Annotated in this window: 61 protein-coding genes and 3 tRNA genes (1 of these 64 only partly in view); 43 read left to right on the top strand and 21 right to left on the bottom strand. The window is 37.8% G+C overall.

What is annotated here, in order from left to right; all coding sequences use genetic code 11:
• Together BM179_RS22185 and BM179_RS22180 are read right to left on the bottom strand one after the other, a co-directional pair.
• Positions 1 to 244, bottom strand: a 244-nt coding sequence (locus BM179_RS22185; protein WP_143095297.1) for a hypothetical protein, incomplete at its 3' end; no start/stop codon positions are given.
• Between the two features lie 309 nt (positions 245 to 553).
• Positions 554 to 1,267 carry a hypothetical protein gene (locus tag BM179_RS22180; RefSeq protein WP_092019368.1) on the bottom strand — a complete coding sequence of 238 codons (714 nt, stop codon included), beginning with the start codon at positions 1,265 to 1,267 and terminating at the stop codon, positions 554 to 556.
• 418 nt (positions 1,268 to 1,685) lie between these two features.
• Between BM179_RS22180 and BM179_RS22175 the strand changes: the two genes are divergently transcribed.
• The 5 genes from BM179_RS22175 to BM179_RS22155 all read left to right on the top strand — a co-directional run bounded on the left by BM179_RS22175 (position 1,686) and on the right by BM179_RS22155 (position 8,701).
• Positions 1,686 to 1,964 carry a co-chaperone GroES gene (locus BM179_RS22175; RefSeq protein WP_092019367.1) on the top strand — a complete coding sequence of 93 codons (279 nt, stop codon included), beginning with the start codon at positions 1,686 to 1,688 and terminating at the stop codon, positions 1,962 to 1,964.
• Between the two features lie 134 nt (positions 1,965 to 2,098).
• Positions 2,099 to 3,730, top strand: coding sequence for a chaperonin GroEL (gene groL, locus BM179_RS22170; RefSeq protein WP_092019366.1), 1,632 nt, complete (start codon positions 2,099 to 2,101; stop codon positions 3,728 to 3,730).
• Between the two features lie 179 nt (positions 3,731 to 3,909).
• Positions 3,910 to 7,293, top strand: coding sequence for a DEAD/DEAH box helicase (locus BM179_RS22165; protein ID WP_092019365.1), 3,384 nt, complete (start codon positions 3,910 to 3,912; stop codon positions 7,291 to 7,293).
• Positions 7,294 to 7,379: 86 nt separating this feature from the next.
• Positions 7,380 to 8,285, top strand: a complete 906-nt coding sequence (locus tag BM179_RS22160) for an alpha/beta fold hydrolase (RefSeq protein ID WP_092019364.1) — start codon at positions 7,380 to 7,382, stop codon at positions 8,283 to 8,285.
• 77 nt (positions 8,286 to 8,362) lie between these two features.
• Positions 8,363 to 8,701: a YciI family protein gene (locus BM179_RS22155; protein WP_092019363.1), complete on the top strand. Its 339-nt coding sequence runs from the start codon at positions 8,363 to 8,365 to the stop codon at positions 8,699 to 8,701.
• A gap of 49 nt (positions 8,702 to 8,750) precedes the next feature.
• Here BM179_RS22155 and BM179_RS22150 read toward each other — a convergent pair whose 3' ends face one another.
• Positions 8,751 to 10,019 (bottom strand): alkaline phosphatase family protein, encoded by a 1,269-nt coding sequence (locus BM179_RS22150; RefSeq protein WP_092019362.1) that lies wholly within the window; start codon positions 10,017 to 10,019, stop codon positions 8,751 to 8,753.
• Positions 10,020 to 10,240: 221 nt separating this feature from the next.
• On the opposite strand from BM179_RS22150, the gene BM179_RS22145 reads away from it, so the two are divergent.
• The 3 genes from BM179_RS22145 (at position 10,241) to BM179_RS22135 (ending at position 12,792) form a co-directional block, all read left to right on the top strand.
• Positions 10,241 to 11,263: an aldo/keto reductase gene (locus BM179_RS22145; RefSeq protein WP_092019361.1), complete on the top strand. Its 1,023-nt coding sequence runs from the start codon at positions 10,241 to 10,243 to the stop codon at positions 11,261 to 11,263.
• Between the two features lie 106 nt (positions 11,264 to 11,369).
• On the top strand, positions 11,370 to 11,651 hold the full coding sequence (locus BM179_RS22140) for a hypothetical protein (protein WP_092019360.1): 282 nt from the start codon (positions 11,370 to 11,372) through the stop codon (positions 11,649 to 11,651).
• Positions 11,652 to 11,709: 58 nt separating this feature from the next.
• Positions 11,710 to 12,792, top strand: coding sequence for a winged helix DNA-binding domain-containing protein (locus BM179_RS22135; RefSeq protein WP_092019359.1), 1,083 nt, complete (start codon positions 11,710 to 11,712; stop codon positions 12,790 to 12,792).
• 43 nt (positions 12,793 to 12,835) lie between these two features.
• Here BM179_RS22135 and BM179_RS22130 read toward each other — a convergent pair whose 3' ends face one another.
• The 3 genes from BM179_RS22130 to tamL form a co-directional block, all read right to left on the bottom strand.
• On the bottom strand, positions 12,836 to 13,432 hold the full coding sequence (locus BM179_RS22130; protein ID WP_092019358.1) for a short chain dehydrogenase: 597 nt from the start codon (positions 13,430 to 13,432) through the stop codon (positions 12,836 to 12,838).
• Positions 13,433 to 13,638: 206 nt separating this feature from the next.
• A complete protein-coding gene (gene nhaA, locus BM179_RS22125) occupies positions 13,639 to 14,802 on the bottom strand; it encodes a Na+/H+ antiporter NhaA (RefSeq protein WP_092019357.1) in 1,164 nt (387 codons plus the stop codon).
• A gap of 62 nt (positions 14,803 to 14,864) precedes the next feature.
• Positions 14,865 to 17,327, bottom strand: coding sequence for a translocation and assembly module lipoprotein TamL (tamL, locus tag BM179_RS22120; protein ID WP_092019356.1), 2,463 nt, complete (start codon positions 17,325 to 17,327; stop codon positions 14,865 to 14,867).
• Between the two features lie 59 nt (positions 17,328 to 17,386).
• On the opposite strand from tamL, the gene BM179_RS22115 reads away from it, so the two are divergent.
• A complete protein-coding gene (locus BM179_RS22115; protein ID WP_092019355.1) occupies positions 17,387 to 18,139 on the top strand; it encodes a TrmH family RNA methyltransferase in 753 nt (250 codons plus the stop codon).
• Positions 18,140 to 18,210: 71 nt separating this feature from the next.
• Here the strand turns inward: BM179_RS22115 and BM179_RS22110 are convergent, their stop codons facing one another.
• Together BM179_RS22110 and BM179_RS22105 are read right to left on the bottom strand one after the other, a co-directional pair.
• Complete coding sequence (locus BM179_RS22110) at positions 18,211 to 18,984, bottom strand: queuosine precursor transporter (RefSeq protein WP_092019354.1); 774 nt, start codon at positions 18,982 to 18,984, stop codon at positions 18,211 to 18,213.
• Between the two features lie 71 nt (positions 18,985 to 19,055).
• Complete coding sequence (locus BM179_RS22105) at positions 19,056 to 20,282, bottom strand: pyridoxal phosphate-dependent aminotransferase (protein WP_092019353.1); 1,227 nt, start codon at positions 20,280 to 20,282, stop codon at positions 19,056 to 19,058.
• 345 nt (positions 20,283 to 20,627) lie between these two features.
• Between BM179_RS22105 and BM179_RS22100 the strand changes: the two genes are divergently transcribed.
• The 6 genes from BM179_RS22100 (at position 20,628) to BM179_RS22075 (ending at position 26,314) form a co-directional block, all read left to right on the top strand.
• A complete protein-coding gene (locus BM179_RS22100) occupies positions 20,628 to 21,590 on the top strand; it encodes a vWA domain-containing protein (RefSeq protein ID WP_092019352.1) in 963 nt (320 codons plus the stop codon).
• A gap of 60 nt (positions 21,591 to 21,650) precedes the next feature.
• Positions 21,651 to 22,367: a tetratricopeptide repeat protein gene (locus tag BM179_RS22095; RefSeq protein WP_092019351.1), complete on the top strand. Its 717-nt coding sequence runs from the start codon at positions 21,651 to 21,653 to the stop codon at positions 22,365 to 22,367.
• 51 nt (positions 22,368 to 22,418) lie between these two features.
• Positions 22,419 to 23,597, top strand: coding sequence for an acetyl-CoA C-acyltransferase (locus BM179_RS22090; RefSeq protein ID WP_092019350.1), 1,179 nt, complete (start codon positions 22,419 to 22,421; stop codon positions 23,595 to 23,597).
• Positions 23,598 to 23,677: 80 nt separating this feature from the next.
• The gene (locus BM179_RS22085) at positions 23,678 to 24,616 is read left to right on the top strand and encodes a phosphoribosylaminoimidazolesuccinocarboxamide synthase (RefSeq protein WP_092019349.1); all 939 of its coding nucleotides are present in this window, start codon (positions 23,678 to 23,680) and stop codon (positions 24,614 to 24,616) included.
• A 177-nt stretch (positions 24,617 to 24,793) separates the two neighbouring features.
• Positions 24,794 to 25,216 carry an STAS domain-containing protein gene (locus BM179_RS22080; protein ID WP_092019348.1) on the top strand — a complete coding sequence of 141 codons (423 nt, stop codon included), beginning with the start codon at positions 24,794 to 24,796 and terminating at the stop codon, positions 25,214 to 25,216.
• Between the two features lie 159 nt (positions 25,217 to 25,375).
• Complete coding sequence (locus tag BM179_RS22075; RefSeq protein WP_092019347.1) at positions 25,376 to 26,314, top strand: ribonuclease Z; 939 nt, start codon at positions 25,376 to 25,378, stop codon at positions 26,312 to 26,314.
• Positions 26,315 to 26,318: 4 nt separating this feature from the next.
• On the opposite strand, the gene BM179_RS22070 is transcribed toward BM179_RS22075, so the two are convergent.
• Positions 26,319 to 28,544, bottom strand: coding sequence for a T9SS type B sorting domain-containing protein (locus tag BM179_RS22070; protein ID WP_092019346.1), 2,226 nt, complete (start codon positions 28,542 to 28,544; stop codon positions 26,319 to 26,321).
• Between the two features lie 545 nt (positions 28,545 to 29,089).
• Between BM179_RS22070 and gltB the strand changes: the two genes are divergently transcribed.
• The 10 genes from gltB (at position 29,090) to BM179_RS22020 (ending at position 44,925) form a co-directional block, all read left to right on the top strand.
• Entirely contained in the window at positions 29,090 to 33,664 is a 4,575-nt protein-coding gene (gltB, locus tag BM179_RS22065; RefSeq protein WP_092019345.1) for a glutamate synthase large subunit, read from the top strand.
• 100 nt (positions 33,665 to 33,764) lie between these two features.
• Positions 33,765 to 35,255: a glutamate synthase subunit beta gene (locus tag BM179_RS22060; protein ID WP_092019344.1), complete on the top strand. Its 1,491-nt coding sequence runs from the start codon at positions 33,765 to 33,767 to the stop codon at positions 35,253 to 35,255.
• 705 nt (positions 35,256 to 35,960) lie between these two features.
• A tRNA-Ser gene (locus BM179_RS22055) sits at positions 35,961 to 36,048 on the top strand.
• 37 nt (positions 36,049 to 36,085) lie between these two features.
• Positions 36,086 to 36,159 (top strand) — tRNA-Pro (locus tag BM179_RS22050).
• A 78-nt stretch (positions 36,160 to 36,237) separates the two neighbouring features.
• Positions 36,238 to 36,311, top strand: a tRNA-Arg gene (locus tag BM179_RS22045).
• Between the two features lie 187 nt (positions 36,312 to 36,498).
• Complete coding sequence (locus BM179_RS22040) at positions 36,499 to 37,071, top strand: phage integrase SAM-like domain-containing protein (RefSeq protein ID WP_092019343.1); 573 nt, start codon at positions 36,499 to 36,501, stop codon at positions 37,069 to 37,071.
• 432 nt (positions 37,072 to 37,503) lie between these two features.
• A complete protein-coding gene (locus BM179_RS22035; RefSeq protein ID WP_092019342.1) occupies positions 37,504 to 38,133 on the top strand; it encodes an RNA polymerase sigma factor in 630 nt (209 codons plus the stop codon).
• A gap of 191 nt (positions 38,134 to 38,324) precedes the next feature.
• Positions 38,325 to 39,437 carry a FecR family protein gene (locus tag BM179_RS22030; RefSeq protein ID WP_092019341.1) on the top strand — a complete coding sequence of 371 codons (1,113 nt, stop codon included), beginning with the start codon at positions 38,325 to 38,327 and terminating at the stop codon, positions 39,435 to 39,437.
• A gap of 226 nt (positions 39,438 to 39,663) precedes the next feature.
• The gene (locus BM179_RS22025; protein WP_092019340.1) at positions 39,664 to 43,062 is read left to right on the top strand and encodes a TonB-dependent receptor; all 3,399 of its coding nucleotides are present in this window, start codon (positions 39,664 to 39,666) and stop codon (positions 43,060 to 43,062) included.
• Between the two features lie 99 nt (positions 43,063 to 43,161).
• A complete protein-coding gene (locus tag BM179_RS22020) occupies positions 43,162 to 44,925 on the top strand; it encodes a RagB/SusD family nutrient uptake outer membrane protein (protein ID WP_092019339.1) in 1,764 nt (587 codons plus the stop codon).
• A 165-nt stretch (positions 44,926 to 45,090) separates the two neighbouring features.
• On the opposite strand, the gene BM179_RS25120 is transcribed toward BM179_RS22020, so the two are convergent.
• The 11 genes from BM179_RS25120 to BM179_RS25115 all read right to left on the bottom strand — a co-directional run bounded on the left by BM179_RS25120 (position 45,091) and on the right by BM179_RS25115 (position 63,738).
• On the bottom strand, positions 45,091 to 45,411 hold the full coding sequence (locus BM179_RS25120; RefSeq protein WP_262503439.1) for a serine hydrolase family protein: 321 nt from the start codon (positions 45,409 to 45,411) through the stop codon (positions 45,091 to 45,093).
• A 261-nt stretch (positions 45,412 to 45,672) separates the two neighbouring features.
• The gene (locus BM179_RS22005) at positions 45,673 to 47,265 is read right to left on the bottom strand and encodes a hypothetical protein (RefSeq protein WP_092019336.1); all 1,593 of its coding nucleotides are present in this window, start codon (positions 47,263 to 47,265) and stop codon (positions 45,673 to 45,675) included.
• A 56-nt stretch (positions 47,266 to 47,321) separates the two neighbouring features.
• A complete protein-coding gene (locus tag BM179_RS22000; RefSeq protein ID WP_092019335.1) occupies positions 47,322 to 49,250 on the bottom strand; it encodes a glycoside hydrolase family 127 protein in 1,929 nt (642 codons plus the stop codon).
• A gap of 210 nt (positions 49,251 to 49,460) precedes the next feature.
• Positions 49,461 to 53,864 (bottom strand): cellulose binding domain-containing protein, encoded by a 4,404-nt coding sequence (locus BM179_RS21995; RefSeq protein WP_092019334.1) that lies wholly within the window; start codon positions 53,862 to 53,864, stop codon positions 49,461 to 49,463.
• Between the two features lie 971 nt (positions 53,865 to 54,835).
• Complete coding sequence (locus tag BM179_RS21990) at positions 54,836 to 56,179, bottom strand: TolC family protein (protein ID WP_092019333.1); 1,344 nt, start codon at positions 56,177 to 56,179, stop codon at positions 54,836 to 54,838.
• Positions 56,169 to 59,288, bottom strand: a complete 3,120-nt coding sequence (locus BM179_RS21985) for an efflux RND transporter permease subunit (RefSeq protein WP_092019332.1) — start codon at positions 59,286 to 59,288, stop codon at positions 56,169 to 56,171. The genes BM179_RS21990 and BM179_RS21985 overlap by 11 nt, the downstream gene beginning before the upstream one ends.
• Before the next feature lie 8 nt (positions 59,289 to 59,296).
• On the bottom strand, positions 59,297 to 60,316 hold the full coding sequence (locus BM179_RS21980) for an efflux RND transporter periplasmic adaptor subunit (RefSeq protein WP_092019331.1): 1,020 nt from the start codon (positions 60,314 to 60,316) through the stop codon (positions 59,297 to 59,299).
• 60 nt (positions 60,317 to 60,376) lie between these two features.
• Positions 60,377 to 60,757, bottom strand: a complete 381-nt coding sequence (locus BM179_RS21975; RefSeq protein ID WP_092019330.1) for a hypothetical protein — start codon at positions 60,755 to 60,757, stop codon at positions 60,377 to 60,379.
• A gap of 99 nt (positions 60,758 to 60,856) precedes the next feature.
• Complete coding sequence (locus BM179_RS21970) at positions 60,857 to 61,417, bottom strand: Crp/Fnr family transcriptional regulator (RefSeq protein WP_092019329.1); 561 nt, start codon at positions 61,415 to 61,417, stop codon at positions 60,857 to 60,859.
• A 297-nt stretch (positions 61,418 to 61,714) separates the two neighbouring features.
• Complete coding sequence (locus BM179_RS21965) at positions 61,715 to 62,179, bottom strand: hypothetical protein (protein ID WP_092019328.1); 465 nt, start codon at positions 62,177 to 62,179, stop codon at positions 61,715 to 61,717.
• Between the two features lie 80 nt (positions 62,180 to 62,259).
• Complete coding sequence (locus tag BM179_RS25115; protein ID WP_143095295.1) at positions 62,260 to 63,738, bottom strand: tyrosinase family protein; 1,479 nt, start codon at positions 63,736 to 63,738, stop codon at positions 62,260 to 62,262.
• Positions 63,739 to 64,467: 729 nt separating this feature from the next.
• Between BM179_RS25115 and BM179_RS21950 the strand changes: the two genes are divergently transcribed.
• The 18 genes from BM179_RS21950 (at position 64,468) to BM179_RS21865 (ending at position 96,970) form a co-directional block, all read left to right on the top strand.
• Positions 64,468 to 65,127, top strand: coding sequence for a helix-turn-helix transcriptional regulator (locus BM179_RS21950; protein WP_092019327.1), 660 nt, complete (start codon positions 64,468 to 64,470; stop codon positions 65,125 to 65,127).
• A gap of 294 nt (positions 65,128 to 65,421) precedes the next feature.
• Complete coding sequence (locus tag BM179_RS21945) at positions 65,422 to 70,833, top strand: hypothetical protein (protein WP_092019326.1); 5,412 nt, start codon at positions 65,422 to 65,424, stop codon at positions 70,831 to 70,833.
• Between the two features lie 349 nt (positions 70,834 to 71,182).
• Positions 71,183 to 74,122 (top strand): polymorphic toxin-type HINT domain-containing protein, encoded by a 2,940-nt coding sequence (locus BM179_RS21940; RefSeq protein WP_177219486.1) that lies wholly within the window; start codon positions 71,183 to 71,185, stop codon positions 74,120 to 74,122.
• Positions 74,123 to 74,132: 10 nt separating this feature from the next.
• Positions 74,133 to 74,861 (top strand): hypothetical protein, encoded by a 729-nt coding sequence (locus BM179_RS21935; RefSeq protein WP_092019324.1) that lies wholly within the window; start codon positions 74,133 to 74,135, stop codon positions 74,859 to 74,861.
• Positions 74,862 to 74,980: 119 nt separating this feature from the next.
• On the top strand, positions 74,981 to 78,397 hold the full coding sequence (locus BM179_RS21930; RefSeq protein WP_092019323.1) for a hypothetical protein: 3,417 nt from the start codon (positions 74,981 to 74,983) through the stop codon (positions 78,395 to 78,397).
• A gap of 37 nt (positions 78,398 to 78,434) precedes the next feature.
• Complete coding sequence (locus BM179_RS21925; protein WP_092019322.1) at positions 78,435 to 81,143, top strand: fibronectin type III domain-containing protein; 2,709 nt, start codon at positions 78,435 to 78,437, stop codon at positions 81,141 to 81,143.
• A 12-nt stretch (positions 81,144 to 81,155) separates the two neighbouring features.
• Complete coding sequence (locus BM179_RS21920) at positions 81,156 to 83,519, top strand: T9SS type B sorting domain-containing protein (protein WP_092019321.1); 2,364 nt, start codon at positions 81,156 to 81,158, stop codon at positions 83,517 to 83,519.
• 57 nt (positions 83,520 to 83,576) lie between these two features.
• A complete protein-coding gene (locus BM179_RS21915) occupies positions 83,577 to 85,661 on the top strand; it encodes a hypothetical protein (RefSeq protein ID WP_092019320.1) in 2,085 nt (694 codons plus the stop codon).
• The gene (locus BM179_RS25430; RefSeq protein ID WP_177219485.1) at positions 85,658 to 87,151 is read left to right on the top strand and encodes a hypothetical protein; all 1,494 of its coding nucleotides are present in this window, start codon (positions 85,658 to 85,660) and stop codon (positions 87,149 to 87,151) included. Before BM179_RS21915 ends, BM179_RS25430 begins: the two co-directional genes overlap by 4 nt.
• 178 nt (positions 87,152 to 87,329) lie before the next feature.
• Entirely contained in the window at positions 87,330 to 88,439 is a 1,110-nt protein-coding gene (locus BM179_RS21905; RefSeq protein WP_092019319.1) for a glycosyltransferase family 4 protein, read from the top strand.
• Between the two features lie 3 nt (positions 88,440 to 88,442).
• On the top strand, positions 88,443 to 89,333 hold the full coding sequence (locus tag BM179_RS21900) for a glycosyltransferase family 2 protein (RefSeq protein WP_092019318.1): 891 nt from the start codon (positions 88,443 to 88,445) through the stop codon (positions 89,331 to 89,333).
• A gap of 63 nt (positions 89,334 to 89,396) precedes the next feature.
• Complete coding sequence (locus BM179_RS21895; protein WP_092019317.1) at positions 89,397 to 90,716, top strand: O-antigen ligase family protein; 1,320 nt, start codon at positions 89,397 to 89,399, stop codon at positions 90,714 to 90,716.
• A gap of 1 nt (position 90,717) precedes the next feature.
• The gene (locus tag BM179_RS21890) at positions 90,718 to 91,881 is read left to right on the top strand and encodes a glycosyltransferase family 4 protein (RefSeq protein WP_092019316.1); all 1,164 of its coding nucleotides are present in this window, start codon (positions 90,718 to 90,720) and stop codon (positions 91,879 to 91,881) included.
• Positions 91,860 to 92,930, top strand: coding sequence for an acyltransferase family protein (locus BM179_RS21885; protein WP_092019315.1), 1,071 nt, complete (start codon positions 91,860 to 91,862; stop codon positions 92,928 to 92,930). Before BM179_RS21890 ends, BM179_RS21885 begins: the two co-directional genes overlap by 22 nt.
• A 47-nt stretch (positions 92,931 to 92,977) precedes the next feature.
• Entirely contained in the window at positions 92,978 to 94,120 is a 1,143-nt protein-coding gene (locus BM179_RS21880; protein WP_092019314.1) for a glycosyltransferase, read from the top strand.
• 36 nt (positions 94,121 to 94,156) lie between these two features.
• Positions 94,157 to 95,056 (top strand): glycosyltransferase family 2 protein, encoded by a 900-nt coding sequence (locus tag BM179_RS21875; protein ID WP_092019313.1) that lies wholly within the window; start codon positions 94,157 to 94,159, stop codon positions 95,054 to 95,056.
• Positions 95,057 to 95,083: 27 nt separating this feature from the next.
• Positions 95,084 to 95,644 (top strand): WcaF family extracellular polysaccharide biosynthesis acetyltransferase, encoded by a 561-nt coding sequence (locus BM179_RS21870; RefSeq protein ID WP_092019312.1) that lies wholly within the window; start codon positions 95,084 to 95,086, stop codon positions 95,642 to 95,644.
• 135 nt (positions 95,645 to 95,779) lie between these two features.
• Entirely contained in the window at positions 95,780 to 96,970 is a 1,191-nt protein-coding gene (locus tag BM179_RS21865) for a glycosyltransferase family 4 protein (protein WP_092019311.1), read from the top strand.
• Positions 96,971 to 97,039: 69 nt separating this feature from the next.
• Here the strand turns inward: BM179_RS21865 and BM179_RS21860 are convergent, their stop codons facing one another.
• Positions 97,040 to 97,205, bottom strand: partial view of a hypothetical protein gene (locus tag BM179_RS21860; RefSeq protein WP_143095294.1) — the end only. Its footprint extends 968 nt past the window's final position; 166 of the gene's 1,134 nt are visible here — the last part of the coding sequence; its start codon lies off the right edge, out of view — the gene reads right to left on this strand; its stop codon occupies positions 97,040 to 97,042.

Genomic DNA, 97,205 nt, shown 5'->3' with positions numbered 1-97,205 from the left:
AACCAGCCTGTTCAAACCTGAAACGTAAAAACACAGGAACAATCCCACTCTGATATTTTTCATCTTTGAGTACCAGAGTAACTTTCAGGAAATTATTGGAAGAGGTTAAGGCACTCCAGTTGAGGCTATACTGAGGCAACAAATAGGGGCTGCAACTGACAGGGAAATTGCTCTGGGCCAAAAGCACCCTTTCCCCGAAAGGAGAAATAACAAGAAGTAGAATCAAGCTATAAAACTTCAACATTATTAATTAAACTTTTAGTTTTGAATAAGTTTAACTGGTGTGTTGAAGGATAAAGTCAGAATACCAACTTATCAAAAGTGAATTTCTGTTTAAAAATTAAAATACCAAAATTTACAACTCATTTTATTGAGTTTTTCATGATAAAATGAGGAATTTTTTGATGTATGGTAAGAAAACACAGAGATACTGGTAATTGAAGAATAAAAGGGATTACTGCACAATCGTTTGTGCAGTAATCTTAGATGTTATTGGGAAGAATCCTGCCATAAGGCAGCTTCGAAGTGTTAATAGTGTCAGTTTTTTCCTTTATCAGGCAACCAGATATGGCACCACCTTTTTCTTGATAATCGGTAAAAGCGTTTCTTCTAAAGGCAATACATATTTTGACTCTACCACATAAGCAGCCGGATTTGGCAGGTGCTTGTATTTTCTGACAATATCGAGTTTTACGTTTTCTATCGTATTTGAAATACTTCTTCTGACACTTTCGAGGTAATAGGTTTTAACTGCCCGGTGCTTTTCATGATTATTTTCGAAAATAGTCAGGTTATACTGATAAATCTTTATTTCGTTAATACCTGATTCATTGAGGAAAAGATAGCCCTCATTCCGGTAAATAGGCAGAATACCTATCGGCGCAATGGTAATATTGCTTTCTACTTCATCAGAAATTTCTTTGCCTTCTTTCAGAATATATTCAAAACGGGGAAGAGCATATTCTGTAATAGCTTCAATTTCTGACAGATATTCATTATTGGGAAGCTCAGGCATCGAGTATTCTATGCTCATATTGTCAGTATTGAGACCGGAAATCCTTTTAGGGAAATTGGCATACAAAGCATTAATAGAATCCCTGAAAAACCTGGAGTTTTGATAATGTTGGTTGACATCTGATAAGTCAGGGTATAACTTCTTATGATTAAAATTACCTTTGACCCCTTGTAAATAGGCCAGTAAAATATATTTTTTGTATTCAAAGTCAATCATCCCTTGGGTAAGCCAATCTTTTTCGAGCGTTTTCATAGGCGTGATTAGTTATGAGTTAAGAAATATGTAAGTATTCCGGAGTGGTTTAAACGACGTATTTTATCTGTTTTTAACAAAAGGAGAACCACTTTTTTATTTCAGTCCGGCATCTATTCTTAAAGTTAGAATATTTAAGGAATATGCCAAATTTGGAAAAGACAAATTTCAAAACTGACATGTTTATTTATAAACGCTCATGAAATAGTTCAAATTGTCAGAGAAAACTGACAATTTTACCGTTTTTGGAGCGTTGGCACAGAATATGAGGAGTTAGGATTTGTCAATTAACGATGAAGGATTAGCAGAATGTCGTGATTTGAGAATTTCAGACATTCAGGATAGTCGTGTGAAATTGTTGATTGAAAGACTGACCTAAAAATTTAAATAAAAAAATAACAATCATTCACAAAAAATTATGTCAACAGTAAGTATCAAACCGTTGGCTGACAGAGTTCTGGTTGAACCTGCTGCCGCTGAAGAAAAAACCGCATTCGGAATTATCATTCCTGACACCGCAAAAGAAAAGCCACAAAAAGGAACAGTTGTAGCTGTTGGAGCCGGAAAAAAAGATGAGCCGATTACCGTTAAAGTTGGCGATACTGTTTTGTATGGCAAGTACTCAGGTACTGAAATCACGGTTGAGGGAAAAGATTATTTAATTATGCGTGAAAGCGATATTTTCGCGATTGTTTAATTATCCCGCGGTGTCTAACCGTACAATCTCAGAAAAAGATAATTACTGATTAATACAAAACTAAAATGTTCTGTTCGTCAAAGGTTATCATTATCTAAAAATCAAACATTAAATTTCAAAATCATTTATAAAAGATGGCAAAAGAATTGTTTTTTGACTCGGAAGCCCGTGAGAAAATGAAGAAGGGTGTAGATACTTTGGCAAATGCTGTTAAAGTAACTCTAGGTCCAAAAGGTCGTAACGTAATTATCGATAAAAAATTCGGATCACCTTCAATCACTAAAGATGGTGTATCAGTAGCGAAAGAAATTGAATTGGAAGATGCTGTTGAGAACATGGGTGCTCAATTAGTGAAAGAAGTAGCTTCTAAAACGGCTGATCAGGCTGGTGACGGTACTACTACTGCAACTGTTCTGGCTCAGGCTATCTATACAATCGGTTCTAAAAACGTTGCTGCCGGAGCAAATCCAATGGATTTGAAACGTGGTATCGATAAGGCTGTTACTGCTGTTGTTTCTTCATTGAAAACTCAGTCTAAAGCAATCGAAACTTCACAGCAGATTGCTCAGGTTGCTACAATCTCTGCAAACTCTGATTCTACAATCGGTTCTATGATTGCTGATGCAATGGAGAAAGTAGGCCGTGAAGGTGTAATCACTGTTGAAGAAGCACGTGGTACTGAAACAGAAGTGAAAACTGTAGAAGGTATGCAGTTTGACCGTGGTTATTTATCTCCGTATTTCGTAACTAATACTGAGAAAATGGAAGCGGATTTAGATCGTCCGTTCATCCTTATTTCTGAGAAGAAAGTTTCTTCAATGAAAGAATTATTACCGGTATTGGAAGGTGTTGCACAAACTGGCCGTCCTTTGTTGATCATCGCTGAAGATGTTGACGGAGAAGCATTGGCTACTTTGGTTGTAAACAAAATCCGTGGTGCATTGAAAGTTGCTGCTGTAAAAGCTCCTGGCTTCGGTGACCGTCGTAAAGCTATGTTGGAAGACATCGCTATCCTTACCGGAGGTACTGTAATTTCAGAAGAACGCGGATTCAAATTAGAAAACGCTTCTATCGAATATTTAGGACAGGCTGAGAAAATTCTTATCGACAAAGACAATACTACAATTGTAAATGGTGTTGGTTCGAAAGAAGATATCACTGGCCGTGTAAATCAGATCAAAGCACAGATCGAGAATACTACTTCTGATTATGACCGTGAGAAATTGCAGGAACGTTTGGCTAAATTGTCAGGTGGTGTTGCTATTCTTTATATCGGTGCTGCTACTGAAGTAGAAATGAAAGAGAAGAAAGACCGTGTTGATGATGCTCTTCACGCTACACGTGCTGCTGTTGAAGAAGGTATCGTAGCAGGTGGTGGAGTTGCTTTGATCCGTGCAATTGGTGCTTTGGATGGTTTAGTTGGAGACAATGATGATCAGACTACAGGTATCAACATTATCCGTCAGGCTATCGAATCTCCTTTGAGAACAATCGTAGCTAACGCTGGTGGTGAAGGTTCAGTAGTAATCAACGCTGTTAAAGCAGGAGAAGGTGACTTCGGTTACAATGCCCGTGAAGATAAATACGAAAACATGTTAGCTGCGGGTATTATTGACCCTACTAAAGTTACACGTCTGGCTTTGGAAAACGCTGCTTCTATCGCAGGTTTACTATTGACTACTGAATGTGTAATTGCCGACAAACCTGCTGCTGAAGCTCCGGCAATGGGTCATGGACATGGCGGTGGAATGGGCGGAATGATGTAATATCCGGCTATTCAGCTATAAAATTGAAAACTCCCTCAGGACATTCGTCAGGAGGGAGTTTTTATTTTTATACGCTACCACACAAAAGAATTGATAATTCCCTGCGTTACTTTTATTAAATCTGCACATGATTTGAAAATAAAGCAGAAATTTGCAGGAAACATTAAAATGACAAGACCTTGAAGCCGCAAAAACAAACTGACACGGTTAATACCAGCTTATCTCATCCTGCAGATTATGTTTTTGCCAACACGAACATTTCAGCAATTAATAATTTTGTCATTTTTCAACATAGTTCAGAACAGATCTCTACCGATCAAAGAGGTTATTTCGATCTTTTACCACAAGTAATTGACCTTGATTTTGCCATATTTTCAAATCTGTCAGGAATGACTGCGCCTAAGGAGGTAGAGATCAGACAGACTGATGACAAATTGATTCTCACTTGCCCTTGTAAAGCCCTTAAAAATAAACTTTGCGAACACCAGACTCAGGTTTTGTTTAATGTAATCCAGCGAAATGAAATCAGGGTTTTCTTTGATGAGAGGCTGCGGTACGAAAAAATCAGAAAAGCTGCGATTGATTATGGACTGGAAAATGAAAAGAATTTAGACAGTTTCTTTCAACTCGAATATGCCAATAAGTCCGTAGAAATTAAGCCGAGACTTAAAGAGCTTTTACCGGTCAATCCTCAAATGAATAACTACCTGGAAGAAAATCTGCTTCCTCAGTCAGTAACCCGTTTTCCCCGGAAAGAAAATATTAAAACGGTATTAGTCTTTGCAAAGCACAGGTATTACGATCACCTTAACATTGAATTGTACCAGGCACCGGAAACCCGTGATGGTAAATTGAAGAACCCTTTGAAGGAAGTAAGTCCTTTTGATTTTATCTGGAAAACAGACCAAAGTGAAGAAATTAAGTTTTATACATCTGTTTCGAAATTTCAGAACAATTATAATACGGATAAATCGGAATCAGACATTGAGGGATTAAAAGCATTGGTAAGAAACCCACTGGATTTAGATGTTTATTTCCACGATACAAACATTTCGGTAAATATTACTTCCACTTCAATCGTACCGGTTCAGTTAAAATTTCTGCTGATAGATATCCGTCTGCTGGTGAATCTGAAAAATAACTTTTATGAAGTAAGCGGAGAACTGATTGTTAATGATAAATCGTATGAACTGAAACACCTTCAGATCAGGTATCATTATTTTATCTTCATCAACCAGATATTGTACCTGATTGATAATCCTGATGTACTGCGGATCATTGAGTTTTTCAAGAAAAACAATCATAAAATTCTGATTCATGAATCCAGATTTGAAGAATTCAGAGAAACAATCCTTTCAAGGTTAGAAGATAAAATCCGGATTACATATGCATACCTGAAACCTGCCACGCCCGAACAGCTGGAGGAAACAGGTTTTGATAATTCTACCGAAAGAATAATCTATTTGAAGAATCTGGAGCATTATGTTGAGATCACTCCGGTGATGAGATATGGAAATGTGGAGGTTCCTGTTTTTTCTAAAAAACAGATTTATGCAAATGATGCTAATGGCAATGTTTTTACTGTAGAAAGGGATAATGAAGCGGAAGTGAAGTTTACAACCACGTTGATGAGACAGCACCCTGATTTTGCAGAACAGCTTAACAATGACTGCTTTTATCTGCCCAGGGAAAGGTTTCTGGATGAAAACTGGTTTCTTGAAGCTTTTGAAGAATGGCAGAGCCAGGAAATAACCGTTCTTGGATTTAATGAATTGAAAAACAACAGATTCAATCAGAATAAAGCCAGGATCTCAATTGAAGTTACCAGTGGGATCAATTGGTTTGATACAGCGGTGAATGTGAAGTTCGGTCAACAAAATGCTTCTTTGAAACACCTGCATAAATCGATTCGCAACAAGAGTAAATTTGTTCAGCTGGATGATGGAACTTTAGGTATTTTGCCCGAAGAGTGGATAGAAAAATTTGCCCGCTATTTTCAGTCAGGGGAAGTGGTGGAAGAAAAAATCCGAACCCCGAAAATTAACTTTTCATCTATTTCAGAAATGTATGAAGAGGAAGTGCTGGCCACTGAAACCAGGAATGAACTGGCTGTTTTGCAGTCAAAAATTTCAGATTTTTCGGCTATCAGCCATGTTACAGTTCCTGAAGACCTGAAAACGACTTTACGTGAGTACCAGCATCAGGGTTTAAACTGGCTGAATTTTCTGGACAATTTCGAATTCGGGGCCTGTTTAGCTGACGATATGGGTTTGGGTAAAACGGTTCAGATTATAGCTTTTATCCTTTCGCAAAGAGCAAAAGTTGAACGTAATACCAATCTGATAGTTGTACCAACTTCCTTAATTTTCAACTGGCAAGATGAAGTGGCAAAATTTGCCCCATCAATCAGACTACTTACCATATATGGGTCGAACAGGATGAGAAATTGCAAGGATTTTGACGAGTATGAAATTGTTCTTACTTCCTATGGTACTTTACAGTCAGACATTCGTTTCCTGAAAGAATATCAGTTCAATTATGTGATTCTGGATGAATCGCAGGCGATTAAAAACCCTGAATCACAGCGCTATAAGACAGTCAGGTTATTGCAGTCCCGTAATAAAATCGTGATGACGGGCACACCGGTTGAGAATAATACTTTCGATCTCTACGGGCAGCTTTCATTTGCCTGTCCGGGGCTTTTGGGCAGTAAACAATACTTTAAGGATCTTTATTCGATGCCTATTGATAAATTTAAGGATAGCAGAAGAGCGGCAGAATTGCAGAAAAAAGTAAATCCTTTTATTTTAAGAAGGACCAAAGAACAGGTTGCTACGGAGCTTCCCGACAAAACTGAGATGATAATCTATTGTGAGATGGGAGAGAAGCAAAGGAAAATATATGATTCCTATGAAAGAGAGTTCCGGGAATTTATCTCCCTGCAATCGGAAGAGGATGTTTCTAAAAACAGCATGTATGTTTTGCAGGGATTAACAAAACTTAGACAAATCTGTGATTCTCCGGCATTGTTGCAGGAAGGAATACGGTTGAGTGACTCTTCCTCTAAAATTGATACATTGCTGGAAGAGATTGAAAATAAATCGCCTCGTCATAAAATCCTGGTATTCTCTCAGTTTGTGACCATGCTCGATTTGATCAGAGAGAAATTACAGGAAAGAAATATTCCTTTTGAATACCTGACCGGACAAACCAAAGACAGGGCAAAAAAGGTAGATAACTTTCAGACAAAAGATGAAATCAGGGTATTCCTGATTAGTCTGAAAGCAGGAGGGACAGGTCTGAACCTGACGGAAGCTGACTATGTTTACCTGGTTGATCCCTGGTGGAATCCGGCAGTGGAAAATCAGGCAATCGACAGAAGTTACCGGATCGGGCAAAATAAGAAAGTAGTGGCAGTAAGGTTAATTTGCCCGAATACCGTAGAATCCAAAATGATGACTTTGCAGGAATCAAAGAAGGTATTGGCTAATGATTTAATTAAAACAGATACCTCAATTTTCAAATCACTTTCGAAAACGGATTTGATGGGCTTGTTTGGATAATGGCAGACTGCCTGATAATAGTCGGATTTGATAATATTTCCTATAATTTTACCTATTGCAAACAGAAATAAAAGCCCCGTTAAGTTATGAAAAAATTAATGACTGCTGCTTTCCTGCTAATCGTACAGCTATGTGCTTTTGCACAACAGGAAGGATATGTTGACAATGGAGATTTTAAGACATTTTACAGAACATATGGTAAAGGGGATCCTTTACTGATTATCAATGGAGGACCCGGAATGAATAGTGACGGATTTGTAGAAATTGCCAGAAAATTGTCTGCAAACAACCGAACAATTATTTATGACCAAAGAGGTACGGGAAGATCCGTAATGAAGGAGCTAAACAGTTCGAATATGACGGTGGATCTGATGGTTGATGATCTGGAAAGATTAAGGAAATCTCTCAGGATTGATAAATGGACAATCTTAGGCCATTCTTTCGGGGGAATGCTGGCCTCATATTATGCTACAAAATTTCCCGAACATATCAGTGCTCTGATTCTGTCTTCTTCAGGCGGGATTGACCTGGATTTGCTTGCCGGTGGCGGTGGTTTTATTGCGGAAAAACTCAGCAGGCAGGAACAAGATTCTCTGGCATATTGGTCGGCAAAAATTGAGGAAGGAGATACCAGTTATCATGCCAGGCTGAGAAGAGGACTGGCATTGGCCCCTGCCTATGTCTACGATAAAAAGAACATACCGGTTATCGCTGAAAGGCTTACGCAGAGTAATTCACGAATTACGGGACTTGTATGGCAAAATCTGCAAAATATTAAGTTTAATTGCGAAAAAGGATTGCTTTCTTTTAATAAACCTGTCCTGATTATTCAGGGAAAACAAGATATTGTTTCAGAAAAGCTGGCAGAAAAGGCACATAAAGTTCTTAAAAACTCTAAAGTTGTTCTGATGGATAAATGTGTTCATTATGGCTGGCTGGACAATCCTGAGGTGTATTTCTCTTCGGTCAATAAATTTCTAAGCTCCATTTAGTCAGATACTTATCTGCTGATGAAACTAAATAAACCTGCAAATAACTAAATCATTTTGTGCCTGAAACTTCATTGACCATGAAAAACTTTTTAGTAATCTTCCGGGAACCGGATGGAAGAACAATTACACATTCGGAAGAAGAGAATTCAAGGCATCAGCTTAACTGGAAAAATTGGTTTGAAAAGTATGGAAAGGAAGGCAAAATTGCCGGGGGAAGCGGTTTAACATTAAATGGAAAAATTATCAGAGGTGTTCATTCTGAGATAGCAGATGAAATTCATACAGTTGGAACGGAGATTGTCGGAGGTTTTTTGCTGCTGAAAGCGGAAGATTTGGAAGAGGCGGCAGAAATAGCAAAAACCTGTCCGATTTACGAATTTGACGGTTATGCAGAAGTAAGAGAAATGTCAGACTAAAAATGGAGGATAATTGCTTAGCCTCCATTTTTTTAATAAAATCGATAAGTTATTTCAGGATTTCCTGCAAAACTTCCGGTTTCCCATCGATACTGGCCGGGTCATAGCTAAGTCCCAGTATTTTTGCAATCAAGGGATAAACATGAATGTTTTCAAATGTCCCGATCGTATAGTTTTGTTTGAATGCTGGCCCCCAGCTATAAAAAGTAGCGTGCATATCTTTGATTTCAGGATCGAAACCATGTTTTCCGGGCGTAGTTGGTTTTCCGGATAAACTGAATATTCTGGGTAAATGCGGCACCAGAATCATATCACCGATCCTATCGAATTTATCATCTTTTTTGCCATAATGCCAGCGGTCAGGCACTTCAGTACTAAGGTAAACATCAAAATCCTTCGCTTCATTTTTCAGGGCTTTATAAGTAGGAAGGATATCTTCCGGGTTTTTGGCATAAAGATGTAATAAAGCATCTCCTCTCGGAATAATAAATCTGGCTGTGTCAACCGCAGCCGGAAGCCGCATGGTATGTTCGTAATCTACGGCGGTCATCCCATGATCTGCGACAAAAACATAGTTTACCGGAAGATGAAGTTCGTTTAAGGCCGTAACCAGCTTCCCGATACTGTTGTCAACAAATTGTACCGCTTTTGCAGTTTCCTGAGAATCAGGGCCATGCATATGTGCCTCATGGTCTACTTCCGGGAAATAAAAAGTAATAAAATGCGGTCTTTTTTCTTCCGGCAATTGCAACCAGTCTTTTACTGTCTGGATGCGGGTATCAATGTCAATTTTATCATTGTAGTTGTAATAATAGCTCGGATAAGTTCCCTGAATAGCACTTTCAGAAGCAACCCAATAAAAGCTTGCACTCAGCATTTGCTGCTTTTCAGCTAAAACCCATAGAGGAGTCCCGCCATACCATGAGCCGTCAGAGACCGCTTTTTTATTGCTCATTCCGTAGCCTTCCTTTCTGTTTTTATCGTAGAAAGCATTATCAACCAAACCATGATGAGCAGGGGATAAGCCTGTAACCAGGGTATAATGATTGGGAAAAGTAAGTGAAGGAAAGGATGGTTTCATGGAAGACGCCGTTACACCCTGACTTCTCAGCTGGATAAGATTGGCAGCCTGATATTTATCTGCAAAATCATGCCTGAAACCATCAGCCGAGATTAATATAACATAAGGCTTTTGTTGCTGTTCCTTTGAATTTGAGCGGTTTTCAACGATTTTCTGAGAGATATCCTGTGATTTTGCCGGAGGGATAATCAAAATCAGTGTGATAAACAGACAGATGTATTTAAACGGAATTTGCATTGGAATGGACGGTAAATGTTAGTTTTCAGGATAAATTGATGAATAATATTCCGGATAAAATTACAGGAAATAAAAGAAAAGAGAGAATAAGAAAAGCCATTGAATGAATTAATAATCATAAATTAATATTTTGGAGAAACCCTTTTTCATCCTTTGCTTGTTATCCTCAAAGGGGATCTCTCTTCCTGTTATAAATTCTGCTAAACTAAAATATTAAAAACATGAAATACAATCTGCTGGGAAACACCGGAGTACTTGTTTCTGAATTATGTTTCGGAACAATGACTTTTGGTGGTAAAGGTTATTGGAGTAATATCGGCGATCTGGCTCAGGAACACGCCACGGAGTTGATTAAGGTATCTGTTGACAATGGGATCAATTTTATTGACACGGCCAATATTTATTCTTTTGGAGAGTCGGAAACCTTATTGGGAAATGCCATTAAATCTCTGGGATTAAACCGGGATGAATTAATTATCGCTTCCAAAGTTCGGGGAAGGATGGATCCTGAGAGTAAAAATAATGTAGGATTAAGCCGTTTGCACATTCATCGTTCTGTTAATGAGAGTCTGACACGTTTGAATTTGTCGCATCTTGATGTATTGTATATTCATGGTTTTGACCCGCTTACACCTATTGAAGAAACCATGCGCGGATTAAATGAAGTGGTACAGGCCGGGAAAGTCCGTTATTTAGGCGTTTGTAATGTTCCGGCATGGGTTGTGATGAAAGCAAACGGAATTGCAGAAAAGAATGGATGGGTGAAATTTGATGCCATGCAATATTATTATTCAGTAGCAGGGAGAGATGTGGAACGTGAAGTATTGCCTTTTGCTGCCGGAGAAAAATTAGGATTCATGCCCTGGAGTCCGCTGGCTGGCGGTTTCCTGTCGGGTAAATATTCGAGAGATATAGAAAAGGCCGGAAACAGCCGCAGAGATAATTTCGATTTTCCTCCGATCAACAAGGAGAAAGCCTATGACATTATTGATGTTATGCAGGAAATTGCTGCGGCAAATGATGTTTCAGTAGCAAGAATCGCCTTGTCGTGGGTTATTCAGAATCCTTTGGTTACCAGTACCATTATCGGGGCAAAAACGCCGGAACAGTTGCTTGATAATATCGCGGCAACTGAGTTTAAATTATCCGGGGCGGATCTTGCTAAAATAGATGAGGTAAGCGCTTTACCAAGAGAATATCCGGGATGGATGGTTGAACGGCAAAGTGCAGACAGAGCGCTTTAATTTGATTTCGGGATTCAATCGTCGGGAAGTTTTTGTGAAAGAGCAGTATTGAATCCCGTTTTTGAATGTAATTTGCAGCCGTATTTAAAATAATTGTTTTAGTAAAATGAAAGAAGGACCAATAACCGATCAATTCTTCAATACGTTCGGGGTTGCATTTAATGTAGACTTGAAGAAAAATACCTTTGATCTGCATATTTTCCTGAAAGAAGACGGACAGACTTTTCAGTTTTCTACCGATAAAATCTCAAAGTTGAATGAGGGAATTGAGTTATCCGTTCTGGAAGATCTGGGTCTTGAGGAAAAATCCGGAAAACATCAGTACACTATTCAGATAAGAGAATCAAAAGAAAACTTCACAGCACTTTTGCTGGCAATTGAAGAATAATATTTTCCGGAAATTATCTTGGATTTTATTACCCCAGCCTTTCTAAATTCTAAATCTGATGACCTCTTCAGAAATCAGAAACCTGCGATTAATTAATCAGCAAATAATCCGGCATCATTTCAATAATCTTCCTGACCTGGTTGAGTGGATGGGAGCGGTTCAGGCTCAGGATTATGCTGCTTCAAGATGGGCTGTAGGAATGAGGTTGGCCAATACCGATGAGCAGGAGGTAGAAAAGGCTGTAAATCAGCGGAAAATTGTCAGAACCTGGCTCTTACGTGGTACCCTGCATTTAGTTTCAGCTTCTGATGCGGGCTGGATGAACCAGCTTATTGGTCCGAGACTTTTGGCTAAACATCATAATGCTTTTCTTAAATCGGGCTTTTCAGAAGCCGTTTTCCATAAAATCACACAGATATTCATCGAAATTCTCAGTGGAGGAAAACAGCTCAGCAGAAAAGAATTATTTGATGCACTCGAGCATCAGGGAATTTCTGCAAAAGGAGAAAAAGGTTCGGATATATTATATTTTGCCGGATTCAGTGGTTTGCTTTGCATGGGTAATTTCAGCGGAAAGCAAATGACATACGCCCTTCTCGACGAATGGATTTCTGTAAAAACAACAATGACAACCGAGGAGGCTTTGACTGCGCTGGCACTCCGGTATTTTCAGAGTCATGGACCGGCTACTTTGCAGGATTTTGTCTGGTGGTCGGGGCTTTCAGTTACTGAAGCAAAAATTGGTTTGGAAAATGCCGGAAAGTCCCTTCGGTTTGTGAATATTGACGGACAGCGTTATTGGTTTACAGAAAGTGTTTCTTTAGAAAAGATAAAAGACCAGTCTGTTTTCCTGCTTCCACCTTATGACGAATATTTTTTAGGATATAAAGACCGATCAATGATTCTTGATCCGGCTTACCGGAAAGCAGTAGAGCCGGGAAACGGATTTAGCCCGACGTTTATTCTGAATGAGAAAGTGGCTGGAACATGGCGGAGAGAGATAGGGAAAAATAAGGTTAAGATTGAAGTATTTCCGTTTGAAATCCTCGGTAAAAAAGCAGAAAAAGCCCTTGAGAAAGCGGTAGAACAATATGCTTCATTCCTGAAATTACCCTGCGAATTTGAAATTTTCCACAAATAATAAGGTAGTCATTGACTTTAGGACAGTGACTACCTTTATGATTTTAATATACTTTGAAAACCTGTCCGGTCCTTGCACCTAACACGCTTTGCACATAGGCAGCTTTCACACGTTCCATTGAGACCGGAATATAACCCGGAAAAGAGGGGAAATAAGCCGGAGAATCTTCTACTACCGAAGGGCAAACGGCATTAATCCTGACACCGTTATGCAGTTCGATCGCTGCGGCTGCTACGAAGGCGTTAATTCCCGCATTAACAGTGCTTAAATTCAATCCGTTTAAAATGGGTTCATCACAAATAATCCCGGAAGTAAGGGTAAATGAACCACCTTCACTGATATAATGCTGGCCTATAAGTACCAGATTGACTTGTCCTAATAATTTACTGTCGATTCCTACTCTGAAATCTTTGTCGGTCATTTTGGCAATCGGCCCGAAATGACCGTTTCCAGTAGTGCTTATGAGTGCATCAAATGTGCCAATATGCCTGAAAAAATCATGAATAGAATTGGTTGAAGAAATATCAACATGGAAGTCCCCGCTTTTGGAACCCGCTTTGATAACTTCGTGGTCTTTTTCGAAAGCTTCGACAACTTTTTTACCTAATGTGCCCGAAGCACCAATTACAATTATTTTCATGGCTTTGAGATTTAGTTTTTCGTAAAAGTATCTTTAAGTCAGGCATTTGTCAAGAGATTATTGTATAGTCTGTCCGAGAAAATCTTTCTGAACATTGAAGTATTTATGAATTGACAGGAGAAATTCATTGAAAGAATCTTCGTCAGAAGTTATGCTGTGTCTGAAAAAGGTAAAAATCTATAGAAAACCCTCAGAAGGTAAAATTTTCAGTCTTCTATAATTTCTTCCGGTTCAATTACGGGCTTAATCATTTTCAAAATAATAAAACCGATTATTCCTGCCACTAAAGAAGCAAGCAGAATAGCTATTTTTGAGCCTACAATTAATTCTTCTTTTTCCGGAAAAGCTAAAAGGGTAATAAAAATTGACATGGTAAACCCAATTCCTGCCAGAAATCCTGCACCCAGAATGTGAATTCTTTTCGTGTTTTCGGGTAAAGCTGACCAGCCTGCAATAATGGCAATCGAGGTAAAAAGAAAAATTCCGATTGGTTTTCCTAAAACAAGTCCTAAAATAATCCCTAGGCTATTGGTACTGAAAATCTGTTCTGTCCAGCCGCTTGAAAAGATAATTCCGGTATTGGCAAGGGCAAAGACCGGCAGAATTAAAAATGCTACAGGTTTATGCAAAAGATGCTGTAAATGATAAGAAGGAGAGTGTTTATCGCCATTCCCGAAAGGAATAGCAAAGGCCAGTAAAACCCCGGTTATTGTGGCATGGATTCCTGAATGAAGCACGCAATACCACATGATGGCACCAAGAATCAGGTAAATCCGGATTTTATAAACTTTGAGGCGATTCAGCACAATCATAAATCCAAAAATGCCCAAAGCTGCCAGGAAATAATAAAAATCAAATCCTTTTGAGTAGAATAAGGCGATTACGACGATTGCGCCAAGGTCGTCAATGATGGCAAGGGCAGTCAGGAAAATCTTAAGAGAAACCGGAATCCTGTTGCCCAATAAAGACAAAATTCCTAAAGAAAATGCAATATCTGTCGCAGTAGGAATTCCGACACCGGAAGCTGTAGCAGTGCCGTTGTTGAAGAACCAGTGAATAAGAGCCGGAAACATCATCCCACCCAAAGCAGCCAGAACAGGCAAAACAGCATTTTTAGGATTTGATAATTCTCCGATGTAGATTTCTCTTTCAATTTCAAGTCCTACCAATAAGAAGAAAATGGTCATCAGCGCATCATTGATCCAGAACTCCAGTGGTTCGCCGGCAAGTGGCAAATGCCAGAGATGGATATATTTTTCACCCAAAGGGGAGTTGGCTATAACCAGCGAAAAAACAGTGCAGACCATCAGAACTAAACCTGAGGCCTTTTCGCTTTCGAAAAATTCTTTAAAAAGTCTTGAAATTCTCATGTGTAGTTCTGTTGATGATGATTGATGAAATTTGAGAAAACAGCCGGATTTTAGCAGAAAGCCTAGAACGGATAACCAATGGCAATATTCAGTTCTCCTGAATAGGCCGTATTCTTGAAAGCCTTGTCAAGTACATATCGTTGCCCTTCCGGTTGTGAAGGTTCAAGGACCTTAATAGCGGCGTCAAAACGAATGATAAAGAAATTAAAATCATATCTGACCCCAAAACCTGTTCCGACGGCAATTTCTTTATAAAAACGGTTGAAATTGAAATCGCTTCCCTGTCTGTCTGTCGTACTTTGGTTGCTGAATGTCCAGACATTCCCGGCATCTACGAAAAAGGCACCGTTCAGATCTCCGTAAAGTCTCAGTATTTTAAATCTTAACTCGGCACTGGTTTCAAGCAAAATACTTCCAGGTTGCTCAAATTTATAATCGACATTTCCTGCATAAGAACCTGTTCCCAGTCTTCTTGGTTTCCAGGCTCTCACACTGTTCGGACCACCAATAAAGAAGTTCTTTTCATATGGCAGTTCGCGCTCGCCAGCCTGTCCGTAGGCATAAGCCACGCCCGTATTAATGCGATAGGCCAGTACCGCTTTATTAGAAACACCTAATGGAATATATTTCCTGAAATCTGCACTGACTTTGAAAAACTTATAAAACTGAAGCGTATCTGTTCTCAGCAGGGTTTTCAGAAAATGGAAACCATTATTGCCGAAAAGGTTGAGGGTCGTTCCTCCGGATTCTACAAAAATCTTGAAGTATTTGCCTTTCGGAGTTTGTCCGTAAGGATTATCTGTATAAGTATATGATCCACTGATACTTGAAACAAAAGATTGCTGGAAACTTCGGTAAAGGTTATTTCCGATCAGCTTCAATTGTTCAAGATATTGTCTGAAATCTCTTGAAAGCTGATTGTCGGGATAAATGGTATTAATCAGGTTGATATCAAAAACAGAGACCTGAAAGAATTTATTCGGACCAGGCCTCCATGAATAATTGGTATTAATCTTGAAATTCGCCCGGTTATATTCTGGTCTTCCTGTATAGTCAAAACCAATCCCTAACTGCGTTCTCGGGTTAAAATTCTCGAATTGTCTTGCCCATTTCCGGGGAATCAGCATTTCCGGAAAAATCAGAGACATATTGACCCCGGTTTCAAGATTCTGACTAACTCTCTCGGTCTGTAAAAAGCCAGCCTGCGCTTCATAACCAAGTCTGAAGTTTGTTTCAAGAGATTCCAGACCACCCAGAATATTCCTGATTCTCAGGGAAACATTCCCAAATGGCCCCGGTACAAATTTAAAAATACTTCCTCCTGCTTCTGCCGTAAACTGATATTTATCAAGCGGAACGGTGTAAATAGTAGTTCTCAGAGAACCTCTTGTGGTATCAAAGTTGATATTGGCAAATTTAAACTGATCCAGTCCGTACAGCTTCTTTTGGGTATTTACAACATTTTGAAGGCTATATAACTGATCAGGGCGAAGATCAATTCTGTAGTCGAGGCGTTTGGTAGAATAGCGTTTATTGATAAAAAGGTATTCGATATTATTGTATCTGACAGTATCAACCACAGGTGCAGAAATTGTGGGAGAGGTTCCGTCAACAACAAACTGAATCTTACTTAAACTATATTGTTTTTTGTAATTAGGATTGCGGGGAGAACGATCAGGATGAGGGATATAGGTAATTACTCCTAATTTCCCGGTAGTGTCACGTGTATCATCAATTCTCAGACTGATATTATCTTTGGTAAGCTGGTAATAACCGTTGTTTTTCAGCAGAGCTTCGATCCGGTTTTTTTCAGCGTTATAATTTTCAAGGTCAAAACGTTCTCCTTTGGCCAGTTTACTGTCTGAAATATTAGTTTTCAGAAGATTCTTCATGGTACTGTCCTGAACAGAAAGAGAATCATTCTTTTCAATTACCGAAGGACTTCCTTCTGTAATATTATAAGTAACAGAAACACGGTTAAGAAAAACGGTATCGGTTTTGAAAGAAACTTTTGCTTTAAAGAAACCTTTGTTGAACAGATATTTTCTCATTTTTTCGGTGTTATCCTGTGCTTCTTTTTCATTAAAGTAAACAGGTGCTTCACCAAGTGTACGCATCACCCAAGTCCCTTCATTAATGCGTTTGGTAAGTTTCTGGCTCTTTTTTTCCTTCTTTCGTTCAATTTTCTTAAAAACTTCGGAATTATTATCCATTCCCAGAGTCTTTTGGTTGAAATCCTCGTTTAACTTTGCAAGTTGCTGCTGCCAGACAGGTTTCTTTTTCAGATATCTGCCGTAATCAGCCTGATACCAGAAAAGGCTGAAGCTGAGCGGCGTCATGAAAATACGCTTGTTAGGCTTTTGAGGAAGAAGGGCAGCTAATTTTTCACTTTCTATGGTTTTGTTGCCTTTTACAGACTGCGAGTAAAGTAGCGGATCTGTTCGCTTTTTGAGAGAAGAGGGCACACAACCTGAAAGAATGGTGGCAATAATGAAAAAAAGTATGTAATATTTTTTAATTTTCAATGAGATTGAGCAATAGTTATGGATTCCGGAATCCGTTTTTAAAATGATAATTTAAAGCAATGCTGTCCAAAAACCAGATAAAATATATCAATTCCCTGCAATTGAAAAAAACACGTCAGGAAAATCAGGCATTTATCGTAGAAGGTGCAAAAAGTGTGCTCGAACTGTTAAATTCCGATTTTGAAGTTCAAAACCTTTACGTCTCTGAGGACTTTTACAAAGAAAATAATCTATTGTGGGATAAGCAACCCTTTGCCCCAGAAATAGTAAACCAAAATGATTTGGAGAAAGTAGGTTCTTTTAGCTCGAATAATGCCGCAGTCGCTGTGGTGAAAACGAAAGAAAACAGGGAGTTATTGGCGGAGGAGGGAGAATTTGTTCTGATTCTGGATGATATCCGTGATCCCGGAAACCTGGGTACGATCATCAGAATTGCCGATTGGTATGGCATTTCAAAAATCGTTTGTACCAATTCCACGGTTGATATGTATAATCCTAAAGTGATTTCCGCTACAATGGGTTCATTTTCGAGGGTTTCAATGTTCTATACGGATCTGACTGATTTTTTGGGAAAGTTAAAGGATATCAATATTTACGGAGCATTTTTAGGAGGCGAGAATATACACCGGATTAGCTTTCCGGCATCAGGATATATTATCATGGGAAATGAATCCAACGGCATTTCGGAGGAAGTTGGCAGATTTGTAACACATCGCATTACCATTCCTCGTTTCGGTGTAGCAGAATCATTAAATGCAGGCATAGCAACGGCAGTGATTTGTGATAATTTAAGAAGAAACACCGCCAGATAGACCGTTCTGTACTGAAAAGGCTGTAAGACTCAGGGGAAAAACACCCGGTATCTTACAGCCTTTTTTATTTCCTAAATAGCTTCTTCAACCATTTGCCCTGCAAGATCCTCTCCCAGATAGCGGTCGATAACGTAATGCGCCAGATATAAAAGTGGCGTCAGAACAATTGCCACAGTGAATTTATAAATGTAATTGTTCAGCGAAACCGAAAACCATTGTGCTACTGTCCAGTTTCCGAAAACATAAAAGGCAATTCCGATTACCACAAAACTATCAATCAATTGAGAAATAAGCGTTGAACCTGTAGCTCTCAGCCAGATTTTCTTGGCTCCGGTTACTTTTTTAAGGCTATGGAAAATGTAAGTATCAATCAGCTGACTCAAAATAAAAGCAGAAAGTGAACCGGTTATAATTCCTAAACCCTGACGGAATATTTTGGCAAAAGCGATATTGATATTAAAATTGTCGGAACCTTTGTTGATATCCAGCCAGAATTGTGCCGGAGGAAGTGCCGTTGCCAGGTAAATGATAAAGAAGCAATAGGCAATAAATCCTGCGGTAATAAATGAAATTCTTTTCACCCCCTTCTGACCAAAATATTCATTGATAATGTCAGAAGTGATGAATACAAAAGGCCAGTTCAATGCTCCGGCAGTTTGGTTGAAGTCCCAGGTATCACCCCAGAAAGTGGGAATATGAGCCGGAGGAACTCCGATAAGCGCTTCAAGAGAAAAGATTTTTACGCCGATGATCTCAGCAACAATTGCATTTGAAAGGAATATACCAAATAGAATGATAAAAAGACGTTGCTTTTTCGAGTTAAGTGAGAATGCGTCAAAGGTCATTATCAGATGAGTTCAGCTTTTAAAATTCGTAGCACAAGAAAATACTTGTGCTACGAATTTAAACTTTCTGACTAAACTTTTACACGTGTTTTACGAGAATTTTCAAAATGCATTGAAATTTTATCCATAGCCAGATTCAATTGTTCCAGATGAGGCAGAAAAACCACTCTGAAGTGGTCGGGTGACTTATAATTAAAGCCCTGACCAGCTACAACCAGGATTCTTTGATCTTCCAGTAAACTCAAAACAAAATCTCCGTCATTTTTAAAATTGAACTCTTTCAGATCAATTTTCGGAAACAGATACATGGCACCTTTTGGTTTTACGCAACTGACACCCGGAATAGCAACCAGTTTGTCATAAGAAAGCTGCATTTGTTTGTATAAACGGCCGGTCGGCACAACCAGGTCATTGATAGACTGATAGCCTCCCAAAGCAGTCTGGATACCATACTGGGTAATTACGTTCGCACACAAACGCATACTGGCCATAAAACTAAGTCCTTCAATATATGATTTAGCTTTGTGTTTTGCCCCTGTTAAAATCATCCATCCTCCTCTGAAACCAGCTGCACGATAATTTTTAGACATCCCGCCCATGGTAACGATCAGTGTTTCTTCTGACATGCCGGCGGTAGTATGATGAACTGCTCCGTCGAAGAGAATCTTGTCATAGATTTCATCTGCAAAAACAATGAGTTTATATTTCTCAGCCAGGCGGACAATTTTCTCTACAATTTCCTTTTCATAGACCGCTCCGGTCGGATTATTAGGATTGATTAAGACAATTCCACGGGTTTTTTTAGTGATTTTTGCTTCAATATCTTCCAGATCAGGATTCCAGTCTGATGCTTCGTCACAAATATAATGTACAGGTGTTCCTCCTGCCAGACCTACAGAGGTAGTCCAGAGAGGATAATCCGGTGAAGGAATCAGAATTTCATCTCCATTGTTCAGTAACGCAGTCATTGTCAAAGCAATCAATTCAGATACTCCATTTCCGATAAAGACATCTTCAATCTGAGTATTTCTGACTCCACGACTCTGATAATACTGCATAACCGCTTTTCTGGCCGCAAACAATCCTCTTGAGTCAGCATAACCCTGGGCGTTTCTGATATTCATAATAATGTCATGAATAATCTCATCTGGTGTTTCGAAACCAAATGCCGCGGGATTGCCGATATTCAAGGAAGTGATTTTGTAGCCCTGGCTTTGCAGCTGCAAAGCTTTTTCATAAACGGGGCCACGAATGTCGTACCGAAGAGCGTCGAGGCGATTACTTTTTAGAATTTCCATTTATTAAAAAATTTGTCGAGCCGCAAAATTAAGGAATTGATAGGTAAGGATTTAAAATAGTTTTCAAAAACAGCAATTTTCTCTCTGTTATTTCGAATACAGACTTTACGATTTTAGCGAAGAAAACAGGACTGATTTGGTTTTAGCAGGAAAATTATTTAAAATTCAAGGCAAGGAAATTTGATAAGTCTGAAAAAAAATTAACAAATATTAATTGAGAATTTTTGAGAAATCAAGGTAAAAACACATCTTGCAGCTGTAACCGAAAGGCTTTACTGACCATTTATCCTTGAAATTGCTATTTTGAAATTTGGTAATTTTAGCTGAATTAAGCAATTTTAGTTCATGAACTGGAATCAGAATCTTGGGAAAAGCGAATATTGGTTCATTGCTTTGTTCGTTTTATTATATGTTCTTTATTTGGGAAGAGTTTTCTGGATTGCCCGCAGGCTGAAGACTACAGCCCGGTCGAGCATCCTTAAACTGATCCTGAGAGGAATCTATTTTACCTTGTTGATAATGGCTTTACTTGACCCCTCTTTCGGGGATGTAAAAGGTACTATCAAGGCTGAAGGAAAGGATATTTTTCTGCTGGTCGATGTGTCAAGGTCTATGGATGCAACTGATATTCAGCCAAGCAGACTGGAAAAAGCTAAGTTTGAAATAAACAGGCTGATCCAGTATTTTCATGGAGACAGAATCGGTCTGATTGTTTTTTCGGAAGGGGCGTTTATGTTATCACCCCTGACTTTTGATAAAGATGCTATTAATTTGTTCATTCCTCAAATCAACACAAAGATGCTGCCGGAAGGGGGGACTGACTTTACCGCTTCTCTGGAACTTACCCTGGAGAAGATGACAAGGAGACTAAAAGAAGGTAATAAATCCAAAGTACTTGTACTCATCAGTGACGGTGAGAACTTTGGCGGAAACAATAGCCCGGTAATGGCTGAATTCAGAAAGAAAGGAATCAATGTTTTTACCGTAGGTATCGGAACAACGAATGGAAGTGCGATCAGAAACGGGAGTACTTATCTGAAAGATTCTGAGGGAAATACCGTTATTACAAGACTTGAAAGTGAGAGTTTGAAGAAAATTGCCTCTGACGGAAGGGGGGAATATTTTGAAATAAACAGCACCCAGGATAATTTTACGGAGTTAATTGCCAGAATTGAACAGATCTCCAATAACCTTATTGACCAGAAGGAGGTTTTAGTTACTGCAAATAAATACTTCTATTTTCTTATTTTTGCATTATTTTTGATGTGCATTGATGTTTTTTTTGCTGTAAGAACCTTTCAATTATAGTATTTTGCGTTAAAAAGAGATTGGGACAAGCTGAAATTCCGGAAATTATAACAAAACAAGATGAATTTTTTTGTGTTTTATATATTGTTGTGGATTTTAGATAATGCTTCATTTGAAAAGGTTACTGCCAGAAACCAGGCTAAAGTACAGGCCGCAGAAGCTTACAGGAAGCATGAGTATCAATTAGCCTGTAAATATTACAATACAATCTCTCAAAACTCGTTTTTTACCTCACCTGAAGTACTTTTAAATACTGCACATGCCTTATATGAAGCTAAAGATACACTAAACGCTTTTAAAAAATATACGCAATTATCTAACCTCCCCGATACTAAAATTGCCTCAACCACTTTTCTGCAACTTGGAATGATAGCCTGCCAGAAAGGAGATAGTGCCAATGCTTTAGCAATGTTTAAAAAGGCACTTATCGTTAAACCTGAGAATGATTTAGCCAGATTTAATTATGAATTATTAAAAAAGAAATATAATCAGAACGATAACCAGACTAATTCTGCACCAGATAAATCTGAAAATAATAGAGAACAGCATAAAAAGAGTCCGGAAAAGCCTGAGCAGGAACAATCTGAACATAGAAATAAGCAGGAAGTTCTGAAAAATGACGTTCAACGGGATATGCTTAAGACCTTAAAAGACTATAATCTGACACCTGAAAAAGCCAGAATGATTTTGGATGCGATGAAAAACAGTGAAGTACAATACATCCAGCAACGTCAGAAAACAGTAAATAAAGGCACGGATATTAAACAAAAGTGGTAAACTGGAAATTATAATTGCCGAATAAATAAAATTATTGACCAACTTAAAATAATGCAAGAAGTATATGTAGTATCTGCCGTCCGCACGCCCATTGGGAGTTTTGGAGGTGTTTTATCAAGTTTGACTGCTACTCAATTAGGTAGTATTGCGATTCGTGGGGCTGTTGAGAAGGCAGGGATAAACCCATCAGATGTGCAGGAAGTGTTGATGGGAAATGTAGTTTCCGCTAATGTCGGTCAGGCACCAGCCAGACAGGCAGCTTTAGGAGCAGGTTTGGCGGCTGAAGCCCGCTGTACAACCATCAATAAGGTCTGCGCCTCAGGAGCGAAAGCAATCATTTACGCAGCCCAGAGTATCATGTTAGGACTTTCTGATATCGTGGTAGCCGGAGGAATGGAAAGTATGTCAAATGCTCCTTTTTATGTTCCAAATGCACGGTTCGGATATAAATACGGTTCTTCAGCCTTGATAGACGGTTTAGAAAAAGATGGACTTTTAGATGCCTACGATCAGTGTGCCATGGGCTTTTTCTCTGATAATACCGCCCGTAAATTCGGTATCAGCCGCCAGGCGCAGGATGATTTTGCCATTGATTCTTACAAGCGTGCTGCTGCTGCAACGGCAAACGGGCATTTTGCCAAAGAAATTGTACCGGTAGAAGTTAAGAATAAAAAGGGTGAGGTTACGGTAATTTCGGAGGACGAGGAGTACAAAAACGTTAAATTTGAAAAAATACCCTTGCTGAAAGCTGCTTTCGATAAAAAAGGAACAGCAACTGCTGCCAATTCTTCAACAATTAATGACGGAGCATCAGCCCTGGTATTAATGTCTAAAAGAAAAGCAGATAAGCTGGGAATCAGACCAATCGCTAAAATTGTTGGTTTTGCTGATGCTGAGCAGGAACCTGCCTGGTTTACCACAGCCCCAACCATTGCTGTACCAAAAGCTCTTCAGATGGCTGGACTCTCAAAATTTCAGATTGATGCTTTTGAGATCAATGAAGCTTTTGCTGTTGTGCCATTGGTTTTTGAAAAAACATTGGAAATTTCACACGCAAAGATGAATATTTTCGGAGGAGCCGTATCTTTGGGGCATCCTTTGGGAGCTTCCGGTGCGAGAATCGTAACTACCCTGATTAATGTCCTGGATCATAAGGACGGAAAATATGGTGTAGCCGGGGTTTGTAACGGAGGAGGAGGCGCTTCCGCCATCGTAATTGAAAAAATGTAAACTTAGTTATACAGATAATGGATATTCGGGATGAAACTATTTGTTTTTCATCCTGAATATCCATTATTTTCAACACAAAAATGAACGCTTTAAAAGAAACCAATTTTAGCTTTCCTGACCAGGTCGGATTTTATAAAGGAAAAGTGCGTGATGTATATTCTTTTGAGAATCTGCTGGTTATGGTTGCCTCTGACCGAATTTCAGCATTTGACGTAGTTTTACCAAGAGCGATTCCTTATAAAGGGCAAGTACTTAATCAGATTGCAGAGCATTTTCTGAAAGCCACGAAAGACATTGTACCGAACTGGTTGGTAGCAACACCCGATCCCAATGTAAGTGTAGGGTTAAAGTGTGAAACTTATCCGGTAGAAATGGTGGTAAGAGGTTACCTCGCAGGCCACGCCGCAAGAACTTATAAGTCAGGACTTCGCACGTTGTGTGGTGTAACCTTGCCTGAGGGCCTGAAAGAAAATGATAAACTTCCGCAGCCGATTATCACACCAACTACCAAAGCGCATGAAGGGCATGATGAGGATATTTCAAGAGAGGAAATTTTAGCAAAAGGTCTGGTTTCTGAAGAAGAGTACATTCAGTTGGAAAAATACACCCTGGCACTTTTCGAAAGAGGTACTCAAATGGCTGCTGAACAAGGACTTATTCTGGTAGACACCAAATATGAGTTCGGCAAAATTGATGGGAAAATTTATCTTATCGATGAAATCCACACACCTGATTCTTCAAGATATTTTTATGCAGAGGGTTATGCAGACCGCCAGGCTGCCAACGAAACACAAAAGCAGCTTTCCAAGGAATTTGTGAGAGAATGGCTAATTGCCAATAACTTTCAGGGAAAAGAAGGCCAGACAGTTCCGGTGATGAGTGATGAGTGGGTAAGCCAGATTTCTGAGCGGTATATAGAACTTTTTGAAAAAGTTACCGGGAAAAAATTCGGAAAAAATTCGGCTGAAAATATTCTTGAAAGAGTAGAAAAGAATGTTTTATCTTTTTTGCAAAAATAGACTATTGGATTTTTGACCTAATATTTATTAATTTGAAATCCGGATAACTACACCGTTAATTTTGAATTTCAGGATTTAAGAAAAATCATCGGTTCCTGATGAAAACTCTTAATGATTAAACCAGATAATTGAACCCTAAAGATTTAGCGCATTTTTAGAAGTGCCAGAATTAACACAATGAATTTTAAGTTAGAACAGAACGAGCAATATGCTGTCATTGAACTGAATGAATCAGCTCTTACCGTAGATAATGCCGGTGAATTTGAGGATGTGGTGAGAGGTTTGTTTAGAAAAGGTTACGGAAACATGATTGTTGAGTTTAATGCAATAGAGGAGCTGGATGGCCATGGGGTGGCTGCAATCAGAAAAGCCAATAAAATATGTCTTAATGAAGTAGGGCTATTTGTGGTAGTGACTAAAAACGAAGAAATAATTGATCGCCTCGACAATGCAAAAATTGAAGACCTGACTATTATGCCAACGGTTCAGGAAGCAATTGATGCTATTTTCCTCAATGAACTTGAAAATGATTTTCAGGAAGAAGAAGATGAGTTTGGCTTCGGCGGAGAAGGAGAAGGTGCCAGCGAGGACGATTATTAAAAAATACCAGCTCTTATTAATAAAATGGTCAGCCTAACCGCTGACTATTTTTGTGAAATAAGATGAACAAAACTACTTTTGCCAAACTAAAAGTATTAATTGATAGTTTTATTCATGTACTTTCGTGAATAGATTTTCAGAAACAAAACCCTTATACAATTGAGTTTTCAGCTTACGATACTTGGTACAGGTTCTGCTACACCTGTTTTAAATCGCCACCCGACTTCCCATCATTTAATAATTGACCAGGAGGGGTATCTTATTGACTGCGGAGAAGGAACTCAATTGCAGCTTCTGGCTTATAAATTAAGGCCCTCAAAAATCAAATACATTTTTATTACGCACCTTCACGGAGATCATTACTTCGGACTGATTGGCCTGCTTTCTACATTTAACCTTCACAGGCGAACAGATGATTTATGGATTTTCGGTCCGGAAGGCCTGGCTGAGATTATTACTATTCAGCTAAAATATTCTGATTCCAGATTGATGTTTAAGATACATTTTACGGAAACAGATACAGAAAAATCTTATCAGTTATTTGAAAATGAACATGTAACCATTCACACCATTCCGCTTATTCACCGGGTTCCCTGCTGTGGTTTTCTCATTCGTGAAAAAGAAAGAAAACGTAATCTTATCAAGGAAATTATCCCTGCCGGGCTTTCTTATGAAGACCTGAAGAGATTGAAAGACGGTTATGATATTCTGGATGAAAACGGACAGATTTTGTACAAAAACCAGGATTATACTACTGAATCTTCCAATAAGCCTCGCAGCTATGCTTTTTGTTCGGATACGCTATATCACAGACCGATTATCGATCAGGTAAAAGGCGTGGATTTGCTTTATTATGAAGCAACCTTTCTGGATGAATTAAGTCAGCGGGCATTCGATACCAATCATTCAACGGCACTTCAGGCCGGAATGGTGGCTCGTGATGCCAAAGTGGGGAAATTGATTATCGGCCATTTTTCTTCACGTTACAAAGTGCTTGATGACCATTTAACAGAAGCGAGATCCGTATTCCCGAATACAGACCTGGCCGTTGAAGGAGAAAGTCTCCTGATCGGGAATTCCGGCGTCAATCATGTCTGAAATGCTACCTTAACAATTCAACCCAGCCTTTGAACTCTCTTTTGGTGAATTTCAGTGCATAATAATACGTGCCGACTGCTAAACCTTCAGCTTCCCATTTAAAATTCCGGTCGATTGACCGATATACTTCCTGCCCCCAGCGATTAAAGAAGACAATACTTTCGAATTTTTCAAAACAATTATCCTCGGGAATCTCAGCGATAGTAAAATTGTCATTTTTCCCGTCTCCGTTCGGCGTGATAATGTTGGCAGGTTTAAAATCGAAATTAGAAAGCTTGTTTTTCAAGGTGATATTTACTGCAACAGTATCGAATCTGTTTGGCTGACAGGAATTGTCTTCCGTAATAAAATTGATTTTCAGTGTTTGTATCTCTTTATTTAACAGTGCCTTACAATCAATTTTCCAGGCAAAAGGAGAATTTATCCTGCCAACACCATCTTTGGCAGACCAGGTAATGCCCAAACTTTTAAAATCCGGACCAACGGTTTGTGCATAGAGTTTAATAGGATCATTATCACTATCATTTGCAATTACGTCAAAATTAAGCTGTTGCTCTTCTGTGCCGTTCAGTACAATTTCTATGGTGGAATTGAGAAGAGTAGTGACTACCGTCGGAGGTGTACTGGTTCTTGGCAAAGCTTTTAAAGTTACAGTTACACTGTCCTTCTGTATACGTCCACATCTTTTGTCAGTAATGAAAAAATCAACGATATAATCATCCTTTCTGATCTGGTTGCAATCCGGAGTCCAGGTAAAAGGAGAATTAAAGAGGCCTGTAGCTGTTCCGCCACTAAAATTCATACCATATGCGGCTAAAGAAAATCCCCGGCCTCTTGCCTCAACCGTTATTTCATCATTATCCAGGTCTTTTCCCAGTACATTAAATCTGATCTGTTTACCAGCTTGCACTTCTGCAAAGTTTTTCAGTAAATCGGTAAGAATACTTGGCTTATTATTCGAAAGAGGTTCCACATAAACCTGAACCCTTAATGTGTCATATTGTGGCTGAGGACAGCCATTGTCAGAAGCAATGAGATCAAAAATGAGCGGTTTCCCATCAAAACTTTCCAGACATTCTCCCAAACATAACTGAGCCCTCAGTGAATCTCCTCTGGAATTAATTCTGGTTTCTCCCGGAGTAATGGTATAATTGTTTCCGCTAAAATTCACAGGTTGGAGAACCACATTGACTGATTGTCCCAAATTGATATCCGTTGCCAGAATATTCAGGCATTTTTTATCAGCTTTCTTAATTGTAATAACATCAGTACTTCTGTAAAAATTATTTTTGCCCTGCTCTTTTAGTCCGATCATAGGTTTGGCATTGGCAATACAATCAATTACTTTTAACTGAAAATCCCGTCGGACTTCTCCGATTTTCTTTCCGTTTCTGAATTCTTCGGTAAGAACGCAAAAAACATAAAGTCCTAATTCACTTGCTGTTACGCTGAGTCTTCCGGTTCTGGGATTGACTGAGAGAGGTTTGGGGCCGGGAATAATATTTTGCAGACTGTAACCAGCACCCCAGCGGACTTCAGGATAGGAGCTGCTGCCTGTCGGAATATCCGGATTAGGTAATTGGGGAGAAGTAAAGCCATTATAGGGCGTCACGAGTTTATAGGTCAGACTATCTCCGTCAGGATCGGTAGCGCCAAATTCAAAGGTAAATGGTGTACCCCGGCAAATATAGTCGCCGGTCAGGTTAACAAATTTTGGAGAAGCGTTTTTGAAAGTTGTACCGTTTTGTCTTAAAGCCGGGAAAGCGAGGTAAAATACAGAGCCTGATGAATTGGGAGAAACAATGTTAGTAATAATAGCATTTCTGCAACATCTTTCCCAGACAATATAATACCCGCCGGGGTCGTCAAACTGATCTTCCTGAAATGAGGTGAGTCTGCTGTATTTAATCAGCCGGGTTCTGATGGAATTATTGGGTTCGCAGCTTGGGTTGGTGTAACCTATAATAGCATTGCTGACAATCGGTAATTCGGCAAAACCCATGAAGTAATTGTCTTTTTTGCGGTAAACCGCGAGCCGGATCATCTGATCCATGGCCTGAACATTACCATTTATATCATCAAAATAGAGGTTTAGCGTTAACAGATGAGTAAAAGGAGCCTGATTGGAGACAGGTTCCATTTGTATTTCACCCCCGACAATGTGTGTGGCGGAGACAGAAAGCGGGATTAAACCAAGTAAGGATATTATAACGACGTAGAGGTATTTCATATATTAACGGCTATTATACAGGAAAGATAAGAAATGATAAGAATATTAGGAAAACTAAGTCTTTGAAATAAAAAAAATATCAAAAAACCTTAAAAGCCAATAAAAAATGGAAAATGTACTAATTTTTTTTTCGATAAATAACTGCTCGTATATGAGGTTTTAAAATAGTGTATTTTATTGAAAAAAAATGTATAATTGCTGAAATTATGTTTGAAAATTTCGTATTTTCATCAGTGTTTTTGCATAAAGACCGGAATGTACCTTTGATTTTGGTAATTTTAATAAAAACCATCACTTTTTGTCAAATTGTATCTAACTAAGATTTTTTTTTGCGAAATATTGAATTTATGCTATTCAGTAGATTGTTTCGTATTTCTCTATTTATTCCAAAGAATTTTTTGTATATCTTTGAAAACTGAAATGTAATTGTAAGTGTATATCAGGAAAGCTTCAATAATCTATTGCGCCTGTCTGAAGGTAAGTTTTGAAGTTTTGCTAACCACCCTGCCTGGTAAGGTGCAATAAATATTAAAAACACAAAAACCATGACAAACTTTGACAATCAAGGGTTGTATCGTAAAGAATTCGAGCATGATGCGTGTGGTATCGGTTTCGTAGCGAACATGAAGGGACGTAAGTCTCATAAAGTAGTGGCTGATGCCATTCAAATGCTTATTCGCATGGACCACCGTGGTGCCTGTGGTTGTGACCCTAATTCTGGTGACGGTGCCGGAATTTTAGTGCAGATTCCTCATGAATTTTTCCTGGAGGAGTGCGCTAAGCTTGGTATTGAATTGCCCTCTGCTCAGAATTATGGCGTAGGTATGACTTTTTTCCCTAAGGATGAAACCATCCGCCAGGAATGTAAAGAAGTTATCAGCCGTAAAGCTAAAAGACTGGGGCTGGAAATTTTGGGATATCGCCTTGTTCCGGTTGATAACTCTGATATTCTGGGAGCTGATTCCGGAAATGCAGAACCTCAGATGGAACAGATGTTTATCAAACGTCCTGAACAGATTGAGGACGAAATGGAATTCGAGCGTAAATTATTCGTTTTCCGTCAGTTTACTTCCCGTATCATCAATGAAACGGTAAAAGGAGTTGACAATAAATTCTATTATACTTCATTGTCGTGCCGTACCATTATTTACAAAGGTATGCTGACAACGATGCAGGTTCCTGCTTATTTTGACGATTTGAAAAGAGAGGAGTTTACTTCGGCTTTAGCGATTGTACACTCACGCTTTTCTACTAATACATTCCCGGAATGGAAACTGGCTCAGCCTTTCCGTTTTATTGCCCATAACGGTGAAATCAATACGGTAAAAGGTAATGCGTCCTGGATGCAGGCTCAGTCGGCTTTATTCAAATCAACTCATTTTACTGATGAGGAATTGGATATGATTCTGCCGATTTGTCAGCTGGGACAATCAGATTCAGCGATTCTCGATAATGCAATTGAAATGTTGTATATGGGAGGACGTTCTCTGCCTCATGTAATGATGATGCTGATTCCTGAAGCCTGGGATGGAAACGAACAAATGGAAGACTACAAGAAAGACTTCTATGAGTATCATGCTGCCATTATGGAACCTTGGGATGGTCCGGCCTCAATTTCATTTACGGATGGAAAAATGATCGGAGCAACATTAGACAGAAATGGTCTTCGCCCTTCCCGTTACTGGGTTACTGATGATGATTTTGTAATCATGGCATCTGAAGCAGGTGTTTTAGATATTGACCAGTCTAAAATTGTAAAAAAAGGTCGTTTACAGCCTGGTAAAATGTTCGTTGTGGACATGGAAGAAGGCCGTATTATACCGGATGAAGAATTAAAAGCCGATATCTGTAAGCGTCAGCCTTACGGAGAATGGTTAAAAACCAATAAAATTAAAGTAGAGGATCTTCCGGAAGCAGGTGCAGAATATCGTACACCTTACGAAAGAGAATTACTTTCCCGTCAGCAGGTATTTGGTTTTACTACTGAAGATTTAAGAGTAGTTTTGTCACAAATGGTTGAAACCGGAAAAGAAGCTTTAGGTTCGATGGGTGTTGATACTCCACTGGCCATTCTTTCAGATCAGGCACAGCATTTATCATACTATTTCAAGCAACTTTTTGCACAGGTAACCAACCCGCCGATTGACCCGATTCGTGAGCGTACTGTAATGTCATTGCTTTCTGATATCGGAGGTTTGAAAAACCTGTTGGAAGAAACACCGGAACACTGCCGTCAGATTGAAATTCAGCAGCCGGTTCTGATGAACAGTGAGGTAGAAAAAATTCGCTGGATTGATCATAAAAACTTCCAGACCAAGTCTATCCATACTACATTCAGAGCAAATGGACAGCCGGGTCAGCTTAAAAGAGCACTTGACCGTATCTGCCAGTATTCTGAGGATGCAGTAGATGATGGTTATGCAATTTTGTTATTGACCGACAGAGGTGTTGATTCTTCACATGCCCCGATTCCTTCTTTATTAGCAACTGCTGCTGTTCATCACCATCTGAACAGAAAAGGAAAAAGAGCGCAGGTTGGTATCATCGTTGAAGCGGGCGATGTATGGGAAACACATCATTTTGCTACTTTGATCGGATTTGGTGCTTCTGCAGTAAACCCTTACATGGCTTTTGAGACAATCAAAGGAATGAAGGAGAAGAATATGCTTGCTGTAGATTATCCTTATGATAAATTAAAGAAAAACTACATCAAAGCAGTAAATGGTGAATTGCTGAAGATTTTCTCTAAAATGGGGATCTCAACATTGCAATCATATCAGGGAGCTCAGATCTTTGAAATTGTTGGTTTGGCGAAAGAGGTTGTAGATAAATATTTCAACGGAGCAATTTCACGCATCGGCGGAATTGATCTGGAAGGAATTGCCAAAGAAGCCTTGATCAAACACAGAAATGGTTATCCTGAAACAATTGTTTCAAATCCTAAACTTGAAGTAGGGGGCGTTTATCAGTGGAAACACCGTGGTGAAGCTCACTTATTCAATCCGGAAACGATTCACTTATTGCAGCAGTCAACCAAAACTAAGAACTACGCTTTATACAAGAAATATTCGAAATTGGTAGATGACCAGTCTGAAAAAGCAATGACCTTAAGAGGTTTGCTGAAATTCAGGAAAGGAACACCAATTCCAATCGAAGAAGTAGAGCCGGTTGAAAGCATTTACAAACGTTTTGCAACAGGAGCAATGTCATTCGGTTCGATTTCTTATGAAGCTCATACTACTTTGGCAATTGCGATGAACCGTATCGGCGGTAAATCGAATACCGGAGAAGGTGGTGAAGATCCGATCCGTTTTGAACCTATGGCCAATGGAGATTCTATGAACTCTGCCATTAAGCAGGTAGCATCAGGACGTTTTGGCGTAACAGCCAATTATCTGACAAATGCCAAAGAACTTCAGATTAAAATGGCTCAGGGTGCCAAGCCTGGTGAAGGTGGTCAGCTTCCCGGACATAAAGTAGATGACTGGATCGGTAAGACCCGTCATTCGACACCGGGTGTGGGTTTGATTTCACCTCCTCCTCACCACGATATTTATTCAATTGAGGATTTAGCTCAGCTGATTTTCGATCTGAAGAATGCTAACCGTGAGGCCAGAATTTCAGTGAAATTAGTATCAGAAGCAGGTGTAGGTACAATCGCTGCCGGTGTGGCGAAAGCACATGCTGATCATATCCTGATTGCCGGACACGATGGTGGAACAGGGGCATCTCCTTTGTCTTCTATCCGTCATGCCGGTTTACCTTGGGAGCTTGGTTTAGCAGAAACACATCAGACGCTTGTTCGCAATAAATTGCGTGGAAGAGTTACAGTTCAGACAGATGGTCAGATCAAAACAGGTAAAGACCTTGCTGTTGCAGCGCTTTTGGGTGCTGAGGAATTCGGAGTAGCAACCGCTGCTTTGGTTACCGCGGGATGTATTATGATGCGTAAGTGTCATTTGAATACTTGTCCGGTAGGTGTGGCAACGCAAAATCCTGAACTGCGTGCGATGTACACAGGAAATCCGGATCATGTAGTGAACCTGTTCTATTTCCTTGCGCAGGAATTACGAGAACATATGGCCGAACTTGGATTCCGTACAATTAATGAAATGGTAGGTCAGGTTGATCGTCTTGAAATGAGAGATGGTATTGACCACTGGAAATACAAGCAACTGAATCTTTCTTCAATTCTGTATAAAGAACCAATGTCGTTAGATGTGGCATTGTACAAACAGGAAGACCAGGATCATGGTCTGGATGTTCAGGTTGACTGGAAATTACTTGATTTGGCTAAGCCTGCTATTGAATCTCAGACGAAGGTTTACGGAGAATTGGATGTAATCAATGTAAACCGTACAATCGGTACTATGCTTTCCAATGAAATTACCAAAAAATACGGTGCGAAAGGCTTGCCGAAAGGATTGGTACATTTCAAATTTACCGGAACAGCAGGGCAGTCGTTTGGAGCATTCTCAGTAAATGGCTTAAAGCTTGAATTGGAAGGTGATGCCAATGACTATGTAGGAAAAGGACTTTGCGGAGCGGAGCTGATTGTTTATCCAAACAAAAAAGCACCATTTAACCCTTCTGAAAACTCTGTTGTAGGAAACGTTTCATTTTATGGAGCAACTTCAGGAGAAGCTTATCTGAGAGGTATGGCAGGAGAACGTTTCTGTGTACGTAACTCAGGCGCTAAAGTGGTAGTGGAAGGAATAGGTGACCACGGTTGCGAATATATGACCGGAGGTTTGGTAATTATATTGGGAGATACAGGAAGAAACTTTGGAGCAGGTATGTCTGGTGGAGTAGCTTATGTATGGAACAAAAAGGGAGATTTTGCTGCGAAGCTGAACGGCGAAATGGTAGCTATCGAAGAACTTACTCCGGAAGACGAAAATATCCTGAAAATGTATATTGAAAAGCATGCTGAAAATACCGGCTCAGATGTAGCCGCGACTATTTTAGCTAATTTCAATGATGTTTTGAAAGAGTTTGTGAAAGTAATGCCACAAGATTTCAAGAAAGCGCTTGCTGCAAGAGATATTACAGTTTCGGAAGTGCTAGAAAACAAAGATGTGGTTTACAGAGATATTCAGGTAGAGGTCGCTCATCACTAATCGCGCATCAGAATTTTAATTTGAAATTTTGAGAATCCGGTAGCAGCCGGATTCTCAAATCCTCAAGTTTCCAAATCTTCAAATTCAATTTATTTGCAAAATGGGAAAGCCAACAGGATTCTTGGAAGTAACAAGAGAAACTCCTAAAAAAAGACTCGTCTCAGAACGTGTCAATGATTATAAAGAAATTGATATTGATTTACCAAAAGATAAGGTAGAGGCACAGGCCAGCCGTTGTATGGACTGTGGTACTCCGTTCTGTCATAATGGTTGTCCGCTTGGGAACATCATTCCTGAGTTTAATGATGCTGTTTATGAGCAGAACTGGGGATATGCTTACGAAATTTTATCTTCAACCAATAATTTCCCTGAATTTACAGGCCGTATCTGTCCGGCTCCATGTGAGTCTTCATGTGTTCTCGGAATCAACAAACCACCGGTTGCGATTGAGTATATTGAGAAATCAATTATTGAATTTGCTTTTGGAAATGGTTTGGTAAAACCGAATATTCCTGAAAAAAGAACAGGTAAAACTGTAGCCGTTGTAGGTTCTGGTCCTGCGGGTCTGGCTGCTGCTGCCCAATTAAACAAAGCTGGTCATACGGTTACGGTATTAGAGCGTGCTGATGAAATAGGAGGTTTATTGAGATATGGTATTCCTGATTTCAAACTGGAAAAAACAGTAGTAAAACGCCGTGTAGAGTTAATGGAGCAGGAAGGCGTTATATTTAAAACGAACGTAAATGTCGGGGCTGATATTAAAGGTGAAGCTTTGATAGAAGACTATGATCTGGTTTTATTAGCCGGAGGATCAACAATTCCGCGAGTTTTAGGTATTCCGGGTTCAGATTTAAACGGAATTTTCCCGGCAATGGAATTCCTTTCCCAGCAAAACAAGAGAGTAGCCGGAATTGAGCGGGTTGTGGATCACCGTGGCGCAAAATACGAACACGGAGAAATTTTAGCTACTGATAAAAATGTAATAGTAATCGGTGGTGGTGATACAGGTTCTGACTGTGTCGGAACATCTAACCGTCATAAGGCGAAAAGTGTTACCCAGGTTGAAGTAATGCCAATGCCTCCGAAAGAAAGAGCTGAGCATACTCCATGGCCAAACTGGCCGATGATGCTTCGTACTTCTACTTCACATGAAGAAGGAGCGGATCGTCACTGGTCGATTGCCGTAAAGGAATTTGTAGGAGATGCTGACGGGAAACTGAAAGGTATTAAAATTGCTGATATTGCTTTGGAAGTTGTGAACGGAAAGGCAAATCAGGTTCATCAGAATGAGCGTGAAATTCCATGTGAACTGGCATTGATTGCGGCAGGTTTCTTACATCCTCAGAGAGAAGGTTTATTGACGCAATTGCAGGAAAAAGGATTGGAGTTTGATGAAAGAGGAAATGTAAAGGCGCATAATTACCAAACAGAGATTGAGAACGTTTTTGTAGCAGGAGATATGCGTCGTGGACAATCATTGGTAGTCTGGGCGATTTCTGAAGGAAGAGAAGCGGCAAGAGCGGCAGATATTTACCTGATGGGTACTTCTAATCTGGAAGCAAAAGCTGTTTCAATGTTTGCTACTGTGTAATTAAATAAGAAATATTGTTAAAAAGGCCGTTAGATTTAGTTCTGACGGCCTTTTTTAATGTTGACAGAGGTTTCTAGCCGGAAAAAGAATTGATTTCCTCAGAGGATAAGAATATGATTTGTTTAAACGATGCTATTTATGAAGAGGATTAGTTGAAATGATCATATTATGTAAAGATCGTCTCAAGAGCACAGCAGAGGAACAACAGATCGGGAGGAAGTGTTAGTTAGTCTCAGGATTAAGAATAGCTTTTTGCAAAAAAGCGGTAAGAGCAATGTTTTTACAGGTAAAAACAAAATAAAGTTCAAATGGCTGGCAGTATTGAAATAGATAGAAGAGAGGGATTTTGCAAAATATTGAAAAGAAGGAGGGAGATTATTGAAAGAATTGAATATTTCAGTCAGAATAAATGAATTAATGAAAAAAAATCAGTGGTGGGATGGAAGAGAAAAACACCTTAAAAACTCAAAAAACGGGTCAGAATCAAATTTTGATTAAATAAAGGAAAAAAAGTTAAAAAAATATTAACGTATTAGTGCTGTTTTAAAAAACTGTATTACAGCAAGATATGTAAAAGTTAGCAAAAAGTGTGATTTTTTTTTAGATTTTTTTTGAATCAAAACTTGCATCGTACTAAAAAAAAGCCCTACCTTTGCATCACCTAAACGGAACAAGGGTATCACAAGAGAAACCTAGCACGTTTAAGGAGAGATGCCTGAGAGGCCGAAAGGAGCAGTTTGCTAAACTGTCGTACCCCTAAAGGGTACCGAGGGTTCGAATCCCTCTCTCTCCGCTCCAATATTCTGGAGGAAGAGAGTTTAGGTAATTTTCGGGGTGTAGCGTAGCCCGGTATCGCGCTTGGTTTGGGACCAAGAGGTCGCAGGTTCGAATCCTGCCACCCCGACAGTAAATAAAGGATTTTAGATTTTAGATTTTAGATTTTGAATTCTAAAGTCATAGTTCTAAAATCCTTTTTTATTTCGGTTCCGTAGCTCAGTTGGATAGAGCAACTGCCTTCTAAGCAGTAGGTCTTTGGTTCGAATCCAAACGGAATCACTAAATCAGATCCGGATAAATTCTGGTAAATTAAAAAGGTCACTCAATAGGTTGAGTGACCTTTTTTTGTGCCTTCCGTATTAAAATCATTTTACTACAGTTCACTACAACACCGAAAATGTTACACTCATTTGTTACACTCATAAAAGATGAATCAAATTACATTTCATATTGAATTAGCATCCGCATGACTCAAAATCGTATTCATAAGGGTTTCAGTGTTGGTTATGCTATTGAAAAAAAGGATTGGAATGTAAAACGAAGTGAGGTTAGAACGTCACATCCTTTATCTGTGATAATTAATGCAGCAATACAATCTAAAAGAAAAGGAGTAGTTCAGAAATCTGAAGTAAGTATGCTTCTACCATGTAGGAAGGTTAAAGTGGAATTAGTGGGTGAAAGTTTTATTGATTATTATATAAAAGAAATATCTCTACCTCAAATTCAGGAACCAGTATTAAATAAATTGATCGGGTATCCTGAGGAGGCGGACCTTCTGTTTTCCGAGATAAATCCAACATGGATTCAGAAATATCATGAGCATCTATCAGAATTAGGAAATGATTACAATACGATAAATCAGAATCTAAGATGTCATTATAAGCCCCGTGATCGAGTGTCTCCTTTTTATGGATACTATAATGCCACGATATTATGTACGATAAACCCTCTCAAAGTAAAGAAAATCCTGAACTGGAATTTTGGAAGCATATCCCAACTACTTGAGACGATACCAAAGTTATTATGGAAAAATCGGTGAAATTGTCACTATTGCCCAAAGAAGTGGGAAAGACGGGTTTGTAGTAGGGGTAACGATTACTGTACAGTCCGTTATCAAAATTATTTTTAATTGTCAAAAAGCAAAATACTGACTTTAATTTACAAATTAGCTGGCAACCATTAATAAGAGCTACATTTTCTCAACCTTCAAAACCTAATATAGTTATGATTAATGGAGAGGAGAAGCAAGCTGAATACCAATATGCTTCATTCCTGATTTCCTTACAAAAATAAAATTAGGTTTCCATATAAAATTTATCCAACAACTTTACTTTTAACTCAGAATAAAACATGGTAATTAACCGGAATGAATATTTTTTGTAATATATATGCATTTTTTTGAATAAAAATCAGAAAATGAAGGGTATTAGGCTATCTATTTGCGTCTTTAATAAAATGCTTAAACATTTATATGAGAACGATAGATAGAATTCCGAGTGATGAAGCCAGATTAAGTCAATTATGGCTCCAATTTAAAAATGGAGACGGGGAGGCATTTGACAAAATTTTTGCTATTCGATACAGAGAGCTATATAATTATGCTACACGTTTCTCTAAAGACAAAGAATTAATCAAGGATTGTATTCAAGATCTTTTTCTTGAATTGTGGTCACATAGAGAAAGACTCGTCGAAAACCCTTATGTTACCATTTACCTCATTAAGGCACTTCGAAATAACCTATTCAGGAAACTAAAATTAGAAAAACGATTAGGCAATATTACTTACTTTGAAGAAGAATCCTTTACGATCACCGATGGAGTATCGGTTGAAACCGAATGGATTGCCGAGGAGTTTCTGCTCGAAAACGAGCAAACGATTCGTCAGGCTATTATTCAATTACCCAGACGTCAACAGGAAGCCATCTTCTTGAAATACTATCAGGGTTTTTCTAATGAAGAAATTGCTTCAATTATGGATATTGAGCGCCAAACAGTGGCAAATTTTTTGCATCGTTCTCTCTCGAACTTAAAGAAAATATTACTCTCTATTAGTGATATTTTAATCATTCCACTTCTAAAGTATCTCTTTTTCCCTCTTTAAATTTCATGTTTGGAGTTATTGAGTATTTTTTATTTAACACTTCGTGATTGAATAAATCAAATTGATTTTGAGTAATTGATGATTTTTTGTCTGAAAGAAAAATTATTTTAAAAAAATATAAACAAGAAGGGTATTGTTTGTGCCAAAGCTACTATTTCAGTGTATAAAAGCCCAAAAATACAATTTTATCTATGCAAGATTATACAAAATATTCTATTAAAGACTTCATTCTAGATGAGTCTTTTTGTAGATGGGTAATTAGAAACTCAACAGAAGATACCTTATTTTGGGAAAACTGGCAGAAGCAACATCCACAACAGGCTAAAACTGTTTTGGCCGCAAAAGAGCTTATAAAAAAAATACATGATGCCCATGAGGAACTGACAGAAACCGAATTGAAGACTGCTCTGATACGCTTATCAAAGAGCAGAGACGAACTTTCTTTACACAAGTCTTCTTATTCAACAGCTAAGCGCTTAATCGGTTTTGCTAAACTATGGAAAATTGCTGCAACTGTCGCTATCGGAATTATAGCTTTGTTATATATCACTACACAATTATCTGTCAATCCTTTTAGGAATAGTACAGTATATGAGAAACGTATAGAAAATAAGAAAGAGTTGTTGCTGGAAGTAATTAATAAAGGTAAAAGCGAAATGCTTGTGTATTTACCAGACAGAAGTGTAATAAAGCTAAGAGCAAATAGTCGTATTAGTTATCCTAAAATATTTGCAGGCACTAATCGTGAAGTGTTCTTAAGCGGAGAAGCCTTTTTTGAAGTTACTAAAGATCCCAGGAAGCCCTTTATTGTTTATGCCAATGAACTTATTACTAAAGTATTAGGGACCAGTTTTACAATAAGCTCTTATGATAATGATACAGAAGTAAAAGTAATCGTAAAAACGGGAAAGGTTGCTGTATATTCATCTGAAAAAGAGGAAGGCATTTCAACAGAACAGGCAGAATTGACACTAACCCCAAATCAGAAGGCAATATTCAATCGTTCTGCAAAGCAAATAGAACGCACTTTGATTGAGTTGCCAGATCCTGTAAAACCTTCAGGTATTAAAAATAATATATTGGTTTTTGAAAATACGCCAGTTTATGAAGTACTGGATTCTCTGCAAGAAATTTATGGGATTACTATAAAATATGATAGAGCGTTACTTTCTAAGTGTCAGCTCACGGCAGAGCTGGAAAACCAGCCTTTGTATGAAAAATTGACATTAATCTGTAAAGCTATTAATGCCACTTATGAAATCAAAGACGGTGAAATAGTAATTAATGGAAGTAAGTGTAATTAAATAACTCCGCCGATTCTAAAAAAGTCTCTTTAAACAAATAACTATGTAAATAATGAATCAATTGTACTAATTCCTCAAATACTTTCTAAATGAAAATGTCGAAGATGCGAGCACATCTTCGACAAATTTTCTCCCTCATGTTGCTTAAAAGCAATAACCGGCCTGAACTAAGTTTTGGGTCGGCAGGGATTCTTTTTACTAAATTTTAAAAAAGCTTAGTCAAGTTATGAAAAAAATTACAAAACAAAACAAGATTTTGTTGAAAATCATGCGTTTTTCTCTTTATCAGATTATAATAACTTTTGTATGTGCAACATTTGCTATTGCACATGATAATATGGGACAGGAGTTTCTGAATCAGAAGGTTGTCTTGCATTTAGAAAACAAGTCCCTTGATCTGGCATTACGGCAGATTCAAAAAGCAACATCTGTTAAATTTATATATAGCCCCCAAGTGATAGGTTCTGAAAGAAATGTTTCAATTGATATTCAGAACGAGTCTCTCAGGAATGTACTTGTCAGGTTGCTAAAACCCTTGGATCTTTCTTTCGAGACCATCGGTTCGGCCATTCTCCTGAACCGAACGATAAAGCCTATATTGTTGCCAATGAATTCGCTTTCGGTTTCATGGACGAGTTATCTTGCTGAAAAAAATATAACTGGGATAATTGTTGACGAAAAAAATCAGCCCATGCCAGGTGTAAGTGTTTCCATAAAAGGAACATCTAAAGGGGTTAGCTCATTGTCAGATGGTAAATATTCCATTCAGGTACCGAGTGGAAATAGCACGTTGGTTTTCTCATTTGTCGGTTATATCACACAAGAAGTAGAAGTAAATAACCGCTCGAAAATAGATATTGCTATGCAATTAGATAACAAAGCGCTAGACGAAGTAGTGGTAGTAGGTTATGGAGAACAAAAGAAAGAAAGTGTAGTCGGAGCTATCACAACAGTAAAAATTAACGATATAAAATCTGCTGCGCCAAGGTCTTTAAATAATGCTTTAGCTGGAAAAGTAGCAGGGATTATTGCAGTTCAAAGAAACGGTGAACCTGGGTACGACGATGCTCAGTTTTGGGTTCGTGGTATTAGTACTTTCGGGGCAGGAGCATCACCATTAGTGCTTGTCGATGGCGTTGAGAGACCGATTAATAACATAGAGCCGGAAGAGATAGAATCCTTCTCTGTATTAAAAGATGCTTCGGCAACAGCTGTTTATGGCATTCGGGGAGCAAATGGGGTAATTTTAGTTACCACAAGAAGAGGAACCAACGATAAGCCTACTGTGAGCTTTAAATATGAAACAGGATTAAATTCTCCAACAAGTTTACCAGAGTTGGTTGATGGTATAACGTATCTGAACTTGTATAACGAAGCCCAGTTGGCTTCAAACCCAAACTTTGTAACACCTTATACCCCAGAAGTTATTAAAAAATATGCCTCGGGGACGGACCCTTACTTGTATCCTAATGTTAATTGGTTAGACTTAATGGTGAAAAAAAATACGCCTACTAAACGCGCCAATCTTAATATTACGGGAGGCTCAGTCAATGCAAAATACTTTGTATCAGCAACCTACTATGATGAACAGGGAATCTGGAAAGGCGATAACCTTAATACCTACAATACTAATGCGGGACTAAAGCGCTATAATTTCCGTGCTAACACTGATGTTAGATTAGGCAAAAATACAGAATTGAAATTGGGTTTAGGAGGTATTCTAATCACCTCAAATTATCCGGGGGCTTCTGCTTCAAATATTTGGAGTGAAATTTATTTTAATACGCCTATTGGTTATGCACCTACTTATCCATTCAATAATCCTGCTGGATTTGTATATGGCGGTGTAAACGGGGTAACGAACCCCTATATGCTCCTTACCGGAAAAGGGTTTTCTACCGAATGGAGAAACAATATTCAGTCGGATATTACCCTTAATCAGGATTTATCTGATGTTGTAAAAGGCTTGAAGTTTTCGGGAAAGTTTGCTTTTGACGGCTATAACTTTCACAATATCGGAAGAATCAGGTCCGCTGTGGATGCCTATATTGCTACAGGAAGAAATACGAATGGAGATTTATTGTTAAATAAATTTGTTAACGGTAACGCTGACTTAGGTTTCTCAAAATCTTCAGGTGGAAACAGACGTATCTACATGCAAGCTAATTTTAATTATGATAAAACCATTGGAAGCCACGCTATTAGTGGACTTTTACTTTATAACCAACAGGATTACCAATCGGCTGATGCCGCTGATGCCATAAGTTCATTGCCATTCAGGTTACAGGGGTTGGTTGGCCGTGTATCTTACAATTACAAGTCTAAATACTTCTTTGAGTTTAATGCTGGTTATAACGGTTCTGAGAACTTTGCCAAAGGCCATCGGTTTGGCTTTTTTCCTGCGTATGCTTTAGGGTGGATAATTTCGCAGGAACCCTTTTTCAAGGATAATGATGTTATACAATATTTAAAACTAAGAGGATCTTATGGTACAAAAGGGAATGATCAAATTGGTGGACGTCGTTTTGCTTACTTAACAACGGTAGGAGGGGGTAATGGCGGATATACCTTTGGGGTGGATGTAAATAATGTTTTTTCGGGGAGAGGGGAAGACCAATGGGGTGCAGATCTTACATGGGAGAAAGAAATTGAAAGTAATATAGGTATTGAAATGCGTTTTTTACGCGGATTTTATGTACAGGCAGATATCTTCCATAGAAATCGTTCTGGAATCTTTATGCAACGAAACTCCCTTCCAGACATTATGGGTCTTCAAAATAATCCGTGGGGAAATATTGGGGAGTTCGAGAATAAGGGGATTGATGCCAATATGGAGTATAATAAAAAACTAGGAAAACTAAACTTAGGCCTAAAAGCCAATGTAACGTATGTTCAGAATAAGCTTATTAATGATGATGCTCCGGACTATAAATATACTTATCAAAACAGAAGGGGGAAGCGCTATCAACAACCTTTTGGCCTGATTGCAGAGGGTTTGTTTACCAGCCAGGACGAAATAAATAATTCTCCTGTTCAAACGTTTGGACCAGTACGTGTCGGAGACATAAAATATAAAGATGTGAATGAAGATGGGAAAATTGACGCATTTGATGAAGTAGCTATCGGAAATCCTGGTACTCCGCAATTAGTATATGGTTTTGGGGTATCACTCAGTTTTAAAGGCTTTGACTTTTCAGCCTTCTTACAAGGTGCAGGAACAATGAGCTTTATGCTTGGAGGAGTTGGGTTTTATCCATTTGCAGAAGGAGGAATTCGTGGGAATATCAATATAAATGTGTTAAATCGTTGGACTCCTGAAAACCCTAACCAGGATGTTATCTTCCCAAGACTTTCTTTTGGTACTAATGCCAACAATTTCCGTCCGTCTACCTGGTGGCAAAGAGATGCCGGTTATTTACGCTTAAAAACTGTCGAAATAGGTTATACAATCCCTAAGGAGGTTACACAAAAATTTAAAATAAATACTTTCAGAGTGTATGTCTCAGGACTAAACCTTCTTACCTGGAGTAAATTTAACTTCTGGGATCCTGAATTAGGTGATGGGAGAGGAGCCGTATATCCTATCCAAAAGAACATTAATATGGGTGTAAATATTAATTTTTAAGGCGATTCACCCTTGATATACTTTATTTTCTTTCTAAAAAGTATTAAAAAAACTGATGGTTGAACAAAATAATCAACTGTATAATTTAAGGACAAAACAATGAAACGAATATCCATCTTTCTTTTATTTATATCAGGCATAATAGGTTTTTCGTGTGATGATTTTCTGGATAAACAGCCGGATGATATGTTGACTATTGATGCTGTATTTACTACAAGACTGGAGGTTGAAAAATACCTTGCCAACATTTATAGTTACCTGCCAGACCCGGCAGATCCTTATGCCAACTTAACGCCGGTATCTGACGAAGGAGATTTTGTTTGGACAACAATTGGGGCTAATAATATTAATACTGGAAACTGGGGGCCTACCTCTATTCCTTATGATAGATATTCATTTTACTACAAGGCTATTCGGGCAGCCTCGGTGTATATTAGTCAGGTGGAACGCTGTACTGAATGTGAGGGCATTACACCAGGCATTAATATTCGAACAAAAGCTGAGGCCCGTGCGTTGAGGGCCTATTATTACTTTCTTTTGTTACAACAATACGGTCCGGTAGTAATTTTATCTAATGCGATCCCTGTTGATGCTACAAATGCGGAAACACTTCGTCCACGTAATTCTTATGATGAATGCGTGAAATATATTGCTGACGAACTTGATTTAGCAGCTAAAGATTTGCCTGGTACCGTTCCTAATGTAATAGATTATGGTAGAATGGATAAACGTACAACAATGGCGATAAAAGCCCGTGTGTTATTATATGCTGCCAGTCCTTTGTTTAATGGAAATAATCAGGATTATGCTGATTTCAAAAACTCAAATGGGAAGTTATTAATTACAAATAGTTATGACGTCAACAAATGGAAACTGGCAGCTGACGCCGCCAAGGCTGTAATAGATATGATGCCCGGGGGGTTGTATAAAAAATCGACTGTCAATGGTGATTTAGACCCTTATGCTTCATATAGAGATGTGTTTATTGATCGTTGGAACAGTGAAGTAATTTGGGGAAGACCAAGTGCTAATACCAATAAGTGGACTATTCATGCGGCACCGCGACAAATGAAGGGGTGGAATGGCTTGGCTGTTACACAACAAATGGTTGATGCCTATCACATGGCCAATGGCAAACGTATTAATGAGGCTGGTTCGGGCTATATAGAAACAGGGCTTTCGAGTACTGACACAAAGTTCACCAAATCGCTGGACTGGAATATGTACCTCAATCGTGAACCCAGGTTTTATGTATGTGTGCTGTATAATCACGATACCTGGGTATTTTCGGGTGCCTCCGGTACACCTATTCAATTATATGCTACAGGTGCTTCCGGTAAAAACGGTTCTCATGATCATACCGAAACAGGTTATTTGCTTACAAAATTTGTAAGCCCAAATAGTGATGTGCCTAATAATAGATATACACAACAATCTTGGATTTATTTTAGATTAGCAGAAATGTATCTTAATTATGCAGAAGCCTTAAATGAATATAACCCAAATAATGCTGACATTGCTAAATACATCAATTTAGTTCGTGAAAGAGCAGGTATTCCGGCATTGCCAACTGGCTTCAATCAGTCAGAAATGCGTGATCGTGTTCGACATGAAAGACGAATTGAGCTAGCCTTTGAGGAACACCGTTTATATGATGTGCGTAGATGGAAGATTGCTCAGGAAACACAAGGCGGCCCTATGTATGGTATGAATATAAGCAAAGGAATAAGCTTTACCGATACAGAGTTTTATGAAAGGTCTGTTTTTGAAACACGTGTTTTTGAAAGAAAACACTATTTCTGGCCAATTCCACAATCAGAAATAGATAGAAATAAGCTAATGATACAGAATCCTGGGTGGTAAAATACTGTTCAGAAATGATGTGTTGAACGAATGTTAGAAGTAAAGAGAAATGATGAGCAATTAATCTTAAAGCAAATGAAGGTCAGGCAATAATGCCAAAAGAAATACCTTGATAAAACGATAAATCCATAAGAGCAGATTAAACGATAAATTTGCTTTTATGGATTAGTCACTATCACTTATGCTGGCATAATCTTCCTCACTTCCAATGCTAATATAATCATTCAACGTTGACCTTTCACCACCTCCCGGTATAGGAGCATGTCCACCTGCCGAATCTACCGGGGTAAAATGTGTTTGTATCATTCCCGGAGGTTTTGCTATTTTTTCTTGAAAAAGTTCTTCCCGATTTTTGCCACTTACCAGTTCTGCCATACAATCTGCCACCTGCATGGCCAGTTCTCCAGATTTAAATTTTGTTCCCGCCAAAGTATCTGCAGGAAGTGGAATGATATTAGCGACGGAAGCCACCAAATCCTGTGTTATGTATGCCTGTTGGTCGACATTTGGACTGATAATCGGGATAACCAGCAGTATGCGAAAGCAATGTTACCAAAGTATGACTGATAAACAACTTTGTTTTTGTGAGCAGTTAATAGAGCCGCTCCTTTTGTCCACTATCAACCCAAGCCTGTACTTGTTATGGAATGGGTTCAAAACGCTTGCAGGATCTTTGAGCAAAAACAGTTTTAGCCATGTACAGGCAGAAGATAATCATGCAGAATGGTTTCATGCGGCTTTGTGTTATTATTGATATATTTCAAAACATTGCTCTACAGGTTCGGCTGACTGCACTTTTCCTGCAATGCCGTATTGCCATGCTATCACCGTAACCTTTATAGGAAACTTAGCTTTGGGTGGAATTTTCGTAAAAATTAAGCGTTCGTTTTCAATATAGGCAGGGCCTTCTTTTACATAATAACTTACTGGCAGGTCTGAGCTGGAAAAGCCATTTAAGTTAATTGAACGAACACCAGTTTTTTGATTTGGAATAATACCGAAGGCAATGCTTTGAGCCGTTCCTTGTGTATTTTTCAAAGGAAACTTTATTTCTAATTGTTGTACAGCCGATTTGTACGTATCATCACCATCGTTATGCGCAAGTAGCCAAATACTATTACTTCTTTTTTGATTATTAAAGCCTATACGATAAAAACTTAATTGAAAGGTACTATCGTTCAACTTTTTTACCGGGCCACAAATTCTATCAATCAATAAAGGTGTTTCAGGATGTTCGCTAACTGCTTTTTCACGTAATGAATCTGTAAAAAATGCTTTTAACTGAAAGCTATTGCCATCTGCCAAGGGTTTGAAACCTGGTTGATATACAGCATGATTTTTTACAGGAAGGAGTATTTTTCCTTCCTGTAAAAAGCCTAAGTATTGTATTTTTTTCCCTCTGGCTTTGGCATAGTATGCCTCTGTAACTTTGGCATGGGCTTCGTCAAAACACCAGGATGCTTCATACTTATTGCCTTGATACAAATGGTAAGGTTGCGGCTTTGTCTTTGGCAAACTATCTTTTCGCCAGCGATCTATCAGCCAGCCATTTTGAGGATATACAGGGCGTAAGGACCGATTTTTCTCTTTAGACAAACGATATTTGGCAGCTTTTTCTATAAATAAGCCTACGTAATCAACCATCGCATCGTTATAATCAAAATGTCCGTGACCAGCATCGGCAAAGAATGTAATGGGCGTTTTAGGATATTTTGCTACGTGTTTAAACCCGGGTTCGAGGCGTTTTTCCCACCATTCATATTCTCCCATGATAAATAAACCCGGTATACCTTCAATATTTCTATTCTCCCAATCAACATTGGCCCGTCCATATCCTGTCAGGTTGGTTTGAGGAGTATCACCGTGTACTGAGACTACCGCTAACGTTTGTTGGGGGTTCCATGCGGCAAAGTTCCAAGGGTAAGTTGCCATAGCCGAATGTCCGATAGGAACAATCGGGGCAGTAGCCAATTCTTTATACCCTGATACTTTAGCCAAAGAATTCATCATGGTTTGGAAATGTTTGGGAGCATCGCCATGAAAATCGAAAGGAACTTCTAAAACTGGCGTTACCCAAATTTCGGCAAAGCCGATTTTGGATAACGTTTTTCTAAAGTTAGTATTTTCTAACATTCCTTCCTCCACCATATTGTGCATTCCTATTACTACTCCCCTTACATTCTTACAATTTTCAGGAATCCATAAAAAGGCCTGAGGGTTAGCATTGGTTTCGGCATTGATAAGTCCCTCGACTGGGGCTGACCATTGCCATACTTGAGCAACAGCCGAGCAACAGCAATTAATTATCAATAATCCAATAATGGCCATTTTTTGTCGCATAGAAAATATACTTTTAACTTGTAACTATATTAATTGACTCATATTAAACCATTCCACTATTTTAAGTCCCAATAAACTACATATCGTTCGTGGTGGATATTATATAATGGTTGCAAAATAATACCCTCCTTTTTGGCCTTAAACGTAAGTGGTTGATCAGCCATTGCCTCGATTGATTCGGCTATGTTCTGATTATTTATATCCAGCTTAGTAACTATATTAGCGGGAACATTATATTGATAAGTATAATAATCGTTGTATTTGTTTGGGTCTGAATAAGGTGCTGGCGATTCCATTTGTACCGAACCTTGCTTACCTGCCAACACGATAGGGCCATATGTAATAGATACTTTGCTGGAATTGTCGTTTGTAGCCTTCAATTGAAGTTCCATCGGAAAGGATATTTCTACTATGTCATTGGGTTTCCAGATTCTTGACAATGTAGAATAGCTCCCCGCAGATGTTTTGATTTTTTGTGGTTTCCCATTAAGTAAAACACTCATAGATTTTGCCCAAGAGGGAAAACGAAAATGAAGTGCCAAGGGTTGAGTAGGCGCTGTTGTAATTATAAAACGAGTTTGCCCTGATGCAGGGAAAGATGTTTCTTGCTGTAGCGTCAGGCCTTTTTCTTTCCAATTGAGTTGGGAAGCAATGAACAAATTGATAAAAACGCCATTATCATCATGGTAATAAATACTCTCTCCATATTTAGCATGATTTTCAAATCCACTGCCAACACAGCACCAAAAAGAGTTTTCGGGCGTACTGTATACTTTATGAGCTCCCGCTAACATCGGTAAAAAGTAGGAAACCATACCCGTAGCAGGGTCTTGCTGACCTAAAATATGATTAAATAAGGCTTTTTCATAGTATTCAATATACTTCATTTCCCTTGTATGGGTAAACAAATGCTTAGTAAGTTTGAGCATATTGTACACATTGCAGGTTTCTCCTGTATAACCTGTCAGATGTTTAGAAAGCTCATCTGGTTTGAAGAAGTGTTCTTTATCACTATTACTACCTGTGGCAAAAGTATGGTGTTCTATTACAGTATCCCAAAAGAATTTGGCAATAGTATCGCTGTCACCCAGACCATCTAATTCGTAATTCCGAGTAAGTCCCAGTAGCTTTGGGATAAAGGTATTGGCATGTTTTGGAGCTAAAATATCTTTTCGTTGTTTTAACAGATCAATGATTTCATTATGGTAGAAGAATTGACCAAGCCACTGATATTCTTTCTTACCGGTAATAGCATATAGATTATAAAAAGATTCATTAATACCTCCAAATTCATTGCGAAGCATAATTGACCGTTGATTAGAATCAACATTTTGTAGTTTTTTATAGGCCCACATACCCATTTTTTCAGCTACGTTAAGGGCTTGTTGATTATCGCAATATAAATACTGGTCGATAAGGCCAGAAAATATTTTGTGCAAAGTATACCAAGGAGCCCATACACTTTTTCCTGCTATATTACGATTGATAAGCTCTTGGGGAAAAGCACTCAAATAGCCTTCTTGATTTAACACCGCTTGTACCTCGGCAAGACCTTTTACTAGACTATCACTTTTTAGTTTGTAGTATTCATCACCTGTTTGTGCATACATCAAGGCCAATCCTGAAAGCAAATGGCCTGTGGTATGTCCTCGTAAATCACAGTCAAGAGATTCCCAACCTCCATATTTCTTTATTAAAAAATATCCACCCTCGTTGGCATCAAAAATACCTGCATTGTTGCGGAAACTATGTAATAATTGTCTGGTATTTAACCGACGGAGCCATGCTTGTTCTCGCAGCATATTATCTTTAAAACGACCATCCAGTAATCGGACATTGTGCAAATCAAAAGCGTAAACCGCTGGAGTAAATTTATCATTCAATGCAAATTTACCTTGATGCTGGCCAGGATAATGTGACTGTGCTTGACAGAGCTGTCGATATAAAAAAATCAAACAAATAAATAAGATTCTGGAATTGCGCATACTTTTATTGTTACGGATACTGTTACGAAATAACTTTAGTGATTGAAAGATGCAATACGTTTGGTTGGATACCCCTTACATTATGTTTTTTATAAAATTTTTATTTTAGAGAGATAAGAAAGCAGGAGGTAATGCGGAGGATTTATACAAATGACAATCGATTAGAAAATAGAATCAAGAACTCCAAAGGAGCTCTTGATTCAGCAAACATTATCTTTGTAAGATAACTTTTGAAGTTGGTAACTGATTTATTTGAATAAGATACACTCCATTTGTTAAAGATTCAGGTAAATCTATCGCTAAAATATTTGAATCGGAGTTTGAAACGGTTTTAGTTAAAACCTTCGCGCCTGAAAAATTATAGATTTGGATTTGTACTTCCGATTCGAGAATAATATCACTTGCAATTTTTACATAGCAGGTATTACTGTTGACAGGATTGGGATAAGTATATAAATTCGGGGCCGGGTTTCTTTCTGATGATCCCGTTACGACGAGGCTATTGTTTCCGATAGCTGAAACAGGCTCCTCACCAGCAATTAATATTCCTTTGTGGTATAATGTTATGTGTTCATTTAATAATAAAGCATTATTATTGGAATAAGAGTAATCGTCACTCTGATTAAAATCAGACCAATCTGACTTTGCTATTCTATAGTTAATATTACCTGAATTAGACAAAGGGTATAGGGTACCTGCTGATTCGTTGAAACCTATTTCAAAGTAAGTATCTCCGCCTTGGCGTGTAGGATTAACACTTACAAAGTTTCCGGAAACTTTGTCATTTCCTAGCTTAATATAATCAAAAAAAGCATTGAGATTAGTGTTTCCTTCTTTTGTAAACCAATATCTTACTTTTATATCCTTATAATCAAGTTGAATATTCCCATCATTATTGATTGACATAAAAGTGCTTATTGTATTATAGTTAGCTACTGTTTTTGAATCTGCATACACATTGATTTTTCGTAAAAAGGTAGCTTCTGAAGGTTCTGTTCCCCAAATCAGTTTCCCATTTCTGTAAGCTGTAATTTTATTTTGAAAAACAGAGGAAGGTGCATCTAGCCATGAATAATCATCAGTTTCGTTTAATAAACTCCAATCGGCATTAGCCAATCTCGATTGAATAACGCCAGAAGTCGCATTGGCATTTATGTCACCAGCAGATGATAGAAAGCTATACTCTATATAGCCCAATGCTCCATTACGTGGTTTTTGTAAAGAAACATAAGTCATTTTTACATTATCATTGCCAATAGGCGAATAATCAATAAAAGTGTTAATACCGGTATAATTCTCAGGTGTAAACCAGTAACGGATAGTAATTTCATGCAATGGAATTGCCTTTGTACTTTCATTCACCAAAGTTAAGTATGGCTTAATTTGATTGTTGGAAGTGTTTCCGTCACCATCCTGATACTTGATTTTTAAAGTTGATAGTACTGTAAAAGTTTGGGAAACCGCACTAGCAGGATTATATGTGGTATTACCTGTCTGTGAAGCAGTGATGGTTACGTTTCCGATTCCAACAATGCGTATTCTATTATCAATAATTTTTGCGACTGTCGTATCAGAGCTAATGTAAGTTACGGTTAAGCCGGAAGAAGCTATTGCTCCTGCTTCGAAATCTGAATCATCAATATATTTGGTTGAAATGTGCCCAAAGTTGATAACTTGTTTTTCTTTTACTACAATCGTTAATGCGATATTATTTGAGCCAAATTCGTTTGAAGCTCCAATAGTAACGGGAAATGTTCCTGCAAGAGTAGGTGCTCCCGTAATGATACCAGTACAAGTATTTAAAGATAATCCCGTTGGTAAATCAGAAGCAGATATTAGCGTTGGATTATTATTGGCTACAATGACATAATTTACAATAGAATCTATGGAAGTAATAATGTTGGCAGGGCTGGTAATTTGTGGCGCATAGCCGGCAATACCATAAAATTCAATTTCTGCAACGTTTCCAAAACCATTATTAGGTGATAAATAACGTATATATCTGAATGTTGAGTTATTATTGATGATTTGTTCGGTCATAGTACCGACTGTTGGTGCGGTTGAAACTGTAAACAATGTCGTTGGGTTACTAAAGTCTACAGAGTTTGAACCTTGGAAAATACCACCAACCATTCTGCTTGGATGAGTTGCTCTTGGAGCAAAGCTGATTTTTGTGATAGTACCTAAAACGCCTAAATCATAACCAACCCATGCTGAACCTGTAGCAGCATCGAAAAAAGTATTAATATCGCCATCCATTGCTGCTTCCTTGGTAGCAGTGGCTACGTTTTCCCATGAACCTGCTGTACCGATTATTGTTCCTGAGAGTTTATTCGGGATTGATAAACTATTGGCAGTTGCATTTGAACTTTCACCAAACTGATTAACTGCAGAAACTACATAAAAAACATTATTTGCAGTGCAATAAGTAATACTTGAATCTGCATAGGCATTTGTAGCTGCTGTACCAATAGTGGTATAAGTACCCGTACCTGAATTTGCTCTTTTTATATTATAGGAAGTTGCACCTTCTACAGCATTCCAATTTAAGATTACTTTTTTATTTGCACGATTAAGCTTTAATCCTGTTGGCGTCGATGGAGTATTATTACCTGCTAGTATAGTCCCGGAGGTTGCTATATTGTCAAAATATGCTGTGGTCGGAGATGTAGTTGTCCAGCCATTACTTACAAATAACCCCGCGTAATAAGAAGAACTTGACATAGGAATTGTAGCCGAACCTACTTCAAACCATGTTACGCCATCCTGTGATTGATATGCTGTAAAGACGTTACCCGTACGTTTTAGCTTAAACCATACTGTAAGCCAGGTATGTGTATTTCCATTAGTCCAGGACCCACTCCCTCCGGTCGAAGTACGGCGGGTAAACCATACTTTTCTAAAACCGTTATCATGAAGACCAATTGATGCCATTGTAGCATTTGGACTAAAAGATTCTCGCATAATGATACCAATTCTATCTGCATTGCTCCCTGATAAATCTGCATCATGTAAACGAGCAGAGATTGTAAAATCGCCGGATGCATTTACATATGCATAACCATGACTGTCAGTAGTACCGCCAAAAGATGACCCTGTACCATTTATGATAAATGTTTTGTTATTCACACTGTTGTAAGAAGCTGTGGCAGTAACTGGTACTGTACCAATATCTCTTAATGCCCAATCCTGGGGCATTGTAGCGCTGCCGTTTACAGGAGCAATGCTTATTACAGAAGAATAGCTACTCGTTCCTGCACTATTGATGGCAGCAACACGGTAATAGTAAGTTGTACCGTTTGTTAGATTTTTATCTACATAAGTTAGTTTTATTTCATAATTATTGGTTGCGATGGTTTGAAAACCACTTCCGGCAGAGGTTGATCGTTGTATAACATAACCACTAGCGACATCTCCTGCCGGAGGTGTCCAGGATAATTCTATTCGAGATATACTTGCTTTGGCAGTTAGGTTAGTAGGAGCAGCTGGGGTTGATAGTGTTGTAAAAGGAGATTGGGTAGCATCTAACGTAAAAGACAAGGCATTATAACCAGAGTATTCGCCGGATGTTGGATAAATACCCCGTAGTTTAAGCATTGCTTTTGTATAAGGTGCACTTAGTCCTTTTCTCACCACATAATGATTATAGACAATCTCAAGCTGTGGATTGGCAGAAATTCTATTAGACCACAGAGAAGCCGGATAATAAAAATGATTATTGACACAATCGTTGTATTCTGTCCAGCTGCCAGGGTAATTCAAGTTATGTTTACTGAAATACTCAAATGCCGCTAATAATCGATTGTTTGCATAACTAAATAAGTCGATGCCTTGATTATAAGCAGACTGGCAAAACTCTGCTGCACAACCCGGACCAATCTCAGCATGTGGCTGGTCTCGTCCCATTTCGGCTATTTGCCCGGTAGGAAATGGAATCATGTTGTTGATATTTCCACCTCCGGCACCATTTTTATAATAATCGACGGCCTCATTAAATTTTGCCTGGTCATCACAAAAAATCCCGATATAAAGAATATTTGCAGCAGCAGGAAAATCCCAGCCAGACCAACTTCCGCAACTACCGATGAAATTATGACACGCAGGGTAGAAGTAATTAAGACACATATACTTGAATCTATCTATATCTGCCTGAGCCCAACCGGGATATGTACGGGCAATCTCTGCCGCCTGCACCATTGTCATAATCGGTAATTGGAATAATTCGCCTGTTACAACTGCATTAATTTTACCAGACCATGCGTTTAAAATATTCACAGCGCATCTGGCATAAGTAGTGTCGCCCGTTACATGCCAACGCAATAAATTATAATAGGCAGCTGTTGCGTCTCTGGCAGCTTGTTGACGAATACCATTAGAACCACCTATGGTTGTAGAAGGGTTTGCAACATAGGTTTTTTGAGCCTTTGAATCCTGAATCATATTATTCCAGCCATCAATCCAGGGGTGTTCCTGCGCTAAAACTTTTGCTTTTATCCTATTCAAATCTGCCATTGAGTGTACTCCTCCCGGATGTACAAAGGTCTGGGCGTTCAGCATATTAGCATTGGTAATAATCATTGTCAGTAAGACAATTAAGTATTTGATTTTTTTCATAGCAATAAGGCTTTGTTTTTTCAAAGAGATTATAAAAAAGTTTCTCAGATTATATTTTAGAGAAATTGTGTATTAACAGATATTAATATACGTAATGTGTTTTATGCGTTTTCCTCTATATATCTCTTCAAGGAAAATGTTGGAAATACTGAATACACCGTGATCCGGTATTGTTTTCAGAAACTGTAAGTTGTTTTTCATAAGCTGTTTAAAGAAATTTAATTAAAATTTGTCAATACAATGCCTGCGCACTTATCAGGTGCGAAATCTATTCTGAAATGAAATTGATTGATAGAATGGGAGTGGAATGCGTTTATTCTATCTTTTGTGCTTTTATATCATAATGTCTTTTGTTAATGTTTGTTTTTATAGTAATTAATCGATTAAGCATTAATTTGTGATTTTGAAAATCATGGAGTTTCTTATTTATTCTTCAGAAATATTCAATAAGATGATTTATATTTTTCATTATATACTGAAATAGTCAATGATAGATTTTTCATACTCTTTTTGGTTGAAAAAATATAAAAAAATTCAGAAACTATCGACGTGCTGAGTTTTGATATCCAATTAATCAAATAAAAAAGCCATCAACATATCATGATACTGAACCCTAAGAGTAGATTTTGGAATAAATTAATACGGATAATAAGTAGATAGACATTCACTTCTCCTATGAGCAACTCTGTTCACAATATAGGTTTTTGTTTCTTGTTATTTACCTTTGAAAGTTACTTTGTCAGTCAGGTTTTAATCTGTTCGGAAACCAATAACTCAACATTGGTTATGGCTACAAAGTCTCATGATTCTGGCATAAGTATTCAATAATTTGCCATGATAAACAATACATGTTTCATTGATTTTATCACCGTCATCGTAAAAGCTCCTTCGGAGGGATTTAACATTTGCTATAAGTCAAAATCAGCAACTAATACACGGAGTATCAGTTGCTGATGAAAAGAGAAAGTTGTTTACTTGCCAATCAGACTATTTAGTTCTGCGACAGCCATTAAATAAGATAATTTGGCTGAATAAAGATCGACTTCGGCTTGTGACAAGTGGGCTTGTGCCTCAAGTATCTCTGTTTTTATATTCATCCCTGATGCATTTTTATCGGTTTGTTCTTTGAGGGCATTGTTGCGGTACTTCACTACTTTTTGGGCAACACCAATCAGAATTTTTGATTGATCAATTTTTCGCCAAGCTTTCGCCAATTCACTATTCAATTGATTTTTGAGATAAGAAATATTCTCTTCTGCCTGCTTTACTTGAAAAGTTCTTTGGGTTAATACTTCTTTATTGGTAAAAAGATCTTGCAAATTCCATTTTAAATTTAACCCAACAAATAGATTCACTGTTGGTAAAATCGGATTTCCGAATTGATACGAGTAACCGGCAATAGCACCTACATCCGGAATATTTCCTTGTTGTGCTGCTTTTACGCCAAGTAAAGCTTTTTCTTTGATTAGCTGTGCTATTTGTAAATCTGGGTTGGCGACTGCATCATTTTTGTATTCATTCAATACTTTAAGTGATTCTTCCTTCAAGTCAGTATCTCTCAACACTAATGAATCAACATTAATATTACTTAGGTAGCTCAAATCACTAAGATAATCTTGCGCTTGAATTGTCAGTTTCATATGGTTTTGTTCTTCTTCTGCGATACTTGCTTGCAGGCCAGATATGCTTACGCTGATTATTTTTCCAGCATTCAAAGCTCCTTCAGCATCATAGAGTTTGGCTTTGACAAGTGCCAGATTTGCCTTTGATTCTTCTGTTTTTTTCTGCACGATTAATACGCCATAATACAGTTTTTCAATGGACAAACGCAATTGCTGACTGGCTTTTAGTTTTTCTTTTTCCGTTAGTTGAATATCAAGACGATTGATGTCTATACCTGTTTTTATTTTCGTCTGCTGACTAATGGGCTGATATATAGACAAACCTAAGCCATAAGTATTGCGTTCACCGAGGGTAAATCTGCTACTTTCTTGTGGCAACAATTGCTCGAGTCCCGTATTGGTTGTTACAGAGCCAAGTACCCCCGCAGGAATGGTAAGTTCTGCAAGTTTGAAGTTGTATTGATAGTTTCCATCCAGAGAAGCCGCAGGGTATTTTTTAATATTATCTTCTCTTAGTTTACTCTTTTTTTCCAGAATTTGCCAGTCTTTAATCGTAAGTAATTGATTAGTTTTCATGGCTGATTCTATCAACTGTTGTAAAGAATATATTTGCCTCGACTGTGCTTTCAAGCCAAAAGCATTCATTAATAAAATGAGTAGCAATAAAATATTGCTTTTGATATTAAACTTCATGGAAAACAAGTGTTTTTGAATCTTGTAAAAATTGATTTTTATCTTTTGGCTTCATCCAAGCAATGTACAGCACTGGCACAGTCAGCAATGCCATAATCATACTCCAGATTACTCCGAAAGCAAGCACGCTGGCAAGCGGGGCCCACATGGCAGATTTAGAAATAATCATTGGCATTACTCCGATAGCCGCCGCCATTGCTGTAAGAAAAATAGGCCGTAAGCGACGTTGAGCTGCAAGGATAGACGCTGTTCGGATGTCCATACCTTGTTTAATCAAGATATTAGTATAGTCCACTAAAATAATGGCATTCCGAACTACAATTCCAGACAGTGCAATCAAACCAATGAAAGCCGTAAAACTAAAGTTGTTTCCTGTAATGTATAAACCGAAGATTGCTCCAAACAAACTCAAAGGAATTGTAAGCATAATAATGAATGCTTCTTTGAGGTTTTTGAACTGGAAAAGTAAGATAAAGAAAATAAGAACTAAGCTAATCAGCATGGCACTTACCATATCTACAAATACCTCATCTTTATTTGCTTCTTCGCCGCCGTATTCAATTCGGTAACCACTTGGCAATTTTAATTTATCTATATCGCCTTTGATTTCACTGAGTAATTCGGCAGGCAAAACATTCGGCATGGTTTCGCTTTGTACTGTTAGAGTTCTTACGCCGTTGCGGTGCATTATTTTTCCCGTTTGCCACTGCGGAATCAGGTCAGAAATCTGTCGAAGTGGTACTTCTTCGTTGCTAACAGGCGATGTCAGATAGATATTTTCTAAATCTTGGGTATCTTTTCGATAGTCTTTGTCTAATCGTAGTACAATATTGACAGGATTATTTCCTTCATAAATCGTAGAAACCGGATAACCACTAAAACCAGTATAAACCATTTGAGCAATACCTGAAGTAGTAAAACCAAGTTTTTGGGCTTCTTCTTTTACTCTTATATCAATGCCATAGCTATCTTCTGCAAAATCATTTCTTACTAAAACACTGCCCTTACTTTTCTTTAAAATACTTTCTATCTGGCTACCGATGGTTTTAAGTTGAGCAATGTCTTCACCGACAATTCGAACTTCTACAGGAGCAATCAATTGCGAACCTTGTTGCATCAGTTTTACAAAGAAAGTACCTTCGGTAGTTAAGGTTTTTACTTTTTCTCTGAGCTCTGCGCTTAACTCTTCGGCGGTTTTTTCTGTGGTGGTATTTACCAGAATGATCGCATAATTGGGAGTTGGTACTTCAGGGGCGAAATTGTAATAAAACCGTGGAGCAGATGTCCCGACAAAAGTAGCGTAAGAATTTACTCTGTTATCAATTTTGATAAGTTTTTCGGCTTCTAGAATTACCTCTTGAGTTTCGGCAATCTTTGTACCTGTAGGCATCCATACTTCTATGATAAATTGATTGCGTTCTGCTGGTGGGAAAAAGAGTTCGCGGACACCATTAGTCATTAAAAAATATGCTACCACTATTGATCCAGTACTTCCCAGTATGGTAAGTTTTGGAAATCTAACACAGCAGTCTAATGCGACATTGTAGCCATCTTGCATATAGGTCAATACTGATTTCTTTTCTTTCTTCGGGCTACTTTCGTCACTTGTTGAACTATTACTATGCAAACCTTTTTTGATAAAAGTATAGCATAACAAAGGTGTAAGTACCAAAGCCACAAAGTAAGAGGCAATTAAAGCAATGGCAACCGTAATGGGCAATGTATAGATAAATTCACCTGTTGATCCTCTAAGTAAAACCATTGGCATAAACGAGGCAATAATGGTAATAGTAGCTGTCAGAACCGGAATGATGAGGTCGTAAGCACTTCGCCAGGCTGCATCCCATCTGTTTACACCTTCGTCTAACAGTTCTACATAATTATCGGCAATAACGATGGCGTCGTCAACGACCATTCCCAGCACCAATATTAATGCAGCCAATGAAACCTGGTGTAATTCAATCCCGAAGGTATTCATCAAAGCAAAAGTTAAAGCAACAGTTACAGGTATTGCCATTGCTGCTACCGAGGCAATTCTGAAAGGTAATAACAGAATAACTACTATTATCACCGAAACAATTGCCAGAAAAAACTCTTTGATAAAGTGTGAAATGTTTTTATCAACCAACGTGGGTTGTGATACCAAAGTAGTTACTTTGATACTGGAAGGAATCAGTTTTTGTACATCCTTGATTTTTGCATCTACTTTTTTTCCAAAATCTACAATATTATTACCCTCGTGCATTTGTATTGAAAGCAACATAGCCTTATTGCCGTTCACTGTAATAATGCTTTCCGGTTCCGCATAATCTCTTTGTAATGAGGCTATATCTCCCAATTTCATGCCTGCCCCAGTCGAAGAAGTACCAATGATTTGGTTGGCCAGGTCGTTTTCTGTATGATAATGCCCACTGGTATAAAGAGACGTTTCGGTATTTTCGTTTTTTACTTTACCAGTAGCATTAATGCTGTTTTGAGATTGTAACAAATTAACTACTTGCCAGAGATTGATACGATAGCGAGATAATTTTTCTGAACTCGACGACACTACAATTTCTTCCTGTTGTTCTCCAATGCGTTTTACTTTTGAAGCCTCGGGCAAAGTGCGAATAGAGGCTTCCATTTTTTGGGTATAAACCTTTAGTTGTTCATAGGTGGCATCGTTACTTTCTAAGGCAATTACCATAGCTTCGGTATCTCCAAAGTCGGAATCAACAATTGGGCCTTGTACTCCTTTGGGTAAATCTACCTCTTTTGAAATTAAAAGCTGATGTCTGAGCTTATTCCAAAAGATATCAGGTTGTTTTACTTTTTCGGTAAGTTCAACATTGATTACTGCTATTCCGTCTTTGGTAGTAGAATAGGTTTTGGTTTTATCTACTTCTTCATATTGAAATAGATATTGCTCTAACTTTTTCGTTACTTGATTTTCTACCTGTACGGGTTTTGCTCCGGGAAACAGGGCAATTACAAGCCCCTGGCGAATCGTAACTTTAGGATCTTCTCTACGAGGCATTTCAAGTAATGAATTTACGCCAATGGCAAATAGCATCAACAAGACCGAGAGCGTGAGATGCTTATATTTAAGTGCTGCTTCAATAAAATTCATGATACTGATTATTTTGAAAGAGTGAAAAGTGACCCGTCTGAAAGTTTCGTTTGCCCGGATGTTACGACGGTTTCTCCCGGTGATAGTCCGGAAACCACTTCAATTTTGTCATTGATTATTTTGCCTAGACTTACATTACGCTTGAAAGCCTTGTGAGAAGCCTTGTCAATCACATAAACATAATTCTGACTATTTGCATCATTGCCAATGCAAGACGATGGTAGTAAAATACCTTTCTTTTGCCTGGGATTATTCAATGTTACTTCTGCAATCATTCCAGGACGAATGTGCAAACCCTTGTTTTCTATAATGATTTTTACAGTAAATGCCCTGGTATCCGGGTCGGCTAAGGCCCCTACTTCGTTTACGTTTCCTTCAAAAGATTTGTCTAATGCACCGATATAGATATTGGCTGCCTGTCCGATCCGGATATGTTGGAGTTCTGATTCAGGAATAGATGCCAATACAAGTACTTTTTGAATATCTGAAAGTATAAATAACGGAGTCCCCACGCCTACAATTTCTCCGACTTCTGTTTGCTTATTTAGCAATACGCCACTAATGGGCGAATATAACTTAGTATCTTCTACATTTTTTGCTTGAAGTTTTTGCTGTAATTGGGCTTCTTTAAGCGAAAAAGAGATTTTCGAAAAGTCACTTTCACTAACGCTGCCCATTGTACGTAATCGGTCTAATCGATTGTATTCATCGTTTGTAGCATTTACCTGTACATCCGAAAGTTGCTTGGCAATTAAATAATTACTGGGATCTAAACTGGCAATTAACTGCCCTTTTGAAATATTTTGTCCCTCTTTTGTGCTGATACTTTTTATTTTGCCTGCTACCATAAAACCCAAGCGGACAGTACTGAAGCCTTCAATACTACCGCTGATAGTGATTTCATTCTTCAAACTTGTTGCAGCTACCTGTTCTGTTTTGACAAGAATGGTCTCTTCTTTTTGTACCTCTTTCGTTTCGCCACTGCATGCTATTAGCAATAGGGCAAGTGGCATGATATAAAATTTCATGTGTTTGTTAATTGATGGATTTTTTTAATTGAATTAGAGTAAGTATTACTTGAGGTATAATTAAGCAATGAAGTATTGCTCCTGGATAATAATATTTTTTATACCTAAAAAGAGGAGTATTCTATTGATTTTTTCTGAAAATATAGGATCTCCCGAAATCGTAAAACACATACCAGGAGCAGTGTTGGCATTGATGATCGCTTCGATATTGGCTTGATTTAGTAAACCTTCATTTTCATCGTAAGTAGATTCATAACTGATGTACAATTGTGATCTGAAATGACACTGAAGAATCTCCAACTCTTTCCGAAAATAGAAACAATGATTTGATGAAAAATATACCAGGGAGACCTGAGCATGATTTGCCAGTCTTTCTTTAATAACAGGAAAAACGGAAGCCATTCCTGTATGATATGTCAAAAAGATATAATGCGTTTCCATATTTCTCTATGCTTTTTTGATTGATTAATGATAATGCAAAGCACGGATGAATTATGACGAAAACTTTTCACATATATTAAAAAATGGAAAAGGCAGTAATTATTTTTTGCCTCTGATAACACTTAAAGTCTGCTGAGTAATGCCCAAATAAGAGGCAATATGCCCTAATGAAGCTCGAAGTAAAATTTTGGGACTCGTTTCAAGTAGATTGGTATAACGCTCTTCGGCATTATGAAATTGAAGATATTCAAGCTTGAGGGCAAAGGCATTGAGAATATCCAAAGAAACATTAAAAAAGAAACGCTGAATACTTGGGTATTTGATGAATAACTCTTGTAAATCAGCATATTGAATTACCCGAAGTCTTGTTTCTTCCAGGGTTTCCCAGCCATAAGGCTCTTCTTTATTGTAAAAAACACTATTGAGCGGGGCGGTGAAGGTATCTTCATCAAAAAAGAAATGCGTAATATCTTTTCCGTCTTTGTAATAATAACAACGAAGTAAGCCTTTTTCGATAAAATAAACCTTTTTTGAGAAGCTATGTGGTTGAATAACGGTAGTGCCCTTGGCATAGTTTTCTTCCTTAAAAGCCGTTGCCAATACTTCGTTTTCTTCTTCGGTAAATGTTATTTCTTTATTGAAAAATTGAATTAAGTTCATGAGTTTTTACTAGAAAGCCACAAAAATACACATTTATGAAAATGTATACAGAAGTTATAAATTATTATATCATAAAATGTATTAATTCTCAGGTAATATTTTTTGTAGAGAGATGTTGTCCATTTATTTACTTGACCTAAGGGTTGAGCTGGAAGACTCCTCTGTGTTTTTACTCTATTCCATTTACAAATTTCTTTTCCAAAAACTACTGTATATAGATCCCTCCATGCTCTTTGGCTCACAGAGCATAAATCTAGGACAGGACAAGGTAAATGATCCAATGTTTATCAAAATAAATCAGCACTCCTGAACCAGTCGGATGCGTCCAATAGATAGCTTACTATTATGACGTACTTTTCTTTTGTCAGGAAGCACGTTACCATTAAAGAAAATGACTACAGAAAGTTCGGATAATGATTTATTTTGTAATCCAAGCTGTTGTATGGAATTAGAGATGTTAATAACAATGGGTTTATCAGATAGATTATAAAGATCTAATACATTTATGAAATCTCGGGATTTGGCTGAGAAGACTTTTTTCTCATTTTTTGAGTTATTCACTAAATATATTTCGTAAACTCCCTCAGGCAGTGGATCTACAGTCACCTGTTCAAAAACCAGCAAAGATTTTATATTAGTTTTCAAAGGAGAGTTGCCGGAAAATACCAATGGAATCCGGCAAAATTTTTCACCCTTTTGAAAAGTAATAGCTTTTTGAGATTGAGCTATTGTTACTGTGTCAGATGTTTTATAAGTGCACATAGGAACAGACGTGTTTAGCAACCCCAAAGTTGAAAATTTGGCTATTCCTATGAGCAATATGGTTAAATATGTTTCCAACTTTATTGAGCCTGAGCTTTATGAATAACGAAATTAACTGCTCCGATCTGTATATTATCTTCAGTTTTTATTTCTTTACCATTTAATGTATTGCCCCTGACTATAAAGGTTAATTCGGCTTTGCTTAAGTCTGATGCTCCCAAACCTAAATTTTTAACAGCAGAAGAAACATTAACAGAAATAGGCGTTTCTTTGCCATGATGATCGTGCTCACCGATTCCGAAGAGATTCAGAACTCCGGCAAATGATTTACTTTTAACAGATGGCGTTTCATTCGCTGGTAAATTAAGATAAACTTCTATCGTTCCTTCCGGTAATTTTGAAACTTTTACCTGATCTATTTCAATCATTACTTTGTCGGAAATTCCGGTAGTAGAAAAGTTTAACTTTTGACTGTTTAGCAGTTTAAAGTCATCATTAATTACCGGGGTTTTAGCAAATGAAAGTTTCAGACGACTTTTGTCAAATGGTTTTGTATTAACGACTCTAAGGGGTTTTAAGATTTTCCAGTTCCATTTTGAAATATCCAATGAGAAATTGCAAGGTAGTTTTGGCGGAAAATCATAACGATAATTCAATTGAGTAGCAGTATTAACAATCTGACTTCCTGTCATTATTACAGCATGTCCATTCTCATCAAAGAAAGTAAATTTCGTATTCATCCATGCGTTATCGGATGTCGGGTTTGTTCGCCCTCCACATTTTCTTAACCATTTTTCCCAAAGACGGTCAATGTTGGCATGATGCAGCCAAAAAACAGGATCTTTAGCGGCTGTTTTAACTACGCCCATATTACCCCCTATTGAAACGTGTACGGAACCATGAGGTCCTTCAAGATCACTGTTAAAATTAAAGAAAGGAATATTATTATTTAAAGCATTATCAATGGCAACCATTATGCTTGATGGTAATGACCCGCCACCATTAATGGAAGAATTGCGCGTATTATCATATAATGTATTTCCGGTACTACTATTCCGGTAAGCCGGATGTAGTGCTGCATTTGTCTGATAATCCCAGTATGGAAGTGTCAGATTGGGATTTCCTGATTTTGCCCGTAATATTCTCTCAAAAAAATAAAGATACATCCGGTGCCACGAAAGGAAAAACTGGGTTCCATGCTGACAGGAATTCCATGCCGGGGAATTAGGAGTAGTAAAAGTGCCGTGAATAGCTGCCTGATACTGCCAGCTGGTCTGGTTTGTTATAGGCAAGGCTTTCATGGCAGCTATTCCGGCTTTAATGGAATTAATTTCAGCGTCGCTTAATGAATAGATGTTTTTTCTAATCATTACTGCAGCCACTTTATCAACACTTGTTTCAAATGGCATTGCTTTTTCTGCCACTGTACTGGTAGAAGAATAGCAAAGTTTAATTTCATTTTCTCCGGGCACTAAATTTTTGTTTTTCAGGCCGACTGTTGAAAATAGTACCGTACAGGCTAGCAGAATACTGCCCAGGAGAGTGATTGTTCTTTTCATGGTTTTATTCGGTTTATGATTTAAAATTTAAAGGATCAATCAGAGAAATATTTGAAAAAACAGGAAGTGATAATATTGATGACTATAATGAATCTTATGGGAGGGGATATTGATGTATAAAATTTAGGAAATAGTTTATAATATATAGTAAAAACAGACAAATTTTTATTTAACGGTACAATTTTGGAGTGAATGAAGAGAATACAGGGACGATTTGGAGAATCAGACGAATAAAATAGGTAATTTGAAATAAGACCAAACCTACAAAGTATTGAAAAACCTCAACCTGTCGGCAGAGCTTCACCGGCCGGCTCTGGGTATGGTACGGTAAATAAGGATAAATATATTCTTTCTATCTGCTTATTGTGTTACAGTCCCTTTCTTCATAAATTTCCTTTATTCTCTCGATATTATGTATTGCGAGGCAAAACAGTGTTCTGTGTCAGAATATTTTTATTAAGTGTTTTCGACCTAAACCGTCACTGATTTAAAGCTCTGAAGTATCCATCTTCTGAATTTTCATTAGAGTATATCAATGTGCTGCCCAAGCATTTTTCATTCGTTTTTAGTGAAGATACTTCATATAATAAATAAGCAGTATTTATATCCAGCAAAATAGTAAAATCCCGGACAGATTCTTTTAGATTAAAGATATGAACTTACAGACGGCACGTTATTTGCTAAAATTTGTATGACAAATAATAATATACAGAATAGATTACCCATAAAATGATTGAACTACTACACATCCCTAAAAATGTTCCATCTGTTTTGATCGCTTTACCAGATAAGTTAAAAGCAGAGTTGATTTCAAATCTAAAAATATCCATTCCCTTTCAGGTAGTAAATATTTTTACAGAAGGAACAGGAGTAATGGATTATCTCAGAAAATTCAAACCCCAATATCTTTTGCTGGATATAAAACTTGAAAATTGTGATTATCTCGATCTGATCAAAAAGTTTAAAAAAGAAAATATCTCAACAAAGATTATCTTCTATCTGAGTACCCCCAATATCGATTCCTTAAAAATATTTTCTTATCCATTCGCAGTGGGTTTTATTCACAGAGGATGTGGGATTAATGATTTGAAAAAATGTTTAACGGCAGTCTTTGAGGGAAGAAAATATTTTTCTTCTGAATTAAACGATTTCATTAATCAACCTGAAAACAAAGATAATCCCAAAGACATTTATAATATAGAGCTGCTGACTTCAAGAGAGAAAGCCGTCCTGAAATTGCTCATGATAGGGAAATCAGAGAAAGAAATAGCGGAGTCTCTATTTATCAGTAATACAACTGTCCGTACCCATAAAAATCATATTCGTGAGAAATTCGGGATAAAGGGAAAACAGAAGCTGAGTGTGGTGTCTATACAGTTAAATGCCTAGTTTGTACAAGATTAGATGGCGTTCATGTATTTTAGAAGGGCGTATATTTCAACAGGTTATCAACCAAATGGATGATATAAAAAAAGTGAAAAATCAACCATTTGGTTGATTTTTTTCATTTAATAACTGCTGAACTTTGTATCGTCTTTTATCAGAGTGTATAAAGTCAAGAAATTCAGCATTTTATCCTGATTCATTTGCCCCGGATTACAAGTTTTAAATTCAAACGTATTATAAAAATATTTATTGTTTCAGTTCAACTTCAAAATATAAATCTTACCCCATAATCTTATTATGAGTAAACTCTACCCTAAATCCTTTATTACAGGAATCCTGTTTGTTTTGAGTACTTTTTTTTCATTTTCTGCGGTTAATAAATCAAAGATTGGGAAAGAGTATGACAATCGGGAAAAAGCAGGAATGTTTTCTGAACGTATTCACCCCGTTAATTCAATAGTAAGAAAACCTTTGAACAAAAAGAGAAGTAATACTATTCCGGCGAAGGAGAGCAAGGAGGAACATAGTCACATTGAAACCAACCTTTCATATTTAGTTCCAAAAGCTGCCAGACTTCTTTCAACTAGTTTAAGACAGAAGCAAAGCGGAGCAGACCCAATCCATTTTACAATTACTACCAATAAAGACTCTGTCTCAATCGGAGAAGAAATTGAAATAAAAATTTCTGCCAAATTATTACCAATTCCATCTAATTCAATGTTTTTCCTTCCCGAATGGTATGGATACTGTTTGAAACTAATTCTACCCGATGGGTTTATTCAGACAGGAGGGGATTATCATGATTATTTGAGAGCGCATATGGATAAAGGAGGGTTAGAGGAAGCCAGTTATATTCTAAAAGGTCATTTTGAATATGATTCAAGAGAGCCGGTTTTTAAATTAATCCGTGGATTTGAAGGGACTTTAACAAAAGGAGATTTCTATTTAAAAGGAGAAAAAAAGCTTTTTATAAAAGCGGAAGATAAGCATCACAGAGATGAACTCTATTTGCAAGCTAGCAATGATATAAATACTAAGGGAAAAGCGAATAGGGTGGCACTAACATTAAAGCATGAACATGTTCTTAATGCTACGTTTAGTAAAAATGGAGTTTTTGATTTTTGTAACCAGTACGGCACTTTTATAGTAGAGGGCTGCCCTGTTAGTCAAGAGTTTTATGATAATTTTAGTGGTGGACGTTTTCTAAGAGATTATGAGAGTAAGCAAATATTTAAAAAAAATGTCAAATTTTATTATAAGGATGTCAAAGAAGGAGATGCTGTTGGAGATGTGGCTTGGATTGATTATACAGATGTACTTTTGAATACTGCAACTTCAAACGGTTCCAAAATCTGGTCAATGAAATTTAATAATGAAAATGGTATTTACAGTTTTAATATAAGTGAAACAGCAAATGGATTAAGTCAAAGTTGTTCTCCAAGATCGACTTTACCCGTAGATGATTATGGATATCTATATTTTACAAGGTATAGAAAAATAGTTTGTAATGATAACTCATCAGCGGAAAGCTCTAACAAATTTAATAGAACAAAGTGTTTGAGAGCTCCTGCTCCAACAGTTTCAGCTTCTTCACAAACAATTAATCAAGGGGAGAGTGTGACAATATCAGCAAATGGCTGCCCTCAAAATTATCAGGTAGTATGGGAAAATGATTATATTCCCAAAGGCATTAGTTCAACAGTTATGAGCTTATCTGATACGAAGACATTTCAAGCCTATTGTTCACCTTTAGATGAAGGTTGCTCCAGTGAAGAGTCAAATTCTATAACAATAGCCGTAAATCTTTGCAACAACAGTTCCATCCCATCTCCTGCATTTTCACCTTCCAGTGCTACAATTAATCTGAACGAAAGTTATACTATACAGACAAATGGCATTTGCGGTGCAAACACATTTCAATGGGTGTCAGGACCAGCTTCAAACCCTGTTCAGCGCGCTGGTACATACACTGCGGTTTGTAAAAATACAGCGGGCTGTTTCAGTGCTACATCCTCTTTTACCCTCAATGTAAATAATGACCCTTGTGTTACGGCGACAATTGCTTCTCCGGTATTCTCACCTTCCGGTGCTACTATTAATGAAGGACAAACCTATACCCTTCCGACGGATGTTTGTAATAATGGGAATAGGTTTGAATGGCGGGTCGCTCCTCCAAGCAACCCTGTCGGGGTTGCAGGAACATATACTGCCATATGTAAAAGCATAGATGGATGTGTTAGTGGGACATCTTCTTTTTCTTTGATGGTAAATGGCCGGACTTTAAATGTTTCAAAATCAAACCCTAGCTGCTTCAATAATGATGGAAGTTTCCAGGTTACCATTAATGGAAGCTCCGGAGAAAATTTTCTATATACCCTGATTAATACAGCTAATAATCAAACCATTTATGGAGGTCAGGATGATGGTACTATGCATAGCTTTTCGGGATTGCCACAAGGGAGTTATAAAATTCTCGTACAGGTAAAAGGCACATCTGTTTATTATGAATCTTACCAAACTCTTACCAAAAGTTGTTCTGGAGGAGGAATCGTAATTTCAAATAAGACTAACCCCAACTGTTTGAATGGGAATGGTTCTTTTACTGTAACTGTTTCAAATCCAACCTCAGGTATCGGATATGTCTATTATTTGATTAACAATAACACCAATGTACAACTTGACAAGAAGTATAATGGATCAAGCAATACTTTTACCGGATTATCTGATGGAAACTATAGAGTTGATGTATGGGAAGATAGAACTGGAGGAGGAGTAATCAATGGAAATGAAAATGTAAGTTTAATAAAGGATTGTAGCGGGTTTTCAGCATCAATTAGCAAAAACAGAGATTCGAATTGTGGAAACAGAGCCGGTTCTGTAACGATTACAGCATCCGGAAAGAGTGGCGGATGTTATAAATATACTTTAATAGGAGGTCAGAATCAAGCTTATGTGAAAGAATCAGGTCTGATAAGTAGTAACTCCTGGACGGTCGATGATCTTCCTCCCGGAAATTATTATGCGGGAGTGCAATTCTCACAGGATTGTGAGCATATGTCAGACATGGCTTCTACCTCATCGGTTGCTCTGAACAAGGATTGTTCTGACTTTACAAGTTTATTATCTATAGTAAGCTTACCAAACTGTGAAAATAACAGAGGAGCAAAACTTAGAATAACGGCAACGTTTACCGAATCTGTAGCATATCCTCCGGGATATAAGTTTGCTCTTTTTGAAAAATCAAGAAGTTTTACAGTACCCGGAGAGTCACATCCGGTTGCAGAAACTACATCATTTAGTACCAATAATACCTGGGAGGTTACTACTATCAAGGATTTTGCTACTAATCAGCAGATTCCACTCCCGGTTGGAGAATATTATGCAGGTATTTCTGTTACGAAAGATTACAATTCTGTTTATACTTCCGGAGTAAGTAATACCTTGCAACTGAACAATGATTTTACGGTAAATGTTCAGCCAATCAAAGGTATATGCGGTAGAAATGATGGTAAACTGAATGTTACGATTAATTGTGGAAATGGAATATTTGCGATCTTCCTTTACAAAAGACCTGATAACAGTCCTTACAGAGTTATTGGGAGTGCACCGAATTTCCTGCAAACCAGAAATAATTTAATTGAAAATCTTGCTGCCGGGACATATGATATCTTGGTTCAGGAATTGAATAAAGACGGTTCATACAGACGTTCTGCAGAAATGAAAAATATTATTCTGGGGGACCTTCCTATTCCAATAAAAGCGATCACTAATAAAAGCTCATATTGCCCTGGAGAACAGATTACATTAAGTGCTGCAAATGTTCCGGCAGGAAGTACTTATGATTGGGTTGGGGTTCCGACTGATCAAAAAAGCCAGGCCTCTCCATCTTTTAAATTGCCATCTAGTCCCGGATATTATCGGTATTTCGTAGGAGGCAAGTCTGGTCTCTGTGATCTGCAAGTTGATACCGCACTGGTTTTTATCAGAACTCCTCCGGTATTAGTGATGGGTACAAATAGTACAGATGATGGGGTAGGTAAAATTGATACAGGAGATGATCTGAAAGTTTGGGTTAACCAGGTTTTTGATCAACCTTATACTTATGAATGGAGATTTAATAAAGTTACGACAGTAATAGGAACAAATAGAGAGCAGACTGTTCTTAATGTAACCGCTGCCAATACAGGTACCTATAAAGTAAATATTGTGGATCAATATGGTTGTACGAATAGTGATAGTATTAAAGTAAGAATAAAGCCATTGAATTGTGGTTTGACAATTCTTCCAACCAAGGTATGTTACATTGAAAATAATCGCCGGTATGGCAAGTTGCAGGTGAATGTAGTGAATATAACACGAAACTGGTCAACATTCCTTAAAATTACAAAAGTGAAAAATGCTGATGATGAAGCAATTGATTCACTTTTTGTCAATGAATTTCAGGCCTATACTGCCAGTTCTTTCCAGAAAGTATATGACAAGATTTCGGATGGAACCTATAAAATAGAAGCCCTTACCAAAAGGATTGCGGATCAGATGACAGCTGACACCTGTCGCGCCTCGGCTGTAATATTTTTGCAGGTTTGTCAGAAAAAATGTGGTCCCATGAATCACTATATTAACTGCGGGGTTACTCCAACCCTTGACCTGACCCAGGAAATTTTCCGTGAGACACTTGCACAAGGTAATATTATTGCAGCAGCGGATTTTGATGTAAATGTACAATCAGCAACCAAGGTAACTAATCTTACGAATGCCTCTTTGAATAATTACACTTTTGATGGTCTGGGATATATTCAGGTACCCTATCTGAATTTCGTCAAGGTGAAAGTTGAAATGAAACAGGCAGTATTCAATGAGTGTAATCAGTTGGTGTCCGGAACAGTATTAACTACTTATGATCCTAACTGGAAGGGTGTTGTAAATGTCGGAGAAACAGCAGATGATGTGACTGCTATATATAAAGAGCTAAAGGATCTTACTCAGGCTCTGGTCAACGTAAATCTGGGAACACTTGAAGAAAGGAAAGCTAAAGGTATGGCTAAGCAATTATTGGATACCAATAATGATTTGCCCAAATCGCTGGTAGATACCAAGAACGAATTGGCTTCAAGATTAACAGATATCAATAAAAAATGCAATAACGGAACCTATGCTCAGGCTGAGTGCGATACAGCCAATGCCCAATACAAAAAGGATATAAAGCAATGGCAGGACGATGTTGACAAATTTAAAGATGATTATGTCCGTATAGTACAATTGGCACTTACCCAAATTCTGAATGAGGCAAACGCGGCTGCCAATGGACAGAAATTGGAGAGAGATAATAAAGGGGCTGTATTAGGTTTCCAAACAAATGAGACGGGGACGTTGGCTACCTCACTTGCTACAGGAACAGTCATTGTTGAGGAGGAAGAATTGAATATTCCTGTAGATGCAGTTACAGTTGAATATTATAATTCCGAAGTACAATATAATGAAACAATGATTAAGAAATATATTTCAGATGTGGCTAAGGGGAATCGTCAGACGATGATTGATTTGGCGAATAGGTTGAAACAGGCTGGTACTACTAAAAAACTAGCTGAGTATATTTTTGAAGAATTAAAAAAAGGTACACCGGATGCGAACATAGCCAGTCCGGTTGTTAAATCTACTATTACTGATGATATGAAATTGATTTTATTCCAAAAAGTATATAAGAAGTAACACCTGAAAGCCCATTATTGAAATAATAGAAATGAATAAGATAATAAGATATTTTACCTTGATTTTGATAGTATGCCTGAGCATAGTTCAGTTTGTTCAGGCAGAAGTCTCTGTAAATGTTGATACCAGAGATAGTGCTTCACAAACCTTTATAGAAAAGTATATTGAGGTTGGTTCGAGGCGCTTGAATGAAATGATTGCCCAGAATGAAGCGAACGATCTTAATGGAGAATCATATAAGAATATTTATGTAATCGACATTGCCAAAGAAATGGTAAAGTCTGGTTTTCTGGCTAACGAAGAATACCTGAAGTCATTTACCGTAAGAAATGATATTGTACCAGAAAAGGTGGGTAAAATATCATTAAAGGAATATGATGAGGCAATGATTTCGGCAAATAATTATTTGTCGAATATTAACACCACGCTTGGAGCCAAGGCAAAGATTTATATGGGATTGAATCTCTATATGGGAGATGTCTTTTTTACCAAAGAAGTAACAGGAGTACTCAATCCCTCAAATTTTGATATGGTGACACCTGGCAATGAAAAGGGGTACACTTCTGTTAAGACAAAATTCAATGATATTTACTCCGCCATCTATAATAACATAATTAATAAGACTAATGTGGTGGTAATTAGTTATGGAAGATTAAGAGAATATATTGCTTTTTCTGAAAAAGATAAGATTCAGGCGCATCCTGTAATTTATGGTATTTGGGACATACAAAAAGGAAGTGTTGCATATCTGCCAGGCAAGAATCCGAATTTAGGAGAAGTACGGAAAAATAGCAGTAATGGAATTACTAAAAATGCATTGGAGGGGAAACTGGAAAGTGCCGTTTGGGCAGTAGCAGATGCAATACTTGATCTGGATCCTAGATTTATCAATGTTTCAACCGTCGTTACTGCATTAAATAGCGATGAGAAAAAAAAGTATCAGGATTTTTTTGATGCACTGGATAGGAATCTGTTTGATAAAGAAAATACTATTGTACTCTATTATGATGATGCTACAATCAGTGCTTATACTTCAAAAAAAGATGAACTTTTAAAAAGAGGAAAAGATATTATTGGAGTCAAATTAGTGGGTGAAAATGTTGTAAAAGTTGATTTTATTCTCGGAAAAGCAAAGGGGCTCATTAATAATATTCAGATTAGCGGTCCTTCATGTTATCAGGAATCGGTGGTATTAAGTGCTCAGGATGAACAAGAATATTCGGGCTTCCTTACAAAACTTTCCTTAGGTACAAATATTCTACCGGAATTATTACGTCCGCAAAGAGTCCAATATAGCCTGTATAAATTTATTTTCAGGTTCTTGCTTTGTTCGACGAATGAAGCGAATGTTAGAGCTTCTTGTAAATGTGCAGGTCCGGTTGATCCTTCTAATGGAGATACCTGTGATGATATGAACAAAACCTGCGTTTTTGTAGGTGGGGCAGTGAATGGACTTATTGATGACCTTGATATTGTGAGTGCGGTTGAAGGATTGGGTACTTTATCTTTAGGATTTGCAGGCGCTGTTGCCAGTGTTGCCAATTGGGGTTGGAATAGAGTTAAAGATTTAGAAAGCCCCAAATCCTGGGATATTTCCGACCCACAGCGTATTCAGGCTTTTTGTCAGACTTTAAGTTGGAAACAAACAGAAGATGCTTTAAAAGTATTACCATCCAAGGTTCAGCAATCTGCTTATTGGAAAAAAACAATGGCAGTAGTTGATTTTATCAATAAATTTTCAAATAATACTTACAACCGGGGCTGGGCTATTGCTACATTCTGGACTTTAGGTGAAGCTGCAGCAAAAATAGTAGGGAAACTCACTAAAAAGCAGTTAAATAAATTTGTTAAAAGCGGGGACGAAGCAATCGCTGGTGTTACAGCGTTAAAAACGATTTGGGATGCAGAAGATTTAGTTACTGATGGAACTCAAATTGTCACTAAGAATGCTCTTGGTGATGCAACTGCTTTGCTGGACAATACTCCTTCCGGAATAAGAGTACTTTTTAATAAATTTAATAAAGCCTCCGGCTGGTTTTTAAATAAGGCGGGTGAAGCTGGTATTACGAAAACTTATGATGAAGCAACAGGCTATTTAAAGATATTTAGTAATGGGGTTGGTAGTGAAACAGTCGCTGTGATTCGGAAAAATGGGGATGAAGCAGTTTTAGAGATAAAAAAATATAGCGATGATGGGGTAGATGTTCCGTTTGATAATAGCCCGAGTATGGAAATTATTGAACCAAATGGTACAAAGGCTCAAACTGAAATTACGGTAGGAATTGATGCAAATAATAATTTTGTTTGTGTGGATGGTATCAATTGTTTCTCAAAAGGGACAGAAATAGCAGTAGAGGGCGGACACAGGAAAATAGAGGAGCTCAAGCCGGGGGATTTGGTTAAATCTTACAATGCCTCTACCGGTAGGGTTATCCTGAATAAGGTAGTTGGTATCTTTCATAAAACTGCCAGTAAACTGATAAAAGTATTTATAAAAGGAGATACAATAACTACAACTTCTGAACACCCCTTTTATGTAAATAATACATGGCTTCCTGCGGAAAAGCTATATAAGGGTTTAAGATTATTAACGCTTTCCGGAGCTTTAATAAGTGTTGACAGTGTTGCGACTGTTCAAGAAACATTATCAGTTTATAATTTTGAGGTTGAGCACTCACACAATTATTTTGTAGGCAATGAAGAGTATTTGGTTCATAATGCATGCAGAATAATTGATGGTGCCTCTGATAAGGTTCAAAAAGCCTATAATAGTGCTTCAGGAAGTAAATTAGCGAATGCTTTAGCAAGCTCCAAACCAATGGTCTCATCACTAAATAAGTATGCCTACAATGCTCACCATTTAATTCCAAAAGAAATTATTGTTAAGCTAAAAGGCTCGCTTTTTGCGGCGATAGATGCGGGTTTTGATTTTAATGGAAAGGTAAATGGGAAATGGTTGAAAAGATATGTTGGGAATGGGAATAATAAATATGGAGATTTAGATGGACTTCACACCGGACATTCGAAATATAATGAGGCTATTGTGATACTCTTTCAAGAATTTGAGAAATTAGCTAAGAATAAATTACCTAATGGGCAATTTAATCCTCAAAGGTGTTTTGACTTTTGCAATGATTTGACGCAGGAACTGGAAAAAATGACAAATAATTTGCAGGTGAAAAGAGCAGCGACGCCCCTTTCGACCAAAATGACACTTGATGATTTAGAATCTGAGATTTTGAATCTTTTGACTGATACGAGTAAAAGCCTTAATCAAAAATATTTATAAGAAAATACTTATGAAACAAACTTATATATTGAGTTATACAACCGATTTAAAAATAGTTGGAGGATTACCGCAGTTAGACTTTGTTAATTGCAATTATGGTATAAATAAAGAGAGTTCTTTTATCCACATCGAAAAGAACTGGAATGATAAATCCTTCAAACCTGATCTTATCAATTGTTTTAAGTTTAAACATTTAGCAAGAGGCAGGCAAACAGATATATTATCTGTCAGTTTTTCAGTTTTTGGCAGTGCTGGAATACTGGTAAGTGATAGATTTAGAGATATTCTTTTGGAATATAAGCTTTGGGATTATAAAATCTATGACATGCTGATTCCCAATCATAAAGCGGAGTTCCATTACAATTATATGCATTTTATGAGTAATGACAGCAATTTAGAGAAGATGTTTGATGCTGTTGATTTTCCTGAATGTAAGTTAATAGGGCGGAGAATTATTAATGAAGACCCATATGAAGAAATAAAAGAAGATGTTTTCTTTCAAGATAAAGAAGCATATCGTGATTTCTATTTTGATAGGAGCAAAGCTGGATTAATTGTAAAAAAATTGGCATTAAAGGAAGAATATAAGGATTATGATTTGTTTAAAAATCCTTTGGCTTCTGGAGGTATGCATATACACATATCTGAACGCTTGAAGAACAGATTAGAAGAGGAAAAAATTACGGGCATAACAATGACTCCTACAACAGAGTTCAGAGTGCCTTATGCTGTTGAGTAATGAAATAAGAGGGGATCCTAATCCATGCTCTGTGGCACACAGAGCATGGATTAGGTAAGTGGTCAGTGAGCCACCAACCATGATGAAGAATTTAAAAAATACAACAACCTATAAGAATAATGAATAAACGTTTACACCTTTTTAGAAGCATTTATTGGCTTTGGTGTTTTCTTTGTGTCTTTAGCATAAAGGTCTTTGCGGGTTCAGAAATTGGCCCTGCCAAAGATAAGCCTGATGATAAAGACAAGGGGAAGATAGCTGTGACTGAAACGGCTAAACCACAAGCTTCTTTTGCGGTAAGTAAATCGACGGCCAGTCAGATGAGCTTAGCCCTGCAAAAGGCAATGTCACAAATGGGAGCTTCCCAAAAGAGTCAAAGAATCGTAATCAGACAGGAAACAACTCAAATGCTGAAGGTTCTGAATGACACCAGCCGCCAGACCGCCAAGGTTCAAAAACTTAAAAAACAAGCTGATAGTACCTTTAAATTGCTGGAGAGAATCAGTCAGCTGATTCCCTTTGAGGAATTTGGAAGTGGAAAGGTTATTGAATTCCCCATCGGTCTGCATCAGGATCTTCCCGGAGAAAATGCCGGAGTAGATATTGGTTTTACCAACGCCAAAATTACCCGTGATATTGCTTATCTGACCGTTTTTGTCAGAATGCGTCTCCCTTTAAAAAATGCTCTTACCGGAGAACCTTACCAGGATATCTTCTTCGGGGCAGATTCTCTGAAACTTTCACATGACGGTAACCTCATCGGAGATTCCCGTCTGGCACTTTTAGGCGATATCTCCATTCCTTTTGGTAAAGCGATCATGACGCTGAAAGGTGGGTTGGATATGTCTAAAGGAACAGTGGCTGATACCATTACCTCTGTTACCCTTGATTGTAATCGTTTTAAGGAGGTCTCAGTTAATGCAGAATTGTTATTTCCGAGAAGTATGCTGGTGCCGATCGATTATGATGGGAATGTAACCAGCGGTTTAGTTACCGGAAAGTTTTATACTGTTGCACAAAGTTTACAGAATATGCTTGGGAAATTAAGCCTTAACTCTTTTGCTATTAACGGGTTTGAGAACTGGGGCTTCAGATTAACCAATGCAGTGCTGGATTTTAGTGAAACCAGAAATTCACCAGATGTCAAATTTCCTAAAGGATATGTAGAAAGAAATCTTCCGGCAGGAGGAGCAAGTGCATGGAAAGGGGTATATGTAGATAAGTTTGAAGTAATTCTACCCTCAGAATTCAGAGAGCGGAACAGAACGGATAGAATTAGTTTCGGGGCAGATAGTTTATTGATAGATGAGTTAGGGGTAACCGGAAAATTTTACGGAAAGAATATACTTAGTATCAAAAAAGGTGATGCAAATGGCTGGAAAATGTCATTGGATTACCTGAAGGTCGGCTTTGAGGCAAATGCCTGTACCGGAGGAGCATTTAACGGTCGTATTGTCTTACCCGTTACAGATGTCCGCAAGAATGGAACAGAGTTTGATACCACCGGAACGATTGCTTATAGTGGTATGATTCAACGTGGAGGGAATTATACATTATCTGTGAGGTCTGTTTCTCAGTTGAAATTTGATGTTTGGAAAGCCCGGGCAACCTTATTGCCAAACTCCAGAGTGGATTTGGTGGTAGAAGATGGGGTATTTAAACCGAAGGCAGTGCTGCATGGCAGTCTGGATATCAATTATGACCAGGCTAAAACCAAAGCTGAGAACGAAGGTGATGCACAGGCAAAAAATGTAGATATAGACCTGAAGACGATTACTTTCAGGAATCTCAGGCTCTATACCGAAGCACCTTATATTGAAATAGAATATATGGGGTATAACGGAGATGTCAAAATAGGAGGTATGCCTATGACTCTCAATACCATAGAGGTAAAAGCCAGTGGAAATACAGCAAGTATAAACCTGGGATCTAATATTAACCTCATGAAAGGAGGTTTTAATATTGACGGTGGGATTTCCATCAAAGGGAAACTCAACATGGATACCCAGGCAGGACATCAGTGGGAATTTGATGGAATCGGAATAACAGTGTCTTGTCTGGATGCGGACATCGGTCCGTTTAGGATGAAAGGTTGTATAAGACCATTTGAGAATAATCCATGTCTACCTCAGGGTAAAGGTTATGAAGCATCGATCGCTTTATATATCAAGGATCCGAGCACTCAAAAAACTATGGCAAAAATTGATGCTATGGGAATTTTTGGGAATAACCCTGCAGAAGGAGATGAAGGAAGGTTCTGGTTTGTAGATGCAATGGGAACATTCCCGGCTGTTCCATTGGGAGGTCCGTTATCAATGAATGCTCTGGGAGGAGGAGCGTATCACCATATGGTTCCAACCAAAGATCGTTGTGATGCGTCTCTTTCAAAGCTAAAATATGTTTATAATAAAAACATAGCATTAGGTTTTAAAGCTGTAGTTGGTTTGGAAACCTCTGGTAAGAAGTTTTTGGAAGGAACAGCGGGTTTTGAAATTGTCATTAACAGGAATTTCGGAGTGAACAGTATTGGTTTCTTTGGAGAAGCGACAGTTGCTTCATCTTTCCCTTTTGCTAAAATTACCGGAATAGCGAATGAGATAGAGGCAAAGAAAAAAATGATTAGTGATAAACTTAAGAATATTGTTCCATTAAGTAATGCTATTAATTCAGTCGTTAGTCAGGATACATTAGCCAGAGAGATAAGTCAGAATGATTTAACTAATAAGGCTAAAACAATTTATGCGGCGAATGTCTCTGCGACAGAAAAAAATGCACTTTCCGGAACAATCAGAGGGAAAGTAGGAATCCTTTTTGATTTTGAAAATGGTATTTTCCACGGTGATGCGGAATTGTTCTTTAATGTAGCAGGTGGAGTAATTAAAGGGATCGGACCGAATGATCGTGCTGGCTGGCTGGCTATTCATTTCGAACAAAAGAAATGGTATCTGCATATTGGTAGTCCAACAAGCCCTGTAGGGATAAGCATGGGTGTCGGATCGTTCAGAGTAAATTCATGGGCTTATCTGATGGTTGGTTATGATATTCCTGAGATGCCTGAACCTCCTTATTATATCCGTCAGTTACTGGGGTATCAATACACCAGATTAACGAGGAATCCGGATCCGCTTTCCAGAGGTTTTGCTTTCGGGTCAAATATCAATGTCGATACCGGGGATATGCAGATACTTGCATTTTATGCCAGGGTTCAGGCAGGCCTGGGCTTTGACGTACAAATGACGGACGCATTCAAAGATTGTAACCCTAAACTTGGTATTGATGGTTGGTATGCAAGAGGTCAGGCTTATGCTTATTTTGATGCTTCCGTTGGTATAAGTGTTAAAATCTGGTTCTGCAGGATAAGAATTCAAGTCTTCAGGGCGGGGGCCGGCGTACTGTTACAGGTAGGATTACCCAACCCTACATTTATGACAGGGTATCTGGCGGCAAGATATAATGTAATGGGCTTTAGCGGAAGCTTTAACTTAAAAGTAGATATTGGTAATCAGCCAAAATGTTCTTTAATAAGATTCCCATAAGAGTTCATACACAATAATTGCTTTAAAAACGAAAGACATGAAGTTTGTAAAAAATATTTTAATTGTTTTAATTCTTTCAGGCTCATTGCAAGGATATGCTCAGGTATTTAATGATAGTATCAGAGTAGCAACACGTCCTGCTAAAAGCAAGAATGCTATCATGTTGCGCTGGTTGCCTAATAATTATTCGCTTTTGGAAAAAGGAGCGAAATACGGTTATAAAATCAAGCGTAAAACTATCAGGAGAAACGGACAGACTGTTTCTCCTGATGTGACGGGAAATATAACTGAATTTACAGTTCCAGCTTCAATGCCTGTTGGAGTAACACTTCCTGAAACATGGAAACCATATCTATTGTCAGGTTTTCAGAAAGAATATTTTAATCCTGATTCATTATTTGAAAAAAAGAACGGGGTAATTATCAGAAGGAAGTATAACCTTACTGACTCATTGAACAAATACCATAATAATGGAACTTTGCCGCTAGCAGTAGATAGTTTAGCATTGAGAAAGTACGTTCTTCCTACACAATATGGTTTGCCGATTTATCAGGATAGTATTTATCATGTGCTTATTGCAAATACTTTTTATGGTAGTTATACCAGTGATAGTACAGGCGTGAGAATTGTAAAGGATTCTTCAATTACTAATTTGGCTCAGGCAGAAAGAGACCAGAAATTCGATATGCTTGTTTTAGCAGCCGACATGAAATTTTCTGCCGCTAAGCTGGCAGGTTTAGGATATACAGATGTTACGGCACTGGAAACAGAGCAATATATTTATGAAATAACTCCTCTGAAAAGTGACGGGACAGAAGAAACCAATGTTTTGAAAGGAACGATAAAAGTAAGTTATAATAACTATAGTGATGGGGGGATTTATTATTATGATTTGCCAAAACCGATGAAGCCAAAGGTTATTCTCGCCGATAAAAGTATGGATGTCAGATGGAAAGATAACAGAAATAATTTTACTGCTTACAGTGTCGAAAAAGCTACCGACAGTACTGGTACTAAAACCAGGCTGAACAAATTGTTACTCGTTAATTTAACGGCAATAGACTCTTTATATTTTATTGACAGAGATACAACAAAAAACAAAACACAACTTAAATCAGGGTTTACATATTATTATCGTGTGATAGGGAAATCTCCTTTTGACGAAGAAAGTGTTTCCGGTTTTATAGGAGCAAAGTATACTGAAAAAGCACAGTATATTCCCAGGATTACTGAATCAGGTCCGATTGCTTCGGTAAAAAATAATTATCGGATTAAATGGGAGTTTAAGCCTCCGGTTATTGGATATACCAATATGCGTTTTGTTGACAACAAATATCTGGATGCCTCAGGCACTGAACAAACAAGAAGAGATACTTTATATGACGAAGTATTAGATACGGCTAAAATTGCAGTAACCCGGTATAGTATTCGTAAAGCATCAAAAGATACTGCGCATGTTGAATTTGCAAGCGTCGGACCAACAGTAGATACATTGCGTTTTGCAGATATAAAGAAGGCAACATATGTTGTTGTGGTAGCGATTTCCCCGACACATGGAGAGATATATTCTCAGTCGGTATTACTTTCTCCGAAAGATGATACGCCGCCTAATAAACCAATAACGCTTACTGCCGAAGTAATAAGGAATACTACCAATAAAAAACAATTGGTAAAGGTAAAATGGAAAAGGAATGAAAAAGTATACCCTGAAGATTCCGACGTTTCAGGCTATAAAATATTTAAAGCTAACCGGTTAAGTAAAAGTGGGAAAATAGAGGAGCCGTCACTTATCTCTGATACACTTCATACATGGAAAAGAGATGCTGATTCCCTATCTGTTTATATGATAGATACACTGGCTGAAAATGCATTAAGTCTTAATCCAAGGATATATTATAAAATTCAGGCATTTGATAAGAGATTTAACCATTCTCTTTTCTCTGACAGTATTGTTGTTAAAAACCCAAATAGAGCCAAGCCTAGCCAACCAGTCTTTAAGTCTTACAATATTATTAAAGATGGGGTGAATCTGATCTGGGTTAAAAGTAACGATGACAGTCTGAATACGACTGTTCATAAGTTAATTAGATTAGACGAACCTTTTAATACTACAAATTTTTCTCCGTTAGTGGCGAACGATTTTAAGCTGCCTTCTGATACCGTTTATCTTGATAAAACTGTTCTTGGAGATACGAGATATGCCTATTACCTGATGGCTATTACAGCAGACGCAGATACCATTTTAAGTCCACCATTAATTCTTGATATCCCCGGAGCAATTCTGGATAAGGCACTTAGTTCAACAAATTTTGATTTCAAAGTTTCCGCAAGTCGTCTTAATGGCCAGAACGAATTAAAATGGAGTCTGACGGGTCAGTCTGTAACTGAATATCAGCTTTACCGTTCCGCTAATAGCAATCCGGTTAGCTCCTGGAAAACAGTAACGGGTTCTGATGTTTCGGTAAACGACAGAGAGGTACAGGGGAATATGCTTTATAAATATTCTATCAGAGCTGTATTCACTGATGGCTCAATGTCTTCATGGAAAAATGTTGAGGTACTTTTTCCGGATGAATGCAGTACTACTTTGAAAATTCTCAGAAAGGATTCATTATCCGGAGATAAAACAGATGAAGCTTGTGAGGAAATAGAACTAAAACCTGGTTTTGATTCAGGCCAGAAGGTAAATAATCAAATAAACAGGAAAGTATATATTACAAATCTTGAAGGTCAGCCTAAGAAATAAACTAATGGGAATATGAGACTGATAAAGGTATTAATATTACTCGCTTTTTTACCATATTACGGTTTTTCATCTCATATTTTTGGGGGATATTTATCTATGGTTCAGGTCGATAAATCTCTTGGGAAATTTAGAATAGGCGGAAGCATTTATCTGGATATGAATATTACGGATCCGAATGAATTAATAAACCTTCAAAGAATTTCGCTTAATGTGAAAATTTTCAGAAAACGGGACGGGGCATTGATGAATAGTATTTTATTGCCGTTTAATAGTTTTTCAGATTTGATATATGATAATCCTGTTTGTGCTATTAATCGTAATCTGAGTTCAAGGGAGTTAAGGTATTCAAAAGAGATTGTTTTGAATATGACTGATTATACTGATGCCAATGGTTATTATATGGCTTGGACAAGATGTTGCAGAAGTCCGGACCTAAGCAACATTCAAAATCCTGTTAATGCTGGGCTGACTCTTTATCTGGAATTTCCTGTTCTTCAGGAAAATGGGAAAAATGTTGACTATTCGTCTCCGGAATTTCATGCACCAAACGGCGATTACATTTGCATAAATAAAGACTTTTCTTTTAACCTTAGTGCAAAAGGAGTAAACTCCGGAGATAATTATAAATACAAGATTGTAACTCCTTACGGAAGCACTAATACACAGGTAAACAGTTCGGATGTAGTAAGAGCCGGACCGTATCCAATGATACGATGGAACGGCGGATATTCCGAATCCGCTGCAATATCGGGTAATCCCTCATTAACAATTGATGAAGCTACAGGTATTTTAAAGGTAAAAGCCTCTACAATTGGACTTTTCGCTTTTACAGTTCAGTGTGAACAGTTCAGAAACGGTGTAAGAATTGGTTTGGTCAGACATGATTTTCAATTACCGGTATTTGATTGTTCTAATAACAGACCGTCACCTGCTGAGATTTCATACAATAATAATGTAGTAACAGAGGTTAACTTTTGTCCCGGAGAAACAGTAGTATTAACGACGGGTACCACCGGAGGTAACTGGAATTTTCAGTGGAAGAAAAATGGAGAGAATATTGCGGGAGCCACGCAGCCAACATTTCAGATTTCCGGAGAAGGTAGCTATTCTGTGACCAAAAGCTTTAAGACCTCCTGTGAAGGAGATACGACTTCTTTACCGGTGGAGGCAAAAAGCGGACTGGATTTAAAGCTTAAAGCTTCTAAAGCCAAAATCTGTGACGGAGAGACAGCAATACTTACGGCTATTGCCGGATCAGGAGTAATGTATGAATGGTATAAAGATAATGTTTCACTAGGGCGTAATGACCCGGAACTTACAATTAATAAAGAAGGATTATATGAGCTTAGGGGGCGGACTACAGGCTCTGCTTGTAATGGTAATCAGCAAGTAAGGATTGACCTTATACCTAGCCCCATAATTTCCGGACTTGCACCAGGTTATAGTTTTTGTCAGGGTGATTCAGTAAGCCTTTCTGTGGACAATAATGGAAATGAGAGTTTTGAATGGTCATACAATAATACATTAATCAGCAATAAGGATTTAAATAATATCTGGGCTGCGAAGTCTGGGAAATATAGTGTTAAGGTTACTGATAAAAGTTCAAAATGCATTACAATTTCTCCGGAATCAGTGGTAAGCGAATATCCGGGATTAGCAATTGAATTTGATTCTATTCCTCCCATTTGCGGTCTTGACGCTAATACAATTCAATTAAAAGCTAAGCCAGCGGGAGGGGTTTTCTACTTGGCAAATGCTCAGATATCAGACTTCGTACCCAAAAACTCGGGGATAGGAAGATTTAAAATTGAGTATGCGCTTCCTCAGGGAAATTGTTTAACAAAAAAAGTAAGAATTGTTGAAGTAAAAAAGGGACTTAAATTATCGATTTCTTCCAAAAGCATTATGGCGAATAGAGGAGATGTGATTCCGATTGTAGCAACCGCAGATGAAAGTAATGTCCAGTTTAAATGGATTCCCGATAAGTGGCTTGATAATGCTCAGATTGCTAATCCGAAAATTACTCCTTTAGGCGATATACAATATAAAGTAATTGCCACTTCTTCTGATGGTTGTGAAGCTGAAGAGAATGTTTCTGTTTTTATTGGTGAGCGGTTATTAATTCCAAATGCTTTTAGCCCGAATAATGATCAGATCAATGATACCTGGGAAATAACCGGACTGCAAGCGTATCCGGAAGCAGAAATGTGGATTTACGATCGTTGGGGGAATTTGGTACTTTATCATAAGGGATCAAATCTTAACTGGGATGGAAAAAGAAATGGGGAAGTATTAACAGGGTCTTATGTTTACCAGTTAAAACCTTATCCTAAACAGGATTACATAATAAATGGGCGTGTGCAGATTTTTAATTAATTGTATCAGCATTGGGATGCATAAGACATTTGGTCGGCAACCAATAAATTAAAGAAAATGAAAAAAAAATACTTTCAGTATCTCGTAATTATCATCTTAAGTCTGGGTTCTGCAAATCTCATTGCCCAGAGTACATTTACTACGTTTAAAGTAAATGGGGATGGAAATAAATATTACCCGGTTGTCTTTGAGGAAAAGCCGGAGGTCTGGGCTGTAGAGCCGTCCAGTATTCAGATAACCAGACCAAATACTCATGTCGATTCTACATTTTGGGGATCATTAGAGTCTAAGTTTACTTTTCATACAACTCGTTATGGAAATGGATCAGGTTTTGTGTCACCGGTTATTTATTCATCAAGAGGTTATTTTATCGCAGGATGGAGAGATGCGAGCGGAGCCAATACAACAATTAAGCTGATTATATGGCTTCGAGGAAAAACGACCTATAACTTTTCTGGCACTACCAAGAATCCTGTGGTATATGATAATGTCCAGAATAGTTTACCTTATAATGAGGTAGTTGATGAAGGGCAAGCCTCTCAATCTCTCATAAGTCACACATTTATAACTGGAATCAATGCATATGTGCCGACTGTTGGAGGAGTTGAATATGGTAACTACGGAGAGTCCAATATGAGAACTGAAATGCGCCATGATGCAGGTTTAAAAGGAATAGATGCTAAATCTGGGTTTTATCAGACAAATACACCAGTTAATTACCCGGTAGGTGCTTCAGGTTGGTGGCATTTGTTAGATATAAGACATAGTAATATCGGGAATAATTATGCGATGCAATTTTCAGGAAGCTTTATTGATCAGAGATTATGGTTTAGAAAGACTAATGATAATCCACAGCAAGCCTGGAGAGAAGTAGTGACAGCAGATGCTAATGGTAATGTAAGTACTAATTATGACTTTTCTACAACAGTAACATTTCCGGCAAATTTTAAAATAGGAGATTATATTGAATTTGTAAAAGTAAGCCCTACTGAAGCTGGAGCCTCAGGAAATTATGAAATCTCTGTTGCTTATACAAGACTTAATGTCGCAGCTGCTGCAACTCATTTGGCCAGTATTTCTAATAGTAACCCATCTGTGTGGAGAGAGGTTGGACGTATCAATAACAATACCTATTCCGGAGATTACAATTTTGCAATTGATTGTAATACTGATCCTTCTAATCCAAGATTTAGGATCAGAGCTATTAATACAATAGGGGCAGCAGGTCAGTCTTTACCAGTTAAGATCAAAATTCGTTCTATTAACAATAATTCAGGATGGACAAGCCTTAACAATACCGGAAATGATTTGACAGTAAATAAATTCTTACCAATGACCAATGACTGGAGTTTGTATGTTGGTAATCCTTATTTTCCTGATGGAGCTAAAATTGCCTTGAAAGCAGATGTAAATGGAAATGTAGGTATTGGGACAACTTCGCCTAAATCAGTATTGGATATTGGAGCCAATGTAGGAAATGGGAAATTAGGCGTTGTTTTTGGAAGATTACCGGAAGGTGATAATGAAGGCGATGGAACTTTTTTAGGGGTTCGTGGATATGAAACACAGTTTAGTCAATTTGGAGGAAAGAGCTTTGCTATTGAGCATAGTTTTTACGGAGTAGTAAACAGTTCAATTAATTTTATTAGAGGAGGTGCGAAAAACGGAGGACTTATCACATTTAATACGGATTCCAACACTGAACGTATGAGAATAGATGCCTTGGGTAATGTAGGTATAGGTAGGACCTCAGTTCCCTCGGGCTATAAATTAGCAGTCGGCGGGGATATGATAGCAGAAAGAGTTGTAGTGAAACTTCAGTCAAATTGGCCAGATTATGTATTTAATAAAAAGTACAGTTTGAGACCACTGAGTGAGGTTGAAAGATATATCAAAGAAAACAGTCATTTGCCGGAAGTTCCGTCTGCCAGAGAAGTAACTGAGAAAGGAATAGATGTTGGAGAGATGAATACTAAGCTTTTGCAGAAAATAGAAGAGCTGACTCTTTATCTGATTGAACAAAAGAAAATCAGTGAGGAACAGGCTTCTACTTTGAAAGATCAAAGAAAAGTTAATGAGTATTTGCTTACTAGAATAGAGTTAATGGAAAAGGAATTATTAAAAACAAATAGGAAAAAATGAAAAGTGTATATATCTCAATTATTTTGTTACTGTTAGGCTTAAGATTAAGTGCTCAAAGTACGTTTACTACAATTAAAGTAAATGGTGACGGTAATAAGTTTTATCCGGTTGTCTTTGAGGAAAAGCCCGAAGTGTGGAATCTGGAGCCATCTGAAATACAGATTAACCGGACAAGTGTTCATGCTGATTCATTGTGGTGGGGTTCATTAATGGCCAAAATAAGATTTCACACCAGTCGTTGGGGAAATGGTTCTAATTTCATTGAGCCTGTAATCTATTTTTATTCGGGCAAATTTATTGCTGGCTGGAAAGACGCTACTACTCAGAATGGGTCTTACAATTTTATTGTCTGGCTTAGAGGTAAAACCACATATAATATAAAAACTACGACTAATGCACCTGTTATTTACGATGGGGTAGCCAATCCTTTACCATTTAGAGAAGTGTTTCAGCAAGGCTTGCCAAGCCAGTCTTATATTGACCATAATTATAAGACTCAGTTAGATACAGGTCTTCCATTAAATGATTATAGAGGAGCACTAAACTACGGACAGTTAAACTCACGTACAGAAGTGAGGGATAATGCTGGCCTTCGGGGTGATGCTGGGGCTCAATCAGGTTTTTATGAAGCCTATACACCTGTGAATTTTCCAACTGGAGCAACGAGTGTGTGGCATTTATTAGATGTTCGCCATAGTAATCCGGGTAACAATTATGCAATGCAATTTTCAGGAAGCTTTTATGATCAGAGATTATGGTTTAGAAAGACTAATGACAATCCGCAGCAAGCGTGGAGAGAAGTAGTGACAGCAGATGCTAATGGAAGACTTGGTTTAGGTACAACTACACCCGGAGCGAGATTTGAGATTATTGGTGCGGGAGCAAATAATCCGACTTTAATGCTGAATTCATCACAAAACAAGGCTCATTTTGATACCTATGATGCAGATGCGACAACTTCTTTTAATATAGGAGGGATTCCTGGCAGTAATACGCGATTATTTGCTATTCATTCCGGAGGGGCATTACAGGGGAGTACTTTTTCAGGAGCGATATTTGAGGTATATGGCCATAATGGAAGTAATGCGTTAGCAGGAATATCTGTTAAGAATTCAGGGAGTGTTGGTATAGGAACCAGTTCAGTCCCCTCCGGTTATAAGTTGTCAGTAGGCGGGGATATGATAGCAGAAAGAGTTGTGGTAAAACTTCAGTCAAATTGGCCAGATTATGTATTTAATAAAAAATACAGTTTAAGACCACTGAGTGAGGTTGAAAGATATATCAAAGAAAACAGTCATTTGCCGGAAGTTCCATCTGCCAGAGAAGTAACTGAGAAAGGAATAGATGTTGGAGAGATGAATACTAAGCTTTTGCAGAAAATAGAAGAGTTGACCCTTTATCTGATTGAAGCTAAAAAAGAAAACCAATCACTCAGGCAACAGAATGAATTGATAGAAAAAAGACTTTCTGTTCTGGAACAGAGAAAATAGTAAAAATTGTGATTTGAATAAAAAATGCTACCTGGAAAGGTTATCCGGATCAATCCGGATAACCTTTCTTCTTATCTGATACCCTCATTTCCGGCAATCCTCCCTTTTTATTTAACGGTGAAGAAGTTTTCGGGCAAATTTACTTAAATTTGTGCCTTTACTATTTTTTAAGCCATTCATGAAAGTTCTGTATGACCACCAGGCGTTTACCGGTGTGAAGTTTGGAGGAATCTCCAGGTATTTTTATTATTTAATGAATTATTATAAAGACAGAACTGATATAGATTTTGATCTTTCCCTGAAATATTCCAATAATTTTTACCTGAAAAACCAACCTTTTGCCAAACATCTTTCATATGACTTGCTCTCTGATTCAAAGTATGCCAACAGGGGTTTCTCATTGCTTAACCGCCTGAATAGTAAGAAAATTATCAGCCGACAGGATTTCGATATTTTTCATCCTACGTTTTATCATCGCTATTTTCTCGATATTGTTGGAAATAAACCGGTTGTGCTGACGTTTCACGACGTTACCACAGAAAAATTCCATGAACAATATCCTGAAATAGGAGGAGATATGAAGGATTTGAAGCAGACTTTACTTGACAGAGCCGACAAAGTAATTGCTGTCTCTGAAAATACCAGACAGGATATTCTGCAATATTTTGCTGTTGATGAAAAAAAGATCAAAGTGATCCATTTGGGTACGCCCGATATCCACCAAAACCCTTTAAAAGACCTGCAAATTGCTTTACCTGAAAAATTTATTCTTTATGTTGGCAGCAGGGATGCTTTTAAGAACTTTGCTTTTTTCCTCAAAGCAGCTTCTGTTGTCTTAAAAAAACACAAAGACCTGAAAATATTGTGCGCCGGAGCGGGAGCCTTTTCTGAAACAGAAACAACTATGATCAATGATCTGGGACTTTCCGGGAGAATTATGCACATTAAGGCTCAAAAAGATGCAATTTTGTATTCTGTTTATCAGAAGGCTCTTGTTTTCGTATATCCTTCCTTATACGAGGGTTTCGGAATTCCGGTTTTAGAAGCTTTTGCCTGCGCCTGCCCTGCTTTACTGAGCAATGCAGGATCCCTGCCTGAAGTAGGAGGGGAAGCTGCGCTGTATTTCGATCCGGCCAGGGAAGAAGAACTGATTGCTCAACTGGAGAAAGTGGTGGAGGATGAACAACTGAATAAGAAAATGAAAGAAGATGGTTTAGAAAGGGGAAAACTCTTTTCATGGGAGAAAACCTCTCTCCAGACCCTTGAAGTATATAAAAGTTTAATGTAAAGTATGAACTATAGTCAGATTGCCGATATTTCCCCGCAGAAGTTTGTAAGCAAGCCTTTGTTTGATATCAACCAGCCGATTGAAAAAGACTTGAAATACCCTAAAATTTCAGTAATTACGCCTTCATATAATCAGGCAGATTACCTGGAAAGGACGATTTTGAGTGTTTTGAACCAGAACTACCCGAATCTTGAATATATCATCATGGATGGCGGGTCAACTGACAGGAGCGTGGAGGTGATAAAAAAGTATGAAAAACATCTTACTTCCTGGGTTAGTCAGAAGGATAACGGACAGGCTGCCGCAATTAATGAAGGTTTCAGGAAAGCTACCGGGGATTTGATTTGTTTTCAAAACTCTGATGATGTTTTCACAGAAGGGGCATTTCAGGCTGTTTTAAAAGCTTACCGCGCTAATACGAAGGCAGGAGTTTTCTATGGTAATCTTATGCTGATTGATGAAAATGATATTGCCTATGAAGTGCTGAAAGTTATGCCGTTTTCTATGAATTCACTTGTTTTTGAAGGAATGCAATGCCACAATCAGGCATTTTTCTTTAAGAAGGAATTACTCGAAAAATACGGCTACCTGAATGAAAACTTCAGGTTTGCTTTTGACTACGAGATAATGTCGAGATTTGGCATAGAGAAATCAGTGGAAAAGGTTTTAGTCGATGATTTATGGGGGGCATTCCGGATTCATTCCGATTCAAAAACCTCTAATATTTCACAGGTAGGACTTAAAGAGCATGCTCAAATCAAGGCGGAATATGCTAAAAAGTTAAAAAGTCCGTTTTCTGAGCGGATGATTTATTATTTTTGCAGAATAAGAAAACTTCTTTATTTCATACTAAAAGGAGACTTCGCCTATTTAAAATACAGAAAAAGTCTTTAAAATTCCCGAAAATGACTTCTGAGAGTCGTTTTAAGGTCAAGAGATAATTCATAAACCTGAAATATGCCATTTAATTTCAAATATAGCAGACAAGTTCTTGGAATTTTCATCATTTTCATGGGAGCTCCGCTTGTTTACTTTTTCAAGGAAACTTTGGGTTTTGGTGGTAGCTCCAATTTTACCATTTTAAGCTACGCATTGGGTTTTGGCTTAATGATCGCTCCGGGCGATTTCCTTAAAAAATTCTATAAACCGAATTTACCTGCCTTGCGGCTGGGATTGTTCTTTTTAGGAATGTCCATTATTTACATGGTTGTTTATAATAATGACTACACTGAAACAGCTTATCTGATCAGGGATGTAGGTTATTATATCTTCATCTTTACCTATCTTTTTCTCATTATGAGTGTTTCCAATGAGATTAAAGATTATTTCCTGCCGCTCATCGTGGTTCTTACTTTTATTGGAAGTATAGCTCTTGTTTATTCAATTGTTAAAAACCCGCATTATATGCTTGGTCAGCGGGCAACCGTACAATTCGGTGACGGAAGCACAGAAAGCAGCGGGAACCCTCACGTATATGCCAGAAATGGTTATGCCGGAATCATCGCTTCTTATTTATATCTGAAAGTAAAAAATCTGTACTGGAGAATTTTCACCTGGTTTAATCTGTTTTTTTCTGGAGTCATTATCCTTCTGACCCAAACCAGAGCGATTTTCCTTTCTACCCTGATTATCATTGCGATGTACTTCTTTTATGGGGTAAAAGCTTCTGCTGTCAGGCAAACGATGAAGTCAATATTTACACCAAGGAATTTACTTTTTATGGGTATTCTGCTTGCTGCGGTTATTTATTTCATCAGCACTCAGCAGTTCATCATTAATATACTGAGTTCATATTCCGAAGGTTTTTACAAGTCTTTCCTGAATGCCATGTCAACCGCTTTAGGTTTGAATAAAAAGGATGATTTTGCAGATGCGTCTGCTATGGGGCGGGTTACAAACCTTAATTATTTTGCCGATATTCTGGAAAAAGATCCCTGGAGCCTGATTCTGGGAAAAGGGTATCGTCACAGGTATATGGATATGCCCGTACTTGAATCATTGGTAGATTGCGGCATTCCGGGCTTTCTGACATTTTTTGGAATGAATATGATTCTTTTGAAGGCTTCAATCCGGGAAATGAAAAAGGGGGATAATCCGATGACGACTTTCCTGGCTTATTTCTATATTTCTTATTTTGTGGGTTTATTTACTGCCGGACGGCCTGTAGATACAGCCTATTGGTTTGTTTTTGTAGTAATGATTCGTTTTGTCGGGATAAAATATCTGGACAGAAGACCTTTGGTACAAAAACCTGAAACCTCAGATATTGTAAGCTGATATGAGAGTGTTAATTGTTCACAACCAACTCTGGGCTCATTATAAAGCAATTATCTTTAACGAACTACAGAAATTATCTGTACTTCATCCTGATTTCAAACTCCATGTTGTTCAGGCTGCAATTGTAGAAAGAAGCCGTTTATCTTTGGGAAATGTTGATCTTTCCGGTCATAAGTACAGTTATGATTTACTTCATAATGGTGCATTGGAAGATATTTCGGAATGGCAGAAATTTAAAGGTATTTTAAGGAACATCAATCAGTTTAAGCCTGATATCGTTAACCTGACTGGTTTTTATGAGCTTTCCACCATTCTGATTCTTTTTTATTGCAAATGGAAAGGAATCAAAACGATTCTTTCCAATGAATCTACGGCGATGGATCTGGTAAGAATCGGCTGGAAAGAAAAACTGAAATCATTTATAGTCAGAAAGTTTGACGGATATTTTAATTTCGGAACACTTTCCGCAAATTATGTGATGAAATTAGGGGCAAAGCCTGATCAGATTCTTGTGAAAAGAAATTGTGTTGATAACCAGGCACTAAGAGAAATTTTCAATAATTGCCTTCCTGAAAAGAATTCCATAAAGCAGGCTTTAGGCTTGCCGGAAAGGAACTTTATTTTCGTCGGACGATTGATTGAGGAAAAGAACCTGTATCGTCTTTTAGAAGCCTTTCAAAAAACTCAGCAGGAAAACATCTCAGAACAATGGGGCCTGATCTTATTGGGAGACGGTGTTCTGAAGGAGAGTTTAGGTAATTTTGTCAAAGAAAATAAAATTAACAATATTCACTTTGTTGATGGAATGACCTGGGATAAAGTTCCTGAGTATCTGTGCCTTTCAGATGTTCTTGTTCTGCCTAGCACCTACGAACCCTGGGGATTGGTGGTGAATGAAGCAATGGCTTGCGGAATGCCGGTTTTAGTCTCAGAGCAATGCGGTTGTCATGTGGATCTTGTACAGAATGGCAAAAACGGATACACTTTTAATCCTTTGGATACGGGAGAAATCACAGATACGCTTCTTAAAATGATGCATTTTGGAAATGAATTGTCTAAATTTGGAAATTATTCCGAGAAAATAATCCGGGAATATTCTCCCCAGAATGTAGCAAAAGAGATGTTTGACGGATTTAAAAAAATATGTCTTCCAGCAAAATTATAAATTCAATACAGTTATTACGGGGTATTGCGGCAATTGTTGTAGTAATCTATCATATCAGCGTTTTTACAAAAAACAGCTATTCGCAGTTTTTTTATCATAACTATTTCAGTATCGGATTTGCCGGAGTCGATTTGTTTTTTGTTATCAGTGGATTTATCATTCATTATACCAGTCAGAAATACCTTAATAATCCTGCCAGATTTAAAGAATATCTCAAGAAACGATTTGTAAGAATTTATCCGATATACTGGGTCACCCTGGGAGCTCTGGTTGTGGTGAGTATTGTCCTGACAGATTTTTTAGGAATAAAGCTCCATACGGAACTTCCTGACACTTTTTCCAGTGCTGTCAGAACCATGTTTTTATTACCCGGTCATTTTGCTATCAATGCGGTAAGCTGGACTTTGAGTTATGAATTGCTTTTTTATGCGTTCTTTTCTTTGTTGATTATTTCAGGCAGATTTAAAGTGCTGGGAATCATTTGTATTATTATTTCACTCATCAACGGATTTTATATCAAACACCTGTGGGGAGTGGTGCCATTTACGTATTTCGGCTTTTTTTTCAGCCTTTATAATGTTGAATTTCTGTTCGGATATTTACTGTATTTTGCCTACAAAAAGGTAGATTTCAGCTCTTTACCGGGCAATCTTATTGTGCTGGCCGGCTCTTTGGGGGCTTTGATTTATTGGGGAGGACAAGTATTTGATTGTGCATATTACCCAAGGTTAATTATTTTTGGAATTCCTGCGGCATTTGTTGTTTTTTCATGCCTTCAGTTAGAAAAAGCAGGACATTTAAAAGTACCGGACTGGTGTGTTTTATTGGGAGATGCTTCCTATGTAATTTATTTAATTCATATTCCCGCCTTACTTTTGTTAAATAAATTACCTTCAATGTTCGGGTTTGAATCTGCTCAGGTTGACTGGATCGGATTCAATACGCTTGCTTTGTTTCTGATTATTATAATTAGTGTGATTATTCATAAAATAATTGAAAAGCCATTAACTACCTTTTTATCACGAAAAATGGGGTTGATTTCAACATAGATTATTGGATTTGAAAAGAAGTTAACTCTATAAAGTCTTTTATTACATTGAAAATTCTGAATATTTGCGGGTATTCCTGGGACATTGGAGGACCTCCCAAAATCATTTTTGACCATGCAGAAGTACAGCTTAAAAATGGTGCAGAAGTAACGATATTAACGCCTATTTCTGAAGGGCAGCGTTTGTATCCGGTTCCGGAAGGTGCCAGAATAGTGGCTTGTAAAAGACATTGGCTTGCCCGTTTCTGGGCAGAATTTTCACCTGAACTTTTTGTCTGGCTGAAAGAGCATGGAGAAGAATATGATGTTATTCACATTCATGGACTATGGCATTTTGCAGGAGTTGCTCCATATTTACTGAATCTGAAGACGGCAAAAGTAATCACTATTCATGGTTTGCTCGATAAATGGACTTTGAGTAAAGGATATTGGAAAAAAATGATCTTTTCATGGCTTTTCCAGAAGAGAATCCTTCGGAATACAGATTTGATTCAGATTAATAACCTGGATGAAAAGCAGGATCTTTTAAACTATCTGGGATACCAGCATCAGAATGTTGCTATTGTTCCGAATGGAATGAAACTCGCTAATTTCATGAATCTGCCAGCCAAAGGAAATTTTAGAAAAAAGTACAATTTACCCGAAGACAAAAAGATTGTCTTATTTCTTAGCCGGATTAACCTCAAAAAGGGACTTGATTTACTGCTTCCTGCATTTAAGGAACTTGCCCGAAAACGGGATGACGCCATTCTGGTTTTAGCTGGTTCTGATGACGGGTATCTTTCTCAGACTCAAAGTTTTATAACAGGAAATAACCTGCAGGACTACATTATTCCGGTTGGCCTTTTAACAGGAGATGATAAGCTGGCAGCCTTTTCAGATGCTGATATTTTTACACTTCCTTCTCATTCCGAAGGTTTTTCAATTGCAGCATTAGAAGCTTTGATTTCAGGCGTTCCTTCTTTGATGTCCGACAGGGTAGGTTTCGGAGAAGCCTTGAGGGAGACAAATTCTGCTCATTTGGTAAGCCTTTCTTCGAATAGTATTGAGGAAGGATTAATGAAAATGCTGGATGATCCAGAATATTGTAAGGAGCTGGTCGCAAACGCACAGAATCTGGTTCGGAGTCGTTACGACATTGAAATTGTGGCAAAGAATCTTTTGGAAGAATTCAGGAAAATTGTCAGATAAATTAAATTAGGCTTTAGAAAATCTAAATACAGAGTAATGCAGGATCTTTCAGTAATTATTTTAACCCTGAATGAAGAAAAACACATTGAAAGGTGTTTAAAGTCGTTATTTGCGATTACTGATAAAATTTTCATAGTAGATTCAGGTTCTACTGACAGAACGGTAGAAATAGCTGAGGCATTAGGAGCAAAGGTCGCCAAAAATACCTGGGTAAATTATGCGCAGCAGTTTAACTTTGGCATAGAGAATAATCCTTTCAAGACCAAATGGCTGATGAGAATGGATTGTGATGAATATATTCTTCCGGAGCTGGCTTCAGAAATTAATGAAGAATTATCGGGGATTTCTGAGGATGTGAGCGGCTTGTATATTAGTCGGAGAGTCATTTTCATGGGAAAATGGATGAAAAGAGGAGGTTTTTATCCGATGTGGCTCTTACGGATCTGGCGTAGTAATCAGGGGATTTGTGAAGAAAGCTGGATGGATGAGCATATTAAACTTTTTCAGGGCAAAACAATCAAACTGAAGAATGATTTAGTTGATCACAATTTGAATAATCTTACCTGGTGGACGCAAAAACACAATTTATATGCGATCAGGGAAGTAATAGATTTGTTAAATATCCGGTATAATTTCAGGAATTTTGAAACAGTGGAACCTAAACTTTTTGGAACGCAGGAGCAAAGAACACGATTTCTAAAAGTTAAGTACGCCTCTCTTCCTTTGTTTACCAGACCTGTTATTTACTTTTTGTACAGATATTTTATAAAACTTGGCTTTTTAGATGGGGTACAGGGGTTAATGTGGATTTTTTTACAAGGACTCTGGTACAGATTTTTAGTGGATGCCAAGATTTATGAAGTATTTCACAGAGTAGGCAAGGATAAAGAAGCCATCAGAGAATTCTTTAAAACTGAATACGGAAAAAATATCTAAACTTGAACTGTGATTCAAATTGACATCATGCTGAAAACGGATTTAACCAAATTCAACAATAGCTGGTATTACGCAGAATATCCGGCAGGTAAACCTAAAATCATTCTTTGGTTTATCATTAATTCACTCACTATCAATAGCTATTTGCCCATTCCAATTGCTGTTAAGGCTTTCATTCTGAGGCTATTCGGAGCTAAAATAGGCTCAGGATTTGTGATTAAGCCCAAGGTGAATATTAAATTCCCCTGGCTGCTTGAAGTCGGAAATAATGTCTGGATAGGAGAGTTGGTCTGGATAGACAATTTTGCCAAAGTAACCATCGCCGACAATGCCTGTGTTTCCCAGGGAGCTATGTTGCTTACGGGAAATCATGATTATAAGAAGAGCACCTTTGATTTAATGATTGGAGAAATTTATCTGGAAGAAGGCGCCTGGATCGGTGCAAAAGCGGTAGTTTGTCCCGGAATAAGATGTAAGAGTCATTCTGTTTTAACTGTGAGTTCTGTTGCCACAAAAGACCTTACCGCTTACTCAATATATCAGGGGAATCCGGCTGTTTTAGTCAAGACGAGAACCATTAATCAGTGACTTTACTTGGAAATGTGCCGTTAAATGACGTAAATTGTCCTACTATTTGCACAAAAAGCCGCACCTTAAAAGTCAAAGTAAGCAATATTGTTATCAGACAACTTTGAATTTGTAAAAAAAATACCCATCGACCCAATGAATAATTTTTTTTGGACATTATATAATGATAGACTTTTTCAGATCATTGTCTCCAGCCTGCTGGCCTGTGCAATGTCAATAGCTGCTATCCCTGTAATTATCAAAATTTCCAGATTAAAAAATTTAATGGCCGAGCCTGGTGGCAGAAGTTCGCATGAACGCAGAACACCAACGCTGGGTGGAGTGGCTATATTTGCTTCAACACTTATCAGTTATTTTATCTGGGAAAATCCGGACGAAGGACAGTTGATTCACCTTTCTATTTCTTCCATCGTTCTCTTGTTCTTTTTAGGGGTAAAAGATGATATTCTGGTGCTTTCTCCAAGGAAAAAGATGTTTGTTCAGGTAGCTGCTTCGGCATTGGTAGTAATGCTGGCAGATTTACGGATTGATAATTTTTACGGAATTTTAGGAATAAATGAAATACCTTATGCAGTTAGCTGCGGCCTGACAGTTTTCGTTTTTATCGCTTTGATTAATGCTATTAACCTGATTGATGGCATTGACGGACTTGCAGGAGGAATCGGGATGATTTCAGGGGGAATGTTTGGCGTGTGGTTTTATATTAACGGACATTATGCGCTTGCCTGCCTGGCCGCTTCTCTGGCCGGGGCTTTACTGGGTTTTTTACGTTTTAATTTCTCCATTACTTCCAAGATTTTCATGGGTGATACCGGCTCTCTGATTGTCGGCTTTTTACTGACCATGTTTGCTGTCAAATTTATCCAGCTTAATGTAGCTTATCGCTTTGATCCGACTGCCACATTTAACGCACCGATTTTGGCTATTGTAATGCTTGTCGTTCCGATTTTCGATACATTAAGAGTATTTATCATTCGTTTGAAAAACAGGAGATCTCCATTTGTAGGCGATAGAAATCACCTACATCATATTCTGATTGATTCCGGAATGAGTCATTTAAAAGCTTCAATGATCCTTTGGATTTTTACCATTATCATATCAATCTTTTTTGTGATTATCAGTAAAGAGGTAGAAAATACAACTTCCCTGTATATACTTATTGCAGTTTTCGGAGTGTATATGTTCGTTGCACATTTGCTGAAAATGAATAATGAGAAAAAGCAGCCTTTGAAAAGTAATGGCGAAACGAAGAAGAAAAGTGCAAGTTCAGCTAAAAGCCGTGAGTCGAATGTCATAACGCCTAGAACCAATATTCTGATAGACTAAGGTCAATTTTCCATAAAAAAAGCCGCATTCTTAAAAATGCGGCTTTTTCTGTATATGGACTTTTCAGCGTTACTGAAGTTTTTGTGTACTTATTCTGATCTTTTTCTCAACACGTTCCAGTACTTCAATACTGTTTTTTAGCTGATCCTTAGCGGCAAGGTTGCCCTCATTGACCTCTTTCTGTAAACTATCTCTTATGGCCTTCCATTTTTCCTGCTGAGCTTTTAGGGAAATC

Source organism: Pseudarcicella hirudinis (genome assembly GCF_900115665.1).
Lineage (GTDB): Bacteria > Bacteroidota > Bacteroidia > Cytophagales > Spirosomataceae > Pseudarcicella > Pseudarcicella hirudinis.
The sequence above is the reverse complement of the archived record's forward strand: the minus strand, read 5'-3'. Positions and strand labels throughout refer to the sequence as shown.

Excerpts from the sequence above, each read along its gene's own strand:
- BM179_RS22180 (WP_092019368.1), bottom strand. The coding sequence starts at position 1,267 with ATGAAAACGCTCGAAAAAGATTGGCTTACCCAAGGGATGATTGACTTT.
- BM179_RS22175 (WP_092019367.1), top strand. The coding sequence starts at position 1,686 with ATGTCAACAGTAAGTATCAAACCGTTGGCTGACAGAGTTCTGGTTGAA.
- groL (WP_092019366.1), top strand. The coding sequence starts at position 2,099 with ATGGCAAAAGAATTGTTTTTTGACTCGGAAGCCCGTGAGAAAATGAAG.
- BM179_RS22160 (WP_092019364.1), top strand. The coding sequence starts at position 7,380 with ATGAAAAAATTAATGACTGCTGCTTTCCTGCTAATCGTACAGCTATGT.
- BM179_RS22155 (WP_092019363.1), top strand. The coding sequence starts at position 8,363 with ATGAAAAACTTTTTAGTAATCTTCCGGGAACCGGATGGAAGAACAATT.
- BM179_RS22150 (WP_092019362.1), bottom strand. The coding sequence starts at position 10,019 with ATGCAAATTCCGTTTAAATACATCTGTCTGTTTATCACACTGATTTTG.
- BM179_RS22145 (WP_092019361.1), top strand. The coding sequence starts at position 10,241 with ATGAAATACAATCTGCTGGGAAACACCGGAGTACTTGTTTCTGAATTA.
- BM179_RS22140 (WP_092019360.1), top strand. The coding sequence starts at position 11,370 with ATGAAAGAAGGACCAATAACCGATCAATTCTTCAATACGTTCGGGGTT.
- BM179_RS22135 (WP_092019359.1), top strand. The coding sequence starts at position 11,710 with ATGACCTCTTCAGAAATCAGAAACCTGCGATTAATTAATCAGCAAATA.
- BM179_RS22130 (WP_092019358.1), bottom strand. The coding sequence starts at position 13,432 with ATGAAAATAATTGTAATTGGTGCTTCGGGCACATTAGGTAAAAAAGTT.
- nhaA (WP_092019357.1), bottom strand. The coding sequence starts at position 14,802 with ATGAGAATTTCAAGACTTTTTAAAGAATTTTTCGAAAGCGAAAAGGCC.
- BM179_RS22115 (WP_092019355.1), top strand. The coding sequence starts at position 17,387 with ATGCTGTCCAAAAACCAGATAAAATATATCAATTCCCTGCAATTGAAA.
- BM179_RS22110 (WP_092019354.1), bottom strand. The coding sequence starts at position 18,984 with ATGACCTTTGACGCATTCTCACTTAACTCGAAAAAGCAACGTCTTTTT.
- BM179_RS22105 (WP_092019353.1), bottom strand. The coding sequence starts at position 20,282 with ATGGAAATTCTAAAAAGTAATCGCCTCGACGCTCTTCGGTACGACATT.
- BM179_RS22100 (WP_092019352.1), top strand. The coding sequence starts at position 20,628 with ATGAACTGGAATCAGAATCTTGGGAAAAGCGAATATTGGTTCATTGCT.
- BM179_RS22095 (WP_092019351.1), top strand. The coding sequence starts at position 21,651 with ATGAATTTTTTTGTGTTTTATATATTGTTGTGGATTTTAGATAATGCT.
- BM179_RS22090 (WP_092019350.1), top strand. The coding sequence starts at position 22,419 with ATGCAAGAAGTATATGTAGTATCTGCCGTCCGCACGCCCATTGGGAGT.
- BM179_RS22085 (WP_092019349.1), top strand. The coding sequence starts at position 23,678 with ATGAACGCTTTAAAAGAAACCAATTTTAGCTTTCCTGACCAGGTCGGA.
- BM179_RS22080 (WP_092019348.1), top strand. The coding sequence starts at position 24,794 with ATGAATTTTAAGTTAGAACAGAACGAGCAATATGCTGTCATTGAACTG.
- BM179_RS22070 (WP_092019346.1), bottom strand. The coding sequence starts at position 28,544 with ATGAAATACCTCTACGTCGTTATAATATCCTTACTTGGTTTAATCCCG.
- gltB (WP_092019345.1), top strand. The coding sequence starts at position 29,090 with ATGACAAACTTTGACAATCAAGGGTTGTATCGTAAAGAATTCGAGCAT.
- BM179_RS22060 (WP_092019344.1), top strand. The coding sequence starts at position 33,765 with ATGGGAAAGCCAACAGGATTCTTGGAAGTAACAAGAGAAACTCCTAAA.
- BM179_RS22040 (WP_092019343.1), top strand. The coding sequence starts at position 36,499 with ATGACTCAAAATCGTATTCATAAGGGTTTCAGTGTTGGTTATGCTATT.
- BM179_RS22035 (WP_092019342.1), top strand. The coding sequence starts at position 37,504 with ATGAGAACGATAGATAGAATTCCGAGTGATGAAGCCAGATTAAGTCAA.
- BM179_RS22030 (WP_092019341.1), top strand. The coding sequence starts at position 38,325 with ATGCAAGATTATACAAAATATTCTATTAAAGACTTCATTCTAGATGAG.
- BM179_RS22025 (WP_092019340.1), top strand. The coding sequence starts at position 39,664 with ATGAAAAAAATTACAAAACAAAACAAGATTTTGTTGAAAATCATGCGT.
- BM179_RS22020 (WP_092019339.1), top strand. The coding sequence starts at position 43,162 with ATGAAACGAATATCCATCTTTCTTTTATTTATATCAGGCATAATAGGT.
- BM179_RS22005 (WP_092019336.1), bottom strand. The coding sequence starts at position 47,265 with ATGCGACAAAAAATGGCCATTATTGGATTATTGATAATTAATTGCTGT.
- BM179_RS22000 (WP_092019335.1), bottom strand. The coding sequence starts at position 49,250 with ATGCGCAATTCCAGAATCTTATTTATTTGTTTGATTTTTTTATATCGA.
- BM179_RS21995 (WP_092019334.1), bottom strand. The coding sequence starts at position 53,864 with ATGAAAAAAATCAAATACTTAATTGTCTTACTGACAATGATTATTACC.
- BM179_RS21990 (WP_092019333.1), bottom strand. The coding sequence starts at position 56,179 with ATGAAGTTTAATATCAAAAGCAATATTTTATTGCTACTCATTTTATTA.
- BM179_RS21985 (WP_092019332.1), bottom strand. The coding sequence starts at position 59,288 with ATGAATTTTATTGAAGCAGCACTTAAATATAAGCATCTCACGCTCTCG.
- BM179_RS21980 (WP_092019331.1), bottom strand. The coding sequence starts at position 60,316 with ATGAAATTTTATATCATGCCACTTGCCCTATTGCTAATAGCATGCAGT.
- BM179_RS21975 (WP_092019330.1), bottom strand. The coding sequence starts at position 60,757 with ATGGAAACGCATTATATCTTTTTGACATATCATACAGGAATGGCTTCC.
- BM179_RS21970 (WP_092019329.1), bottom strand. The coding sequence starts at position 61,417 with ATGAACTTAATTCAATTTTTCAATAAAGAAATAACATTTACCGAAGAA.
- BM179_RS21965 (WP_092019328.1), bottom strand. The coding sequence starts at position 62,179 with ATGTGCACTTATAAAACATCTGACACAGTAACAATAGCTCAATCTCAA.
- BM179_RS25115 (WP_143095295.1), bottom strand. The coding sequence starts at position 63,738 with ATGAAAAGAACAATCACTCTCCTGGGCAGTATTCTGCTAGCCTGTACG.
- BM179_RS21950 (WP_092019327.1), top strand. The coding sequence starts at position 64,468 with ATGATTGAACTACTACACATCCCTAAAAATGTTCCATCTGTTTTGATC.
- BM179_RS21945 (WP_092019326.1), top strand. The coding sequence starts at position 65,422 with ATGAGTAAACTCTACCCTAAATCCTTTATTACAGGAATCCTGTTTGTT.
- BM179_RS21935 (WP_092019324.1), top strand. The coding sequence starts at position 74,133 with ATGAAACAAACTTATATATTGAGTTATACAACCGATTTAAAAATAGTT.
- BM179_RS21930 (WP_092019323.1), top strand. The coding sequence starts at position 74,981 with ATGAATAAACGTTTACACCTTTTTAGAAGCATTTATTGGCTTTGGTGT.
- BM179_RS21925 (WP_092019322.1), top strand. The coding sequence starts at position 78,435 with ATGAAGTTTGTAAAAAATATTTTAATTGTTTTAATTCTTTCAGGCTCA.
- BM179_RS21920 (WP_092019321.1), top strand. The coding sequence starts at position 81,156 with ATGAGACTGATAAAGGTATTAATATTACTCGCTTTTTTACCATATTAC.
- BM179_RS21915 (WP_092019320.1), top strand. The coding sequence starts at position 83,577 with ATGAAAAAAAAATACTTTCAGTATCTCGTAATTATCATCTTAAGTCTG.
- BM179_RS25430 (WP_177219485.1), top strand. The coding sequence starts at position 85,658 with ATGAAAAGTGTATATATCTCAATTATTTTGTTACTGTTAGGCTTAAGA.
- BM179_RS21905 (WP_092019319.1), top strand. The coding sequence starts at position 87,330 with ATGAAAGTTCTGTATGACCACCAGGCGTTTACCGGTGTGAAGTTTGGA.
- BM179_RS21900 (WP_092019318.1), top strand. The coding sequence starts at position 88,443 with ATGAACTATAGTCAGATTGCCGATATTTCCCCGCAGAAGTTTGTAAGC.
- BM179_RS21895 (WP_092019317.1), top strand. The coding sequence starts at position 89,397 with ATGCCATTTAATTTCAAATATAGCAGACAAGTTCTTGGAATTTTCATC.
- BM179_RS21890 (WP_092019316.1), top strand. The coding sequence starts at position 90,718 with ATGAGAGTGTTAATTGTTCACAACCAACTCTGGGCTCATTATAAAGCA.
- BM179_RS21885 (WP_092019315.1), top strand. The coding sequence starts at position 91,860 with ATGTCTTCCAGCAAAATTATAAATTCAATACAGTTATTACGGGGTATT.
- BM179_RS21875 (WP_092019313.1), top strand. The coding sequence starts at position 94,157 with ATGCAGGATCTTTCAGTAATTATTTTAACCCTGAATGAAGAAAAACAC.
- BM179_RS21870 (WP_092019312.1), top strand. The coding sequence starts at position 95,084 with ATGCTGAAAACGGATTTAACCAAATTCAACAATAGCTGGTATTACGCA.
- BM179_RS21865 (WP_092019311.1), top strand. The coding sequence starts at position 95,780 with ATGAATAATTTTTTTTGGACATTATATAATGATAGACTTTTTCAGATC.